Raw genomic sequence first — 113,388 nt, forward strand, 5'->3', positions numbered from 1 at the left:
GACCACGCATCCGCGCCCGCGTCATCAAACGCGCGATCTCCAAATACCGCGCCGCCACCCGCACCCCCGACCGCCGCACCCGCGACGCCACCATCAACATCCAGATCCACAACTTGACCCCCGAAGCCGACACCTAACCGAACGGCGTTGGGGTTAACCCCTCAGACGTCGCGAGTTGGTCGGCGGGGGTCAGTCGGTGCGACGGCGGCGTACGGGCTTCTTGTCGGGGGCGGGCGTCTCTTCGGGCTCGGCGCCGGCCTGGAGGTCGTGGTAGGCCTTGCGGGTGTGCTCGGTGTGCTCGCGCATGATCTGGGCGGCCTTGTCCTCGTCGCCGTCGCTGATCGCCTTCACCAGCCGGGTGTGCTCGCGCCAGGAGGCTGCGCCGCGGACGGGTGCGACCGGCGTGTAGTACCAGCGGACGCGGCGGTCGACCTGGCCGGCGAAGTCGACCAGGAACCGGTTGCCGGACATCTCGGTGATCAGGCCGTGCAGCTCGGCGTTGGTCCGGACGGTGCCGTCGATGTCGCCGGCCTCCTGCAGGGCCGCGCCGATCCTGCAGAGCTCCTTGAGCTTGGCCACCGCGTCCTTGTCGGGGTTGCGGGCGGCCAGGCGCGCGGACTCGGACTCGAGCGCCGCGCGGGCGGCCAGCAGTTGGTCGACCTCGTCCTCGGCGGGCACGTGCACCATCGCGCCGAAGCCCGGCCGCAGATCCACCCAGCCCTCGTTGTTGAGCCGCTGGAGGGCCTCGCGGACCGGCTGGCGGGAGACGCCGAGGATGCCGGCCAGCTCCACCTCGACGAGGTGCCGGCCGCGCTCCAGGGTGCCGTCGATGATCATCTCGGTGAGGGCCTCGTAGACCGACTCACGCAACGGCGTCGGCCGCTTGACGTGCCGCACGCCGGGGGAGTCGGAATTGGCATCCGGGCCTGCGCTGAGAGTCGTCATGAGGTCCTTCCCCGCTGGTGATGGAGAAACAAGTGGCACTTGGTAGACAGTCTACCAAGTGCCACGGTCGATCGTCCCGCTCCCGGTGCTCCGGATCCCTGCATTCTGCCCCGCGGGGAGTCCGCCGCCGCGGTCCGGACGCGTATGTCCGGAGCACCGTTCGGGCGTCTTGCTCAGGCGGCGGTGGTCACGCGCTCCGGCCGGTCGCCGCTCTCGGTCTGCTCGTCGTCGTGGTGCTGCTGGAGCTCGACGTCGACGGCGAGCTCCTGCTGCAGCTCCGGTGCATCCGGGAACTGCGGACGGGCCGCCAGAGCGCCGAACCTACGGGTGAAGATCATGGTGCCCTCTCAGTTGGGTTGAAATACTGCCTACTGGATACATTCAACCAGGCGGACTCCCTGGTTATGCCCGCGTCTCACGTGATCCCGGTTACGTGCGACGTGATCCCGGTTACGTTCAGGACCTGGTGGAGTACGAGTGCGCCCCGGTGCCCGCCAGGCGGCCGCCGTCGACGATCAGGTACTCGTCGCGGATCGGCGTACCGGCGAAGAAGGACTCGAGGATCTCGCGGGTGCCGGCGGCGTACCTGGTCTGAGCGGACAGGGACGAGCCGGAGATGTGCGGAGTCATGCCGTGGTGCGGCATGGTCCGCCACGGGTGGTCCGCCGGGGCGGGCTGCGGGTACCAGACGTCGCCGGCGTACCCCGCGAGCTGGCCGCTCTCCAGTGCCCGGACGATCGAGTCCCGGTCGGCGATCTTGGCGCGGGCGGTGTTGATCAGGTAGGTGCCCCGCTTCATGGTGGAGATCAGCTTGTCGTCGAACAGCCCCTCGGTCTCGGGGTGCAGGGGTGCGTTGACGGTGACGACGTCGCAGTGCGGCACCATGCTCGCGGTGTCGGGGTGGAAGGTGAGGTTGAGTTCGCGCTCGATCGACTCGGGTAGCCGGTGCCGGTCGGTGTAGTGCAGGTTCACGTCGAAGGGTGCGAGGCGGCGGAGGACGGCGGTACCGATCCGGCCGGCCGCGACCGTACCGACGTGCATGCCCTCCAGGTCGTACGAGCGGGAGACACAGTCGGCGATGTCCCAGCCGCCGTCGAGGACGACCTGGTGGGACGGGAGGTAGTTGCGGACCAGGCCGAGGATCATCATCACCACGTGCTCGGCGACGCTGATGCTGTTGCAGTAAGTCACTTCGGCGACGGTGATCTGGTTCGCGATCGCGGCGTCGAGGTCGACGTGGTCGGAGCCGATGCCGGCGGTGATCGCGAGCTTGAGGTTCGGTGCCTTCGCGATCCGCTCCGCGGTCAGGTACGCGGGCCAGAACGGCTGCGAGATGACGATGTCGGTGTCGGGCAGCTCCTGGTCGAGGACCGAGTTCTCGCCTTCCTTGTCGGAGGTGACGACAAGGGTGTGGCCCTGGCTCTCCAAGTAGGCGCGCAGTCCCAGCTCGCCCGAGACGCTGCCGAGCAACGCGCCCGGGGTGAAGTCGATCGCCTTCGGGGTCGGCGCCGTCTGGCCGCCCGGGTAGGAGGCGATGATCGGGATATCGTCCCGGGCATAGCTGGTCGGGTAGCCGTCCTTCGGGTCGTCGTACAGCACACACAAGACCTTGGCCATGATGGCAACTCCTCAACGTCTGAAGGGGATTCGGTCCTTCAACGATGGTGGTTGCGGGGTGCTGCCGTCCAAGACTTGCTCGCTATCTCGGGATAGCGACGGGCTATCAGTTGAACTGCGCGGTATAGCCCGAACCCATCAGGTGGACGTCGAGCAGCTCGTCCAGGGCGGTGTGGACGCCGGCCTGCCGGGCGACGTCGAGCAGGGCACGCGCTAGTACAGGCTCGGGGCTGCGCGCGGCGATCACCAGGCCGACGCGGGGGCCGTGCGCGGGGCTCTTCAGCGGGACGACCTTCATCCCGGCCGGTACGCCGAACATGTGCAGCCAGGCGTGCGAGATGACCGTCGACCAGTGGTTGCCGCGCAGGTGGCTGTAGAGGCCCGAGACGGTGTCGCTCTCGATCGCGGGCGTGGCGGTGACACCGTCGTCGGTGAAGTAGCCGTTCATGATCCGGCGGTTGCGCATCTGCGGCGACAACAGGCACAGCGGCTGCTCGGACACCTGCGCCCAGGTCGCCACCGGCAACTCCGCGAGCGCGCCGGCCTCGGGGGTCAGCAGGAGGTACCGCTCCTCGTACAGGGGGGTCTTGCGAACCTGGCCGAGGGTGTCGTCGTCGAGGTAGGTCATCGCGACGTCCAGCTCGAACTCGGCGAGCTTCTGGGTGATGTCGCGCGACGAGAGCGACTCCAGTGTCACGCGCGCCTGCGTGTGCCGCTCGCAGAAAGGTGTGGTCAGCAGCGACACGACGGGCATCGCGGTGGGGATCGCGCCGAGCCGCAGCGTGCCGGTGAGGCCGCCGCGCATCACCGACAGTTCGTGCCTGAGGGCGTCACGTTCGGCGAGAATGCGTTGGGCCCAGAGCAGCACCCGTTCGCCCTCGGGGGTGAGGCCCTCGAACCGGCGGCCACGGCGGACGATCGGTACGTCCAGCTCTTGCTCGAGCTTGCGGATCGCCGCGGACAGCGACGGCTGCGACACATAGCAAGTATCGGCCGCCCGGGCGAAATGCCGCTCCCGCGCGAGCGCGACGAGGTACTCGAGCTGACGCAACAACATGGCGCCTCAGCCCCGCTGCCACGAGCTGATGGAATACCGTTCGCCTGTATACATAATCCAACACTACGCGGTAGGCGGGATGGCGGGAAGATGTCGATTGTGATCCAGGTCATATCGCCCGTCGGTCTTCCCCGGCCCGGTCAAGGCAACCGCCCAAGCCCTCCCGAACACCCGGCTCCTGGGCCTCCCCGGTGAGTTCCACCAGATCCCGCCGGAGATCCTGGCGCCGGCGCTCGTGGACTTCTACCTCAGCTGAACGGCCCGGGTCAGCTTCTGGTTTTCGCGTGGGTGGGTGGGGTGTCGGGGATGAAGCGCTGGAGCAGGCGCTTGAGCCTGGGGGCCAGCGGCTTTTCGATCAGGTAGTGGAGGGCGGCGGCGACGGCGGTCATCAGGAGCATGGTCGCGATGACCAGGATGATCGCGTTCACGTGCGGGCCGACGCGTTCGAAGATGATGAAGCCGATGTGGGCGTGGATCAGGTACAGGGGATAGGTGAGCGCGCCCAGTACGGCGAACCACGGGCGGCCCAGGCCTTGGGTCTTGCCGAGGGCGACCAGGACCATGACCACGAAGATGGCGACGATGATCGCCACGACCGGGGCGCGGTGGATGTCGGTCTGGTAGCGGTTGCCGACCCGGTCGGCGAAGCCGACGGCGCGCGGGATCGCGTTGCCCATCGAGACCGCGATGATCAGGAAGCTCTGCCAGTTCGGGCCGTAGCGGTAGATCATGCACAGCGCCATGCCGGCGATGAAGTAGTGCGAGAACTGGGTGTTCAGCACCAGGTCGGTCGCGTGCGGCAGGATGCCGGTCTCGAAGACGAAGGTGGCGGCCAGCCAGCCCCACAAGAAGATGGTGACCCGGCGGCGGGTGATGCCGATCAGGGTGAGGATCAGGATCAGGGCGTAGAACCGCAGTTCGGCCCACAGGGTCCAGTAGACGACGTCGACGTTCTCGATGTTCGGCAACGAGTTGAACATCGTCAGGTTCGCGACGTACTGGCCGAGCGAGACCGGGAACTTGCCCTGGCTGAACAGCACCGAGACGACCGCCGTCAGCGTCACCGCCACCCAGTACGCCGGGTAGAGGCGCACGATCCGCGAGATGACGAAGGAGCCGGGTTTACGGTTCCAGGCGCTGAGCAGGACGACGAAGCCGCTGATCATGAAGAAGAGGTCCACACCGAGGTACCCGTACCGGGCGACCACGTCGGCGTGCGGGAAGTGCATCGTCGTGTGTCCGCCGGCGCCCGCGGAGAAGAGGTAGTGGTACGCCATCACCGAGACGGCCGCGAGGATGCGCAACAGGTCTATCTCGTAGAGCCGTCCCCCTTTGCGGGGTGCTTCGGTGCGCGCGTGGGCGGGCGGCATCTGCGGTTCCACTTGACTGTCCCTCTCGAATCGCGGCGAGCGCCGCAGTCTGGCTGTGCGTAGCAACTGAACCGTAGTACGAGCGCCGGGGCATCATCCTTCGGCCCGACCTTAACTAAGACCTAGGGATGAGCGTCAGCGCTCGTCGTACGCGTCGCGGGCCGCGAGTACGTCGGGGATGTGCTCCTCGGCCCAGCGGCAGAGCGTGGTCAGCGGGCCTTGCAGGGTCCGGCCGAGGGGAGTCAGTTCGTACTCGACGCGCGGCGGGACCTCGGCGTACGAGCGCCGGCTCACCATGCCGTCGCGCTCCAGGTCGCGCAGCGTGTCGGTGAGGACCTTGCCGCTGATCCCGTCGAGCGCGGTCCGGTCGCCGAACCGCAGCGGGCCGTTCTCGAGCACGACCACGGTCATCGCGGTCCACTTGTTCGCGATCCGGGCCAGCGAGGTCCGCGACGGGCACTGGCTGGACAGCACGTTCCAGTTCCGGCCCTCCGGCGGCGTGTAGAGCTTCTGTTGCGACATCGTGAGCCCGCCCATTAGTTACGTTGAAGTGGATGGTCACCAATAGTAAGTATTGGCCTCTGTCAGGGTAAACGACGAGTTTCGGAGGCAACGATGAGCGATCCGGTGGCAGTGGTGCAGCAGTACTTCGACGCGCTCGCGGCGAAGGATTTCGCGACGGTGGCGGGGTTCCTCGCCGAGGAGATCGTCTGGCACCAGCCCGGTGCCAACCGGTTCTCTGGTGTGCAGAGCGGCGCGGACGCCGTGAACGCGATGATCGGCGGGATGATGGAGATCAGCGAGGGCTCCTTCGAGCTGGCGCTGACCGCGCCGCCGATGCTGAACGGCGACCTGGTGGCGGCGCCGATCCACTTCACCGCCAAGCGGGCCGGAGCCGACCTGGCCCAGGACGGCGTCGACCTGCTGAAGGTTGCCGACGGCAAGATCGTCGAAGCCTGGCTGTTCTCCGCCGACCAGCCGGGCGAGGATGCTTTCTGGGGCTGACCCCACCGCGGGCCGGACCAGTGCAGGGTGCTGGTCCGACCCTTCCGCGCGGAGTACTAGTCGGTGTTCGGCATGGCGTCGAGGGTGGTCAGCTGGTCGGGGGAGAGGTGGATCGAGCCGGCCGCGATGTTCTCGGCCAGGTGCGCGGGGTTGCCGGTGCCGGGGATGGCGAGGACGTGCGGGCCCTTGGCGAGGGTCCAGGCGATCCGGATCTGGGCGGGTGTCGCCCCGTGCTCCTGGGCGATGGCGGCGACGGGGTCCGACTGCGCGACGCCGCCTTCCTCGCGCCGGGCGGCGGTCACGGCGAAGAACGGCACGAACGCGATGCCTTGCTCGCCACACGTTGCGAGCATGGCGTCGTTGATCCGCCCGAAGCCCACGCCGTACCGGTTCTGGCGATCTCCTGCGCCTGGGCGAGATGCTCGATCCGCACGTTGGACAGCCCGAGGTGGCGGGTCAGCCCGGCTTCGCGGAGCTCGGCCAGTACGCCGAAATGCTTCGCGACCGAGGTGAGCCCGGTCTGCCGCAGGTACACCAGCTCCAACCTCTCGAGCCCGAGTTGACGCAGGTTGTCCTCGACCAGCCTACGCAACTGATCGGGCCGGGCCAGCCCGTGCTCCATCGGCCCGACCTTGGTTGCGATCACGAGGTCATCGGGGTACGGAGCGAGCGCCCGCCGGATGGCGTCGTTGGCCCAGTCGAGGCTCTCGTACCCATGCTGCTCCCCGGCCCGCCCGAACGACGGATAGAACCCGGCCGTGTCGATGTGGTTGACCCCGAGCTCGACGACCCGCCTGAGCAGGGCGGTCACCCGCTCGTCGCCGGCCCGCGCGTCCGTAGTACCGGCTGTTCCATCGGCGAGCGGAGCAGTTTAAGGCCTGTCCTCGTCGAGGGCCAGACCTGATGAGCTGAACGGGCGGACCGGGATGACCGGTCCGCCCGTCTCTTGTTTATCTCTGAGGGTTCCTAGCTGCGGCTCAGAAGGCGCCGGCGCCGTTCGGCGTACCGAGGCCGGTCGGGCCGTCCCAGCCGGTCCGGGCGGTGCACCACTGGGTTGTGGGGCAGCTTCCGTTGTTGCCGCTGGTGACGTCGAACAGCGAACCCGTGTGTGCGTACGGGAGCGCGTTCGCGTAGCCGCTGGTGTTGCCCGAGAGTGCGTACACCGAGGCGATGATCGGGGCGGCCTCGCTGGTGCCCCCGAACTGCGCCCAGGTCGAGGCGGTCTTGCTGGTCGGGTAGTAGATCGCCATACCGCCCTTACCCGGGTCGGCCGCGGCGGAGACGTCGGCCATCGCCCGCTTCGAGCAGCCGGTGCCGAAGGAGGCTGCCGCGCTCAGAGCAGTGTTGTACGTCGAGCAGCCGGAACCCGCGCCACTCCAGACGCTCTCCGACCAGCCACGCGTGTTGCCGGCCGAGACGAGCGAGGTGCCACCAACAGCGGTGGTGTAGGAGGACGAGGCCGGGTAGCTGCCGCCCTGGTAGCCGTCGTCACCGGTCGATGCGGTGACAGCGATACCCGGGTGGTTGTAGTAGGTCCCGTACGTCGAGTCGGCTGCGTCGCCACCGCCGTAGCTGTTCGAGATGGCGACTACGCCGGGCTGCTTGGACGCGGTGACCACCGCGGCGCCGAGGTCGGCGAAGCTGGCCGACTTGGCCTGCACCACCACGATCTTGGCGTCCGGCGCGGCGGCGGAGACCGCGTCGACGTCAAGTGCCTGCTCACCGGCCCAGCCGACGTTGAAGGTCGGCAGCGTGCTGCCGCCGCTCTGACTGATGATCCGCAAGCAGCCGTTGGCGATCGTGCAGGACGACAGACCGAACTGGCTGCGGTAGACGCCGAGATCCCGCTCCAGGTTGGGGTAGCCGTAGGCGTCGACGATCGCGACCGTCCGGCCGTTGGCGTTCAGCCCGTTGAGCTTGTAGGCGTCGCGCAGGCCAGTTGGGGTGAGGCCGGTCGCCGGTGGGGCGGCGGTCGCCGGAGTGACCCCGGCGGCGTCGACCAGCTTGAACGCATGGCAGGACGCCGTGTGGGGCGCGGTCGCTTTGGCACACACCTTCGCGGCATGCTTTCCGGCGAGGTACGGAGGGGGAGCCGCAGTGGCTCCTTGGCTGGTCAGTCCTGCGACGGCTAGTGCGCCGACGCCCAGGGCGGACACGAGAATCCGTTTCTTCAACAGAACTCCTCGAGCTGGGCAGGCCCGCTCCGATCCAACACGGTCGGGGCGGAACCGGCGTTGAGTGGTGTTCGGAATCGTGCGCCTGCCGGCCAGCCGATGCCAGCGATCCGGGCCCTGACAAATGTCATGGGTTTCAACCGGCCGACCGCCAGTTTTACCCTTCGTACCGGGAAGATCCGGACCTCCGGACGCGCCGAAGGTTTCCCCCTGCCCTTTCCGCCCCGACCCTCGACGACGGTGGTGGCGGGCTTGTCCGCGGACAGCTACACACGGGAGGGACCAGCCACTCGACGAGCGTCGAGGTGGTCCTGACCTGGGGTTTTGGGTGCGCGCCCGGCAGGATTCGAACCTGCGACCAACGGATTAGAAGTCCGACGCTCTATCCAGCTGAGCTACGGGCGCTCGGCCGGGTTGCGGACCGGCACGGATCAGAGTCTCTCAGATGGCGGGCCGATCGTGCTCGTGGGTTACTCCGGCGAGGCGGGTCCGGCGGGCGGGCGGCCGGGCCGCTGCTGGGTTCCCGCTCGGGGCTGCTGCTCGGGCTACTGCGAAGTACGGGGAAGTACAGGGTTGTCGTTCCATCCCGGTAACGCCGAGTGGCCGGTCCTGCCGTGCGGGGGGCTCTACAACTAGGCTGCCTGCATGAGTTACCCCTCAGGAGGCACGCCCGAGTCGCCGCAACCCGCGGTGCAGGCCGTCGGCGTGCCCGGCGGGCAGTACCCGCAGCCCAACCAGCTCGGCACCCATCCGGTGCCCGGTCAGCGGCGGAACCAAAGCATCCTGATCGGGGTCGTCGTCGCGGTCGCCTTCGCGATCGCCGGGCTGGGCATCTTCGCGATCGTGGCCCGGTCGACCGGTGCCGGCGGGTTCATGTGGGGTCTGGTCTTCGCGTTCATCCCGGTGATCCCGGTGATCGCGCTGTATCTCTGGCTGGACCGTTACGAACCGGAGCCGGGCAAGTACATCCTGACAGCGCTCTGCTGGGGTGCGTTCATCGCGACCCTGGCGGCGATCTTCATCAACACCCAGGCGTCGACCTGGCTGCACGAGTCCGGCAGCGGCGGTAACCGGGCCGCGGTCTTCGTCGCGCCTCCGGTGGAGGAGTTCGCCAAGGGCTCGATCATCCTTCTGCTGGCGCTGCTGCGCCGCAAGGAGTTCGACGGCATCATCGACAGCCTCGTGTACGCCGGCATGGTCGGCGTCGGCTTCGCCTTCACCGAGAACATCCTGTACTACGGCCGCATCTTCAACCAGCTGTCCGAGGAGTCCGGCAGCGACGCCGGGCTGCGCGGCGCCTTCGTGCTGTTCGTGATCCGCGGCCTGATCTCGCCGTTCGCGCATCCACTCTTCACCTCGTTCACCGCGATCGGGATCGGCATCGCCGTCAGGCATCGAAGTACGGTCGTGCGGTATCTCGCCCCGATCGTCGGCTACCTCTGCGCGGTGCTCGCCCACGGGCTGTGGAACGGCGGCGCGAGCTGGGCCGGTGGCGGCGGCTTCATCACCGTCTACCTCTTCCTGATGGTGCCGATCTTCATCGCGATGGTCGTCTTCGCGCTGGTGATGCGCTCCCGCGAGGGACAGATGATCGCGTCCCGGCTCTACGACTACGTCCGGTTCGGCTGGCTGGTCCCGCAGGATGTGCCGCTGATAGCGACCCTGCGCGGCCGCAAGGCGCTCCGGCAGAACGCCAAGCGGTACGGCAAGCAGGCGGAGGCCGCGGCCAAGGCGTTCCAGCAGAACGCGACCGAACTGGCCTACCTGCGAGACAAGATCGTCCGCCAGGTGATCGGGCCCGACGCGCTGGAGACCGAGAAGCAGCTCCTCGACGAGCTCCGGGTCCGGCGCCCCAGCGTTCCGTTCCCCCCGATGCCGGCGTTCCCGCAGGCGTCAGCGGTTCCGCAGTACCAGGGGTCGCCGACGGGGCCGCAGTACGGCGGACCGCCAGCGCAGTACCAGGTACCGCCTCAGGGACCGCCGGGGCCTCAGGGACCTCAGTACGCCGGCCAGCAGCCTGGTGGGCCCGGTGCCGGGCAGCCGACGGCGGGGCAGCCCGTACAAGGGCCGGCTGGGGTGCCTGGGGGACAGCAGTACCCGGGCGGGCCGCAGTACCAGGGAAGCCCGGGAGCGGGCGGATATCCGCCAGGTCAGCCGGGTTATCCACCGGCTCAGCCGGGGTATCCAACGGGACAACCCGGCTACTCAGCGGGCCAGCCCGGTTACCCACCGGGACCCCCTGGACCGTCCGGAACGCCGGGAGGATACGGTCCCTATCCACCGTCGCAGTGACTGCCACCCGTCCACGCCGCCAAACGGGGATGAAGATGACTTTGCTTCTGCGCTGTCCGACCGGGCACTCTGTGCTCGTGGGCAGTAGCCGTGGCTGACACCAGGCCAGCTGGTGAGGGTTCGGAGCGTTCGGGAGAGCCGAAGGTTCCGGCCCAGGATCAGCCTGTCTCCGAACTGGCCCGGCTGATCGCCGAATCCGATGCCAAAGGCAAAGGTTTCTGGCGCCGCCGCAAGCGCAAAGCGGCCAGTACTACGCCCGCCGAGCCTCCGCCTGCCACGGCACCGGCCGCCGAGCCGACCCCTGCGAAGCCCGCGGAGCCCACGCCCGGGAACTTTGCCGAGCCCACAACCGTGACGGCTGCGGCCGAGCCTGCACTCAAGAAGCCCGCAGACCCGACCACCGAGAACGCTGTCGATCCCAAGGCCGACACGCCTGCCGAGCCGGTCGACACGCCCGCCGAGGCCAAGGCCGACACGGCTCCCGAGGCCAAGGCCGATACGGCTGCCGAGGCCAAGGCCGACACGGCTCCCGAGGCCGATGCAGCTGCCGAGGCCAAGGCCGATGCGGCTGCTGAACCCACGGCCGACGACCTCGTGGAGCCTGCGGCCGAGAAGGCCACGGAGCCCGGGGCAGAGAAGGTTGCCGACGCGACGAGCGCTGACGCGCCGACCGCCGAAGCGCCGACCGCCGAAGCGCCGACCGCCGAGGCGACAGACGGCGAACAGCCCACTACGGAGAAGCCGACCGCCGAGGTGCCTACCATTGAGGCGTCTTCCGTCGAGGCGTATTCCGCCGAAATGTCCTCCGCCGAGGACGCGTCTACCAAGGAGTCCTCCGTCGAAGACGCGTCCGTCGAGGTGTCCTCCACCGAGGATGGGTCCGCTGAGGCGTCACCCGTCGGTGAGTCGACCGCCGGGCAGTCGTCCGGCGAGAAGGCCTCTGCCGACGCGTCCGCAACTGCCGACGCCACCGTGGTGGAATCGCCCGACGAGCAGCCCCAGACCAAGCCGGCAGCAGACAAGCCGGCAGCAGACGCCACAACGGCTGCTCAAGGGCAGTCACCCGAGGAAGACTCACGCCCGAAGGTCGGCATCGTCTACGAGCCGGACGAGACGGCCGAAGGCTTTCCCCTCGAATACGGCGACATCATCATCGGCCTCCCGAAACAACCAGGCGCCGAGGGCGAGTCCGAGAACATCACAGTAGATGCAGACGCCGAACTCGACGCCGTAGCCGCAGCCGAGGCAGCCGCGGACGCAGAAGCCGCAGCCGACGTGAACGCCGACCGGCCGAACGCGATCCCCGCAGCCCCAACTGCAACCGAGAACGCAGCCGAGCCAACCACCGAAGCCGACGACACCACACCGGACTCCGACTCTGCCGCCGAGCCTGACGCCAAGGAATCAGACGAGCCTGACGCCGACGCCGACGCCGACGCCGACGCCGACGCCGACGCCGACGCCGAGGCTCCTGTCGAGTCGGACGCCGAGGCAGCCGAGTCCAACGCCGAGGCTCCCGTTGAGCCGGAGACCGAAGCTGATGCCGAGCTGGGCAACGCCACATCGACCGCAGCCAAGGCGGACACCGAACCAGCCGCAGAAGACCAGCCTGCGGCCACCTCGGCCGCAGGGCCAGATGGTGCCGAAGACACCAAGTCCGTCGAAGACACCAAGTCCGTCGAGGACACCAAGTCCGTCGAGGACGCGGACTCCGTCGATGACAGCGAATCCGTCGATGACAGCGAATCAGCCGGAGAGCCTGAGCCGACCGCTCCGGCCGACGCGGAAGGCACCGCAGACGCACTTGCCGGACCTTCCGCAGAAGCTGATGCAGAGGCGACCACAGAGGTAGCGCCGGACGGTGCCGCCGAAGCCGAGGCCGACGACGCGTCTGCTGCCGGAACTACTGCTATCGCCAGCTTCGCGGCGGCCGGCAGTGATACCGAAGCCGAGAACTCCGACTCCGGCAACAAGCAAGACGCCACCGTCGACTCCAGCGACGAGCCAGACGCCAGCGTCGACTCCAGCGACGAGCCAGACGCCAGCGTCGACTCCAGCGACGAGCCAGACGCCACCGCAGACGCCAGCGACGAGCCGGACGATGCTTCCGAGGGTGGTTCCGACTCCGAGGTTGTAAGGGTGCGGGAGAAGTCGGTGGAGGAGGTGGCTACCGAGCAGGCTGCGATGGCGTTGATCACCGCGTTGATGAAGTTGCGCGGCGCGTTGGCTGCCAGCCAGTTGCCGATCGACGTGGTGGGGGCTGATGAGGCTCGCCAGCAGCAGAAGGCGATGCTGGATCAGCTGGACGACTACGTTCTCCCGCGACTCGTGCAGCTCGAAGCACCGGTCCTCGCGGTCGTCGGTGGTAGTACCGGCGCCGGCAAGTCGACGCTCGTCAACAGCTTGATCGGACAGGTCGTCAGCGAGCCCGGCGTACTGCGTCCGACCACCCGTTCACCCGTCCTGATCCACCACCCGGCCGACGCCGAGTGGTTCACCGGCGACCGGGTACTGCCGCAGATGGCGCGTTCCAGCGGTGACAGCCCGGGTGGGATGGAGGATCCCGGGCAGATCCGTCTGGTTGCCGCCGACACCATTCCGCAGGGCCTGGCCATCCTCGACGCCCCCGACATCGACTCGGTCGTCGAGGCGAACCGCGATCTCGCCACCCAACTGCTGGCGGCGGCCGACCTCTGGCTGTTCGTCACAACCGCCGCCCGGTACGCCGATGCGGTGCCGTGGGAGTTCCTGCAGAGCGCGTCGGACCGCAGTACGGCGGTCGCCGTGGTGCTCGACCGGGCACCCGCCGACACGATCGACGACATCACCGGCCACCTTGCCCAGATGCTGCTCGAACGCGGACTCGGCGACTCCCCGTTGTTCAGCATCAAGGAGACCGTTGTCGACGGCAACGGAATGCTCGCCAGCGATGTAGTTGCCTCGATCAAGGACTGGCTGATCGACCTGGCCGCCGACGCCGAGGCGCGCTCGGCCGTGGTACGGCGCACGCTGCAAGGCGCTGTCACCGCGATGACCAAGAAGACACCCGCCTTCGCCAAGGCGGTCAGGGCACAGGCCGACACCCTTGTGGACCTGCGATCGACAGCCGAAACGGCGTACGACCGGGCCGTCAAGGACATCGCCAAGGCGACCCAGGATGGCACGATGCTGCGCGGCGAGGTGCTGGCCCGCTGGCAGGAGTTCGTCGGCACTGGCGAGCTGCTCAAGGGGCTGCAGACCAACGTCGGCCGCCTGCGCGACAAGGTCCTTACCGCAGTGGTCGGCAAGCCGCCACCGACCAGGGATCTCAAGGACGCAGTCGAATCCGGCCTGGAGTCGCTGCTGCGCGAGCATGCTGAGGCTGCGGCCGAGCGTGCTGAGGAGTCGTGGCAGTCCACGGCCCCGGGGCGCCAACTGCTCGCCGCGGGCGACCGCGACATGGGCCGGATGTCCAAGGACTTCCCCGCCGAGGCAGGGCGCGCAGTACGCGAATGGCAGGGCTTCGTACTCGGCCTGGTCCGCGAGGAGGGCGCTGACAAGCGCAGTGCGGCGCGCATCCTCGCGTACGGGGTGAATGGCCTCGGGCTGGCCCTGATGGTCGTCATCTTCGCCAGTACTGCGGGCATCCCGACCGGCGCGGAGGTCGGCGTCGGCGCTGGGACCGCTGTGGTCGGGCAGAAGCTGCTGGAGGCCGTCTTCGGCGATCAGGCGGTCCGCAGCCTGGCGGCCAAGGCACGGGACGATCTTGACGCTAGAGTTCATGCATTGATGGATGCCGAATTCGCCCGCTACCTGGCAGTGCTCGACCAGCATCCGGTCGATCCCGACGCACCCAGGCAACTGACGGAGGCCGCGCGCGCGGTGGAGGACTGCACGTGACGGGAATTGTGGATACGGTCAAGGGCCTGGTGAGGGGCTCTACCGATGTCCTGACGAAGATCGAGGCACTCGAGGACGCCGCCGAGGCCGGCCGGGGACGGCTGGACCAGGTGGTCCTGAGTGAGGCTTCGCAGATCGTGGACCGGGCCAGTCAGCGGCTCAGGATGTCCGGCGATCTGACAGTCGTGGCGCTGGCCGGTGCGACCGGTTCGGGCAAGTCGTCGCTGTTCAACGCGTTGACCGGGCTCGACCTGGCAGCGATCGGGACGCGGCGGCCGACGAGCTCGATGCCGCTGGCCTGCGTCTGGGGCGAGGAGCCCGCCGGTGAGCTCCTGAACTGGCTCGGGATTCCGCGCCGGCACCAGGTCCAGCACCGCAGCTCGCTGGAAGGCGCGCACTCGGAGGATCTCGACGGGCTGGTCCTGCTCGACCTGCCTGACCACGACTCCACCGAGGTCGAGCACCGGCTGATCGTCGACCGGCTGGTCGAGCTGGTCGACGTACTGGTCTGGGTGGTCGATCCGCAGAAGTACGCCGATGCCGCGCTGCACAACCGCTATATCAAGCCGTTCGCGTCGCATGCGTCGGTGATGGTGTTCGCGCTGAACCACGCTGACAAGCTCACTCCCGAGCAGCGCGACAGCTGCCTCGCCGACCTGACTCGGCTGCTCAAGTCGGACGGGCTCAAGAGCCCGCAGCTCGTGGCGACGTCTGCGATGAGTGGCGACGGTCTGGACGACCTGCGGGGCTTGCTGGTCAAGCGGGTCAACGCGAAGCGGGCTGCGCGTGAGCGGCTCGCCGCCGACGTGGATCGGGTGGCCGACCGGATGGCGAGCCAGTGTGGCAACGCCAAGACGCCGGCGATCGCCAAGGGGGACATCGCCGAGCTGGTCGACGCACTCGCGGATGCGAGCGGCGTACCGGTCGTCGTCGAGGCTGTCCGCCGGTCCTACCTGCAGCGGGCGACCGCGGCGACGGGCTGGCCGGTCACCAAGTGGCTCGCCCGCTTCCGCCCGGATCCGCTGCGGCGTCTGCACTTGGGCCAGCAGAGCAAGGCGTTGCGGAAGTCCGCTGCCAACGAGGTGTCGATCGCCCGCTCTTCGTTGCCCACGGCAACACCAGTGCAGCGAGCCCGGATGGACGCGGCCGTCCGCACGATCACCAACAAGGCAGCAGCCGGATTGTCCCGCCCCTGGGCCGATTCAGTCCGTACTGCGGTCCGCCGGCGCGAGGAATCCCTCGGAGACGAGCTGGACCAGGCAGTGGCGCGTACGGACCTGGGCGCCAACAACAACCCGGGCTGGTGGGGTGTTGCGCGCTTCCTGCAGTGGGTGCTGTTCCTGGTGGCACTGGGCGGCGCCGTCTGGCTGATCCAGTCCGGCTTCCTGCAGGTGACGCTCCCGAAGTGGGAAGGCATTCCGTTTGCCTCCATGATGCTGATCGGCGGAGCACTCCTGGGAGTGGCCGTCTCCATCGCCTGCCGCCTCTTCGCCACCAGCGGCGCCAACCGCCGCGCCCGCCTGGTAGCCAAGGCCCTCCGCGCCGAGCTGGAGAAGGTTGCCGACAGCCACGTAGTCGCCCCGGCTCGCGAGGAGCTGGACGCCTACACGATCTGTCGCGACAAGCTCGCGGTCGCCCGCGGCTGACGTAGTACGGGACTCACGGGCAGATGGCGCCCGTGATCCCTTGGGCGGTCCAGGCTGCGTACCGCTCCAGGGGCCAGGTGCGCTGCAGACCTCGTTGAAGACTGCGTCCGTCAGGGTCGCCTTCGTGCCGAAGCCCTTGTAGACGCTCTCGGCCGAAACACTGGCCCACTTGGCTACTGCAGCGATAGTCGTCGCCCTGAAACCATCACGCTCGAACAGCTCCTTGGCGGCCAGTACTACGGCCTGCCGGCGGGCGCGGGCCTGCTCCCGTCGACCAGAAGCGTTGTAGCTCACCGGAAAACTGCGGCCCGCATAAGGTTTTCCCCAGGTCTTGAAGTCGTTCCCGGAATCGGCGAGAAGCCGGGCATCTTCTCTGGTGACAGCACAGATGCGACCCCGAGGAAGGCGGACGACATGAGCATCACCGAGACCTATGTGGCAGTACAGGGATGGATCGGCAGCGACATCCGGTACCGGGAGGTGTCCGACGGCCTGCCGGTGGTGACGTTCCGGCTGGCCACCACGCCGCGCCAGTTCGACCGTAGCTCCGGCGGCTGGACCGACCGTCCGACGAACTGGTTCACCGTCGAGTGCTGGCGAGCGCTCGCGACAAACGTCAAGCAGTCAATGGAACGCGGCCACCCGGTGGTCGTCACCGGCCGCTTCCGCACCACCGAGTGGCAGGACGAGGAGGGCGCGCCCAGATCCCGGCTGGTCCTCGAAGCGTTCGGTGTCGGTCACGACCTCTCCAAAGGCACCGCCACGTTCACCAAATCCCCACCCCGCCCCCAACTCCAAGAAACCCCACCCGCCGACCAAGACCTTCCGTCCCCACTCCACGCGACCACCGATCAAGCTTCAGAAGCCCCTGCGACCCAAGCCGCCTAGCAACAGCCGCGCAGTACCGTGTGTCTGCTCGCATGCCCGCGAGCAGACACGTACCCGCCAGGCCTCTCATCACCCCTGATTGGAATGTCGATGGTCGACGCTCAGATCCTCGCGATGGGCGGTGGCGGCTTCTCCATGCCGACAGCTAGCAACGACGGCCACGGACGCCGGCCGCTGCGCAGATGGCGAACCAGGCCGGACCGATCCGAACCAATTCCAGCTCGTGCGGTTCCCGCAGCCGGTAGACCTTCGAGGCGAGCAGCGGCTCAGTCTGGGGGAGTAGCACCGCGGCCGGCCCACCGCGGCCGCGGTGCTACGTCGTCGGCAGCTGAGTGGGGGTAGGACGACGCCTGCCTCGGCAATCGCGTCAGACGGCAGTAGCGGTCGGGGAGAGCTGGCCATGGGTGCGCCGCTGCCCGTGCGAGGGCGAAGTCGAGATCCGGTGGGTAGTGCTCGAGCCCAGCCGAGTACGCCGTGCCGGGTCCGGAACGCGAGGACTACCTGCGGACGCAGGTCGCGCACCGATTAGGTTTCCGCGCCGTGCCCGTCTGTACGTGTGAGATCGACACACGAGAGGCTGGCACGATGCGGAAACTGATCTTCGCCATGAACCTGAGCCTGGACGGCTACATCGCCGCACCCGGCGACGACCTCGGCTGGAGCGTACCGAGCGACGAGCTGTTCCAGTGGTGGTCCGACCGGGTGGGGGCGACCGGCCTGGCGCTGTACGGGCGCAAACTGTGGGAGACGATGAGCTCCCACTGGCCGACCGCCGACCAGCGGCCCGGCGCCACACCGGCGGAGATCGAGTACGCCCGACGCTGGCGGGACATGCCGAAGGTGGTGTTCTCCTCGACGACCAGCACGGTCGACTGGAACACCCGCCTGGTCACCGGCGACGCGGTCACCGAGATCACCCGGCTCAAGGCCGAAGACGGCGGCCCCATGGACATTTGCGGCGCCACACTTGCCGCAGCGGCCATGCGGGCCGGGCTGATCGACGAGTACGTGCTGGTCACCGCACCGGCCTTGCTGGGCGGCGGCACGCCGTTCTTCACGGCCCTGGATAGCTGGGTGAACCTGAACCTGGTGGAGACGCGGACGTTCCCCGGCGGCGTGGTACTGACCCGATACGAGACGCGGCGCTGATGTTCTTCGGGCATGAAGAAGCCCCGCCGGCAACGCCGGCGGGGAGGTGGTGGTCACAGTGTCGGGGGCAGGTCCAGCCATGGTTTGCCGGTGGCGTCGAATCCGGTGAGCTCGGCGATCTTCCCGTCGACGATGTGCAGGACCGCGATGGCAAATAGCCGGTACTTCGGGTCGTCGGGGGTGCGGAGGTACAGCACGGCGGCAGGCATGCGGTTGACCGTCGTGGTGATACCGCGCCAGTCGTCGTGGCCGCGTTGGAAGAGCCCACCGCGGACCCAGCCGTCCACTGCATCCTTGGCCGTCGTGGTCAAGGTGCCCGAATCGGGCAGCATCGCGAAGCGCAGGTCGTCGCGCAGCAGGGACATCAGCCCGTCGAGGTCGTTGCGCTCATGGGCGTCGATGTAGGACTTCACCGCGCTGCGCTCGTCATTCGACAGCTCGTGGGTGGCGGGGCGCCGCCAGTCGAGGCGGCGGTCGGGCAGTTGCTCGCGCATCGTCACACGGGCCCGTTGCAGTGCGCTGGTCACCGATGCGACGGTCAGCTCGAGGGCGTCGGCGGCCTTCGTCGCCGGCCAGCCGAGGACGTCGCGCAGGATGAGCACCGCCCGCTGCCGCGGCGGCAGGTGCTGGACGGCGACGATGAACGCCAGCTCGATCGTCTCCCGCGCCACCACCGATTCCTGCGGGTCCTCGGGGAGCATCCGGTCGGGGTAGGGCTGCAGGTACAGCACCTCGGAGCCGGAGTCCGACAGCTCGGCCGGTACGGGTGTGCGGTCGTTGCGCTTCTCCAGGAAGTCGAGGCAGGCGTTCGTCGCGATCCGGTACAGCCAGGTCCGCAGGGCCGCGTGGCCCTTGAACGTCTCCCGCTTGTTCCACGCTCGCAGGAACGTCTCCTGCGTCAGGTCCTGGGCGTCCTCGTAGTTCGCGAGCATCCGGTAGCAGTGCACCTGCAGCTCACGCCGGTAGCGCTCCGTGAGGAGCGCGAACCGCGCCGTATCGTCTGAGCGGACCGCGGCGAGGAACGTGGCCTCGTCGTCACCCAGCAGTCTGTCGTCGGTCATGGTCATCAATCCTTCCACCGGTGCGAGAGGGCTAACAGAACTGACGACGTGGCGGAGGATTTCTGATCGGTGAAGCCGCTCACACCGGGCCGTTCGCCAGGCCGGATGGGTCGATGCCGCCACGCGCTGCGGCCGCAGGCTCGTCTGCCCCGAGCACTAGCCGCTCTCACGTACCGTCCACGCGATACGTACTGGCGTTGGCCCACGCGGTCGCCGTGGGGTGGGTGGGGTGGCTCGGTTGGGTTGTGGTGGGGGGTAGCGCATAGGCTCGGGGTATGGCGGAATTCATCTACACGCTGCGCAATGTGCGGAAGGCTCATGGTGACAAGGTCGTTCTCGACGACGTCACGCTGAACTTTCTGACCGGCGCGAAGATCGGCGTCGTCGGGCCCAACGGCACCGGCAAGTCCTCGTTGTTCAAGATCATGGCGGGGCTGGACCAGCCCAACAACGGTGAGGGGCGGCTGGCCGAGGGCGCGACGGTGGGAATCCTGCTGCAGGAACCGCCGTTGACCGAGGGCAAGACCGTCCTGGAGAACGTCGAGGAAGGGGTCGGCGACACCAAGAAGAAGCTGGACCGCTTCAACGAGATCTCCGCCGAGCTGGCCGATCCGGACGCCGACTACGACACGCTGCTCGCCGAGATGGGTGATCTGCAGACTGAGCTCGACCACAGCAACGCGTGGGACGTCGACGCTCAGCTGGAGCAGGCGATGGACGCGCTGCGCTGCCCGCCGCCCGACACGATCGTGGACACCCTGTCCGGTGGTGAGCGCCGCCGGGTCGCGCTGTGCAAGCTGTTGCTGCAGCAGCCCGACCTGCTGCTGCTCGACGAGCCCACCAACCACCTGGACGCCGAGTCGGTGCTCTGGCTGGAGCAGCACCTGCAGAAGTACCCAGGCGCCGTCCTGGCGATCACCCACGACCGGTACTTCCTGGACAACGTGGCCGAGTGGATCCTGGAAATGGACCGCGGCAAGACCTACGGGTACGAGGGCAACTACTCGAAGTACCTGGAGAGCAAGCAGGAGCGGCTGGTCGTCGAGGGAAAGAAGGACGCGAAGCGGGCGAAGATCCTGGAGCGCGAGCTCGAGTGGGTCCGGTCGAACGCGAAGGCCCGGCAGACCAAGAGCAAGTCGCGACTGGCCCGGTACGAGGAGCTCGCGACCGAGGCCGAGCGATCCAAGCCCCGGGACATCGACGAGATCAACATCCCGGCGGGTCCGCGACTGGGCAGCACGGTGCTGGAGGCCGACAAGCTGGTGAAGGGGTTCGGCGATCGTGTTCTGATCAACGGGCTGAACTTCTCGCTGCCGCGGGCCGGCATCGTCGGCGTCGTCGGCCCCAACGGCGTCGGCAAGTCGACGCTGTTCCGGATGATCGTCGGCGAGGAGACGCCGGACAAGGGTAGCCTCAAGCTCGGCGAAACCGTCCGGATCTCGTACGTCGACCAGTCGCGCGGTGGCCTGGACCCGAAGAAGTCGGTCTGGCAGATGGTGTCCGACGAACTCGACTACATCAAGGTCGCGAACTTCGAGATGCCGAGCCGCGCGTACGTCGCGTCGTTCGGCTTCAAGGGCCCGGACCAGCAGAAGCCGACCGGCGTACTGTCCGGCGGTGAGCGCAACCGGCTGAACCTGGCCCTGACGCTGAAGATGGGCGGCAACCTGCTGCTGCTCGACGAACCGACCAACGACCTGGACGTCGAGACCCTGCAGTCGCTCGAGGACGCGTTGCTCGAGTTCCCGGGCTGTGCCGTGGTGATCTCCCACGACCGGTGGTTCCTCGACCGCGTCGCGACTCACATCCTCGCCTGGGAAGGCACCGACGAGGACCCGTCGAAGTGGTTCTGGTTCGAGGGTAACTTCGCGTCGTACGAGGCGAACAAGATCGAGCGCCTCGGCGCGGAGGCGGCCCGCCCGCACCGCGTCACCTACCGCAAGCTCACCCGCGACTGACCCAGTCCCAGGCGTTGCAGACGGCCTGCCTCCGAGAGGAGGCGGGCCGTCCGTCGCGGAGGATCAGTACTCCGACGGCTGGTTGAAGATGACGATCAGGCTGACGAGCTGGCCATCGCGGACGCTGAAGTAGTTCGCAAGCAGACCTCGTCAGGCAGGTTGGCGCGGTCGAAGGCGCCCTTGTAGCGACCGCGGACGATGCTCTTGGCGGTGAGCTCGAACAGCGCGATCCCCGCCGCGGCCGCCTTCGTCCCGATCTCACGAGCCGTCGACCCACTCACCTGCAACTCCTCCGAGCCGGCCCGCCCAGTGATGTCGACGCCTTCCGCGGCCAGTACTTCGCGGAGCCGTCCGGGATCGCCGGTCGCGACGGTCACCGTGTTGCCGTCTGCCTGGCGGACCATCTCCTCGACCGTGGTGTCGGCGAGCAACCGGCCACGGCCGACGACGATCAGGTGGTCGGCGACCAGCGCCATCTCGGTCATCAGGTGCGAGGACACGAAGACCGTCCGGCCGTCAGGCGGCCAGTCCGGTGAGCAGATTGCGGACCCACAGCACGCCTTCGGGGTCCAGCCCGTTGACCGGCTCCCGGCGGCGCGGGATGCCGTGCGTGTAGGCCTGGGCCATCAGGTGGTCGAACGCGGACCGTCCCGGGTGGGTCGACTTCGCTTCCAGCAACGCACCGACCTCCTGCAGCGGCGCGGTGTGTTCGGCGTACCGGCGTCCGTTCACGATGACCGAGCCGCTGGTGGGTGCGTCCAGGCCGAGGATCATCCGCATCGTCGTCGAGTTGCCGGCGCCGTTCGGACTGAGGAAGCCCGTCACGCTCCCCGGGTGGACGGTGAAGTCCAGCCGGTCGACGGCGGTGGTCTCCCCATAGCGCTTGGTCAGTTGATGTGCCTCGATCATCGCGTGGTCCCTCGACTCCGGGCGCCGGGCTTCCCGGCCGCCTCGAGTTCCACGCTAGGAACGGCGGCGGCGCGAACCGTAGTACCGGGGATGGATTTTCCGGCGGCCCGTCGTACCGCGGTACCACTCGCCGCTAAAGCTCTTCGACGGTCTGCCCGCCGGCGACCGCCTCGGCGAGGAAGGTGGAGATCACCTGGAGGTCGGCGTCCGAGCGGCTGGCCAGGACTGTTTGCATGCGCCGGCCCTGTTCGGCGTACAGGGGGGCGAGCTTTTCCTGGATCGCCTCAAGGGAGGGGGTGACCAGGACCTTGCGGCGATCGTTGGGGTCCGGCTGCCGGGTGATCAGGTCCAGCGACTCGAGCCGGTCGATGACGCCGGTCACCGTGCCCGAGGTCAGGCCGGTGTGCTCCGACAGTTGCCGCGGGGTGAGCGGTCCGTACGACTGGAGCAGCGTCATGAACTGCGAGTCGCTCGCCCCCAGCCCGAGTTTCGCCGAGACGGCGTGGTTGAACAGGATCACGTCGGCGATGAAGCGGACCATCCGCTCCTGCAGCTCGGCGCCCAGTTCTTCCCGGGTACTCATCACAGACCTCCACACCTGGCTAGGACTTGCATTTCTCTCGGATCTCCAAGATACTCGGTTTGCCAAGATACTTGAAGAACCGAGATACTTGATCTTAGTGGAGGAGAGACCGATGAAGGTGCTGGTGATCGGCGGCGGGACCGGCGGGTTGGCGCTCGCGCACGGGCTGAAGCGGGCGGGCATCGAGGTGCGGGTGTTCGAGCGCGACGTACTGCGGACCGACGGCCTGCACGGCTACCGCATCGGGATCGACCCCGACGGCAGCCGGGCGCTCAGCGGGTTGCTGCCGCCGGAGCTCTACGCCACGTTCGTGGCGACGAAGGCGCGCGACCCGAAGTACTTCAACATGGTCACCGAGGACCTCAAAGAGGTGCTCTCGATGGACATCCCGCCGTCGACCGACCCGGTCGAGAGCGAGAAGTCGATCAGCCGGATGACCTTGCGGCAGGTGCTGCTGACCGGGCTCGACGACGTGGTCGAGTTCGGCAAGGAGTTCGTCCGGTTCGAGCGGGACGGCGACAGCGTCACGGCGTACTTCGCCGACGGGTCGCAGGCGACGGGTGATCTGCTGGTCGCGGCGGACGGTTCGGGATCGCGGGTACGCCGTCAGTACCTGCCGCAGGCGAAGACCGAGGAGACCGGGATCATCGCGATCGCCGGCAAGCTGCCGCTCACCGAGGAGAGCGCGAAACTCGTTCCGCCGAAGGTGTTCGAGGGCATCACGATCGTGAACGCCCCGCACGGGCTGGCCTGCATCATCCACGTGATGGAGTTCCAGTGGGACCGCGACGGCAAGGTCAAGGAGGGCATCGGCGGCAACACCGAGGAGCTGATCCGGGAGTGGCCCGGGCTGCAGTTCGACAACACCCGCGACTACATCAACTGGGGGTTGTCGGCTACTGCGGACAAGCTGCCTGCCGAGGTGATGGAGCTGAAAGGACAGGAGCTGGTCGACGTCGCGTTGAAGGCGACGCCCGGGTGGCACCCGAATCTGCGCCGGCTGTTCGAGCTCACCGACCCGGGCACCTGTTTCCCGGTGAACATCTGGACCTCGGTGCCGCTCGAGGCGTGGCCGACGACCAGGGTGACGCTGCTGGGTGACGCGATCCACACGATGACGCCGGGGCGTGGGGTCGGCGCGAACACGGCGCTGCGGGACGCGCTGCTGCTCTGCCGCAAGCTGATCGAGGTCAGGGACGGCCGCAGCGGGCTGATCGAGGCGGTCGGTGAGTACGAGAAGGCGATGATCGAGTACGGCTTCGACGCGGTGCTGAAGTCGCGGGCCCAGATGAGCGGCAGTGACCCCATCCACAAGCCGGTCGTCGGGCGCGTAGTACTGGCAGGCATGCGTACTGCGATGCGCGCCGTCAACCACCTGCCACCGGTGAAGCGCCGGATGCGCGACTCGATGATGGCCTACCGCGGGGCCGACCGCGACGAGGCCTAGCCGCTGGCCCAGCCGCGGGGTCAGCCCTAACCGCGGCGGGTCAGCGCTGGCCGATGTGCTCCGAGACGGCGTCGAAGACCCGGCCGAGGGCGGCGAAGTCCTCGGGGGAGACCAGATCGAGCAGGTTCTCGCGAACGCCGTCGACGTGGAACGGCGCGGCGTGGTCGAGCAGGGAGAAGCCCGCTTCGGTGAGCTCGGCCCAGACTCCCCGCTTGTCGCTCTTGCAGGAAGTGCGCCGGACCAGCTCGGCCGCCTCGAGGCGGCCGACCGTGTGGGTCAGGCGGGAGCGGCTCTGGTGCAGCCGGTCGGCGAGCTCGGCCATCCGCAGGCGGCGCTCGGGCGCCTCGGAGAGCCGGACCAGAATCTCGTAGTCGTTGATGCCCAGGCCGAACTGTCGGAGATCGTCGTCGAGTTTGGCCATCAGGCGCGCAGTGCCCAGCAGGTACGCGCGCCACGCCACCTGCTGCTCGGAGTCAAGCCACCGGGTCCCAGTCGTCATCGTCACCCGGACAGTGTACCGGGAATGTAGTTGACTTTTAAATAGTTCATATCTACTGTCGACGTCATTGGTTGAAGTTTTAACCAACCTGCGACTGCGACGCCCCCCGACTGGCTTTCCGTTTGAAAGGACTCCCCATGAGCACCGCTACGACCACGATTCCCGGCCTCGTTTCCGGAACCTACGCGCTCGACGTCGCGCACACCGAGATCGGCTTCACCGTCCGGCACCTGATGACCAAGGTCCGCGGCGTGTTCAAGGAGTTCAGCGGCGAGATCATCGTCAAGGACTCGCTCGAGGAGTCGACCGCCAACGTGTCGGTCGAGCTGGCCTCCGTGCACACCCGGAGCGACCAGCGCGACGGCCACCTGCGCTCAGGTGACTTCTTCGACGCCGAGAACAGCCCGAAGATGACGTTCGTGAGCACCGGCATCAAGCCGGAGGGTGACGACTACATCCTGGCCGGCGAGCTGACCATCAAGGACGTCACCAAGCCGATCGAGTTCGCTGTCGAGTTCCTCGGCGTGGAGCAGAACGCGTACGGCCAGACGATCATCGGCTTCGAGGGCTCGACCTCGATCAGCCGCAAGGACTGGGGCATCGACTTCAACGTGCCGCTCGAGGGTGGCAAGCTGCTGATCGGTGACAAGGTGGACATCCACCTCGACGTACAGGCTGCTCTGCAGGCCTGATCCGTACTACGGAACGCCCCGCCCCTCTTCGGAGGCGCGGGGCGTTCCTATGCCTGGACCATCCGCAGGGCGAGGTCGGCGTAGGTGGCGCCGAGGGCTTCGGGGGAAGGGCGGCGGGCCGGGTCGTACCAGCGGGCCACGTCGATCGACAGGGAGAGGACGGCGAGCGTCGTACCGGGGAGATCGGGTACTGCGAAAGTGCCGTCGCTGACCCCGTCGGTGAGGACCTTCTCGATCAGGGTGGAGATGGCTCGGCGGATCGTGGCGACCTCGGCGAAGTGCTCGGGGCTGAGGGCGGCCAGCTCGTACTGGACCACGCGAGCGATCGTGTGGTGCTCGGCGTGCCAGGCGGTGAAGGCGGAGACCATCGCGCGCAGCCGGTCCGCGGGGGAGTCGGCGGTGTTGGCCGCGGTCAGGATCTCCAGGGCGGCGCGGTGACCGTACAGGCTGATCTCGAAGAGCAGTCGCTCCTTCGAGGGGTAGTGCACGTAGAGCGCGGCCGGTGACATGCCGGCGCGCGAGGCGATGTCGCGGGTGGTGGTCGCCTGGAAGCCGCGCTCGGCGAAGGCGTCGATGGCGCCGGTGAGCAGCCGGCGGGCGGCGGCGGGCTGGACGTGCTCCCAGATGTGGGGGCTGGTGACTGCGGACACGTTGACACCTTGCCCTAAGTTCGCGAAGCTAAGCAAGCGCTTAGTGACTCGTCTTTACGCTTCAGGAGGCCAGCGATGGACCGGATCATCTTCAACGAGGACCACCACGCCTTCCGGGCCAGTGCCAAGGAGTACTGCGACCGCTCGCTGGTACCGCGGATGGAGCAGTTCCTCGAGGAGAAGACGATCGAGCGGGCCGCCTGGCTCGAAGCCGGCAAGCAGGGCTTCCTCGGTCTCGACGTCCCCGAGGAGTACGGCGGCTCGTCGGTCGGCGACTACCGGTTCAACGCGGTGTTCGCCGAAGAGGTCTCCAAGGTGTCCGCCTCGCTGTCGAGCTGCTTCGGCATCCACTACGACTGCTCGGCTCCGTACCTGGTCGATCTGGGCACCGAGGAGCAGAAGCAGCGCTGGCTGCCCAAGTTCTGCTCCGGTGAGCTGATCGCCGCGATCGGGATGACCGAGCCGTCCGGCGGCTCCGACCTGGCCGCGCTGAAGACGACCGCGAAGAAGGCCGACGGCGGCTGGGTGGTGAACGGCTCGAAGACCTTCATCACCAACGGCGACATGGCCGACCTGGTGATCACCGCCGCCCGGACCGATCCGGGCAAGGGCGCGAAGGGCATCACGCTGTTCGCGATCGAGGAGGGCATGGAGGGCTTCGCCCGCGGGCGCAAGCTGGACAAGGTCGGCCAGACCGAGTCCGGGACGTCGGAGCTGTTCTTCGAGGACGTCTTCGTCCCGGACGAGAACGTGCTCGGCGAGCTCGACCGTGGCTTCATCCACATGATGGAGCGGCTGGCCCAGGAGCGGATCGGCGCCGCGGTGTCGAATATCGCGCACGCGGCCCAGATCCTGGCCGAGACGATCGAGTACGTGAAGCAGCGCAAGGCGTTCGGCCAGGCGGTCGGCTCCTTCCAGTACAACAAGTTCCTGATCGCCGAGCTCGTCACCAAGGCCGAGGTGACCCAGGCCTACGTCGACAACGCTGTCGTCGCGCACGACGAGGACCGGCTCTCGGCTGTGGACGCGGCCAAGGCGAAGTGGTGGAGTGCACACGTACAGAACGAGATCCTCGACGCCTGCGTCCAGCTGCACGGCGGCTACGGCTACATGAACGAGTACCGGGTCGCCCGCGCCTGGCGGGATGCGCGCGTCACCAAGATCTGGGCCGGCTCGAACGAGATCATGAAGGAACTCATCGGCCGCGATCTGGGCCTGTAACAGTCTCATCTGAGAAGGGAACAGCTGTGCCTGAAGCAGTCATCGTCTCCACCGCGCGGTCGCCGATCGGCCGGGCCCACAAGGGTTCGCTGAAGGACATCCGGCCGGACGACCTGGCCGTCCAGATGATCAAGGCGGCGGTCGACAAGGCCGGCCTGACCGGTGACCAGATCGAGGACCTGATGCTCGGCTGCGCCGAGCCGCACGACGAGCACGGTGGCAACATGGCCCGCCGGGTCGCCGTCCAGCTGGGCTGGGACAACACGCCCGCGACGACGATCAACCGGTTCTGCGCGTCCTCCACCCAGACCGCGCGGATGGCCTTCCACGCGATCAAGTCCGGTGAGGGCGACATCTTCGTCAGCGCCGGGGTCGAGTGCGTCTCGCGGTACAAGAACTTCGGTTCGGCCGGCGTCGGCGACCCGAGCTCGTTCAACCAGGTCTTCGCCGACGCGGTCCAGCGCACCGAGAAGTACGCCGAGACCAACGACGTGTGGCACGACCCGCGCACGGACGGACTGATCCCGGACGTCTACATCTCGATGGGCCAGACCGCCGAGAACGTCGCGACCCTGCGTGGGATCAGCCGCGAGGATCAGGACGCGTTCGGTGTCCGCTCGCAGAACCTGGCCGAGAAGGCGATCGACAACGGCTTCTTCGAGCGCGAGATCACCCCGGTGACGCTGCCGGACGGCACGCTGGTGAGCAACGACGACGGTCCGCGCGCCGGTACGACGCTGGAGAAGGTCAGCCAGCTGAAGCCCGTGTTCCGTCCTGACGGCACCGTCACCGCCGGCAACTGCTGCCCGCTGAACGACGGCGCCGCGGCCGTGGTGATCATGAGCGACACCAAGGCGCGCGAGCTCGGCCTGACCCCGCTGGCCCGGATCGTCTCCACCGGCGTGAGCGGCCTGTCGCCGGAGATCATGGGCCTCGGTCCGGTCGACGCGACCAAGCAGGCGCTGGCCCGGGCCGGGATGAGCATCGGTGACATCGACCTGGTCGAGATCAACGAGGCCTTCGCCGTCCAGGTGATCGGCTCGGCCCGCGAGCTCGGTATCTCCGAGGATCGGCTGAACGTGCACGGCGGCGCGATCGCGCTCGGCCACCCGTTCGGCTCGACCGGCGCGCGGATCATGACCACGCTGGTCAACGGTCTGCAGTTCGAGGACAAGCAGTTCGGCCTGGAGACCATGTGCGTCGGTGGCGGCCAGGGAATGGCAGTGATCCTGGAGCGCCTGAGCTGATGAGCCTGAAGGACAAGACGGCGATCGTCACTGGTGCCTCCCGCGGGATCGGGCTGGCGATCGCCAAGCGCCTGGTGGCCGATGGCGCTCACGTGATCATCACCGGCCGCAAGCAGGAGGCGCTCGACGAAGCGATCGCCGACCTGGGTGGCCGCGACAACGCGATGGCCGTCGCAGGCAATGCCGCTGACGGCGCGCACCGGGCAAGTGTCGTGGCGGCGGCAGTGGCGACGTACGGGTCGGTGGACCTGCTCGTGAACAACACGGGCATCAACCCGATCTACGGCTCGCTGCTCGACGTCGACAGCACTGTGGCGGCCAAGATGGTCGATACGAACGTGCTGGCGAGCATCGCCTGGGTCAAGGCCTGCAGTGACGCGTGGATGCGTGTCCACGGCGGTTCCGTCGTCAACCTGTCGTCGGTGGCCGGCCTGTCGCCATCACCCGGCATCGGCTGGTACGGCGCCACGAAGGCGATGCTCTCCCGAGTGACGGCTGAGCTGGCAGTGGAGCTCGCGCCGTTGATCCGGGTCAACGCGGTCGCCCCGGCCGTGGTGAAGACCAGGTTCGCCGGCGCGCTCTACGAAGGTCGCGAGGACAAGGTCGCGGCGTCGTACCCGCTGAAGCGGCTGGGCACCCCCGAGGACGTCGCCTCCCTCGTCTGGTTCCTGCTCTCCGACGAAGCCTCCTGGATCACCGGCCAGACCATCACCATCGACGGCGGCCTGACCCTCAACGGCGGCATCGTCGGCTGACCCGGTCGGCTGGCTCGCTCACTCCGCAGTCGACAGGATGAGCGAGCGGAGGCGGGCGACGGCGAGGCTGAGGCCGATGACGACCACGGCGATCAGCAGGATCGTGGCGATCGGGAGTTTGACGGCTGAGGTGACGTCGGGGGAGTCGGTGAGTTTGTGGATGACGGCCAGCGACCACTGCTGGATGCTGAGGGCCTTGGCGCCGTCGACGTACTGGCCCATCACGCCCTCCCACAGCAGGGCGTAGATCAGGCCGATGGTGACGGCGTTGCCGGACATCACCGAGAGGGCGATGAAGATGCCGGTGTAGGCGATCCCGGCCACCAGCGAACCGATGCCGAAGGCAACTGCTGTCCGCGGGTCGTGGATGTCGAGGACGAGGCCGGCCAGGAACATCGGTAGCGCGCCGAGGACGAAGATCACCGCGATCGCGACCAGCGCCTTGGTCAGGATGATCGTGGAGCGTTTGATCGGCTTGCTGAGCAGGTAGACGATCGAGCCGTCGTCGATCTCGGAGGACAGGGCGCCGGTCGCCGCGATCAGCGAGACGAGCGGCACGATCACTGCCAGGCCGAACAGCTGGAGCAGGGCCACGCTGAACTCGCCGGTGTCGTCGAGCGTCAGTGCCAGCAGCACGGACAGCGCGAGCAGCACGCCGGGCAGGATGAAGAGCAGCAGGCCGCGCCGGTGACCGAACAGGGTCGCCATCGTCAGCCGGGCAATCGTCGCGTTCATCGTCAGCGCCTCCCGACGAGGTAGGAGAAGACGCTCTCGAGGGACTCGTCGGTCGGCGCGACCTCGAGCAGCCGGATGCCGAGGTCGCGGGCCATCGACGGCACCAGCCGGCTGAACCGCTCGAAGTCGACCACCTGCACCTGCAGCGACCCGCCATCCAGGTCGGCGCCGGAAGTACAGGGATCGCCGATCAGCGCCGAGGCGAGCCGGCGATCGTCGGACGAGCGCAGCCGGTACAGCACCGGCCGGTCGGTCATCAGCGTGCGGATCGCGCGATAGTCACCCGAGGCCGCGTGCCGCCCGGACACGACGACCTCGATCTGCGTCGCGACCTGCTGCACCTCTTCGAGGATGTGCGAGCTGAACAGCACCGTCCGGCCGTCCGCGCCCATCGTGCGCAGCAACTCCATCAGGTGCAGCCGTTGCCGCGGATCCATCCCGTTGAACGGCTCGTCGAGCAGCAGTACCGACGGCTCGTGCACGAGCGCCGCCGCCATCTTGATCCGCTGCTTCATACCCTTCGAGTACGTCGAGATGCGCCGCCCGGCCGCATCCTCCATCGCCACTGTGGCGATCGCTGAGGCTGTGGACGCGCCTGGATTCGGCAGGCCTTGCAGCTCTGCGTTGGCGAGCACGAAGGCGGATCCGGTCAAGGTGTCGTAGACGGCCTCGGTCTCGGGCACCAGCCCGATGTGGCGGTAGGAGCTCTCGTTGCGCCAGACCGGTACGCCGTCCAGCGTGACGGCTCCCGTCGACGGCGGCAGGAAGCCGGCCATCATCGTGATCAGCGTCGACTTGCCCGCGCCGTTGGGCCCGAGCAGCCCGGTCACGCCGGGGCCGATCGTCATCGTGATGTCGTTGACCGCGACCACATTGCCGTACCAGCGGGAGACCTTCTCGATCCGGATCACGCTCACCCGCGGGCCACCTTCGCGTAGCGTGAGTTGACGCCCCACACGCACAGCGCCACCAGCACGACGTACGCGGCGGCGAAGACGAGGCCCTGCACCGCCGTCGGCTTGAACTCGCCGCCACCGTGCAGGATGAAGCTCTGCAACACGTGGACCAGCGTGAAAGGCGAGCCCAGGCTCGTATAGCGGGCCGCCGTGCTGTTCTGCTCCGCCTGCGAGTTGAGGATCGCCGTCGTGGTGACGACAGCCGTGAACGACACGATCAGTACGGCGATGATCGCCGCCACGGCGAACCCGCGACGTGGTGTGGCCGCCGAGATCAGCCCGCCGATCGCGGCCAGCAGGATCGAGAGCAGCAGCGCCGCGACGAGTCCGCTGAGGAACTCCTTCGTCATGTCCGTGAAGTCGAACTTGGCCAGCAGTGCCCCGGCGTACAGGATCACCAGCGGCAGCCCGATCAGGATCATCAGCGCCATCACCAGCGCGGTCAGCTTCGCCAGCGCGTAGTCGGTGCGGCGCAGCGGCCGGGCCAGGTAGAGCACGATCGAGCGGTACCGGAGATCCCGCGAGAACAGCTGCGGCGCCTGCGCGGCCAGGTAGAGCGCGATGACCGCCTGCAGGTAGCTGATGTACTGCACCGGCGTCAGCGGTGGTTCGTCGAACTTCAGCGCGGTCTCGATGCCGACGATGATCGCCACCGGCACCACCATCACCGCGAGCAGCAGGAGCGGCATCACCTTCGACTTGCCGGACCGGCCGAGCCCGTACGCATGCCGCAGGCTCGACACGACCAGCGCCTGCCAGATCGCGAACCGGCCGAGCCGTGGACCGTCGTAGTGCCGGTACCCGATGTCGTGGATGACGCCGGACCGTTGCTGTTCGTAGGGCTGGTCAGACACTGAAGACCTCTTCCAGGCGGTGCCGGTGCTGTTCGACCCGGACCAGCCCGAGGCCGAGCTCGGCGATCGCGTCGCGGACCAGGTCGTACGTCTCTTCGCCGGCGATCTCGACGAGGATCAGCGGACCGTCCGTGCGGGCGCGCGCTCCGACTCTGGTCAGCGCGGCGGTCAACCGATCACGCCCACTCAGATCCCGTACTTCGACCGCCAGCACGCCCGTCACGCCGGTCAGCGCGGCCTTGGACTCCGACCGGAGCAGCCGGCCACCGTCCAGTACGACGATGTGGTCGCAGACGTGTTCGAGCTCGCCGAGCAGGTGCGAGGTGATCAGCACGGGGATGCCGAACTCGGTGCCGATCCGGCGGACCAGCGTGAGCATCTCATCGCGCCCGGCCGGGTCGAGTCCGTTGGTCGGTTCGTCCAGCAGAACGAGTTTGGGGTCGTGCACCAGCGCCTGGGCCAGCTTGACGCGCTGCTTCATACCGGTCGAGTAGCCGCCCATCGGCCGGTACCGTGCCTCGTCGAGCCCGACGTGCCGCAGTACGTCGGCTGCTCGTTCGCGGGCGGCCGTCGCGGGCAGGCCGGACATCTGCGCGAGGTGCACCACGAACTCGGTCGCGGAGACGTCGGGTGGCAGGCAGTCGTGCTCCGGCATGTAGCCGACAAGAGCACGGACCGCCTCGCCGCCGGTGACCACGTCGTGTCCCAGCACGATGGCGCTTCCGGCGGTCGGGGCGATCAGTCCGAGCAGAATCTTCAGCAGGGTCGACTTGCCGGCACCGTTGGCTCCGACCAGCCCGGTCACGCCGGACCCCACTTCGACAGTCAGCTCGTCCAGGGCCGTCACACGCGGGTATCGCTTGCTCAACGATGTGGTCGCGAGAACGGGCACCGGCCAACCCTAATGCCCATGCCGCCCCGGACAGAATCACAGCCGTCCCACAGCTGTTGCGATCCGGTTCCAACTGCTCCCGTACCGCACTCGCGCCCGGGTAATTGCGTGGCGGGCCTACTGCGCTGTGGCTAGGGTCCGGGCATGCGGATCAGGAAGGCGACGGCTGATGACGCCGCGGCGGTTTCGCGGTTGCGCCGGGAGACTTACTCGTACTCCGTGATGTCGCCGGCGTACATGCGGCACCAGATCACGGTCCAGACACCCGGCCAGCGGGTTCTCGCTCTGGTCGCTGAGGACGGCGACGACGTGGTCGGCTGGGGATCGGCCGCACTCAACGTGTGGACCAGCAAGCCGGGGCAGAGCGATCTGACGATCTATGTGCATCCAACGCGTCGGCGCGAAGGGATAGGTGGCTCGCTCGTGGAGCGGCTGCACGGGCATCTGAGTGAGGTCGGTGCGGAGCGGATCCGTACCTTCGCGACGCCGGCCGGATTGCCGTTCGCGACGAAGCTCGGCTACGAGCCGTCCCGGGTGATGCACTACTCCGGCGTCGATCCCCGGGTCCTGCCCGAGCAGCCGCCGGTGCCCGACGGGATCCGGATCGCCACCCTGGACACGCTTGAGCCGCGGCAGGTCTTCGTCGCCGACACGGCCGCTTCGCTCGACGAACCGGGTGATTCGCCGATCGACTCGGTCGACTACGACAACTGGCTCGACGAGATCTGGAACTCGCCATCGGTGGACAAGGCGCTCGGCGTCGCGGCGCTGGCCGGCGATGAGGTGGCTTGCTTCACCTCGATCGAGTCCGACGGCGACCGGGCCTGGTCGGGCATGACGGGCACTGTTCCGCAGTACAGGGGTCGTGGACTCGCGAAGCTGGTCAAGTCGGTCGCGCTGCGCCGGTGTGCCGATGCCGGCATCGTCGGGGCGTTCACCTCGAACGACGATGCGAACGGCCCGATGCTCGCGGTCAACGCCTGGCTCGGTTATCGCCGGATCGAAACGCAGACGAGTCTGCTGCGGATGCTCTGAGACGCCGCCTGGACGCTTTTTCGTTAGGTAACTATTGCAGCCGTCCAGACCAGTTTGCTCCTGACCACGGGTATCTTCCGGACAAACGTCGCTGAAGGAGTCGCTGATGGAGATCAGGCCGGCCGTACCGGACGACGCCGACGCCGCGGTGGCGCTCTACGACCTCGTCGAGCCGTGGTCCGTCACCACCGCCGACCTGCTGCGCAGGGGGATCGAGAGTCGCGGTGGTTCCCGGGCTCGCGCGACCTCCGCCGCTTTCGAGGATGACCTGCTGATCGGCTGGGCGTCGTGCGCACTGATCCCGGGGTCCAATCCGGTCAGCGCCCAATCGCGGGTGATAGTGCATCCGCAGTACCGCAGTCGCGGCGCCGGTACGGGGCTGGTGGAGTGGATCCATGAGCACCTGAAGGCGGCGGGTGCGGTGAACGTCCGCATCTTCGCCGATCCGGAATCGCAGGAGTGGGCGTCGCGCTGGGGCTACCAGCAGACCCGGCAGGTGCACTACGCGGGGATCGATCCGCGACTGGTGCCGGACCTTCCCGAAGTACCGGAAGGAGTGCAGTTGGTGCCGCTGGCCGAGGTCGACCCGCGGCTCGTGCACGCGGCCGATGAAGTTGCCCAGCGCACCAAACCGGGCGATGCGAAGATCGAGAGCCGCTCGTACGACGACTGGCTGGCCGATATCTGGAAGGCGCCGGGCATGATGCTCGAACTGAGCGTCGCGGCCCTGAAAGACGGCGAGGTCATCGGCTTCACGCTCGGCAACGGCAGCCAGCACAAGATCTGGTCGCAGATGACGGGGACGCTGCCGGAGTACCAGGGACGCGGCGTGGCCAAGCTGGTGAAGTGTGCCGCCCTCCGCCTGGCCGCCGACGCCGGTGTCGTCGGCGCCTACACCGCGAACTACGACGGCAACGAACCGATGCTCGCCGTCAATGAATGGCTCGGCTACCGCCGAGCGGCCACTCACTCAGTCTTGGTCTGCCCGCTTTAACGAACGAGCAGTACTACGGTCTCGGCGACGCAGGCCGGCTTGGTGGAGTCTTCGAGCTCGATGACCCACTGGAGCGAGACCTGTACGCCCGCCGGAGTCTCCTGCGCACCGGCGATCGAGGCGCTCGCGCGGACGCGGCGGCCGACCGGGACCGGGCTGGGGAAACGGACCTTGTTGACGCCGTAGTTGAGCTTGGCCGTGACACCCTTGACCGAGAAGAGCTCCTCGCCGAAGCGGGCGATCAGGCTCAGCGTCAGGTAGCCGTGGGCGATGGTGCCGCCGTACGGGCCCTTGGTCGCGCGCGCCACGTCGACGTGGATCCACTGGTGGTCACCGGTCGCCTCGGCGAACTGGTTCACCTGCTCCTGGGTGATCTCCAGCCACTCGGTCTCACCCAGCTGGGTACCGACCGCATGTACGACCTCGTCAACACCGGTGAAGGTTTGCATTTTCCCTGAGCTCCTAGTTGCGGGGTCCGCCGGCGACGTACAGGACCTGGCCGGAGACGAAACCGGCCTCTTCACTGCAGAAGAACGACGCGGCGGCGGCGATGTCCTCGGGCTTGCCGGTCCGGTTCACCGGGATGGTGGCCGCGGTGGCCTTCTTGAACTCCTCGAAGTCGACGCCGACCCGGGCCGCGGTGGCCGCCGTCATGTCGGTCTCGATGAAGCCCGGCGCGATCGCGTTCGAGGTGACGCCGAACTTGCCCAGCTCGAAGGCCAGCGTCTTGGCCAGCCCCTGCAGGCCGGCCTTCGCGGCGGCGTAGTTGGACTGGCCGCGGTTGCCCAGCGCCGAGGTGGAGGACAGGAAGACCAGCCGGCCGTAGCCGGCGTCGACCATGTGCTTCTGGCAGGCCTTCGACATCAGGAAGCTGCCGCGCAGGTGCACCGACATAACGGTGTCCCAGTCGTCCTCGGACATCTTGAACAGCAGGTTGTCGCGCAGGACGCCGGCGTTGTTCACCAGGATCGTCGGCGCGCCCAGCTCGGCCACCACCCGCTCGACCGCTGCGGCGACCTGGTCGGACTTGCTGACGTCACACCCGATCGCGACGGCCTTGCCGCCCGCTTCGGTGATCGCTTCGACGGTGCCCGCGCAGGCGGCCTCGTCGAGGTCCAGTACTGCGACCGCATTGCCGTCGGCGGCGAGCCGCTGCGCCACGGCGGCGCCGATTCCCCGGGCCGACCCGGTCACGATCGCCACTCGCTGCTCGCTCATCCGCCAACTCCTTCTGTGCACGGTCTGTATCCGGGGATGACATTACCCACGTTCTGTCAGCCCCGGCGTGGTCAGGATGGGATGATCGCCGTGTGGCTCATCACAACCGGCACGTTTACCACTGTCCGCTCCGCTGGGGTGACATGGACGCGCTGGGCCACGTCAACAACGGCCGGTACGTCGACTACCTGCAGGACGCCCGGGTGGATTTCCTGTTCCGGACCGCCAAGGAGCTCGGCGCCGACAACCTGGAGACCGGGCTGCTGGTCGCCCGGCACGAGGTGCAGTACCGGCGGCCGCTCGTCTTCCGGCCGGAGCCGGTCCAGATCGAGCTGTGGATCAGCGAGATCAAGGCGGCCTCGTTCGTCGTCGACTACGAGATCCTCGATGCCGGCCCGGAATCGCGCACCACGTACGTCGAGGCGCGCACCCGGCTCGTCCCGTTCGATTTCGCCGCGAACCGCCTGCGCCGGATCACCCCGGTCGAGCGCGCGGCGCTGGAGAAGCTGGTGGGCGCATGACCTTCAGTCATCCCGTCCTGGTCCGCTGGTCCGACATCGACTCCTACGACCACGTGAACAACGTCCGGTACTTCGACTACTTCCAGGAAGCCCGGATCCTGTTCCTGGCCCAGCTGGTCGGGGTCGAGGGCGACTATTTCGCGCACTACCCGGTCGTACTGGTCAGTCAGACCGTCGACTACAAGCGCCCGATCCTGCTGCGGCAGCCGCCGTACGAGGTGGATGTCTGGGTCGACGAGGTCGGCAGTACGTCGTACACGCTGGGCTCCCGGATCGTCGATCGCACGGGCGAGACCGAGGACGTCTATGCGAAGGCGGTCTCGGTGCTGGTCGCGGTGGACGGCGAGACGCATGCCAAGCGGCCGCTGTCCGACGCCGAACGGGAAGCCCTGCTGCGGCACGTTTCGGCGGCTTGAGACACTGGTGGCGATGAGCGAGCCGAAGAGTTTCTACGAGGCCGTGGGCGGGGCCGACACCTTCCACCGGTTGGTGGCCGCTTTCTACCGCGGCGTCGCCGCCGATCCCGAGCTGCGCGCGATGTACCCGGAGGAGGACCTCGGCCCGGCCGAGGTGCGCTTCCGGATGTTCCTCGAGCAGTACTGGGGTGGACCGCGGACGTATTCCGAGCAGCGCGGGCATCCCCGGCTGCGGATGCGGCACAACCCGTTCGCCATCACCCCGACCGCCCGGGACAGCTGGCTGCGTCACATGCGGGCCGCTCTCGACGAGATCAAGCTGGAACCGGACCGCGACCAGGAGATCTGGACGTACATGGTGATGGCCGCGCAGAGCATGGTGAACACCGACGAACCGACCTACCCCGGCGCGATCGACGTGTCCGGCAACTGACTTCTTAGGAGAACCAAAGAGCATGGCTGCCATTCGCACCGCCAAGGCCCACTGGGAAGGCTCGCTGCTGGAGGGGGCCGGCCAGGTCAACCTCGAGTCGTCGAAGCTCGGCTCGTTCGACGTGACCTGGGCCGCCCGGTCCAACGACAAGGCCGAGGGCGTGACCAGCCCGGAAGAGCTGATCGCCGCCGCCCACTCGACCTGCTTCTCGATGGCGCTGTCGCACGCACTCGCCGGTGCGGGCAACGCCCCGGAGTCGATCGACACCACCGCCGACGTCACCTTCGTCCCCGGCGAGGGCATCACCGGCATCAAGCTTTCGGTCAACGGCAAGGTCCCCGGCCTGACCGCCGACGAGTTTGCCCAGTTCGCCGAAGAGGCCAAGAAGAACTGCCCGGTCTCCCAGGCCCTCACCGGCACCACCATCACCCTGGACGTAACCTTCACCGCCTGACGCCCCACTACGCCGAACGGCGCCGGAACCCTCGTGGTCCCGGCGCCGTTTCGCCTGCCTACTTGCTCCGACAGGCCCACTTTGTGCGCCACCTGAGCATTTGGCCGGATCAGATTCGCTCACGTCGTGCACAAGGTTGCTGCTACGGCGATATCGGAAGGTGGGGAGAGGTTGAACCTCAACTCGCTGAAGTGGGCGATTCTGGTTCCGGTCGCCCCACCCGTGCTCGTGTCTCGAGGTAGCGCGTGGTGCCTACCCAAACCACAGGCCGGGCAGCCTCATTGGGGGCGCGTTGTACTACTGCCAGGAGCGGCGGGCTGGATCCCAGGTGCCGCTGATTCGCTCGCCGTTGAGGATCTCGTCCAGCGAGGTGCTGCAGAACGTCAGCGCCGCGTTCAGATCCCAGTACTCCCGTGGATACTCGGCGAATCCTGCAGCGGAGCGGGGGAAGCCGGTAACCCAGTCATCACTCGGAGACTGGATCTTGTTCGGCAGCGTCATCTGGCGCCGGCTGGCTTCGCGTTGAAGGACAGTGGCCAGGCGGGCGGCATCGAACGGGATGTCTGCAACGATCCGGACGATGTCAGCCAGGTCGCGTAGCGGGTCGAGGCCTTGTCGCCGTCCTGGCCGTGCCATTCGTAGAGGGCGCAGACCTTGTCGGCAAGGTGATTTTCGATCGGGGTCGTGGGGACAGAGGGAAGGTCTCGCAGGGTCTCGTGATCGATGATCGGCTTCAATGCCACCTGGTCGACCGGGCTATCGATGTGCCGTCGGGTGGTGAGGTCGATGCTGAAGGTCTCGAACTCTCGACCGCCTAGCAGGGCCTGAGCCTTCACCTTGGCGGTTTCGGGGCCATAACCGTAGGGGTCGGCTTCCTCTTCTGCAGTTCAGGGGTCATCAACTCTAGAATCCGGGTGTCGGGTCGGTAGCCGACTGCTTTCAGTACAGCGACGAGCAGGGCGCTTCCGTCTGGAGATCCGAACTGCGCCGCCGCCGGATCGAGCGCCTCAACGAGGGCTGCGGAATCGACGCCTGTGGTGGTGACAGCATCACGGACCACGGCGGCGAGGTGGTCGAAGTCGGTGCCGCCGGTGGCCAGATCGTTGACGGTGCGGGCGACGGTGGTCACCGGTAGCCCATTGACTCGGGTGACATCTCCATCGGGTAGGCCGCGCTTGCGGTACCGGGTATCCGGCTGCGTGGTCTGCCGGCGTACGGCGGTAGTGAACTCGTACTTGGACGGCAGCAGGTCACCGAGTCCGTGCACGGCTGCCGCGGATTCACCAGACGCTACTGCCAGCGGCTGGTTGCCCGCCGGTTGGCTCCCGGTGGCCAGCCAGGCTGCGCGCAGGCCTTGCAATGTCGCCGATGAGTTGACTGAGCTCAACCGGGAGATGGGCCTGTACTGACGTTTCGTTCATCGTTGTCACGACGCCAACGTGCTCTACCCCAACAGCCCGCGCGACCTGCTCTCCGGAACGCGTGGTCGGTGGCGACGCCTACCGGGTACCGCACGCGAGTGCGATCGACGTGACGTGGGTCCGGTGGGCCTTGGTGGTGCGTCGCCGGTGGTTCGGGTGGGGTCGATGCGTCGGCCCGGGGTGTGAGTACGGGTGGGGGAAGGCGGCGCCCGCATAACTCGGTAGTTGTTGGCTCGTTGAGGGTGAGGTTGAGGGCCTGGGGGTGGTGGGTATGTGTGGGGATCAGTTGTGGGGTTCGTGGCCGCCGGGGGCGCGCTCGGGGAGGGACTCGACCGGCTGGCGGGAGTCGGAGCGTGGGGGATCCGTTGGGGCGTCCTGGGCAGTGAGGCCGTCGGCGGCTTCGGCGGCGCTGCCTACGCCGGTGGTGGAGGCAGCGGGGGCGTCGGGGTCGCGGGTGGTCAGGTTGCCGAGGCGGAGGACCTCGCCGTTGCGGACGTACCAGGTGGTGCCGTCCTCGCCGCGCAGTTGGGTGACGCGCAGACCGACCGCCTCGACGACGCCGGTCGCCTTCTCCATGTCGACCAGGTCGCCGACGCCGTACTGGTCCTCGAAGATCATGAAGATCCCGGCCAGGAAGTCCTTCACCAGCGTCTGCGCGCCGAAGCCGAGCGCCACGCCGATGATGCTGGCCGACGCGACCACCGGCAGGATGTTGAAACCGAGCTCGGCCAGCACCATCACCACCAGTACCGCGGTCAGGATGATGGTGACCGTGCTGCTCAGCAGCGACGCGATCGTCTCGGCCCGCTGCGCGCGGCGGTCGCTGTTCAGCGTCTGTTCGACGAACTCCTGCCCGCGCTTGGACTTGGCCAGCACGCCGGCGACGGCGCCGTTGCCGGTCCTCCGGGCGAAGCGCCGGATCGCCTTGTGCAGGAGCCAGCGGACCACGAAGAACGCCACGACCAGCCCGATGATCCGGGCCGGCACGGTGACGATCTGGTCCGTCACTTCCAGCTTGCCGTCGTTGCCTCGCCGGAAGAACGTCGGGAACGTTTCCGGGACGGAAAACAGGGGGTGACTGAGCAGGGACACGGGGTAACTGAGCAGAATAGGCATCTCGCCGCCCTACTGTAGTGATCGCCGCCAAGATCTCTGCATCCCGACCGGAGAATTGCGAGGAGGAACGAACGGATATGCCGAGCCGGCTGGATGACGAGCTGACCAGGCTGGTGTCCGCGGGCGTACTGCGCCCCCACCAAGCCCAATCCCTCCGCACAGCCGCAGAAGCGGACTCCGGCACCCGCACTCCGCCTCCGGCACGCACTGGTGGTGAACAGCCCAAAACTGTCCGTACTCCGCCCACCGCCGCGCATTCGTCGGCGCTGACCGAGGTTCTCGGGTACATCGGCGGCGCTCTCCTGCTCGGTGCTGTGGCCCTTCTCACGCTTGCCAACTGGGGTGAGATGGGCCGGGCGGCCCGGATCAGCACCGGGACCAGCGCGGCCGTGATCTTGCTGGGAACGGCGATGCTGCTGGCGTTGCTCAGGCGACGGGAGCAGTTGAGCTCGGCGTTGGCCTCGTTGGGGTGTTGTGTGGCTGGGTTCGCGACCTACGTGGCGATCGAGGGCGAGACCGGGCGAGTCGTCGGGGTCGCCGTGGCGCTTGCGCTCGCGGTCCTCGGAGTGTGGTGGCTGGCCGGGTCTTCGTTGCTGGTGGCAACGTTCGCGATCCTCGCCGTCGGCGTGCTGGTGATCACCGCCGACGTGCTCACGCCGGACACCTCGACGACGACCAACTCGGCTGGCATCGCTGGTACCGGGTTCATCCTGGTGGCGTTCGTGATGGCGATGCTCGGCCTCGTACGCGACCAGGTGACCGCGTGGTCGCTCGCCGGCGCCGCGATGTTCAGCTCGTCCATCTGCTGGCTCGTCCAGGAGCGCGGCGAGGTGATGGCGCTCGCTGTCGGTACTGCGGGCCCGGCAGCGCTCCTAGTCGCGTACGGGCGCCGCCACGCGTCGGCGTACGCCGTAGTCGGCTGCTCCATTCTGCTGGTCATCTGGCCGATCTCCCTCTACCAGTTGACCGACAACGTCGCCGGAGTAGCCATCGGCCTTGTGGTAGCCAGTACTGCGCTCCTGGTAGCCGTGCTGCTCTTGACCCGCCGCCAGCGAAGACTGGTGGAATGAGAGTCGTAGTGCTCGGCGCAGGCATCTCCGGCCTGTCCACCGCCACCCTGCTCCGCCAACGCGGCGACGACGTGATCCTGGTCAGCGCCCACCCCACCGAGGCGACCACCTCCCACCTGGCAGCAGCGGTCTGGTTCCCCACCGCAGCGGCTCCGGCAGACAAGGTCGCCAGCTGGGGCAGCACCACGTACGACGTACTGGCGGCTGAAGCTGCCCGTGGCGTGCCGGGCGTGGTCATGCGCGAGTCCCTCGTCGTCTACCGCGAGGAGCCGGGTCCTCAGCCCTGGGCAGCCGCGGTGGGCGACATCCGCCCAGCCCGGTCGGACGAGCTCCCAGCCGGCTACACCCACGGCCTGCGGTTCGCCGTGCCGCTGGTCGAGATGCCCACCTACCTGCCTTGGCTCTACCGCCAGTACATCGACGGGGACGGTCAGCAGGAGGTACGGCGGATCGAGCACCTCGGAGAGCTGCTGGACCTCCAGCCCGACGTCATCGTCAACTGCGCGGGCCTGGCTGCAGGCAAGCTCGTCGGCGACAGCAGCACCTACCCCATTCGCGGCCAGATCGTCAGAGTCGCCAACCCGGGACTGGCTATGTCGATGCGGGACGAGTCCCATCCGGCCGGCCGTGCCTACGTCCATCCCCGTACCAACGACTGCATCCTCGGTGGCACGCTCGACGCGGGCGCCTGGGACACCACGGTCGACGACGAGATCACCCGGTCGATCATCAGCCGTTGCAGCGACTTGATCCCGGCCCTGGCCGATGCAGAGGTCATCGAGGCGCTGGTGGGGCTCAGGCCCGGTCGCCCAGAGGTGAGGCTCGAGCGGGACGAGCAGCTGCTTCCCGGAGTACCGGTGGTGCACAACTACGGGCATGGAGGCAGCGGGATCACCCTGGGCTGGGGCTGTGCCGCAGACGCCGTCAGGGCGTGCGGGTGACCTTCAAGCCGCGGAGTGCGAGGCTGCCGTCGGTGGATGCTCGGCCGAGGTGCAGGTAGCCGCCGCGGTAGGCCTTGTCGGTGACGGTCACCTTGGCCGGCTGGTCGAGCCGGCTCCAGGTGAGCGTGGTGGGCGTGACGTCGAGGCGGAAGCTCATCCACGCACCCGCGAACGCCGCAGTGCTCTGCTTGACCGCCAGCTTGACGCCCGCGGGCTGGCCGACGCGATGCGCGTAGAGCCCGAGTGCGCCGTTCGCCTGCATGATCGCGTGGTAACCGTTCGCGGTGCCGATCTGATGCTCGTAGTACGCGTCGTCGGTATGCCCGAAGGCCAGTGTCAGGTTCGCGAGCGGGTCGGCGGGCAGTACGGCGTACGAGGCCTGGAACTCCACCGAGTAGACCGGCGAGGTGATCGGGCCGAGGTTGCCGAGCGTGAGGAAGTGCTGGGTGCCCACCGCGCCGAGCCCGATGCGGCCCCCGCGTCCCCAGCCGAGGGCGAAGCGGTCGTCGTACGGGTCCCGCGTGAGCTCGCCCGGGACCAGCGCCCCGGAGGCCCACTGGTCGGTGATGGCCTGCTCGGTCTTGCTGCGCAGGTAGCCGAGGTTGGACGTCACCGCGCCGTGCATTCCGAGCGAGGCGTAGTGGGCGACCTCCGAGCGGCGGTGCAGCGGATAGGGCCAGATCGGGATGCCGGTCGCGACGGCCGCCTCGACGAGTGGCGTCGCGAGGTAACCGGTCGGGCCGGAGTTCGGGACGACGATCGCGTCGGTGCGCGGCGACAACTGGGCGGCGACCGTCTGGATCGCGTCCGGCGTCATCTCCTTCGGCGTGGTGAAGTAGGCGAACACGCCGAGCCCGAGCGACTTCACCTCAGCGATCAACTTGCTCTTGAAATAAGTCTTGATCATCACGGCGGACTCCAGCCGGTACTTCGAGACCATCGCCATCATCGGGCCGTAGGCGCGCTCGTCCTTCGCCTCGATCGCGAGCACCACCCGGCCGCCGAACTTGCGCAGCACGTCCTCGAACAACGGCACCTTGACCTTGGCCTGCAGCCAGTGCGGGCCGAGCCGCGGTACCTCGAGCCACCCCTGCTCGACCTGGGCGTAGGTCGTGGCCCGCAGACTGCCTTTGAGGTTGGTCGTCCGGTCCAGCGTCGTGTCGTGCAGGCAGACCAGCACGTTGTCGGCGGTGAGTCCGACGCTGATCTCCATCGCCTGGGCACCCCAGGCGACCGCGGCGTCGTAGGACTCCATGCTGTGCTCAGGGAACACGTCACCGGCGCCCCGGTGGCCGACCAGGTAGCTGTCGCCGCGGTCCGCGACCCAGTCGCTGAGGCTGTAGTCGCCGACCAGGCCGACGCTTCCAGGCGTCGTACTACTACGGCAGCCGGTGAGCAGTGATCCGCCCGCGGCAGCACCAAGCAACCCCAGCGTCGTTCGACGGCTGATCGGGGTATGCGGCAGCAACTCATCCATCGGTGCCCCCTCCGCGGCGCAGGTTCCCCCCTGCACCGTGCTGTTACCCCGCCCCGCCGCCCCGGTCAGGGTCTCTGACCGAAGAGTAAGGGCACCGACGGCAACAGCGGCAGTCCTCGATGCAGGGTCGTGACGCAACGGGAACAGGCAGTGTTGAACCGCCTCCGAGCGGTGACGTTCAAGGGGTGCACGGCGCGCGGCGTTGGGTACGACGGCCCTGGATGCGGCAGACTCGCACGCGTGACTGCTCCCACTCCAGCCCTTGTCGAGCTAGCCGTCGCGCACGGAGTGGCGACCGAGTACTGGAACTGGCAGGGCGAACACGTACTGGTCTCGTCCGAGGTCGTCTCCACAGTGCTGGCCGCACTCGGTGTCGACGCGTCCACGCCCGAGCGCGCCGCCGATGCGCTGGCAGAGCACCAGCAAGCCCGCTGGCGCCGTACGCTGCCCGCCACTCTCGTCATGCGAGAGGGCTGGACGCCCTGGTTCGCAGTCCACGTGCCGCATGGCTCCACGGCCGAGGTCTGGCTGGATCTGGAGGACGGCGGCCAGCGCCGCGACATCCCTCAGCAGGAGCACTGGGTCGAGCCCGAGTGGGTCGACGGCGTCCAGATCGGCGAAGCGACGTACCAGTTGCCGGGGGACCTGCCACTCGGCTACCACCGGCTCTGCGCGCGGATCGGCACCAACCCGGAGATCTCTGTCGGCTCCCTGATCGTCACCCCGCAACGGCTCGAGCCGCAGACGCTGCAGCGGACCTGGGGCTGGGTGCTTCAGCTGTACTCCGTGCGCTCCCGCAGGTCGTGGGGGATCGGCGACCTGCACGACCTCGCCGACCTGGCTGCCTGGTCTGCCAATGACCTCGGCGCGGGCTTCGTACTGATCAACCCGCTGCACGCCGCCGAGACGGCCGGCCGGATGGAGCCCTCGCCGTACCTGCCGGCCTCGCGCCGGTTCGGGAACCCGCTCTACCTGCGGATCGAGGACATCGACGAGTACGGCGACCTGGCGCCGGCCGAGCGCGACCGGGTCCGCACACTCGCGCTGCAGGCAAGGGCACTGAGCGAGGACGCGGACGCGCTGGACCGCGACACCGTCTGGGCAGCCAAGCGTGAGGCCCTGCAACTGCTCTTCGGGGTCCGCCCGTCGATCGGCCGGATCGCGGAGTACGGCGCATACTGCGACCGCGAGGGTCAGGGCCTGATCGACTTCGCCACCTGGGCCGCGATCGCCGACGTCCACGGGCCCGAGTGGAGCAAGTGGCCCGAGGAACTGCAGGACCCGACCGCGCCCCAAGTTGTTGCCTTCCGCAACGAAAACCCGGATGCGGTGGAGTTCCACTGCTGGCTGCAGTGGCAGCTCGACGAGCAGCTCGCCCGGACCCAGGCGCGCGCCAAGTCGGCCGGCATGTCGCTCGGCATCCTGCACGACCTCGCCGTCGGCGTACACCCTGATGGTGCCGATGCGTGGGCGCTGAAGCGCGTGCTCGCGGCGGGGATCCACGTGGGTGCGCCGCCGGACGCGTTCAACCAGCAGGGACAGGACTGGTCGCAGCCGCCGTGGCGTCCGGACGCGCTCGCCGACACCGGGTACGCGCCGTGGCGAGACCTGGTCCGCGCGGTGATCCGGCACGGTGGCGGACTGCGGATCGACCACATCCTCGGGCTCTTCCGGCTCTGGTGGGTCACCTCGCCCGAGCGGCCGACCGAGGGCACGTACGTGCGCTACGACCACGAGGCGCTGATCGGCATCCTCGTGCTCGAGGCATCCCGGGCCGGCGTGGTCGTCGTGGGGGAGGACCTCGGCACGGTCGAGCCCTGGGTGCGCGACTACCTCACCGAACGCGGAGTCCTCGGTACTTCGGTGCTGTGGTTCGAGCGCGATGCGAACGGCAACCCGCTCCCGCCTGAGCGTTGGCGCGAACTCTGCCTGGCCACGGTGACGACCCACGACCTGCCACCGACGGCCGGCTACCTCGCGGGCGATCACGTCGAACTGCGCGACCGCCTCGGCCTGCTGACCCGACCGGTCGCCGAGGAGCTCGCCATCGACGAGGCCGACCGCGACGCCTGGCTCAACGCGCTGCGCGAGCGGCATTTGCTGGGCAACGCGGATGGCGACGTCGAGCGCATCGTCGAGGCACTGCACCGGTACGTCGCGCACACGCCGGCCAAGCTGGTCGGCGTCGCCCTGACGGACGCGGTCGGCGAACGGCGGACCCAGAATCAGCCAGGCACCACGGACGAGTACCCGAACTGGCGGATCCCGCTCGGCGGCCCCGACGGGCTGCCCGTGCTGATCGAGGACCTGCCGAACAACCAGCGCCTACGCCGGCTGATCGGCGTCCTGCACAGCTAGTGGACCCGAGCAATATCTAGCAGTAAGTGAACATCTGCTCACGAGCTGTTGACAATAGATTTGAACGGTTGTTATCTATTGTCAACGAAGGCGCCTTCCTTCATTCCCCGACCGCCCCCACAACCGGGAATCAGAAGGAGTGTCCGCATGCTGCGAACACACAAACTCAGTCTGGCCGGAGTCGCTGCCGGAGCCTTGGCTCTGGCGGTCTCCACAACCACCCCGCTGGCCTACGGTCACGGGTACACCACCGCGCCGATCAGTCGCGCCAAGCACTGTGCGAACACCACGGTGCAGAACTGTGGCCAGATTCAATGGGAGCCGCAGAGCACTGAGGGGCCGAAGGGATTCCCCGGCGCAGGTCCCGCCGACGGAAAGCTCTGCTCGGCCGGTCTGCAGCAGTTCAACGAGCTGAACGACCAGCGCGGTGGCGCCTGGCCGACCACCCAGCTCACGTCCGGCGCGAACTACTCGTTCAAGTGGCACCTGACCGCGCAACACGCCACCACGGACTTCAAGTACTACATCACCAAGCAGGGCTGGAACCAGAACGCCGCACTGACCCGGTCGGCGCTCGAGCTGGCGCCGTTCCTGACCGTGTCGATGGGTGGCGCCCGCCCGGCCGCCGACATCACTCACCAGGGCCGGCTGCCGAGCCGGACCGGCCGGCACATGATCCTCGCCGTCTGGACGATCGCCGACACCGCGAACGCGTTCTACCAGTGCTCCGACGTCCGGTTCTGACCGGACCCTGAAAGAAAATCCGACGTCCGGTTCCGACCGGCGGCGCCCCCCGGCGTGGAGCCGAGCCGACTGCCCTCGGTTCGGCTCCACGTAGCCGGCCGGCCTGGCGTCTGGTCGGTGAGTGTTCACGTTTCGTGAATAACTTTCCTGGGAATGGCACTCCTTGAAACCTTCCGCCCCGAGTTTCAAGGAGAGTCCCCATGAAATCCTTTCTCCGTCGCGTGACCGTGCCCTTGGTCGCCCTGATCGTCGGCGTACTGCCCGGCCTTCTGGTGATCGAGCAGGCGTCGGCCGTCACCAAGATGACCCACTCGCAGGCTGCCTCGATCTTCAGTGCCGCGGGGATCACCTGGTCCTCCAGTGGTGGTTGCTCCGACTGGAACAACTCCACCTGCACCTCGTTCACCAACATCAACGACAGCACCGTGTACGGCGCTCGCACGCTGAAGCAGGCGAGCGGCTGCGCGGTGAACATCACCGGCGGCACCGAGACGGGTCACGCCAGCGGCACCTACAGCCACCGCAACGGCTACAAGGTCGACATCTCCAAGGGCACCTGCGTCGGCAACTACATCAAGAACACCTTCACCCGGATCGCCAACCGGGGTGACGGCTACCCGCAGTGGAAGGCAGCCTCGGGCAACATCTACTGCGACGAGGGCAACCACTGGGACATCACGTACTACACCTGTGGCTGCTGACTTCTAGTACCCAGCTGTCCGCACCCGTCCCGGTCGAGGCCCCGGGACGGGTGCGGCCGTTCGTGGGACTAGTCTTCTGTTCGTGATCACTCTGCTCTCCGGCCACACCTTGCTGGTGTTCGTCGGTATTCCGGCGCTGGTCGTGGCGGTGCTGGCCTTGCTCGTCTTCGCCTCCTCGATCGCGCAAGGTCCCCGCTATCGCCCGGGACTGTCCTGGTGGGCTCCGCCGGTCTGGATCGGTGGCCCGACCGCCACCAAGCCGGACCCGGCCAACCTGCCCGAGCTCCCGGCCGGCACCACTCCCGCGACCGCCACCGGCGTCGCCCGTACGACCGGAGGCGCAAGTGCCAGCTGGTGACGCATTCACCCCGGATCAGCTCTATGACCTCGAGCGCGCCGTCAGGCACGCCGAGAGCGCGTCGAGCCTGCACTTCTCCGTGTACGTCGGCGGCGCCGACTCCGAGACGCGCCCGTTCGCCCTTGAGCTGCTGAACGAGCTGGACGACCCGGACAACAGCGTCCTGGTCTACGTCGACCCCGCCGGGCGCCGGGTGGAGATCGTCACCGGATCGAACGCCCGGCGGCAGCTCTCGGACCACGCGGCCGGCCTGGCCGCGCTGACGATGCAGACGTCCTTCGCCGCCGGCGATCTGACGGGTGGCCTCGTCACCGGCGTCCAGCAGCTCGGTGATCACGCGCACCAGGCGACGATGCTGCACGCCAACGAGCCGCACAAGCAGTAGACGACTGCCCCCGGCCGCTCGAGCAGCGGCCGGGACTCAGCCTGCCTTGGCGGCCGGTTCGTACGTGGGGCAGGCCAGGTTGGAGTGGGCTGCCTGCGTCTTCGGCGCCTGGCAGAGCTTCAGTGCTGCCTCGGCGGTGGAGAGCGGCGCGAGATACACGACCCAGGCGTCGCTCTGCGGCTGGAGGGTGCTGTTCGCGATCCCCGGATACTGGCCGTCGAGCATCATCGCCCGGGCCGGGATGCCGGCCGCGATCAGTTTGCCGGCCAGCCCCTTGGCGAGCTGATCGGCATTCATCCCGGCATCGGTCGAGTACGTGTCGACCACCGAGATCCACTGGCCGCGCCGGAAGACGGGTGAGGCCGGGCCGGTGTTCGGCGTTGCCGACGTCCGGCCGGCGGTGGTCTGGGGCGCGACGGGCGGCTTGCGATCGGCCTTGACCGTGTTGACCGCGGCGGGCGCGGGATTGGCGCCGGCATCGGTCGTGGGCGGGGCCGTGGTCTGCGGGGCCAGGACAGGCGGCGGGTTGCCGCCGGCCTGCGGCGCCGGCGAGCTGCCGTTCGTGAGGATGTACGCAAAGGTCGCCACGATCGCGGCGCCGGCGACGATCACGGCGACGACCGCAGTGCGGGATCTGACCGCCTTCTGCCGGGGGGCGGCGCGCTTGCCTGCAGCCAGCCGTTCGGCGCTGTCCAGCTCGCGCTCGAACTGGGAGGCGGCGATGTCTTTGGTCGGAACAGCGCGCCCGGCCCGGGCTGTCACCCGGCTGTCGCCGCCATGGTTCAGCGCCCGCGCGTTGGCGCGGTTCGCCGGCCGGCCGGCCGAGCGTTTTGCCCGGGTCGGTCCTTTCCGGTCATCCACGTGTGTCACGACAAAGGTCCTCCCCGGTTCCTCTGGCCGAATATTCGTGTCAGCTTAATCCGGCCGAGGCGAAAAGTGAGCCCAGTTCAGGTGGTGAGAATCTCTTTGTGGACAAGGTGAACGCGGGCTGCGACCGGGCCGCTGCGATCCGGTGACATTCAAACGCTTCATTGTCACGGTCAGCGCACGTGCCGCCACTGTCCGGGGGTGCAGCTGATGGTGCCAATTACCCGGGATTGATTATCCCGGCGGCACTCCTTTACCCATCAGAATGGGGTAAACAAGAAATACCGAGTGGTATTTACCCGGGTCGATTCAGGTGCCGGACGGGATGGCGCCTGGTTTCGGGGCCGGGCGGGTGTCCAGGCAGTCGTCGAGCCAGCTCTCCACGTCGACCTCGGCGTTCAGGATGTGACTCACGTACGACGCCCGCTCGTGGCTGAGGACTTCCAGCTCCCAGACGCACGGCGCGACTCCGGTCGGAGCCGGGCGCAGGTCGTCCACGTCCATCCCGCTGAAGATGCTCAGCCGCGACTGGAAGTCCTTCGCCCAGCTCTGCACGACGAGGTAGATGGCGTCGTCAGCCAGATGCAGGATCACCACACCGAGCCCGACGGCGCCCATCGCGTCGTCGAACTCCAGCTGCCGGGCCGCTGCGGTCCGCGCCAGGGCCACCATCTGGTCGTCCCAGGAGCGACCGCGCGCAGTGATCACGTACGGCTTTACCAGCCGTCCGGTGAACCGCCAGGGCATCAACGGCGTGATCGGCCGCGGCCGGTAGGCCTCGGCCAGGCCCGTGAGGGCCACGGCCGAGGCGCCGGCTAACGAGGGATCAGAACCCATCAGCCGACCGCGTCGCGCCGCTGGGCCTCCAGCGCACGGACCAGGTCGGCACGGGCCTCTCCGACGTACCGGAGGGTCGGTGCGTCGACTGCCTCGGCCTCGGCATCGAGCCAGCTGCTCAGCGCGTCCAGGGTGGACTGCTCGGGCAGGCCGCGTGGGGACAGGTAGACCAGCACGTTCTCGCCCATGGACGAGCCGAGCCGGGTGTAGACGTCCTTGGCGGCGGTCAGGTACTTGCCGACGTACGGCCGGAGCAGATCCTCCTGGCCCGGCTGCTGGAAGCCCAGGATGGTCCGGAACTGCGTCTCGTTCGGGGTGTCCCCGGACTCGACGGCGATCTGCCACGCGGCGGCCTTGGCCTCGGCGGTCGGCCGGGCGGCGCGGGCCTGCGCGGCCCGCTCCTGGCCGGTCATGGTGGTGTCGTGGGTCAGCTCGTCGTCGATGGCGTCGGCGTCGATCCGGCCGAGCCGGGCGAGCGCGACGATCAGCGTCCAGCGCAGGTCGGTGTCGACCACGAGCCCGGCCGGCAGGTCATTGCCGTCCAGCCAGCCGGCCAACCGGTCGGCGCCGGCGGCCGAGAAGACGCCACCGATGTAGGCCCGGGCGAAGGCAAGCTGGTGATCGCTGCCCGCCTCGGCATCGGTCAGCAGCTCAGCCAGTGCCACCTCGTACTGCGCGCGCAGCTCAGCCCTGTTCTCCGGCGCCGCGTAGCTGTTGATCGCCGACGTGGCCTGCCCGAGCAGCGACCGTACGCCGGTCAGGTCCGTCTCGGCGCGAATCCCCTTGAGCACGATCCCGGCGTACTGGCTGGCCGGCATCTCGGCGTCGCGGGTCATGTCCCAGGTGGCACCCCAGGCCAGCGCGCGGGCCAGCGAGTCCTTGAGCTGGTCGATCGACTCGACCAGCGTCAGCCGGGACCGCTCGTCCAGCCGGATCTTGGCGTAGGTCAGGTCGTCGTCGTTGAGCAGCACCAGATCGGGCTGGGTCGCGCCGATCAGCTCGGCGAGCTCGGTCCGTGGGCCGTCGATGTCGACCTCGAACCGCTCGGTACGGACCAGGCCCTCGTCGGTCAGCCGGTACAGCCCGACCGCGAGCCGGTGCGGCCGCAGCGTCGGGTGGTCGGCCACCGCGGTCTGCTCGATCGCGAAGGTCTGGAACACGCCGTCGGCGTCGACGGTGAAGTCGGCACGCAGGGTGTTCACGCCCGCGGTCCGCAGCCAGCGCTCGGTCCAGTCGTCCAGGTCGCGCCCGGACGCCTTCTCCAGCGGCTTGAGCAGGTCGGCCAGCTCGGTGTTGCCGAACGCGTGGTCGGCGAAGTACTCCTTCAGCGCGGTGATGAAGGTGTCCTCACCGACGAAGGCGACCAGCTGGCGCAGCGTCGAGGCGCCCTTGGCGTAGGTGATGCCGTCGAAGTTCACCTCGACCGCGTGGAAGTCGACCATGTCGGCCGCGATCGGGTGCGTCGAGGGCAGCTGGTCCTGCCGGTAGGCCCAGTTCTTCCGGGCGTTGCAGAAGGTCGTCCAGGCGCCGGCGTACTTCGTCGTCGCGGTCGCCTGGGCCCAGTGGCTGGCCCACTCGGCGAACGACTCGTTCAGCCACAGGTCGTCCCACCACGTCATCGTGACCAGGTCGCCGAACCACATGTGCGCGAGCTCGTGCAGCACGGTGTTCGCGCGGCTCTCCAGCTCGGCGTGGGTGGTCCGGCTGCGGTAGATGTACTCGTCGCGGATCGTCACGCAGCCCGCGTTCTCCATCGCGCCCATGTTGTACTCCGGCACGAACGCCTGGTCGTACTTGTGGAACGGGTACGGCGTACCGAAGGCGCGCTCGAACAGCTCGAAGCCCTGCTTGGTCACCTCGAACAGGTCCTCGACGTCGAGCGCGTCGGCCAGCGACGGGCGGCACAGCAGCGACATCGGGTAGGTGCCGTTCGGGCCCTCGTAGGCGTCGGTGACGACGTGGTACGGACCGGCCACGACGGCGGTGATGTAGGTCGAGATCGGCTCGGTCGGCGCGAAGCTCCAGGTCGCCAGGTCCTCACCGTCGGCACCCTTACCGTGTCCTTTGTAGGGCGCCGGCTCGGGCGTCGGCGCGTTGGAGATGACGACCCAGCGGGCCGGCGCGCAGACGGTGAAGGTGAACGGCGCCTTCAGGTCGGGCTGCTCGAAGGTGGCGAACACCCGGCGCGCGTCCGGTACCTCGAACTGGGTGTAGAGGTAGGTCTCCTTGTCGGCCGGGTCGACCGAGCGGTGCAACCCTTCACCGGTGCGGGAGTAGATGCAGTCCGCGACCACGACGAGCTCGTTGCGCTCGGCCAGGCCATCCAGTTGCAGCCGCGCGCCGTCGTACACGCTGTCCGGTTCGAGGGGGCGGCCGTTCAGCGTCACCTCGCGCACGGTCGCCGCGATCAGGTCGGCGAAGGTGCTCGCGCCGGCCTCGGCGGTGAAGGTGAGGGTGGTCGTCGACGCGAAGGTCGCGGCGCCGCTCGCGGCAGTGGTCAGGTCGAGCTCGATCGCGTAGCTCACGTCACTGACCAGGCCGGCGCGGGTGCGCGCTTCGTCGCGCGTCAGGTTGGTTCCAGGCATGTCGGCATCCTATGCACCTGGATGCTTCGATGGCCGAGGGATTCCCCCCGACTTGCACAACCTCCGCGAAAGCGTTGTCAGAGCTTGATCCCGTGTTCTCCGAGGGTGACGGGTCGGTGCCCGATGGTGACCGTCCGCCAGGCGAGACGCCACGCGCTCCGAAGTACGGATTTGTCTCATCCCCCACCCCACCGCCCCGGTCAGGCTGGTTTCAGTTTGTACGATCGAAAACATGACCCCCACCGCTGATTTCTGGTTCGACCCGGCCTGCCCCTGGGCCTGGATGACGTCTCGCTGGATGCTCGAGGTCGAGCAGGTCCGGGACGTACAGACCGCCTGGCACGTGATGAGCCTCGCGATCCTGAACGAGGACCGTGAAGAGCACAACGCCAACTGGCACCGCAAACTCGGCATCGTCCGGATCCTGATCGCCGCCGAGCAGGCGCACGGCAGCGAGGTCCTGCTGCCGCTCTACACCGCACTCGGTCATCGAATCCACGTCGAGGGTCGCGGCATCAACGGCGACGGCCTGCTCGAGGAGTCGCTGGCAGAAGCCGGCCTGCCGGCCTCGCTGCTGGAGGCCGCCGACACCGACCGGTACGACGACGCGCTGCGCAAGTCGCACCTGGCCGGGATGGAACTGGTCGGCATGGAGGTCGGTACGCCGGTCATCGCCGTCGAGGGCACCGCCTTCTTCGGGCCGGTCGTCACCCCGGCGCCCAAGGGTGAGGCGGCCGGCAAGCTGTGGGACGGCGTCCGGCTGGTCGCCGCGACCGACGGCTTCTTCGAGCTGAAGCGGACCAGGGACCGGAGTCCCAGCTTCGATTGATGGTTCGAACTCGCTGGCAAGGCTTGATCTTGGCGATCGGTCCGCGCGAAGGTTACTCACCAAGTTAATCGCTCGACGGTGAGTAGGTTGCCAAATGAAGCTTCTGCGCAGTGGTCTGTCCGTGATGCTCGCCGGTTCAAGCGTGATCTGGCTGACGGCGTCGGTGAGTCCTTCGTGGGCGGCGACGTCGTCGGCAACTACGGCCGAGGCGGTCGTCGTCCCGCCCGGGGTGACGGCGGGCATCGCGGTGTTCGACCGGCAGACCGGGCAGTTCACCGACGTGCTCAACCCGGACCTGCAGTTCCGGTCGGCGTCGGTGGTGAAGCTGCTGCTGGTGCTCGACTTCCTTTGGAACCGCGGGCCGGCGTACGACATCCCGGCGGCCGACCGGGCCCGGCTGGAGGTCATGCTGCGCAGCAGTGACGACGATGCGGCGAGCTACTACTGGGACTCCCTCGGTGGCACGGCGATCATCAACCGGATGGTGGCGCGGCTCGGCCTGACCCACACGGCCGGCCCGCCGGCCACCCACCCTGGCTTCTGGGGCTACGCGGCCTTCACTGCTGCCGACACCGTCCGGATCTACCGCTACCTGCTGGACCAGGCTCCGGCACCCGTACGGACCTTCGTGATGAGCAACCTGCACCAGCCGACGCGCTACGGCACCGACGGCTTCGACCAGTACTTCGGGATCGCGTCGGTGTTCGACCCGGCGTTTGCGATCAAGCAGGGCTGGTCGGGCTTCCCGAACTCCACTGGGTTCGGCAAGGACAAGGACAAGCCCAAGGAAGCCGGCGTGGACCTCACCAGCGAGGCTCTGCACACCACCGGGACCGTGGGGTCGGGGGATCGGACCATCGTCGCGGTCTACACGCTGCACCCCGACGGGACGGGGTACGGGAAGGCCTACAACGACGTGACCCGGCTGACCCGGACGCTGAACGTGCCAGGCGCGGTGAAGACGCCAGGGAACTGGCTGACGACCACCGGGTCCGGAGTACGGGTCCGGACCGCGCCGAACACCTCCGGCGGCGTCCTGGGCACGCTGCCGTCAGGGGTCGACGTACTGGTGAGCTGCCAGAAGAAGGGGCAGCTGATCGACGCTCCGCCGCGCAGTAGCGAATGGTGGGCCTATCTCCCGAAGTACAACGGCTACGTCACCAACGTGTACGTCGGCATGAGCGGCCCGAAGCTCCCCGGGGTCCCAGACTGTCCGTAGGACCTGTAAGACTTCTGGTCATGCGAGTGCACATCGGCTCTGACCATGCCGGCTTCGACCTGAAGAACCACCTGGTCCAGCACCTCACGGGTGCCGGGCACGACGTCGTCGACCACGGCCCGGCCGTGTTCGACGCGATCGACGACTATCCGCCGTTCTGCCTGCGGGCGGCCGAGGGCACCGTCGGCGACGAGGGCAGCCTCGGCATCGTGATCGGCGGCTCGGGTAACGGCGAGCAGATCGCCGCGAACAAGGTTAAGGGCGTCCGGGCCGCGCTGGCCTGGAGTACCGAGACCGCCGAGCTCGGCCGGCTGCACAACAACGCGAACGTCGTCAGCGTCGGCGCCCGGATGCACTCCGAGGCGGAGGCGACGGCGTTCGTGGAGATCTTCCTGGCGACCGCGTACTCCGGCGAGGAGCGGCACACCCGGCGGATCGAGATGCTGTCCGCCTACGAGGAGACCGGCGTACTGCCGCCGCTGCCGTCGGCCTGAGCTTCCGGTTCCTGTTGCTTCTGCGCCGTCCGCTTCCGCGCTGGCCGGTCGGGGGTGTGGGGCCTGGAGACATCCCGGGCCCGCATCGAACGGCCGGTGCCGACCACGGCCGGAGTGGGCGCACCGCTACGGCCCTTACCTGTACCTGACGTCAGACCCATAAGAGGAATCATGCCCGAAGGCCACACCCTGCATCGGCTCGCGAACGACGTCTGGGACGACTTCGGTGGCCGGGTCGTCCGCGCGTCGAGTCCGCAGGGGCGATTCGTCGAGGGCGCCGGGCTGCTCGACGGGCACGTCCTGCGCGGGACCGAGGCGCACGGCAAGCACTTCCTCGCCGACTTCGAGGGCGCCGGCTGGCTGCACATCCACCTCGGGCTGATCGGCAAGGTCGACTTCGGCCGGATCGAGGCCGGCGACGCCGCGCCGCAACCCGTCGGTCAGGTCCGGCTCCGGCTGCAGAACGCATCGGCGTACGCCGATCTGCGTGGCGCGACCGTGTGCGAGGTACTGACCGACGGCGAGCGCGAGGCGCTGATCAAGCGACTCGGCCCCGACCCGCTGCGCGACGACGCCGACCCCGAGCTGGCGTGGAAGCGGATCCACCGCAGCAAGCTGCCGATCGGGCAGCTGCTGATGGACCAGGAAGTGCTCAGTGGAGTCGGCAACGTGTACCGCGCGGAGGTGCTGTTCCGCGCCAGGCTGCACCCGAAGACGCCGGGCCACCTGGTCAAGAAGAAGGAATGGCAGGGGATGTGGACCGACCTGGTCGCGCTGATGAAGTACGGCGTCGAGACCGGCCGGATCGATACCGTCGCCGACGACCACACTCCCGAGGCGATGGGCCGCGACGCACGCCAGGACGACCACGGCGGTGAGGTCTACGTGTACCGCCGGCAGGGCCAGCACTGTCACGTCTGCGACTCGGTGATCCGGACCGAGCTCCTGGCCGGGCGCAACCTTTTCTGGTGCCCGAAGTGCCAGCGGACCGGGCTGACCCGGCGTGGCTGAGCGATCAGCCGGTCTCGATCGTGAATCTCCTGCAATCAAGTTGTGACAATTTGATGCGCGGACCGAGTAGTGCCGTTATCTTTCTCTCACCATGAGTAGCGGCGGTGGCGGCAACGCTGTTGTGCGACGAGTCGGCAATCGAGCCGAGTCGTTGCTTCGACGCGCGCGCAGGTCACACCAGCTGGCCTTCGTCGGTCTGCTGGCGTTGACGGTCACGGTCAGTTCCGCCGCACTGGCGATGCCGTCCTTCATACCCACTACCGTCCTGGTCATACCTCTTCTGCTCGGTGGATTGCTGCTGCGCTTCCGGCCGCTGGTCCTGCTGACGCTGTTCGCGATGGTCACCGGCTCGTACGTCGTGTCCGAACGCGCGTCCGGGCTGCCGAAGACCGGGTTCGTGCTCGTTCTCGGGGTGGTCGCCTGGATCGTCCTGACCGGCGCGAAGGTGCGCAGCCGGCTCGGCGTCCAGGGCAGTCGTGGCGAGACGATGCTGATGGAGCTGCGCGACACGCTGACGGCTCAGGGTGAGCTGCCCGTACTGCCGCCGGGCTGGCGGGCCGAGCAGGCGATCCGGTCGGCCGGTGGCGCATCGTTCTCCGGTGACTTCGTGGTGTCGACGACGCGCCCGGACGAGGTGCTCGAGATCGCGCTCGTCGACGTGTCCGGCAAGGGAATCGACGCCGGGACGCGGGCGCTGCTGCTGTCGGGTGCGTTCGGCGGGTTGCTCGGGGTGGTACCGGTCGAGGAGTTCCTGCCGGCGGCGAATCACTACCTGCGTCGGCAGGACTGGAGCGATGACTTCGCCACCGTTGTGCACGTCGCCGTGGACATGCATACGGGCGAGTTCGAAGTACGGACCGCTGGGCATCCGCCGGCGATCCAGTTCGACGCGTGGTCGGGGCGGTGGCAGACGCGGGACGCCGACGGGCCGCTGCTCGGGCTGGTCGAGACGCCGGACTTCGTGGTGAATCGCGGTCAGCTGAAGATGGGGGACGCGCTGTTCCTCTACAGCGACGGCATGGTCGAGACACCACGGCGCGACATCGAGCGTGGGACGGATCGGCTCACCGGGCATGCCGAGCGGCTGGTCGCGACGGGCTTCAGAGGTGCCGCGCTCGAGCTGGTCGACGAGATCGGCGGACCGGGGGACGACTCGGCGATCGTGGTCATCCACCGGAAGACGAACCCGTCGGAGTCTCCGGACTGCGCCGTCGCGCGCCCAGGGTTCACCACGAAGATGCAACGCCGTAAGGCCGCAATGCTTCGCTACGCCCGCTGACGGCGCGCATACTGCTGGAGAGAGGGAATCTTCGCTCTTCGCTCGAACGGGGCAGTGCCGTGATCGCTAACTCGGCCAGGATGTTGCCGCTACTGCTGATCGCCTTCCCTGCCGCGCTCATGCTCGGTCTGCAGCCGGCCTACGCCGAGGAGCTGCCGCCGACGATTCCGGTCAGCGACACGCCTACGCCGACCCCGTCACCCACCCCGACGGAAACCTCACCCGGTACGCCGACGTCGACCCCGCCCACCACGCCGCCCACCAGTCCACCCACCACTCCATCGCCGACCCCTAGCGTCACCCCGTCGGCGTCCCCGACCGCGAGGCGGCCCAACCGGCCGGGCATGACTCCAGCTCCGTTTTTTCGGCGGACTCCCTCGATGTCGCCCTCCCGAACTCCGCAGACGGCGTCGACCACTACTCGGCACGCCCAACCGGCTGAGGATCCGCCGAGTACGGAAGTACAGGACACGACCTACCCGGCCAGCCCTCCGAACCTGCCGCCGCCGGCCGCGGGCGGCGTACAGGTCGAAGGCGTCACCCTGAGCCGGAACTCCACGCCGGCGTTGTCCCTCGGCATGGTCGGCGGCATCTTCCTGGCGGCCGGCGGCCTCCTGCTGGCAGGCGCCGCCCTCCTCTTCCGCCGCCGAGGCAAGCACAGCATCTGAACCGACCCGCGCGGATCGGCAGAGCTGACCGGTGGGATCTGCCGGGCTGACCGGTGGGATGGCGTAGCGTGCACGGTCGTGACGATCGATGGGGTGGACAGCGGCGCCGACCGGAACGCGCCGGACGTGTCGTTCGACGAACTGCTGGCGATGACACCGGACTCGATGCGCGACGTGTTCCCGCAAACCCACTGGCAACTCGGCAAACTCTGGGCCCTGGACCTCCGGGTCGAGCCGGTAGAGGTGGCCGACCTCCTCTGGATGTTCGACCTCCCGCTCTGGCAACTCAACGGCGAACGCTTCAAGGTCACCCCGAACCAGGTAGCCGCCACCCCGATGAACTTCCGCCCCCACTACGAACGCGTAATGGACGCCGACCTCGACTTCCCCATCCACCTGGTCGCCTACCGAGGCCGCCTAGTAGTCCTAGACGGAGTCCACAGACTCCTGAAGGCCCACTTCCACCGCCGCCGCTGGATAGCAGCCAAAATAGCCACCGCAGCCCAACTCCAGGAATGCACACCCAGCTAAACCACCGCTGCCCACCGCGCCGCGGAGCGATCAGCTCGTAGCGGAGTCGAGCAGCCCAGCTTCCGCCATGAACTCCCTGGCGTGCCGATGATGTTCGTCGGGGATCGGGCCATGCTCGGCCTCGTACTCCGCGACGAGCTCACGAGCGGCCGCGCGACCCTCTGTGTGCGCAGCAGCAGCCGCCTCGTCTGCCTGTGTCTCCTCGCCCATGGCGACAACGGTAGCGGTCAGACCTCGACCACGATTCGACCCTTGGTCTGGAGTGGGATCTGAGCGGCTACCTTCCCGGCGGCGTGGTGGACCAGGACCGCGGTGTTGTAGATCCGGTCGTGATCGCGCTCGATCAGCCCGAAGACCAGCGCTGGTTCGACCGTCGCCAGGCGGGCGAGCACCTTCTCGAAGGCCTCCGACTGCAGATCGATGGCGTGCTCACCGGCGACCGCGGGGTCCGTCAGGTAGCCCTGGAGATAGCACTCAGGGAACAAGGCGACGTCGACGTCAGAGCTTGCGGACTCCAATTGCTGGAGAGCCGCATCGAGGTCGAGCCGGTACTCCGGAACCTGGTGGGCCGCGATGCGCATCAGGTGTTTGCGGCGGCTATCACTTGGGTGAGGGATTTGTGGAGGGCTTCTAGTTCCTGCAGGGGCATGCCTAGGCGGGTGATGATTGCCGGGGGGATTTTGAGCGCCTCGGTGCGAAGGGCCTGGCCGGAGTCCGTGAGAGTTACTGCGAGAGAGCGTTCGTCGCGGGGGTCTCGGGCTCGGGTGAGGTAGCCGGCGGACTCCAGGCGTTTCAGGAGGGGGGAGAGGGTGCCGGGGTCCAGTTGGAGCAGTGAGCTGAGTTGCTTTACCGACAGGGGGGATTCCTCCCACAGGGCGAGCATCACCAGGTACTGCGGGTGGGTCAGGCCCATCGGCTCCAGCAGTGGGCGGTACAGCGCGATCACGCTGCGGGATGCGACCGCGAGCGCGAAGCAGACCTGACGGTCCAGGGCTAGCAGGTCCACCTCATCGGACGTACCGGGCATATCTCTCCTTCGGTCAGCGTTGACTATAGTATCAATTGGTGTACAAACTATTGCCACACCAAGTAATTGGAGAGATTTGATGAGCAAGAAGACCGACGGACTGAGCCTGCCGTACAAGATCCGCTGGCGCCTGACCTGGCTGCTGCTGCACATCGCCGGCCCCGCGACCCTGCCCGACCACCTCGACCCCCGCCGCCGGATGGAGCGCGAACGCGCCGCCCGGGTCGCTCGCTTCCAGGCGGCCCACCACGCGTAAGGAGCGCGATCCTGCCCGATCGGGCAGGATGGGTGACATGTCATCCTCCGAATCCGAATATGCCCCCAGCCCGACCGATTGGGTCCGGACCGCCGTCGAGAAGATCGAGGCCGCCGGCGACACCAAAGCAGGCCAGTTCAACAACGGCCAGCCGGTCGTCCTGCTGACCATGCGAGGCGCCAAGTCCGGCAAGATCCGCAAGGTGCCGCTGATGCGCGTCGAGCACGAAGGCGTGTATGCCGCGGTCGCCTCGCTCGGTGGCGCCCCGAAGCACCCCGTCTGGTACTACAACCTGCAGGCCGACCCCAAGATTCAGTTGCAGGACGGCGAGCAGACCGGTGAGTACGTCGCCCGCGAGATCGAGGGCGAGGAGTACAAGCTGTGGTGGGAGCGCTCGGTCGAAGCCTTCCCGAACTACGCGGAGTACCAGACGAAGACCACCCGGATCATCCCGCTCTTCCTGCTGGAGCCGGCTAGTAACTGAGCCACACCATCGTGGAGCCGGCGGCGACCTTCAAAACGCCGTCGGTCACCCACAGCACGCGATACGGGAGCTCCGGTACCAGCAGCCCGAGCCCTGCGTTGATGATGCACAGCAGACCGAGCAGTCCGCAGATCGGGCCGTGCGAGAACGCCAGGATGAGGAAGTGCACGCCGACCACGAGCAGGATCCATAACCAGAACTGTCGTGACTCCCGGTCGGGGACCTTGGCCACCACCAGGTTGACCAGCCCGACCTCGGCGACCACCCCGATGCCGAACGCGACGTACTGGTAGATCGCCGGGTAGCCGAGGGCGCTGAAGATCGTCTTGGTGATGCCGCCGATCATCATCACCAGCACGGCCAGCGCGGCGCCGGTGATCAGGCTCGGCAGCAACCAGCGACGACCGCCTGCTCCGCCTATGACCAGGCCGAGTCCGACCAGCACGAGCAGCGCGCCGCCGCCCCGCATCAACGGGAAGGTACGGGCCATGCCGCCGAAGTCGGTCAAGACGTCCACGGCGGAATGGTATGCCGTCACCAGCGGCGCACCCGCCTTGTGAGACGCTGACGGCGGTAGTCCGGCGCGTGGCACCGGCCGAGTTCTGGGAGTTCTCCTGACCACACATGACGCGGTGCGGGAACCGTTCGTCGGGTCGACGCGGTTGCGTCTGGCCGGACTTGCACTGCATGCCTATACCGCGAGCGGAACGGTGCTCGCGCTCCTGATCGTGATCGCCGCGATCGACGGGGACGCCGTCCGCGCGCTCTGGCTCGGCCTGGCCGCGCTCTGGATCGACGGTACCGACGGGATGATCGCGCGCCGGCTCCGGGTGAAGGAGACGATCCCGTGGTTCGACGGCGCGATGCTCGACAACATCGTCGACTACCTGACGTATGCCTTCGCCCCGATCGTGTTGCTGTGGACCGGCGGCTACCTGCCCCACGGCTTCATCGGTGCCGCGCTGGCCGCGTTGCCGCTGCTTGCCTCCAGCTACCAGTTCTGCCGCACCGACGCGAAGACCGACGACCACTTCTTCCTGGGCTTCCCGAGCTACTGGAACGTGGTCGCCTTCTACGTCGTCGTGCTCGACCTCAGCCAGACCGCGACCGGCATCATCCTGCTGACCTGCTCGATCCTGGTCTTCGTCCCGATCAAGTACGTCTACCCCTCGCGGACCAAGGTGTTCCGGTCGATGAACCTGATCACCACGCTGATCTGGCTCGCCGCGTACGCCGTCCTGCTGACCCAGATGCCGAACCCGAGCCCGATCGTGGTCGGCATCTCGCTGGCCTATCTCGTGTACTACGCGGGGCTCAGTCTCTACCTGACGTTCTGGGCACCCCGGCGTAAGGCCGCCTGACTTGCTACTCGGACTGGGCGCGGCCCTCGGCGCCGCAGTGGTCTTCGGGATCGCGTCGATCCTGCAGGCGGTCGGTTCCCGCAAGGTGCCGACCGGCTCGGAGCTCGACCCGCGCCGCCTCGGCGGGTTCGTCGCCGCACTCCTGAAGCAGCCCGCGTTCCTCGGCGCGCTCGTGCTCCAGCTGGCCGGCTTCGGGCTGCACTTCGTCGCCCTGCGACTGGTTCCCCTGTACCTCGCACAGGCAGGTATCGCGGTCAGTCTCGTGGTCACCGCCTTGCTGGCGACCCGTCTGATGGCGGACAAGCTGTCCGCGATCGAGTGGTCGGCAGTCGTCGCCGTCTGCGCCGGACTCGGGCTGCTCGCGGTCTCGTCCGGCGACGCGGGGGAGGCCGCCACTCATCACGGCCTGACGATCGGCGTGATCGTCGGGCTGATCGCCATCGCGGTGCTCGGTGGTCTGGCGAGCCGTTCGCAGCACGCGAGCGCGACCGCGGTACTCGGAGTGCTCGCGGGATTCGGGTACGCCGGGGTCGCGATCTCGGCGCGAATGCTCGACGACAGCTCGATCAGCGCCCTGTTCTCCAGCCCCACGACGTACACGCTGCCCGTCTCGGCCGCGCTCGCGTTCCTGCTCTACTCGCTCGCCCTGCAACGCGGGTCGGTGACGCTGGCCACCACTCCGATGATCGCGCTGCAGACGATCACGCCGGCCGCAGTCGGCGTACTGGTGCTCGACGACAAGATCCGCGACGGCTGGTGGGCCGGTGCGGCCGCCGGGTTCGTGGTGACCGCGATCGGCGCACTCATCCTGGTCCGCTTCGAAAGCGTCAAGGACGAGGCCGAGCCGGCCGTCAACGCCAGCTGATCGCGCCGAGCTCCAGGATCTCGAGTACCTGGCCATGCGGATCACACTCGGCGACTCCACCAACCCGTGAGGCGGCGTGCGGTGGACGGCAGCTTGCTGTCAGCGGCTCGGCCACTTCCACGGCGGCTCGTCCAGCGGGCCCTGGCCCTCGATAGTCGTCTGACCGAACTCCTTCACGAGCTCGATCGTCCGCAGATCCAGCCTGGTCTCCTCCGACCCGGCCTGCAGCGCGGCGAGGAACGGGCGCGAGTGGGTCACCACGATGACCTGGGTGTTCCTGGCTGCGGTGACGACGAGATTTGCCAGCGCGGGGAGCAGCTCAGGATGCAGGCTCGTCTCGGGCTCGTTGAGGACGAGCAGCGCCGGCGGTCGCGGCGTCAGTAGCGCGGCCACCCAGAGCAGGTACCTGAGCGTGCCGTCGGACAATTCCGCCCCGGACAACGGCCGGAGCAGTCCGTGCTGGCGGAAGGCGATTTCGAAGCGGCCGCCGTTGTTCTGGATGTTCAAGACGCTGCCCGGAAAGGCCTGCTCGATCGCGGCGTCGAGCGCACCGGGCGCACCGATCTCCCGGACCGTTTGAAGCGCAGCCGCGACATCGGCGCCCTCAGGCCCGAGCACCGTCGTACGGGTTCCTATCTGCACCTGCCGTGCCGGTGCATCGGCGTCGGTCCGCAGGTGGTCGTAGAACCGCCACGATCGCATCCGCTCTCGCAGGCTCAAGAGCTCCGGCGCGCGATCGGGATCGGCGTACTCGCTGAGCATGCTGTCGAAGGACTGCAACTGGTGACCGCTGTCTCGCCACTTGCCGTCGTCGTCGCGGATCCGGACGCCACCGTTCCTGCGCTCGGCCAGCAAGGCGGCCGGCCGCAGGAACGGCCCGGCCCACAACGCCTCCCGCTTGATCTCCGGATCGAGCGCGAAGGCCGACGAACTGGGCACCGGCAGCCCGAGATCCATCGCATATCCGTAGTCCTCGGACGCGAACCCCATCCGCAGCCCGACCGCCTTCGTCCTGACGGTTCCCTGGGTCGGTTGCTCGCCTCGCCGCACCGCCTTGGAGATGTTCTCCGGACCCGCCCACAACGTCGACTGCAGCCCACCCTCGCGAGCCAATGCGGCCACCGCCCCGTTCCGCGAAGCATCAGCCAGCAGCCGCAAGGCTCGGTAGAGGCTCGACTTCCCGGTCCCGTTGGCCCCGGTCACCACGTTCACCCGCCCCAACGGCACCACCAGCCGCAACAGCGAGCGGTAGTTCTCAATTGCCAACGAGGTCAACATGCCAGTCAACGTAGCCGCCGCCTCGGACAGGTACCGAGCGACAGGAAGTAGTGCCGATTTTGGCCGGCCCGGAGTGGTTAGCCAGGCGGGGGCAGTGCTAGGTCAGCTGACTACTGCCTGCCGCTCGGTACAGATGGCCAAGGACTGCCTGCAGAAGTGGAGAGCCCTGGGCGCCCTCTTGGACTGCCGCGAAGAGGTGCCGTTGGGGTTGTTGGGTGGCTACTGGGCGGACGCTGAGATTGGGTGGGAGGTTTTGCTGGGCCAGGCGGGGGAGGAGGGCCACGCCGTGGTTGTGGGCAACCAGTTGGGTCACGGCCAGCCAGTCGTCGACCTGGTGGCGGATGTCGGGGGTGAAGCCGGCCGCGGCGCAGGAGGTGGCCGTGATCGAGGCACAGCAGCCGCCGGGGGAGCCGGTGATCCAGGGATCCTCGGCGAGGTCCCGCAGATCGATCGTGGCGTCTGCAGCGTGCGGGTGATCCGCCGGTACTGCGGCGTCCAGCACGTCGGCGCCCAGCTCGAGACGGTGGTAGCGCGGGTCGCCGACGGTCGGTGAGCCGTCGAAGGCCACCGCGATGGCGACATCCAGGCGGCCGGCGTCCACTGCGTCGAAGAGCTGGGGCGGCTCGCTTTGGCGGACGGACACGAGCAGGTCGGGATGGTCGACGGCCAGGCCGCTCAAGACCGCGGGCAACAGGCCGGCGAGGGCTGTGGAGAAGGCGCCGATCCGTACCTTGCCGCGGAGCGTCTCGTCGAAGGTCTGCAGGTCGTGGCGGGCGTGCTCGAGCTGGGCGAAGACGGCGTCGGCGTGCGCCAGCAGCGCCTCGCCGCGGGGAGTCAGCGCGATCCGGCGGCCGTCCTTGCGAGTGACCGGGAAACCGAGATCGTGCGACAACCCGGCGAGTTGCTGGGATACGGCGGAGGGAGTCAGGTGCAATGCCCCGGCCGTCGCCGTGACCGTGCCACGCTCGCGGAACTCACGCAGTACGCGGAGTCTGCGCAGGTCATCCATGAAGTCGTGGCTTAACGGTTGCATGTCCAAAGAGTAGATGGACTGGAAGGTCTGGCGCGCGACAGACTGATCGGTATGACCACAGCACCGATTCGTCTCGGCATCGTCGGCCTCGGCGCGATGGGCCGGCAGTTGCTCGCCAGGGCGCTCGACCACCCGGACTTCACCGTCACCCACGCGGTCGACCTCGCGCCGGAGATCGTCGCCGCGCTCGGGGCCGAGCACCCGGACATCAGCTTCAGTACCTTGATCGCCGACGTGATCGGCGCCGGCGACGTCGACGCGGTCTACATCGCGACGCCGCCCGCCACGCACGCGGCGCTCGCCGTACCGGCGTTCGAGGCGGGTCAGGCGGTGTTCTGCGAGAAGCCGCTGGCCGTGTCGGACGATGATGCGGCGGCCATGCTCGAAGCGGCGGTCGCGTCGGCCCGGGCCGCGGCGGTGAACTTCTCGTTGTCCGACCGGCAGTCCACCCGGTACGTCGAGCAGGCGATCGCGGACGGCCGGGTCGGCGACGTGCTCGGGGTCGAGATCCGGCTGGCGTTCCCGGTGTGGCCGCGGAGGTTCCAGGCCGGGGCGACGTGGGTGGGCGAGCGGCCGCAGGGCGGGTTCGTGCGCGAGGTGTTCTCGCACTTCGCGTATCTCACCGATCGGCTGGTCGGCCCGCTGCACGCGATTCACACGGAGTTGGAGCACCGGAGCGAGGTGAGTGAGACGGCGGCGTACGGGCTGTTGAAGGCGGGGGAGATCCCGGTTCAGCTGAGCGGGATCGTCGGTGCCGCCGGGCCGGAGACCTATGAGTGGATCCTGCGCGGAACCAGGCAATCCTTCAAGCTGACCGCCTGGCGCGACCTGTTTGTTGCTGACGGCAATGACTGGCAGCCGGTCGAGCTGACCGGCGAGCTCGGGTCGGAGGCAACCCGCCTGACGCTCTTCGCGCAGGCCATCCGCGGTGATCACTCACCGGACCTGGCCGGCTTCGCGGCGGCCGAACGGGTCCGCCAGGTGGTCGAGGCATTCCACCGGTGAAGGTGATCGAGGCGGTCGATCCGGACACTCTTCGGCTGGTCGAGCGACCGTCGATCCCGTTGCGGGCAGGCGAAGTGCGGATCTCGGTGGTGGCGATCGGCGTCAACTACCTCGACATCCAGGAGCGCACGGGGGCCTATCCACGCGAGTTCCCGTACGTGCCCGGTGGCGAGGGCAGCGGCACGGTCACCGAGGTCGCGCCGGATGTCTCCACGCCGGTGGTCGGTCAACGCGTCTGCTGGCAAGGCATCCAGGGATCGTACGCCGACGAGGTGGTGGCGCCGGCCTGGAAGGCGATCCCGCTGCCGGCAGAGGTCGGCCACCAGGAGGCCGCCGCGATCTTGCTGCAGGGGCTGACTGCGCAGTACTTGACCACTGACTCGTACGCCGTACAGCGCGAAGACCTGGTCATCATCCACGCTGGTGCCGGCGGAGTCGGCCTGCTCCTGACCCAGCTGGCCAAGTCGCGGGGCGCAGAAGTCATCACCACCGTCTCCACCGACGAGAAGGCCGCACTCTCGATGGCTGCCGGTGCCGACCATGCGGTCGCCTATGAAGCCTTCGCCGGCTTGGCTGCCGGGCGAGCCACAGTCGTCTACGACTCTGTCGGCCAGTCCACCTTCGAAGACTCCCTGCGCTCCCTGGCCCCCCGAGGCACCCTCGTCCTCTACGGCCGATCCAGCGGCCCAGTCCCGCCGTTCGACCTCTCCCGCCTGGGCCCCGCCGGCTCCCTGACCATCACCCGCCCCACCCTCCGCCACTTCGTCAGTACCCCTGCAGCTCTCCACACCCGAGCCAACCTCCTGTTCAACCACCTGAGGGACGGCACCCTCACCCCGCGCATAGCCGCCACCTATCCACTAGCCGCCGCGCACGCGGCGCACACAGCCCTGCAGTCCCGCAGCACCACCGGCAAGCTCCTCCTCATCACATGACAACCGCCCCGCACCTCGACGAGGCGCGGGGCGGTCGCAGTACTGCTAGGCCAGGGAGTCTTCCCAGGCCTGGTGGAGGTCGGCGTAGTTGCCGCCGGTGGTGATCAGGGTGGAAGGCGCGCCGTCTTCGATGATGCGCCCGTGTTCGAGGACGATCACCCGGTCGGCGGTCTCCACCGTGGACAGGCGGTGGGCGATGACGATCGCGGTGCGGTCGTCGAGGATGGTGCGCAGCGCGCGCTGGATCAGCCGCTCGCTGGGGATGTCGAGGCTGGAGGTCGCCTCGTCCAGGATCAGTACCGCCGGATCCGCCAGGAACGCGCGGGCGAAGGCGACCAGCTGCCGCTGACCCGCCGACAGCCGGCTGCCGCGCTTGGCGACCGCCGTCTCGTAGCCGTCGGGCAGCGCCATGATGAAGTCGTGCGCGCCGATCACCTTGGCCGCGCCGACGATCTCGTCCATCGTGGCATCCGGCTTGCCGAACCGGATGTTGTCGGCGACCGAGCCGGTGAACAGGAAGTTCTCCTGGGTCACCATCACCACCCGCTCGCGCAGGTCGTCCTCGGTCAGGTCGCGCAGGTCGATCCCGTCCAGCAGGACATGCCCGCCGGTCGGGTCGTAGAAACGGGCCACCAGCTTGGCGATGGTGGTCTTGCCCGCACCCGTCGTACCGACCAGAGCCAGGGTCTGCCCAGCCGGTACGTCGAGGTCCAGCCCCGGCAGTACCGGCACGCCGTCGACGTACCGGAACTGCACGTTGCGCAGCTCCAGATGCCCGCGCGCGTGCACCGCCGGCCGAGCAGGCTTGACCGGCTCGGCGACGTCTGGCTTCTCGTTCAGTACACCGGACAGCTTCTCCAGCGCAGCACTCGCCGACAGGAAGGTGTTGTAGAACTGCGAGATGTCCTGCAGCGGCTCGAAGAACTGCCGCAGGTACAGCAGGAACGCGGTCAGCACGCCCACGGTCACGTGCCCGTGGTACGCCTGCCAGCCGCCGTAGGCGAGGATCGCGACGATGGTGATGTTGCCGACGCCCTTGATCGACGGCATGAAGATCGCGTTGATCCGGAACGACTCGAGGTTCGCCTCGCGGTACTTGTCGTTGACGCCGTAGAAGATCTCCTCGTTGCGCGTCTCCCGGCGGAACGCCTGGACGGCGCGGATGCCGGTCATCGACTCGACGAAGTGCACGATCACCAGGACGACGGCCTCGCGCGTACGCCGGTAGACGACTGCCGACCGCCGCCGGAACCATGCGGTCAGCAGGAACAGCACCGGGAACGACAGCAACGCCAGCAACCCGAGCTTGACGTCCAGCGTGAGCAGCAGGATCGCCGTCCCGACCAGTGTCAGCAGGGCCGTCACCAGCCCGTCGAAACCGGTCTCCAGCATCTCGTCGATGACGTCGACGTCGGAGGTCAGCCGCGAGATCACCCGGCCCGAGGTGTACTTGTCGTGGAACGACGGGCTGAGCCGCTGGAAGTGGTCGAACACCCGCCGCCGCAGACCGAGCAGGATCGTCTGCCCGAGCCGGCCGGACCGCATCAGGAAGATCTGCCGCGCGCCGGCCTGGATCAGCGCCGAGGCCAGCACCACCAAGACGATGGTGACCAGGGTCTTGCTGCCCTCACCCGCCAGGATCGGCGGGATGCCCTTGTCGATGCCGAGGTGGACCAGGTACGGCACCGACAGCCGGGCCGCGTTCTCGACCACGACGATCGCGATGAGCAGCCAGATCATCTTCTTGTACGGCCGGAGCAGCTCGCCGAGCAACTTGCGCGACTGCTCCTTGAGCCGCAGCGTCGTCGCCTTCGACAACTCGTTGTCCGGGTCGTCGGCGTACCCGCGCCAGGACTCTTCCGCGGCCGGTTGCTCACTGGGTTGAGGTTGAGGTGATTGCTGGGTCGTCGTCATGCGTGCACCTCTTCCTCTTCCGCCGCGAGCAGCGTCCGGTACGCCGGTACCGTCGCCAGCAACTCGGTATGCGTGCCGACATGGGTGATCGTGCCGCCCTCGAGCAGCGCGACCTGGTCGGCGAGCATCACCGTCGAGGCCCGGTGCGCGACGACGATGCCGGTCGTGGCCGCGAGCACGTTCCGCAACGCCTCCTCGACCAGCGCCTCGGTGTGCACGTCGAGCGCGGACAACGTGTCGTCCAGGACCAGTACCGCGGGCCTGGCCAGTACTGCGCGCGCCAGGGCGAGTCGTTGCCGCTGGCCACCGGACAGCGACATGCCCTGCTCACCGACCCGGGTCTCCAGCCCCCAGGGCAGGTCGTTCGCGAAGGTCGCCTGGGCGATCTCCAGGGCTTGCTGGACCTCGGCGTCGGTCGCGTCCGGCCGGCCGAGGGTGATGTTCTCCCGCGCGCTCATCGAGAACAGCGTCGGGTCGTCGAACGCCGACGCGACGGCGGTCCGCAGCGACTTCAGGGTGAGGTCGCGGACGTCGTACCCGTCGATCACGATCCGCCCACCCGTCACGTCGTACAGCCGGGGGACCAGGGCGGTCAGGGTGGTCTTGCCCGAGCCGGTGGCGCCGACCAGGGCGAGCGTCGTACCGGGAGCAAGGTCGAGGTTGATGTCGTGCAGGACGTCGGCCGAGTCCGGGTCGAACCGGAAGCTGACGTTCTCGAAGACCAGGTGACCACGCGGGTTCACCAGCTCGTCGGGCCCGTCGGTGATGGTGGACTCGGTGTCCAGGATCTCGCTGATCCGGTCCGCCGACGTCATCGCTTCCTGCGCCATCGCGAGGATGGTGCCGAGCGACTCGACCGGCCAGATCAGCGACAGCATCAAGGTGATGAAGGCGACCAGGGTGCCCAGGGAGATCGCGTCCCGGCCGACGGCGAGCGCGCCGAGCAGCAGCACGATCACCAGCGTCAGGTTCGGGATCACCTCCAGGAAGGTCCAGAACCTGGAGGCGAGTTTCACCTTGTCGACCGAGGTCTCGTAGAGCTTCACCGCGCCGTCGTCGAACTGCTGCTTGACGTGTTCGCGGCGGCCGAACGCCTTGATCACCCGGAAGCCGACCGCCGACTCCTCGATCCGGGTGGCCAGGTCGCCCTGCTGGTCCTGCACCCGGCGGGAGATCGCCAGGTACTTCTTCTCGAACTTCAGTGACACCACGATGATCGGCGCGGCGGCGACCAGTACGACGACGCCGAGCGGCCAGTACAGCCGCAGCAGCAGGAAGGTGACGACCACCAGCTGCAGGATGTTGATCACCAGGAACAGCAGGCCGAAGCCCATGAACCGGCGGATGGTGGACAGGTCGGCGGTGACCCGGGAGAGCAGCTGACCGCTCTGCCAGCGGCTGTGGAACTCCATCGGGAGCGCCTGCAGCCGGGTGTAGAGGTCGTTGCGGAGAGCGGCCTCGAGGTCGCTGACCGCGCGGGACTGGGCCCACCGGCGGACCCAGACCAGCAGGACCTCGCTGATGCTCAGGCCGAGTGCCAGCAGGGCGAGGGGGAGCAGGAGGTCGATCTCGCGGCGGGTGACCGGGCCGTCGATGATGGCCCGGGTGACGAGCGGGACGGTGAGGCTGACACCTACGCCGAGGATCGCCGTGGTGAACATCGTCACCAGGCGCCACTTGTGCGGGCGGAGGTAGGGGCGGAGTCGCCAGAGATTCTGGCTCCGCCGGGGATTCGGACGGCTAGAGGGGGCAGCGATAGAGGGCGCTTGGGCAGGTGGCTCTGAGGGCATCTGGAGGGGCGCACTTCCCAACATGACTCGGCTCGGGATGGGCTGCTACCGGAAAACGGCGCACTTTCCAGTATCGCGTAAGAGGTAAGCGCTTGTCGTCCGGTTTCCATTCCCCGGAGCTCAATTACCACTTGTTGCAATGAGCAAGCCCCGTCACCGGGCGGCGACGGGGCTCACACTGATCACGTTGCGTTATAGGTGTCAGTACCTCAGGAAGGCGACGCCGTCGATGACGGCGGGGGCCGTGGAGGTCGACACGATTTTGACGGCGCCGGTGCGGAACACCGTGACCGGCAGGTAGATGACGACGCGAGCCTTTGTCGTGGCGGCCAGCGAGACGGTGCCGATCTTGATGTTGGCGTGGTAGACGTCGACCTTGCCCTGGCCCGGTCCGCTGATGCCGACCACCGCGATCCGCAGGCCCGCCTCGGCGGTCTTGGTGAGGAACGCGCCGTTGGCCTTCAGGGTCGAGGTGGTGCCCTGGAAAGCGATCGGGTCGGTCGCCCGGACCACCGTGCCGGAGGAGGTCAGCGCGCGGTCGTCCTGCGGCGCGTCGGAGCACAGCGGCGGCGACCAGGCCGACAGGTTCCCCAGAACGTCGCGGGCGCGGACCATGAAGCACTCGTCCATGCCCAGCCGTGGTTCCCAGGAAATCGACTTGAGCTCCGTGTTCTGCCAGACAGCCGGGTAGATCCATTTACCGAAGGCGGCGCCGGCTGCCGCGGTCTTGTAGACGACGTCGTAGTTGGCGACCGAGGTCTCGTCGGTGTACGACCAGCGGACGGTGGCCGGCGTCGCGAGGTTGACCCGGTCGCCGATCCTCAGCGTGACGGCGACCGGTGCGATGCCGTCGACCTCGCTGCAATAGGAGGTGCTCCAGGCGCTCACCATGCCGGCATAGTCGCGAGCACGGACCTGCCAACAGGTGTCAGTACCCGGTACTGCGCTGTAGCTGGCCCCTGTCGTCCTGAGCCCTTGCCAGCTGGGTACCTGGTTCCAGGCGCCGTACGCCGTAGTGCGGTTGGGCCGCTGCTGGATGCGAAGGTCGTAGGACAGGACCCCGGTCGCCGGGGCGTTCGGGTCCTGCGGGTCGGTGTAGGCCCAGTTGAACGACAGGCTCGTGTTGTCGCGCAGCCGGTCGCCGGCGGTCGCACTGGTCAGCACCGGCGCAGTGGTGTCCGGTCGCTGCTGCGGGTCGACCTTCAGCCAGCTGAGGGTGATGATCCGCGGCCGCGCGTCCGGGTCGGCGTAGACGATCTTGGCGCCGCCTCCACCGTCAGTACGGAAGCTGGCCGGCTGCAGGAGCCTGCCGTTGATGGGGCCGTAGCGCCGCTGCCCGAGGTCTTGGTCGTTGAGGTCGGTGACCAGGAACTCCTTGGTGGACAGCCCGTTCCTGTCCTGCCCGGTAGCGGTTTGTACTACGAACCCGTTGCCGAGCTGGGCGTCTGGGGCGACGCTCAGGTTGCGCGGAGCCTCCGGGCCCTTCACGTCGACGACCTGGTTGCCGCCGTTGCAGCCACTGAGCAGGGCCCAGCGACCGTTCACCTGGTCAGCACCGACCGTGCAGCCACTGGCCACGGTGACAGTCTTGGTCGCCTGGGTGCCGAGGTCCTTGCCGGTCAGTACGCCGGGTTCGGTGACCGTCCAGACCGAGCTGTCGGCCAGGGCGAACGGCACTGCGTAGTCGGCGAGCTTGGTCTTGGTGGCGACGTTGTAGACCTCTGCCGTCGCCGCATTCGGCGCGCGGTGCGAGACCAGCTTGCCGCCCTTGCCCAGCACGACCTCGTCGGCTGCAGGGAAGGTCAGATCGCCGCCAGAGCCGCGCACTCGGGCGATACCGGCCTGGTAGGTCACCAGGGTGGTCCCCTCGAGCTGGAGCGGCTTGGTGTCGTTACTGGTTGTCAGGGAGGTCCAGGTGGTGCCGTTGGTGGTCGTCTCGAAGACACCGTGGTCCGGCTGGTAGTCCGCCGTCACCACGCGCGCACCGGACATCCCCACTCCGCTGACCTGAGCGGCGAAGGCGGGAGTGGCCTTGACGGTCGTCAGTACGCCGTCCGCGCCGACGCTGGCCACCTTGCTCTGCGCACTGACCAGCAGTCGGCCGTTGCCGAGGTCTGCCGCGTCGTGGACGCCGATGACGAACGCTGCGGTGACAGCGCCGCCGCTGACGGCGATCTTCGTCAGCTGCTTGGTCTCGGGCACCCGCACTGCGAGGTCGTCGCCGACCGTCAGCAGGGGCAGCCCGAAGGGGACATCTGCTGAGCCAGTGGTCGCGCCTTGCTTCCAGCCGACCGTCTTGGAGTCGGCGGTCGCCGCGGTCTGCCAGAGCACGCGGTTGGGCGTCAGGGCTGCCCAGGCTGGGTTGGCGGCCAACGTCGCGACAGCGGTCGCAGTACCGGTTGCTGTGTCTACTACTGAGAGTTGGCCGGCAACGCTGATCAGGATCGAGGTGGCGGTCGTGTCGAGGATGACGGGGTCGCCGAAGGTGGCGCCGGTGACGGGCTTCTCGGTGTTGTCCACTGCGCGCAGGGCGAACGAGCTATCCGCGGCGCGGGACAGCAGGACGCCGCCGGGGTAGGCGCCCTGGTACGTCGCTCCGGCCGGTACTGCGACCTGGCTGACCGCGTCGGTCGCGATGTCGCGGAAGCTGATCTCGGCTGCCGCGGTCGTGACGACGTACTTGCCGAGCAGGGTTGGGACCTTGTCCGGCTCGTCGCGGAGGCGGGGCGTGGTCCGGGCCAGTGCGCCGTTGGTGGCGCTGAGGATCTCCCACGGCTCGGGCGAGTGGTCGTCGGGCTGGCCGTACGACGTCACGTAGTACGAGCTGGTCGCCTGCCTGATCTGGAGCGCCGGGTCGGCCACGGACCGGTTCCCGACCGGCTGGCCCTCACCGAGGTGCTCCGGCGGGTCGGCGGCCATCACCTTCACGGCGGCGAGCGGCAGCAGGACGGCCGCGCAGGCGGCAGCGATCAGCTTTGAGCGCAACATCATGCAGTAAAACCCCCTCGGCGGCGCAGCCACCGTGTTTTCCCGTTGATCGCGGCACCCTAACCGGTAACCAGGAGTAACGGAAGCGCTTGCCGGAAAAACAGATGGACACGCGCAGTGACATCGGGGACCCTCGAAGAGTCTCTTGAACCCGTTTGAAAGGACCCGATGCAGGCCGCCATCACCGTGACGCCGGTGCAGTTGCCCGACGTGTTGCTGAACGTAGCCGTCGTGCGCCCGGTCTTCGTCTGGGGCGCGCCCGGGATCGGCAAGAGCAGCCTGGTCCGCAAGTTCGCCGAGTCGCTCGGGCTGGAGTGCGTGACGCTGCTCGGCACCCAGTTGGCGCCCGAGGACCTGATCGGCGTACCGCAGATCGTGGACGGCCGGAGCCGGTTCGCGCCGCCGGTGAATATCGCCCGGGAAACGCCGTACTGCCTGTTCCTGGACGAGCTGAACGCGTCGTCGCCCGAGGTGCAGAAGGCGTTCTACTCGCTCATCCTGGATCGCCGGATCGGTGAGTACGAGCTGCCCGCCGGCTCGGTCGTGATCGGCGCCGGAAACCGCGCCACCGACAACGCGCTCGCCCGGCCGATGGCTTCGGCACTGCTGAACCGGCTGGTGCACGTTCATCTGCGCGCGTCGGCGACGGACTGGCTGGAATGGGCTGCGACGGCGGGGATTCACCCTTGGGTGCTGGACTATCTGCTGAACCGGCCCGACCACCTGTGGATCGCGCCGCCGAAGACCGAGGAGCCGTTCTCGACGCCGCGCAGCTGGCACATGCTGTCCGACGCGCTGCACTCCTACGGCGACGGGATCGACGACGAGACCGTCCGGATCCTTGCCTTCGGCACCTTGACGGCTTCGCACGCGTCGACGTTCCGCGCTTTCGTGAAGACGGTCCGGAACGCGTTCGGGCTGGAGGCGGTGCTGAAGGGCGAGGCCAACTGGCCGGCCGCGCCGGAGGACCGGGATCTCCTGTACTTCCTGGCCGAGACGTTCCGCGCACGGCTGGTGAAGGAGCTGTCGGCCGACAAGGCATCGGCGAGCCCGGCGTCGCGGCAGCTGGCCTATCGCGGCAAGGCGCTGCTGGTGGAGCTCGCGGAGATCTCGCTGGAGGTCGCGCAGATCGTGATCGCCGCCGACGACGACGGCCGGCCGGTACTGCCTTCGTGGTTCCTGGTCGAGGTGACCCGAGACCTTCCCCGCCTCGTCGCCGCCCGGTCCTGAGCGAGCGCTGATGGCTGGTCACGCGCAGAATTCTCCCCGGCCCGGGAGCGACGGCTGATGGCTCGGCGGGGACCGAAGAAGGATCCGGCGCTGGAGGCGATCCGGGAGGGATGGGCCGCGATCGCCGCTCATCCGCTGTTCGCGCCGATGGTCAGCTTCCGGACCGAGCCGCGTCGGGTGCAGGATGGCCCGTGCCCGCCCGACGGCTGGGCCGTGGTGTCGTCCAGTGGTGAGTTCTTCGTCCATCCGACCCGTCGCGCGGACGCCGACGAGTGGAAGTGGGTCTTCGCGCACCTGCTGATCCACCTCGGTCTCGGGCACTCGTCCCCGGACCGGCCGGTGGCGGATCATGCCGCGGCAGCTGCTTGTGATGTCGCGGTCAACCGGTTCCTCGCGTCGCTGGGGATCGGACGGGCTGTGGTGCAGCTGCCCGACGAGCTGCCCGGCACGGATGAGGACGTATTGGCACGCGAGTGGCGGCGTACCGGCGTACCGGCTGAGTTCGCTCGACTGGGAGTGGCCGGGCCGGTGAACGACGTGCGGCTGGTCCCTTGGACCGGGTGGGGAGACCCGCCGGCCTGGGAGGACCGGTTTGCAGCTGGGCTCTCGGACGCGGCTGCTGCTGCAGTAGAGGTTGCTGGTGGTGTGCGGTCGTCGTTGTCCGACGCTGGTGGGGCATTGGCTGAGTGGGACCGGGCGCTTGGCTGGTTCGTCTCGTCGTACCCGCTGCTGGGGGCGCTGGCCGCCAGCATGAAGGTGGTGGCGGAGGCGGAGCTCGCCCGCGGGTGGGACATCTACGTGGCGGCCGTCAACGCCGAGGCGGGGGAGATCTACGTCAACCCGCTGCACAAGCTGACCCAGAACGAGTGGCGCTTCGTGATGGCCCACGAGATGCTGCACGCCGCACTGCGCCACGGTGCTCGGGTAGGAGGGCGTGACGCCTACCTGTGGAACGTGGCGGCCGACCTGGTCATCAACGGCTGGCTGATCGAGATGGGCGTCGGGACGATGCCGGAGGGCGCCCTGTACGACGTGTCGCTCCGGGGCCTGTCCGTGGAGGCCGTGTACGACCGGATCACGACCGACCTGCGCCGGTACCGCAAGCTGGCCACGCTGCGCGGCGTCGGGCTCGGGGACGTACTGGGGCAGCCGCTGCCGCGAGTGGGCGAAGGGGTGCGTGCGACTGACCTGGACGACATCTACCGGCGTTCCCTGACGACTGGGCTGGCCTACCACGACAGCAGCCGGGGGTTCCTGCCTGCTGGGCTGGTGGAGGAGATCAAGGCGCTCGACCATCCGCCATTGGCTTGGGATGCGCAGTTGGCACGCTGGTTCGAGGAGCACGTGCCGTCGGTGGCGAAGGTACGGACGTACTCGCGTGCCTCGCGCCGCCAGGCCAGTACGCCGGACATCCCGCGGCCGGGGTGGATCCGCCCGACCAGCGTCGAGCGACTGCCGACGTACGGGGTGGTGCTCGACACCTCCGGCTCGATGGACCGGGCCCTGCTGGGCAAGGCGTTGGGCGCCATCGCGTCGTACTCGATGGCACGCGATGTCCCAGCGGCACGAGTGATCTTCTGCGACGCAGCGGCGTACGACGCGGGTTATGTCCCGGTAGACGACATCGCCGGCCGCGTAAAGGTCCGCGGCCGAGGCGGCACGGTCCTACAGCCCGGGGTCGACCTCCTGGAGCGCGCCGACGACTTCCCGATCGACGGCCCGATCCTGATCATCACCGACGGCCAGTGCGACGTGGTAAGAGTCCGCCGCGAACACGCCTGGCTCGTCCCAGCCGGAGCAACCCTGCCTTTCACCCCCAAGGGCCCCGTTTTCCGCGTGCAGTGAACAGCCTTCGCTGATCGTCCAGCAACGCCGCGGGCCCAACGTGGCATGAGAGTGCGTTCGCGCCTAGTGTGCCGGCATGGTCGCCCAGATTCCGATCTCAGTCGCTGCACTTGTGCGCGACGGTCTCGTGCTCCTGGTGCATCGCCACCCATCGCGTCGGTGGTATCCCGACTGCTGGGACCTCGTCGGCGGGCATGTCGAGGCGGGCGAGTTGCCTCACCAAGCCGTCAGTCGGGAATGCCTCGAAGAACTCGGGGTCCACGTCCACGACCCCGTACCCATCCCGATGACGGTCAGTGACCCCACCCTCGACATGCACGCGTTCCTCGTCACGCGCTGGGACGGGGAACCTGTCAACGCCGCACCGGAGGAGCACGACGATCTTCGCTGGTTCCGCCCCAGCGACCTCGCAGACCTGAAGCTGGCCCACCCGGCCAGCCTGCCGAGCCTCCTGAGCGCCGTCCAGGATCCCAGCGGCCTAATCGCTGGCTAATCGCCCGTCGCCTGATCCGGGGTAGACAAGACGAAAGGCCCTCAGCCTTAGAATTCCTGTGGCTGGGGGCCTTTCGCGTGCTGAGCGGGTGACGAGAATCGAACTCGCGTAGTCAGTTTGGAAGACTGGGGCTCTACCATTGAGCTACACCCGCATGCGCCCTGTTGTGGGCACGCGCACATGATTCCACATCGCCGGGCCAGGTCTCAAACCGGTTCCCGGTGGGGGGTGGTGGCGCGAGCACCCCTCCGCGTCCACTAGACTCGTCCGGTCACTGCGGGGCGTAGCGTAGTGGCTAGCGCGCCTGCTTTGGGAGCAGGAGACCGCAGGTTCGAGTCCTGTCGCCCCGACAAACCTCTGCAGCATCGTGCAACGTGGCCTGTCCGGCCACGGCTGTACACGTTATCGAGAACGTTATCGACCAAGGAGAACTGCCACCGTGAAGAGCACCGTCGAGTCCTTGAGCCCGACCAAGGTCAAGCTCATCGTCGAGGTGCCGTTCGAGGAGCTCAAGCCGAGCCTCGACGCGGCGTACCGGAGCATCGGTAGTCAGATCGTCGTACCGGGCTTCCGCAAGGGCAAGATCCCGCCGCAGGTCATCGACCAGCGGGTCGGGCGCCCTTCGGTGCTCGAAGAGGCGATCAACGACGCGCTGCCGAAGCTGTACTCGCAGGCCGTCCAGGACAACCAGGTCAAGGCGATCGGCCGGCCCGAGGTCGACGTGACCGAGTTCAACGACAAGGAGAGCCTGCAGTTCTCCGCCGAGGTCGAGGTCCGCCCGGAGATCACCCTGCCGGACCTCGAGGGTCTCGAGGCCGGCGTCGAGGACATCGCGATCAGCGACGACGAGGTGACCGAGCAGATCGAGGCGCTGCGCCAGCGGTTCGGTGCGCTGAACCCGGTCGAGCGCGCGGTCGCCGACAAGGACTTCATCACGATCGACCTGTCGGCCACCAAGGACGGCGAGAAGATCGAAGAGGCGCAGGCGACCGGCCTGTCCTACCAGGTCGGCAGCGGTCAGCTGCTCGATGGTCTGGACGAGGCCGTCGCAGGGCTGAACGCCGGCGAGTCGAAGACCTTCGTGACCCAGCTGGTCGGCGGTGAGCTCAAGGGCGAGGACGTCGACGTCGAGGTCACCGTGACGGCGGTCAAGGAGCAGGAGCTGCCCGAGTTCGACGACGACTTCGCGCAGACCGCGTCGGAGTTCGACACCGCCGAGGAGCTCACCGCTGACGTGCGCACCCGGCTGGAGCGCGGCAAGCGCCTCGAGCAGGCCGGCGACGCGCGCGACGCAGTACTCGAGAAGATCCTCACCCTGGTCGAGGTGCCGGTCCCCGAGGGCCTGCTGACCGACGAGCTGGCGGCCCGCCGGGAGAACCTCGAGCAGCAGCTCGGGTACTCCGGGATGAGCTTCGAGCAGTTCCTCGAGGGCGAGGAGCAGACCGAGGAAGAGTTCGACGAGGACCTGAAGAAGCGCTCCGCGGACGCGATCAAGGCGCAGTTCGTGCTCGACCTGGTGGCCGAGCAGCAGGAGCTGAGCGTCAACGACCAGGAGCTGACCGAGCACATCGTCCGGCACGCGCAGCGTTCCGGTGTCAGCCCCGACCAGTTCGCCCAGCACGCGGTCGAGAACAACCTGGTACCGAGCCTGGTCTCCGAGGTCGTCCGCGGTAAGGCCCTGGCCCACCTGGTCGAGAACGCCAAGGTCGTAGACGCCTCCGGCAACACCGTCGAGCTGAAGACCCTCCAGCCCGACGGCACCTACGCCGACCCGGAAACCGCTGACGCCACCGACGCCGACGCCGCTGACGAGACCCCGGCGGAAGAGCCCGCAAAGGCCTGAACCACCTGAACAAGTAGCCAACGGCCCCGGATCCCACAGCGGATCCGGGGCCGTCGGCGTTGTGCCCCGCCTTCCCGCCGTCGACTGCGCGACTTTGTGCACGACCTGAGCGAATCCGGGCCCTCAGCTTGCTCAGGTCGTGCACAAGGTGGCTCGCGGGAACCGATATCCACTCCGCTGCGCAAGCCCCGCGCTGTGGTTCGGGTGGGCTCCATGCGCCCGCCCGACGAGCGAGTACCGGTGGGGTAAAACGCCACCGGAAGTAGGTATTCCGGAGTTAGCTGAGGGCAGATGGCGTGCGCCGTGAGCGAACAGGTGCCTACCAGCCTTAGGTCTGCCGTCGCGGACCAGTAATGTCGGCTTCGTGAACGAGACATTTGCAGCCAGCCCCACCGCCGCGGGCGGCACCGGATCCGGCGGACTCGATGACCACATCTACCAGCGCCTGCTGACCAACCGGATCATTTTCCTGGGGTCAGAGGTTCGCGACGACAACGCGAACGCGATCTGCGCTCAGATGTTGCTCCTCAACGCCGAGGACCCCAACAAGGACATCTGGCTGTACATCAACTCACCGGGTGGCTCGGTGGACTCCGGCATGGCGATCTACGACACCATGCAGTGGATCTCCAACGACGTCGCCACGGTCGGGATGGGCCTCGCGGCCTCGATGGGCCAGTTCCTGCTCTGCGCGGGCGCGAAGGACAAGCGCTTCGCCCTGCCGCACGCGCGGATCATGATGCACCAGCCTTCCGGCGGCATGGGAGGTACGGCCTCCGACATCAAGATCCAGGCCCAGCAGTCGCTGCACATCAAGGCGCAGCTGTTCAAGCTGATCGCCGAGCACACCGGCCAGCCGCTGGAGCAGGTCGAGACCGACGCCGACCGGGACCGCTGGTTCACCGCGGACCAGGCGAAGGAATACGGCTTCATCGACCACGTCGTGGCCAGCGCTGCTCAGCTGAGCAGCGGCAGCCCGAACTCCTGACCTCTCCTGCGAAACTAAGGACACCAGCATGAACTACTTCATCCCGCAGTGGGAGGAGCGCACGTCGTACGGCATGCGCCGGATCGACCCCTACACCAAGCTGTTCGAGGACCGGATCATCTTCCTCGGCACCCCGATCACCGACGAGATCGCCAACGCCGTGATGGCGCAGCTGCTCTGCCTGCAGGCGATGGACTCCGACCGGGACATCAGCATCTACATCAACTCGCCCGGTGGTTCGTTCACGGCGCTGACGGCGATCTACGACACGATCCGCTACATCAAGCCGGACGTGCAGACGGTCTGCCTGGGCCAGGCGGCCTCGGCCGCCGCGGTGCTGCTGGCAGCCGGTGCGCCGGGCAAGCGGCTCGCCCTGCCGAACAGCCGGATCATCATCCACCAGCCGGCCACCGAGGGCACCTACGGGCAGTCCAGCGACATCGAGATCCAGGCGAACGAGATCCTGCGCCTGCGCGCGCTGCTGGAGAAGATGCTCGCCGAGGCCAGCGGCAAGTCGCACGAAGAGGTTTCGCGTGACATCGAGCGGGACAAGTTCCTGACCGCCGACCAGGCGATCGAGTACGGCCTGATCGACGACATCCTGCAGACCCTCAAGGCCCCGGTCCCGGCCGGCGTCTGAGAACGACCGTTCCGCTTCGGCGGTACCCAACTGGAAGCCGGCACTGTCAAGTGACAGTGCGTTCGCCACCGGCGTAGTCACAACGCGTCGGACAGCGCGGCGTTTCGGCCCCTGGCACGGTACCGTCGAAGCGAGTTCCGGGTGGGTTCCGTTCCCGATTGTTCACCCGGTTCGACTGCTCAGAGAAGGGATCTGTCCCGGTGGCACGCATAGGTGACGGCGGTGATCTGCTCAAATGCTCGTTCTGCGGCAAGAGCCAGAAGCAGGTCAAGAAGCTCATCGCCGGTCCCGGCGTCTACATCTGCGACGAGTGCATCGATCTCTGTAACGAGATCATCGAGGAGGAGCTGAACGAGGGCTCCGAGGTCGGTCTGACGGAGCTGCCCAAGCCCCGGGAGATCTACGACTTCCTCAACGCATACGTCGTCGGACAGGACGTGGCGAAGAAGGCGCTCGCAGTGGCGGTCTACAACCACTACAAGCGGGTCCGTGACGGGCAGGGCTCCTCGAGCGCCGGCCGGCACGCCAAGGACGAAGCGGTCGAGCTCGCCAAGTCGAACATCCTGCTGATCGGCCCCACGGGCTGCGGCAAGACCTACCTGGCCCAGACGCTCGCCCGGATGCTGAACGTCCCGTTCGCGATCGCGGACGCCACGGCGCTGACCGAGGCGGGCTACGTCGGCGAGGACGTCGAGAACATCCTGCTGAAGCTGATCCAGGCGGCCGACTACGACGTCAAGAAGGCCGAGACCGGGATCATCTACATCGACGAGGTCGACAAGATCGCCCGCAAGAGCGAGAACCCGTCGATCACCCGCGATGTCTCCGGCGAGGGTGTCCAGCAGGCGCTGCTGAAGATCCTCGAAGGCACGACGGCCAGCGTTCCGCCGCAGGGCGGCCGCAAGCACCCGCACCAGGAGTTCATCCAGATCGACACCACCAACGTGCTGTTCATCGTCGGCGGCGCGTTCGCCGGCCTGGACCACATGGTGGAGCAGCGGGTCGGCAAGAAGACGCTCGGCTTCAACGCCAAGCGCGAGCCGGAGAAGCCGAAGGAACTCAGCGGCTACTCCGACGTGATGCCCGAAGACCTGCTCAAGTTCGGCCTGATCCCCGAGTTCATCGGCCGGCTGCCGGTCATCACGACGGTCTCCCCGCTGGACCGGGACGCGCTGATCAAGATCCTGTCCGAGCCGAAGAACGCGCTGATCAAGCAGTACCGGCGGCTGTTCGAGATCGACAACGTCGAGCTGGAGTTCAGTGACGACTCGATCGAGGCGATCGCGGACCAGGCGCTGCTGCGCGGCACCGGTGCCCGTGGACTGCGCGCGATCATGGAAGAAGTCCTGCTCAACGTGATGTACGAGGTGCCGAGCCGCGAGGACGTCGCCAAGGTCGTCGTCACCGGCGAGGTCGTCCTGGAGAACGTCAACCCGACGCTGATCCCGCGCGACCAGATGGTCAACAAGCGCGAGCGCCGCGAGAAGACCGCCTGACAAAGCAATCCTCACGACGGGTGAACCACGTTCGCCCGCTTCACTCCTGAGAGGGGCCGGCATCCGCTGACAGGCGGATGACCGGCCTCGTTCTTGTGCCGGACTCGGACCGAGTACTCGCAGCCATAGCGTCGATGACGTCCCACTCGTCGACCCGCTGGGGAAGTCATGCGTGAGAAAGTCTTGAAGGGCCTCGTCGCCGCAACCGCGGCCGCTGCTCTCGTAGTACCGAGTGTGGCTCAGGCCGCACCACCCGCTGCCAGTACTGCCGCCAACACCGAGCAACTGGTCGTGCCCAAGATCAATTGGGGGAGCTGCGGCGCAGAGCCGGGGCTAAAGCCCTTCCAGTGCGCCACTGTGGAGGTCCCCACCGACTACGACCATCCGCGTGGCCCGACGACCACCATCGCCTTGACCCGGCTGCCCGCCAGCGACCCGGCTCATCGCATCGGCACCCTGTTCACCAACCCGGGCGGCCCTGGTGGCCCGGGCGTCGACTTCGTCCAGCAGGTGGGGCAGTACGCCTACACGCCGCAGGTACGGGCGCAGTTCGACATCCTCGGCTTCGACCCGCGGGGCGTCGGCAAGTCGGACCCGGCGACCTGCTTCCGGACCGAGGCCGAGGAGCAGGCTGTGCTGAACACTCAGCCGGCCTTCCCCTACACGCGGGCTGAAGAGCGCGCCTACACCGCGTGGAGCGTCAAGGTGGGCCTGACCTGTGCAGCCACCTCAGGCGACAAGCTGGCGCACATGTCGACGGCGAACGTTGCCCGTGACATGGATCTTCTCCGCCAGTCGGTCGGCGACGACAAGCTGAGCTACGTCGGCTACTCCTACGGCACCTACCTCGGCGCCACCTACGCGAAGCTGTTCCCCACGAAGATCCGAGCGCTGGTCCTCGACGGGACGCTCAACCCGCCCTGGTACTCCGGTTCGGATGGCGACCGGCGCCCGGTCGGCGTCCGGTTCCGCCAGGGTGACGGCGCCGCGGCAGCCTTCGCGCAGTTCAAGGCGGAGTGCAAGAAGGCCGGGCCGGACAAGTGTTCGCTGGCCAGGCTGGGCGATCCGTCGACGGTCGTCGAGAACCTCTTCGAGCGACTCAAGACCAGCCCAGCCGTCGTGACCCTGCCGGACGGGAGCACGACCACGGTGACCTACCAGATCGCTGTGGCGGTGGGCTTCGAGAACATGTACGACCCGGCGGGCTGGTCGGCACTCGCCGACATGTACAGCCAGATCGCGGTACGAGGTAAGAGCAAGGCCATGCGGCTGAAGGCACCTGCCGCTCTGGTCGAGTGGAGCAAGCACAAGGAGGAGTACTCCTCGCTGGCGCAGGGAATGCAGCCCTGCATCGAGACGCCGCCAACGGGACGGCCGCTGGCTTACCCGGCATACGCCGATGCGGCCGACCAGGCCGCGCCCCACTTCGGCCGACTGCGCGCCTGGCTCGGACAGCCGTGCGAGTTCGTCCCGATCCGGGACACCGACGCGTTCAAGGGTCCGTGGCCGAACAAGGTGAAGGAGCCGGTACTGGTCATCGGCACCCGGTACGACCCAGCGACTCCGTACGAGGCCACTCGCCCGTACTCCGACCTCTACCCGGACGCGCGGATGCTCACCATCGAGGGCTACGGCCACACCACGCTCTTCAAGAGCACCTGCGCCGACGCTCGCATCACGGAGTACCTGACGCAGCTCAAGGCACCCGCTGACGGCAGTACCTGTCAGCAGGACCGAAAGCCGTTCGATCCTGGATCAGCTGCGAAGAAACTGACCCAGGAGGTCGTTGTCCACTAGGGCAAGGTGTAGGAAAGTTACCAAGCTTTGGGGAGTATGGGCACGAACCGCCCCAATCGTGAGGTTCTCCGGCCGGATCCGTCGTATTCATCCGTCCGGAGGGCCGCGCGCCATCCGCACCTCGGAAGGTGAGGCCCATGAAACCCATCAGTCGTCGAACCCTTGTCCTCGGCGGACTCGCGACGGCAGGTGCTACCGCACTGCCCGCCCGCTCCAGCATCATCACCGCCACTGCAGCCGTCCCGTACCCGTTCCAGCTGGGTGTCGCCTCCGGTGAGCCCGACGCCGGCAGCGTCGTCCTCTGGACCCGCCTGGCCCCGTCGCCGCTCAATGCGGACGGCCAGGGCGGCATGGCCAACGCCAATGTCGTCGTTGACTGGCAGGTGTCGACCACCGAGTCCTTCAGCACGCTGGTCACCTCAGGGACGGTCACTGCGACGTACGGCGCCGCACACTCGGTCCACGCCATCGCGAACGGCCTCAACCCCGACTTCGACTACTTCTACCGCTTCCGCGCCCAGGGACACGTCTCACCCGTCGGCCGCACCCGTACTGCGCCCGCAGCGGGTACCAACGGCCGTGACCTCGTTATGGCGTTCACCTCCTGCGCGCACTACGAGGAGGGCTACTACACGGCGTACCGCCGGATGGCTGAGGACAACCCGGGCCTCATCCTGTTCCTCGGCGACTACATCTACGAGTACCCCGCTACTACTGGCCGGACGCGACTCCACCTCGGTGCTACGGAGATCACGACACTGGCCGACTACCGGCGTCGCTATGCGCAGTACAAGTCGGACCCGGACCTGCAGGCGGCGCACGCAGCCGCGCCGTGGATCGTAGTACCGGACGACCACGAGGTGGAGAACAACTACGCCGGAACGGTACGGGCCGACAGCACGCCCTCGCTGACGGCGGCGCAATGGACCGCTCGGCGTACTGCGGCGTACCAGGCGTACTACGAGAACATGCCGCTGCGGCCGGCGCAGGCCAACAGTGGCAACTCCATCCCGCTGTACCGGCGTATGCCGTGGGGCAAGCTCGCCACCTTCCACATGCTCGACACCAGGCAGTACCGCAACGACCAGGCGTGTGGGGACGGCTGGAAGATCTGCTCGGACGCGGATCTGGCCTCGCGCAGCCTGCCCGGCAATACTCAGGAGACCTGGCTCCTCAACGGTCTCGCCCAGCACACCGGTACCTGGGACATCATCGGGCAGCAGGTGTTCTTCGCCCGGCGCTTCAACTCGACCGGGGCGAGCATGGACTCGTGGGACGGGTACCGGGCTTCGCGGGCCCGGATCCAGCAGGGCTGGCTCGACCGTGGCACCCGGAACCCGGTAGTGCTCACCGGCGACGTCCACCGCGCCTGGGGCAACAACCTGATGGCCGACTACAACAACGCGAACTCGGCAGTGATCGGCAGCGAGCTCGTCACCAGCTCGGCCACCTCCTCTGGCGACGGTGACGCCACCACGGCGATCCCGGACGTCGGGACCAACCCGTGGCTGAAGTTCTACAGCAACCGTCGCGGCTACATCCGTACGACGGTGACTCCGACCCAGCTGCGGGCGGACTTCCGCGGCGTGGCGAAGGTGTCGGAGCACGACTCGCCGGTGTCGACGCTGAAGTCGTTCGTGATCGAAGAAGGCCAACCCGGCCTTCAGGCCGTCTGAGGGGATCAGCGATGAAGAAGAGACTTATCGCCACTGGCGTCGCAGTGCCCTCGCTGCTGTTCACCTTCGCGATCCCTGCCCAGGCAGCCGTCGCGGTACCGACCTGGACGACGGCGAACAGTGTGTCGACGGGGGACCAGGATGCTCCGGCCATCGCGACCAACCGCAACGGGTACGTCGCTGTCGTGTGGGAGGACGATCGGGATACGACCGCTGCGGCCGACAACGCGCACAGCGAGATCTTCCTGCGGCTGTACCGCAACGGCACGGCGCTCTATGAGAAGAAGCTGTCCGCCGCGGGCGGCAGTGGTGTCACCAACTGGCGACACCTCCACCCGGACGTCGGTCTGGATGACAAGGGCAACGCCGTCGTGGTGTGGGCCGACGACCCGGACGGCAACGGCTACTACAACATCCCGTACCGCGTGGTGAACACCGCCGGCACCGTCACGGCCTCCGCCAACGCCAACACCTCGTCCGACGGTCAGCAGACCAATCCGCGGGTGGCGGTCGACCCGGACGGTGCACCCTCCAGCGCGGCCGTCGCGTTCACGGTCGTGTGGGAGGACCTGCAGACGCCGGCCGGTGCGCTGCCGACGGTCAAGGCTGCCGGGTACACCGGGCCGACGACTCGGGCCTGGGAGGTCACCGCCTCGGCGACGACGGGCCAGCAGCACAACCCGGACGTGGCGGTGTCGGCCTCGGGTGACGCGATCGTGGTCTGGGATGACGGGTCCGCCGATACGGCGTACAACGTCGGGCTGGTTGGTCTGGCCCGCACGAATGGCGCCGTCACGCTGTCCCGGCGTACGGCGAACGCCACCACGGCTGGGGCGCAGACGCGCGCGTCGGTCGCTGCCAATTTCAACGGTGACTTCGCGGTGGCCTGGCAGTCGGGTGCGGGAGTTTGGACGCGTGGCTTCACCGGCACGGGTGCCGCTCGCTATGCCGACCTGGAAGTCGTTGCTAGTGGCAAGCTTCCGTCGGCCGGGATCGACGACCAGTCCAACAGTGTTGTCGGCTGGACCGCACAGGCCACCGATCTCGACGTGTGGGTGCGTGGCTTCACCCCAGCCGGTACTACGGACGCGCCGCGCCTGTCGGCTCAGCAGTTGAGCCAGCTGACCGCAGGGCGGCAGGAGCAGATGGTGGTCGCGGTGTCGCCGTGGTCCGAGGTAGCGGTGGCGTACACCGACGACAACGATGGGAACACCTATGACCAGGTGATGCTCGGGCAGGGAATGTCGAACAACAACTTCTGAGTGGCTGGGGCCCGGGCGGGACGTTCGCCCGGGCCCTTCGTTTTGGGTGCTACTTCTTCTCGACCCAGATGAGGGCGTCGCCGACGGCCCGCTCGGCGCCGTTGGTGCCGCTGGGGTGGCTGACGAGCGTGCCGTTGACGGCCATCGCGGTCGAGCCGCCGCCGTCGAGGTTGATCGCGTCGTGCAGGCCGAGTGCGTTCGCGACCGCGGCCGTCTCGTTCATCGTCGTACCGACGCTGGTGGTCTGGCGGCCGTCGAGCGCTGCGAGGGTGAGCTTGCCGTCGCTGGTGGTGCCGACGATCGTGCGCGGGTTGCGGTCGAAGAAGCTACCGGTACCGGCCGGGACGACGATCTGGCCGTTGGCGGTGAGGCGGTAGCGACCGGTCACGCCGTACAGGTCCTTCTTCAGCTTGAGATTGGTGCCGTACTCATTGGCGACGGCGAGGTCGGTCTTCAAACAGGTGCTGGAGACCATGCCGAGCAGTGCGTTCGAGTCGCTGCCCGTGGCCTGCAAGGAGGTCTGGCCTTTGGTCAGGCTGGTACCGCGGGTGGCCGCGACTCGCTCGACGCAGCCGTCCCGGTCGAGGACGACCTCGATCCCCACGCCGGCCGGGGTGGTGGCCGCGAACTCGGGGGTGAACAGGGTGACGTCACCGGGAACGGTGCACGAGGTCTGCGCCGGCAGGGTGGCGCAGGCGGCCGGGATCACCGGCGGGTGGTTGACGAACTCGAGCGGCAGGGTGGTACCGGTCTTGGGGTTCTTGACCGAGCCGGTCCAGCGGAGGTGGCCCATCACCGCTTTGTTGGTCTTGGCATCGATCACGAAGTTGGCCTCGGCCGGGTCGGTCAGCGGCTCACTGAGCAGTTTGCCGTCGGAGATCCCCAGACCGACCGGCTCGCCGGGGTAGAGGGCGCTCGCGGTGAAGGTGAAGAAGGACGCGTTGACGCCGGCCAGGGCTCCCGAAGTACGGACCAGGTCTGACGTCTTCTCGACCTTGGCCAGGTCGGGGCCGTAGGTCGTCCTCAGCTCACCCCTCGCCTTGCGCGGGTCGATGGTGAGCACGTTGACGACCCAGGGGCCGCGGGTCGTGGTGTTGATCTGGTCTGCCGGGGCAGGGTCGGTGCCGCGGACGATGCGGGTCAGGGTGACGCCCGTGGCGAGGGTCGTGCTGGTGCGGGTTTCGGCGAGGTCCGCGTCGCCGAGGGGAAGGACACCGGCGGCGTACTGGATCGGGAGCTGTTCGGCGCCTTGGTCGGGGGATTGGGCGACGGCGGTGGACGGGGCGACGAGCAGGGTCGCGAGCGCGGCCAGCGAGGTGGCCGCGGCAAGCGCGGTACGGGCGGGAGCAGTCATGGTGGCCATCCTGGGTTGTTTAGGTGGAATCCTTCCAGTCGGTTGGCTTGCATGTCAGTAACTTGCAGATGAAACGTTTCGTCTAGAATCGCTGGCGTGACGAAGCCGCCGAGCGCCTGACGCCGCATGTCCGCTGTCGTCGCCGCCTTCGTCGCACTGGTATCGGTCGCCGTGCTCGGGTATCTCGTCGGACTGGCCGGCGTACTGCGGGCCGAAGACGAGCTGGTGTTGTCGCGGCTCGCGTTCTTCGTGGCGACGCCGGCGTTGCTGTTCACCACGGTTGCGCGCGCCGATCTGCACGCGATCTTCTCGCCGGTGCTGCTGACGAATCTGGCGGGGGTGTTCGTCGTCCAGCTGCTGTATCTGGCCGTGGCCGTGCTGATCTGGCGACGGAGCCGGGCGCAGGCGACGATCGGAGTACTGGCCGCTTCGTATGTGAACGCCGGGAATCTGGGCGTGCCGGTCGCCGCGTATGTGCTGGGCGACGGGGCGTTGGTGGCGCCGATCGTGTTGTTCCAGCTGCTGGTGATGGCGCCGGTGGCGTTCGCAGTGCTGGACGGAGATCGGCAAGGATCTGGGCGGCGGGTGTCGTTGCGGATCCTGCTGACTCGACCGCTGCGGAATCCGTTGACCGTGGCGTCGCTACTCGGCTTGCTGGTTGCCGCCGTTGGTGTGGAGCTGCCGTCGTTGCTGATGCGGCCGATCGACCTGGTGGCCGCGGCGGCGGTACCGGTCGCGCTGGTGGCCTATGGGTTGAGCCTCAGCGGGGCGAAGGACTCCATCAGCCTCGACCGCGACGCAGTACTGGCTGTGCTGTTGAAGACGCTCGTCCAACCGCTCGTCGCGTTCTCGGTCGGCCGCTGGCTCCTCGGCCTCGAGGGCCCCGCTCTGCTCGCCCCAGTACTGCTTGCCGCGTTGCCCACTGCTCAAAACGTCTACGTGTATGCCGTGCAGTACCGCGCCGCGCGACGACTCGCGCGCAGCGCAGTACTGCTCAGCACATTGCTCTCGATCCCGGTGATGATCGCGCTAAGCGGTCTACTCGCCTGACCGCTTCCGGCTGAGCTACTTCATGGCGGTGAAGGCTTCGTCGGCGAGGGGGCCGACGTCGTTGACGCTGACGCCCTCGTTGGCCGCCTGAGCGATCACGGTGAGGGTGTTGGATCCCCGGTAACACTGGGTCGGCAGGGTGTCGGTCGACTCCACGCAGGTCGACTGCCCGACCTGCTTGACCAGCTCGGGCGAGGCGCCGGAGTCCTTGATCGTCTTGTCGATGTCGACCTTGCCGCGCAACGCGATCACCACGAACAGCCGCTGGCCGTCGAGATTCCCGTACGCCTCGACGGTCGCCTGCTTGCCATCATTGATCCGGCTCAACGCGTCCCGCGTCTGATCCAGCTTGAGCTGCTCACGTATCTGGGCATCAGTCACCCGATCCAGCCCACCCAACTTCGCCGGCGGCTCGATTCCGCGAGCCGTGTTCAACCGGCTCATCGGCCCCAGCCCCGCGAAGTACCCCAGAGCCGCAATCACCAGCAACGCAAGGACGACCCCACCCACAGTCACCCAAGGATTCCGCCGCCACCGAACCTTCTTAAGCCCCCGCCAAGGCGCCTTCCACCAAGGTCCCTTAGGCCCGTCACCCCCAGCCCCAGCACCCTTCCCATCAGCAGCATTCACACCACCCACAACATCCTTGACCCCACCAGCAGCCGCACCACCTGCACCCGCTGCGCTCCCCACCTGCACCGGAATCGACTCAGTAATAGCCTCAGCCGCACCACCCGACACCGCGCCGCCGCCCGCTTTACCTGCGCCTACGGCGCCGCCTGTACTACCGACCGCCGTACTACCGACCGCGCTCGCAGCGGAGCCCGCGCCAGCGGAGCCGCCCACACCCGCAGAGCTTCCTGCACCTGCAGAGCTTCCTGGCCCCGCGGTGGTGCCTGCTCCTGCAGAGCTTCCTAGACCCGTGGTGGAGCCTGCTCCTGCAGTGGTGGCTGTGCCACTCGGCTGGCTCTTGGCGGCGTCGGCCGGCGAACCGGTCGTGCTGCTCGCACCGCCTACCGATGAATCAGTCGTGCTGCGCGCACCAGCGGCCGGTGAATCACCAGCGCCGGGCACAACAGTCTTGGAGGCGGCGCCGCCCAGGCCAGAAGAAGCCCCGGCCGCCGATCCACCTGCTGCGCCTCCGCCCTTGGACTCACCCGTGCGGGAGCCGCCTGCAGCGCCGCTGGTACTCCCAGCCGAGCCCGCCCCGGCGCCAGCCGAGCCCGCCCCGGCGCCAGCCGAGCTGCCCGCGCCAGCGGTGCTGTCTGCACCAGCAGAGCTTCCTGCACCCGCAGCGCCAGCGCCTGTGGTGCTGGGCTGGGTTTTGGTGGTGGCGGCTGTGGTGCTTGAGTCGGCGACCTTCGAGTTGCCAGTGGTGGGTGCAGCGGTCGAGGAGGTTGGAGCTGCGGAGCTTCTCGTCGCTGGTTCGCCTGGGGTGCTTGCGCCCGTCTTGCTAGCCGGTGTGCCGTCGCCCTCGGAGTTGTCCGTGGGGGTGTTGGCTGCGGTGGTGCTTGCGGCTGGGGTGGGATCTTCGGGCGCGTTGCTGCTGGGAGGAGGAGACAGGGGAGTCTGTGGTGGGCGAGGGGTTTGTGGGGGAAGTGGGGTTTGCTTGGGGCGCTTGTCCGGGCCGGGGGTGGTGGGGGTGCTCATGGAGTTCTCCTCGGGGCGCTCGGACGGGGTCGCCGGGGGATGGGCTGGGGTTGACCCGATCGTTTCATATCCGGACAAGGTGATCCTGCAAGCCGGTCCGAGGACAGACTGATCCCGCAGGGTAGTCGGTCGAGTGAAAGCAGTAGCGCCCGCCTCCAAGGGAAGCGGGCGCCACAGAGCCTTCCGGTACGGCTGGCCCGGTACGGTCAGAGGGTCGCGATGACCGAGACCGAACCGGACTCGTCCGGGCTCCAGAGGATTTCGCCGGTGATGCGGCCGGCGGCCCGGAGGTCGACCTCGGCGCGTTCGGCCAGGGTCAACCGTGCGGCCGGCCCGCTGACCTCGGCCTTGGAGACCTCGGTCTTCATCGAGACCTGGGCGCTCGACTTGGCGCCGCGGATGCCCGCGAGCACCTCGGCGACCGCGTCCAGAACCGCCGGGTCCTGCTCGGCCGACGCGATATCGACCGCCGCGACCGGCCACGACGTCCGGTGGATCGACCCTTCCTGCCACCACGACCAGACCTCTTCGGTCGCGAACGGCAGATAAGGCGCGAGCAGCCGCAGCTGAACCGACAGGGCGACAGCCAGCGCCGCCTTCGCCGAGGCGGCACCCTCCTCGCCGTGACCGCCGTACGCGCGCTCCTTCACCAGCTCGACGTAGTCGTCGCAGAAGCTCCAGAAGAACCGCTCGGCGATCTCCAGCGCACCCGTGTAGTCGTACCGCTCGAATGCCTCGGTGGCCTCGGAAGTCACCTTCCGGAGCTGAGCGAGCATCGCCAGGTCGACCGGCTCGGTCACCGCACCGGCGTCGACCGAGGTGGCGCCGAACGACAGCACGAACTTCGACGCGTTCAGGACCTTGATCGCCAACCGGCGACCGACCTTCATCTGCGACTCGTCGAACGGCGAGTCCATCCCCGGTCGCGCCATCGCTGCACGCCAGCGGACCGCGTCCGAGCCGAACTTCTCCAGGATCTCCGACGGAACGACCGCGTTGCCCTTGGACTTCGACATCTTCTTGCGGTCGGGGTCGACGACGAATCCGGAGATCATCGACCGCGCCCACGGCAGCGTGCCGTTCTCGAAGTGCGCCCGGACGACGCGGGAGAACAGCCAGGTACGGATGATCTCGTGCGCGTGGGTGTTCAGGTCCATCGGGAAGGTGCGCTTGAACAGGTCGTCGTCGCGCTCCCAGCCGCAGACGATGTGCGGGGTGAGCGACGAGGTCGCCCAGGTGTCCATCACATCCGGATCCGCGACGAAGCCGCCCGGCTTGCCGCGCTGGGACTCGTCGTACCCACCGGGGACCTGCGAGGTCGGGTCGATCGGCAGATCGGCCTCGCTCGGCATCAGCGGGTGCGCGTAGTCCGGCTCGCCTTCGTGGTTCAGCGGGTACCAGACCGGGAACGGGACGCCGAAGAAGCGCTGGCGGGAGATCAGCCAGTCGCCGTTCAGCCCGTTGACCCAGTTCTGGTAGCGGTGGTGCATGAACTCGGGGACCCAGCCCAGCTCGTTGCCGCGCTCGATGAACTCGGCCTTCAGCTCCTCGTCCCGGCCGCCGTTGCGGATGTACCACTGCCGGGTGGAGACGATCTCGAGCGGCTTGTCGCCCTTCTCGAAGAAGTTCGCCTTCCGCTGCGTCGGCTTCGGCTCGCCGTCCAGGTCGCCGCTCTCGCGCAGCTTGGCGACGGTCAGTTCCCTTGCGCTGAAGGTGGTCTTGCCGGCCAGCTCGGCATACAACTCGGAACCTTCAAGCCACGCAGGGGTGTCGCGCAGCAGCCGCCCGTCGCGACCGATGACGGTGCGGACGGGCAGTTGCAGCTCACGCCACCAGATGACGTCGGTGAGGTCACCGAAGGTGCAGCACATCGCGATGCCCGCGCCCTTGTCGGGCTCGGCCAACTCGTGCGCCAGGACCGGGATCTCGACGTCGAACAGCGGCGAGCGGACTGTAGTACCGAACAGGTGCTTGTACCGCTCGTCGGTCGGGTGGGCGATCAGTGCGACACAGGCCGGGAGCAGCTCGGGGCGGGTCGTCTCGATGTAGATCGGGCCGTCGGCGCCGTGGAAAGCGATCTTGTGGAACGCGCCGGGGTAGTCCCGGGCCTCCAGCTCGGCCTGCGCGACGGCGGTCTGGAAGGTGACGTCCCAGAGCGTCGGCGCCTCGGACAGATAGGCCTCGCCGCGGGCGAAGTTCCGCAGGAAGGCGCGCTGCGACGTCCGCCGGGAGTCCTCGGAGATGGTCGTGTAGAGGTAGTTCCAGTCGACGCTCAGCCCGACCTGGCGCCACATCGCCTCGAACGCCTGCTCGTCGATGTGGGTGAGCTCGCCACACAGGTCGACGAAGTTCTGCCGCGAGATCGCGATCTGCTTCTTCGGGTCCGGCTTCTCCGGCGGGGTGAAGTCGGGATCGAAGGGCAGCGAGGGGTCGCACTTGACGCCGTAGTAGTTCTGGACCCGGCGCTCGGTCGGCAGGCCGTTGTCGTCCCAGCCGATCGGGTAGAAGACCTTCTTGCCCCGCATCCGCTGGAAGCGCGCGACCAGGTCGGTGTGGGTGTAGCTGAAGATGTGCCCGACGTGCAGCGACCCGGAGACGGTCGGCGGCGGGGTGTCGATCGAGTAGACGTCCGCGCGCTCCGCTGTACGGTCGAACGCGTAGGTCTGCTGTTCCTTCCATACGGCAGCCCACTTCTCCTCGAGGCCTTCGAGGGTGGGCTTGTCAGGAACGCGGGACGTCTCGGTCATACGGCAATCCTAGTGGTTGTCAAGGGGTGCTCACGACGGGTTATCCACGGCCCTAGACTGGCGGTCTGATGAGTGACCTCTCGTACGCCGAAGTGTCGGCGAAGCTCCAGGCCCGTTGGCCGGAGAACAAGATCGATCCCACGCTGGACCGGGTCCGCCGGCTCGTCGAGCTGCTCGGCGACCCGCAGAAGAGCTATCCCGTCATCCATCTGACCGGTACCAACGGCAAGACCTCGACCGCCCGGATGGTCGACGCGCTGCTGCAGGAGGCCGGGCTGCGGACCGGGCGGTTCACCAGCCCGCACCTGGAGACCGTCCGGGAGCGGATCACGCTGAACGGCGAGCCGATCGACGAGCAGCGGTTCGTCGAGGTCTACGCCGAGATCGAGCCGTACGTCGATGTCGTCGACTCGGAGAACGAGGACCCGCTGTCGTTCTTCGAGGTGCTCACCGCGATGGCCTTCGCCGCCTTCGCCGACGCGCCCGTCGACGTCGCGGTGATCGAGGTCGGCCTCGGCGGCACCTGGGACTCCACCAACGTCGCCGACGGCATCGTCTCGGTGATCACCCCGGTCGCCGTCGACCACGCGCACATCCTCGGCTCCGATCCGGTCACCATCGCCAAGGACAAGTCCGGCATCATCAAGCCCGCCGGCACGGTCGTGATCTCGCAGCAGAGCCTCGACGTGGCCGAAGTACTGGTCCGCAAGGCCGCCGAGGTCGGTGCGCAGGTCGCCCGCGAGGGACTCGAGTTCGGCGTCGTCAGCCGCTCGGTCGCGGTCGGCGGCCAGCTGATCTCGTTCAAGGGTCTCGGTGGCGAGTACGACGACATCTTCCTTCCGCTGCACGGCGAGTACCAGGCGCACAACGCCTCGACCGCACTCGCCGCCGTCGAGGCGCTGCTCGGCGCAAGTGGGCAGAACGAGGGGCAGCGGATGACCCGCGAGCTGGTCGAGGCCGCGTTCGCCGAGGTGACCAGCCCGGGCCGGATGGAGGTCGTCCGGACCAGCCCCACGGTCATCGTCGACGCCGCGCACAACCCGCACGGCGCCGAGGCGACCGCCGCGACCGTGTCCGAGGCGTTCGCGTTCCAGCCGCTGATCGGCGTACTGGGCTGTATGAAGGACAAGGACGTGTACGGCGTCCTCGAGGCGTACGAGCCGATCATGGAGACCGTCGTCTGCACCCGGAACTCCTTCGAGCGGTCGATGCCGGCCGAGGAGCTGGGCGAGATCGCGATCGAGATCTTCGGTGAGGACCGGGTGCTCGTCCGGCCCAAGCTGCTCGACGCGATCGACGACGCGATCCGGCTGGCCGAGGAGAACGCGCTCGCGATGGGCACCGGCGGCGTCCTGATCACCGGCTCGGTGATCACCGCGGGCGAGGCCCGCACGCTGCTCATCCGCAAACGGGCCGGGGAGCAGCGGTGAGGTCGCTGGCCGGCATCGTGCTGGGCTTCGAGTTCGTGGTCCTGGCGCTCGTCACGCCGGTGATGATCTCTGTTGCCGACGTGAAACCCAGTACTGCGCTCCCGCTGTGCCTGGGCCTGGCCGTCCTGGCGCTGGTCGCCGCGGGACTCCTGCGCATCCAGGTCGGCTACATCCTGGGCTCGGTCATCCAGGTCGCCGCGGTCGGCCTCGGCTTCGTCGTACCGGTGATGTTCGTGCTCGGCCTGGCCTTCGCCGCGTTCTGGGTGATGTCGATCGTGCTCGGCCGCCGGATCGACGAGGCAAAGGCCGCCCAGGCCGCCACGAGCTGACACGCACTAGGCTCAACCGCAGTAAACCCGCCTGAACAGCATCGGAGAGAGAACAGACATGTCGCAGCGCACCCTCGTCCTGCTCAAGCCCGACACGGTACGCCGTGGCCTGGTCGGGGAGGTCCTCGGACGGTTCGAGGCGAAGGGCCTCGCCGTCGTCGCGATGGACCTGCGCACGATCGACGGCGAGCAGGCCGACCAGCACTACGCAGAGCACGTCGAGCGGGACTTCTACCCGCCGCTGCGCGAGTTCGTCACGAGCGGCCCGCTGGTCGCGCTGGTCCTGGAAGGCGACGAGGCAGTCGAGGTCGTCCGCGCCCTGAACGGCGCCACGGATGGTCGCAAGGCGGCCCCGGGAACGATCCGCGGCGACCTGTCGCTGTCGAACCGGGAGAACCTCGTGCACGGCTCCGACTCGCCGGAATCGGCCGACCGCGAGATCAAGATCTGGTTCCCCGACCTGCCGTAGTCCGCAGTCGCCGGAGCAACAGGCAGGGCGGCGAGAACGCCCGGTGAGTGGACCGATACGATGCGTCGCGGGCGGACGAGTCGTGTCGGTCCCCGGGTGGCGTTGGGTCCGCGCTTAGCCTGAGAATTCCGGGACCCGAGCAGGTGGAGGGCGCCGAGATGGCGAACAGCATGCTCGGCCGCGACATGGCGGTCGACCTCGGTACGGCCAACACACTCGTGTACGTGCGTGGGCGTGGCGTCGTACTGAACGAGCCGTCCGTGGTCGCGATCCGGACCGACGAACCGCGCGAGGCGGTCGCGTTCGGGGCCGAGGCGAAGAAGATGATCGGCCGGACGCCCGGCAACATCACCGCCATCCGGCCGCTCAAGGACGGCGTCATCGCCGACTTCGACGCCGCCGAGCAGATGCTGCGGTACTTCATCCAGCGCGTCCACCGCCGCCGGTACTTCGCCAAGCCGCGGATCGTCGTCTGCGTCCCGTCGGGCATCACCGCGGTCGAGCAGCGCGCCGTCCGCGACGCCGGGTACATGGCCGGCGCCCGCAAGGTCTACATCATCGAGGAGCCGATGGCCGCCGCGCTCGGCTCGAACCTCGAGGTCCGCGACGCGACCGGCAACATGGTCGTCGACATCGGCGGTGGGACCACCGAGGTCGCGGTGATCTCGTTCGGCGGGATCGTCACCAGCCAGTCGATCCGGGTGGCCGGTGACGCGATCGACAAGGCCGTCGTGAACTACTGCAAGAAGGAGTACTCGCTGATGCTCGGCGAGGCCACCTCCGAGCAGATCAAGATGACCATCGGCTCGGCCTTCCCGACCTCCGACGGACCGGACTCCGAGATCCGCGGCCGGGACATGGTCTCCGGGCTGCCGCGCACGGTGAAGGTGTCCTCGGCGAGCATCCGGCAGGCGATCGAGGAGCCGATCACCGCGATCGTCGACGCGGTCAAGGCCACTCTGGACAAGACGCCGCCCGAGCTGGCCGGCGACATCGTCGACCGGGGCATCGTGCTGACCGGCGGCGGCGCGCTGCTGAAGGGGATGGACGAGCGGCTGCGGCACGAGACGGGCATCCCGATCCACGTCGCCGAGAACCCGCTGGACGCCGTCGTGCTCGGGGCCGGCAAGTGCGTCGACAACATCGAGACGCTGAACCGCATCCTCGTCACCGACCGCCGCTGAACCCATGCTCAAAGATCTCGGTACGCCGGCGCGAGGGCTGGTCCGTTCGGCCGGGCTGCCCCGGGAGATCCGCCGTCGCCGGACCATCCTGGTGCTCGTCATCCTGGCGTCGTTCACGTTGATCGTGCTGGACGCGCGACGCTCGGCCGGCTCACCGGTCGAGCCGCTGCGGCACGCGGCGGCGGCTGTCTTCGGCCCGTTGGAGTCGACGGCGACGAACGCCCGGCAGCCTGTGGACAACCTCCGGGACCGGTTCGCCGAAGTGGATAGGTTGAAAGCAGAGAACGAAAAACTCACCGCAGACAACGAGAAACTCGTCAGCGAGCTCCGCACCACCGACTACGCGCGCAACCGCGCCACCGAGCTGGACCGCCTGCTGAAGGTGGCCCCGGCATACACGGTGACGCCGGCCCGGGTGGTCGGGCTGGGGAGCGCGCAGAGCTTCAACCACACAGTGACCATCGATGCCGGAACGGCGGACGGGGTGCGACCGGACATGACAGTACTGAACGGCGACGGGCTGGTGGGCCGCGTCGTGCGCGTCACCGAGGCCACCGCCACGGTGCTGCTGATCGGCGACCGCAACTCGACCGTGGGCGGCCGGCTGAACTCCACGATGGCGCTCGGGTTCGTCTCCGGCCGCGGCGAGGTCGGCTCGTCGGCGGCACTGGACTACAAGCTGGTGGACCTGAAGGCACGGCCGAAGGTGGGCGACCGGATCGTCACCTGGGGCTCAAGTGGCAACGCCCCGTACGTCCCGGGCGTGCCGATCGGCGAGGTCACCTCGGTGACGGCCGTCAACGGCGCGCTCGGCTCGACCGCGCTGGTGAAGCCGTTCGTCGACCCGAGCCGGATCGACCTGGTCGGCGTCGTCACCGGTCCGCCCGCGCGGGCGCCGCGCGGGACCGTCCCGCCGGAGAAGGGACGCTGAGATGCCGGCCATCCGGATCGCGCTGGCGGCCTTGTTCCTGATGCTCGCGGTCACCGTGCAGACGTCGGTGCTGCCGCACATCGCGGTCGCCGGGGTCAGCTGTGACCTGGTGATGATCGTGGTCGTCGCGCTCGCGCTGTCCCGCGGTGCGGAGTGGGGCGCGATCGCCGGCTTCCTCGGTGGGCTGATGCTCGACGTGGTGCCGCCCGCCGACCACACAGCCGGCCGCTGGGCCTTGGCGCTGGCCTTGTCCGGGTATGTCGCCGGCCTGATCCGGCGCGAGACGTCGACCGGGCCGGTCGGTCCACTCGGGGTCGCGCTCACCGTAGTACTGGGTGCGGCGCTGTCCTTGACCGTGTACTCCGCGACCGGGTCGCTGCTGCATGATCCCGCGGTCGACTGGGGTGAGTTCGGTGTCCGGCTCGGTATCGCCGCCGGCTACGACGTGGTCGGCGCGATCGTGGTCATCCCGTTGGTGATGTGGGTGATGGGCCGCGTCGTCCCGGCGCGGGAGCGGCGGCGGGTGCTGCCATGAGCTTCGACAGCTTCAACCCGGCGCCGCTGAAACCGCGGTTGCGTCTGTTCGTGATCCAGGTGCTCGTCTTCTCGCTGATGTTCACCCTGATCGCCCGGCTCTGGTACATGCAGGTGATGTCGTCCGACGACTACTCACAGGCCGCCACCCAGAACCACACCCGCGAGGTGCTCGTCCCGGCGCCGCGCGGCACGATCGTCGACGCGGCCGGCCGGACCTTGGTCGGCAACCGGGTGTCCCTGGTGATCACCGTCGACCGCTCGGTGCTCGCGAAGCTGCCCGACGACCAGCAGAAACAGGTCCTGGCCAGGCTGGCGAAGGTGCTCGGCCAGACGCCGAAGGACCTGACCGCCCACACGATGCTCTGCGGTGAGCCCGGTGCCTCCAAGCCGCCGGCCTGCTGGAACGGTACGCCGTACCAGCCGATCCCGGTCGCGAAGGACGTCAGCGAGCAGGTCGCGATCGAGGTGATGGAGCGCCGCGAGGACTTCCCGGGCGTGGCCGCCGAGTCGGCGACGCTGCGCGCGTATCCAGCGCCGTACAAGGTGAACGCGGCGCACATCCTCGGCTACCTCTCGCCGATCACCACCGACGAGCTGGACAAGCTCGACCAGGCCGGGCAGGACTCGGTGCCGCACCGCTCCGACCTGGTCGGCCGGGCCGGTGTCGAGCGCACCTACGACCAACTGCTGCGCGGGACGCCGGGCGTCAAGAACGTCATCGTCGACGCGGTCGGCTACACGACCGGCATCCAGAAGCAGACCGCGCCGGTGCCGGGCTCGACGTTGATGACGAGTATCGACGCGCGCGTCCAGGCGTCGGTCGAGGCCCAGCTGCGCGGCGCGATCATGACGGCCCGCAAGCAGTACGACAAGATCACCCACAAGAACTACATCGCCGACTCCGGCGCGGCCGTCGTGATGGACGTGAAGACCGGCCAGATCGTCGCGATGGCCAGCTATCCGAACTACGACCCGGGCGTCTGGGTCGGCGGTATCTCGCAACGCGAGCTCGACGCGCTCTACTCGACCAAGGCCGGCACGCCGCTGGTGTCGCGGGCGGTCCAGGGCCAGCTCGCGCCCGGTTCGACCTTCAAGCCGATCACCACCGCGGCCGCGATGGCCAACGGGTACGGGCCGAAGACCCGGCTGGACTGCTCGTCGTTCTTCGAGGTCGGCGACCGCCGGTTCAAGAACTACGAGTCGGCCTCCTACGGGATGATCGGCTTCGACGAGGCGCTCTCGATCTCCTGTGACACCTTCTTCTACCGGATCGCCTACGCGCTCTGGCTCAAGGAGGGCGGCAACTCCGGCGACCTGAACGCGGCCGACCCGCTGGTCCAGATGGCGAAGAACTTCGGTTTCGGCAAGCCGACCGGGGTCGATCTGCCCGGTGAGGTGTCCGGCCGGATCGCCGACCGGAAGTGGAAGAAGGACTACTACGACGCGCAGAAGGACTACTACTGCAAGCTCGCCGACAACCCACCGGCCGGCACGTCGGCGTTCCTGAAACAGTTCTCCCGCGAGTTCTGCGCCGACGGGTATCGCTACCGCGCCGGTGACGCGGTCAACTTCTCCATCGGCCAGGGCGACACCACGGTCACTCCGTTGCAGATGGCGACGGTCTACTCGGCGCTCGCGAACGGCGGCAAGCTCTGGGAGCCGCGGGTGGCCAAGGCGGTGATCGGCCCGAACGGCAAGGTCAAGCCGGTCCCGTCGAAACTCTCGGCCAGGCTGCCGGTGCCGGCCTCGACGCTGCGCTACATCGACAACGCGCTCAAGGAGACCGCCCGGACCGGGACGGCCGCCTGGAAGTTCGGTGGGTTCCCGCTGGACCAGGTGCCGGTTCGCGCCAAGACCGGAACGGCCGAGGTCTACGGCAAGCAGACGACGTCCTGGATGGCGACCTACACGGATCGCTACGCCGTCGTGATGATGCTCAGCCAGGCCGGTTCGGGCTCGGGCGCCGGCGGTACCGCGGTCCGCCACATCTACGAGACGCTCTACAACATCAAGCCCCCGGTCACGCCACCCGCAAAGCAGAACGCGCAATGATGGCGCTCGCGTTGTGCGCGAGAGAGGCCGGCCGATGAGTCTGTTGACGCCGATTCGGCAGTCTCGGCCGCGGGCTGATCGGCGCTCGACGCTCTGGCAGGTCGACTGGGTGCTCGTGATCGGCGTGCTGGCGCTGTCGGCCATCGGTTCGCTGCTGATCTGGTCGGCGACGTACGAGCGAACAGCCCTCACCGAGGGCAACCAGCACGTGTTCCTGCTCCGGCACGCGCTCAACTTCGCCATCGGCCTCGTCCTCGCGGTGCTCGCCGCCGTCAGCGACCATCGCCGCGTCCGCATCCTCGCCCCGGTCCTGTATGCCGCGTCGGTGGCCGGGCTGATCCTCGTCCTGGTCCCCGGTGTGGGCGCGGTGATCAACGGGTCGCGGTCGTGGATCCAGCTGCCGTGGATGTCGATACAACCGAGCGAGTTCGCCAAGCTCGCGGTGATCGTCGGGATGGCGCTGCTGATCGCCGAGAAGGGCGAGACGAACCATCGCGAGGCGCGCACGATCGACATCGGGCAAGCGATCGCGGTCGCCGCGATCCCGATGCTGCTGGTGATGCTGCAACCCGACCTCGGCACCGTGATGGTGCTCGGCTCGATCGTCTTCGGCATCGTGGCTGTCTCCGGCGTACCGAAGCGCTGGATGCTCGGTATCGTCACGGCGGCGACGGTGATCGCGGTGCTGGCGATCCAGTTCAACGTGCTGAAGAAGTACCAGCTGGCGCGCTTCACCGCGTTCGCGGATCCGGGCTCGGACCCGCAGGGCATCGGCTACAACGTGAACCAGGCGCGGATCGCGATCGGCAACGGCGGTGTCTTCGGCCAGGGCCTGTTCCACGGTTCACAGACGCAGAATGCTTTCGTGCCCGAGCAACACACCGACTTCGTCTTCACCGTCGCGGGGGAGGAGCTCGGCCTGATCGGCGCGGGCGCGATCATCTGCCTGTTCGTGCTGATCCTGTGGCGCGGTCTGCGGATCGCGGTCAACGCGCGGGACGCCTTCGGCCGGCTGGTCGCCACCGGGGTCGTCTGCTGGTTCGCCTTCCAGGCCTTCGAGAACATCGGGATGACGATGGGAATCATGCCCGTCACCGGCCTGCCGCTGCCGTTCGTCTCGTACGGCGGATCCTCGATGTTCGCCGGGCTGCTGGCCATCGGGTTGCTGCAGAACATCCACCTGCGATCCCACCAGGTTTAGCGCATGTCTTCCGGCTCGCCCTAGTCGGGTACGCTTCAGCTTCCTTGCGCCCTCGACGGTTCTGGATGGGTCATGAAGCTCGCGTTTCCGCTCGCCGTTGCCGCTGCTCTTTCGTTGACGCTCACCGCCTGCGGTGAGGACAAGCCCGAGGGCGCGGCCGCCCCGACGCAGACACCCTCGGTGACCGCGACTCCTACGGAGAGTACGCCGATCGATCCGGCCATCAACACGGCTCCGGTCAAACGGACGAAAACCGAGCTCACCAAGGCGTTGCTCGCGCTGAAGGAGCTGCCGAGCGGCTTCTCCGAGGAAGAGGATGACCCTGCGGGCCAGGCCAGCACGCCGTTCTCGGCGCCGACGAGCAAGTGCAAGACGCTGGTGAAGTACCTCAATGCCGACGAGGCGCCCGGTTCCAAGGCGAACGCGCACCGCTCCTTCTCCGGCAGTCAGGAAGGTCCGTACATCGACTTCTCGCTGGACTCGCTGCGAACGCAGCAGGCGGTCGCCGAGCTGCAGGACTCGTACCGCGAAGCCGTGACGTCGTGCAAGAAGGTCACCATGCGAGGCGTTGGCGCCGGCTCCACCCAGATGGAGGTCGTCGAGATCGAGGCGCCGAAGTTCGGCGACTCACCGTTCGCCTTCAAGCTGACCGGCGTCTCCGGCCCGAAGGAAGGCCTCGAGTACGTAGCGGCCGTCGCCGGCATCAGCGACGTCATCCTCTCGGTCGGCATCTTGGCCGGCCAGCCGGGCGAACTCGACGGCGCCACTGAGGCGGCCGTCGAAAAGGCCCGCATCATCCTCACCAAGCCCGGCAGCTGATCTCAACGCGAGTGCCCGGCGGCTGATCTCTACGACGGAGCCTGGCGGTAGTACCGGGGTCACCGTGCGGGGAGCGGGAGGACGGTGGTGCGGCGGTGGTGTTCGAAGATGACCGAGCTGCGGATGTCGCCGATCTCCTGGCGTTTGGCGAGGTCGAGGACGAAGTCGCGCAGGGCCTGGGTATCGCGGACGGCCACGTGGGCGAGGAAGTCGGAGGCGCCGGAGACCATGAACATCGCCAGCGTCTGCGGCAGGCTCTGGACATAGTCCTGGAAGGCGGTCGCAACGGCCATCGCCTGCGGGCGGAGCTTGATCGAGATGATCGCCTGGGTGGAGCGGTCGATCGCCTGCAGGTCGACCTCCGCGTGGAAGCCGCTGATCACGCCGCGATCGCGCAGCCCGCGGACTCGCTCCAGGCAGGTGGACGGCGCGATCCCCAGTTCGGCCGCCATCTCGCGGTTGGTCCGGCGAGCGTCGTTCTGGAGCAGCCGCAGGAGCGCCGTATCAAGTTCGTCCATGACGGCCATTTTGCCAGATCTACCGAACAAAGTTCGGCGACCCCAGCAGAGACCCGTGTAAACGGCTAGCTTCCTCACCATGCTGGCGAACAAGATAGTAGTGATCATTGATGCGGACGCCCCCGTCGGAGTTGCCCTCAATGCGGCGGTCCTGAGCGGGATCAGCCTCGGCTCCCACCTACCCGACCTGACCGGCGACGACGCCCCCGACGCCTCTGCCCAGCTCCATCCGGGGGTCAGCGCTCACCCTGTGCCGGTCCTGAAGGCCGACCCGACCCGGCTGAGCGAACTCCACGCCGCAGCCGCCGCCCACCCCGACCTCGACGTCCACGACATCAACCAGGTGGCCCGGACGTCCCGCAGTTACGACCAGTACCTCGCGACGATGAGTGGTACCAAGGCGGAGGACCTCGAATACACCGCGCTGGCCATCCACGGCCCCCGCCGCGCGGTCGACTCCCTGACGGGCGCCCTCGCCCTGTACCGATAGCGGCTTGTAGTGCCGCTACCGGGATTGCCTGAGAGCCGTCAGATTGTTGGCCGGATCTCGCCGACGGGCTTTCCGCCGCCGAGGATGGGCAGGTTGATCAAGGTGGCGGCGGGGGAGACGTCGAGGCCGCACTTCTGCAGCAGGGTGAGGGCGAGTGCTGTGGTCGCCCGCGGGCTGCCGTCGATGACCTTGACCGCTACCGCGTGACCGTCCACTGTTGCCATCGCGATCACGCCTTCGGCGCCGCCCTTGGCGATCACGCCGGGGAGCAGGCGCATGACCTCGCTGTTCTGATGGCCCTTGCCACCAACGAGTTCCGGGTACTTCCGCATCGCGGCGGCCACCTGGCTGTCAGCAGTATCGGCTGCTGCCGTCGCGAGGTGGCTGAAGGCACGGGCAAGGCCGGACAGTGGCATCCCGAGCAGGGGAGCGCCGCAGCCGTCGACGGTGACGATCCCGGTCGAGGACTCCGTCAGGCGCTCGATCTCCGCCGCGATCGTCCGCTGGACGGTCGAGAGCGGGGAGAGGTAGCCGGTGGGGTCGTCGCCTTGAGCAACAGTTGCCTTGAGCATTGCGGCATGCTTGCCCGAGCAGTTCATCCGGACCTTCTCCGGCTCGATGCCTTCGGCAATCAATTGGAACCGGGTCGCCTCATCCTCCGGCCGATCAGGCGGACACCCCAGGGCGTCGCGCCCAAGCCCGGCGGCGGCCAGCAAGCGGTCCACCAGAGCGACATGCCGATCCTCACCGGTGTGACTTCCGGCCCCGATCGCGGTCTCCTCGCCATCAAGCTCCGCCCCGGCGACGATGCACCCCACGGCCTGCAACGGCTTGGCAGTCGACCGCGGCAGTACTACCGCGTTCACGTCCCCAGCCGCGAAGAGCTGCTTCCCGTCCGGATCGAGTGCCACCGCCAGCCCGAAGTGCCGGCTCTCCACGAACCCGTTCCGCACCACCTCGGCCAGCTCGACCACATTTCCCAACCCAGGGACACCGTTGATCATGCGCCGACGCTAGCAACGTTCGTATGGTGGGCTTCATGCGACTCAACTACGAGACGACCGGCCCCGACGACGCGCCCGTGCTACTGCTCGGCTCATCCCTCGGTACTACGCACGCGATGTGGGCGCCGCAACTCGAAGTACTGTCCAAGCGCTTCCGGGTGATCGCCTTCGACCACCGCGGCCACGGCGACTCCGAGGCACCCGACGGCCCGTACGCGATCGAGGACTTCGGCGGCGACGTGATCGAGCTCCTCAATGAGTTGCTGATCGAGCGGGCGTCGTATGTAGGCATCTCCCTGGGCGGCGCAGTCGGCCTCTGGCTGGCCGAGAACGCCCCAGACCGCTTCCACCGCTTCGCGCTCCTCTGCCCACCGGCGTACCCAGCCGCAGGGGCCCAAACGTGGACCGACCGAGCCGCCCAAGTCCGCTCCGAAGGCACCAAGGCAATCGTGGAGCCCACGCTGACCCGATGGTTCCTCCCCGAGTACGCCGCTGCGCACGCCGCAGAAGTCGACGCCATCCGCCAGCAACTACTGGCAACCTCCCCCGAGGGCTACGCCTCCAGCTGCGAAGCCCTAGGAGCCATGGACCTCCGCCCCGCCCTCGCAGACATCACCGCCCCCGTCCTCCTGATCACCACCGACTCAGACGCCTCAGTCCCACCCGAAACAGTCATCCCCCTGGCCACCCAAATCCCCGGCGCCCACCTGGAGATCATCGAGGCCGCCGCCCACCTGGTCACCTACTCCCACCCCGCCCAGATCAACCAACTACTCCTCACCCACTTGACCTGACCACTGTCCGTAGCCGTCACCCAGCCACTACCCTGCAGGCGGGGAGGAGTGAATGGCTGCAGGAGAACGGACGCTGCTGCTGGTTCAGGAGCGCGAGGTCGAGCTGATTCTGGGCGATCTCTTCGAGAGCGACGCAGACTTCTTAGTGGTGCCCTGTGGTCCCGACGGTCGTATGTCGCCGGCGTTCAAGCAGGGGCTTGCCGAACTCGGGATCCTGTCGCCGGCAGAGGTCTTCGAGCCCGGGGAGATCAAGCTCGCCGGCCAGCGTACGGACAGTGAGCAGGGCATCTGGCTGGCAGCGGTCGTCACGTCGCCCGAGGCCGCGGAGCGAGCCGTTTGGAAGGCTGCGCAGTCCGTCGGCGAGCAGGTCACGAATGGTGGATCGGCCGCTTTCCCGCTGCTCGGCTCTGGAGCCATCGATCATCTGTCGCCGGTCGACTCGCTGACAGCAATCGCAGCCGGCTACGGCAAGCACCCGGGGGCCCTCCGCATCCACGTCCTCGACCCAGCCATCTACAACCGCCTGATCGAATTCGCTACCCCGCCACACATCTCCTCGTCCGGCTCGGTCAGCGCACAGCTTGGTTCCATCACAGCCTCCGCCGAGGGACGTGTGACGCCTGCTCGGGAGGAGTTGGTTCCTACTCATACCGATGGGCCTGCGTACGTCGATGAGTTGGGGCGGGAGGGGTTTGCGCGGGTGTTGGCCCGGCGGATTCGGGATGCTCGGATGGAAGAGGGGTAAAACAGCAAGCGGGCGGTGGATTCGCGGGCGCCGCGGGGTGGGGCGTTCATCGTGCATCTGCATGCGCCTTGGGGTGCGGGGAAGACCTCCGTGCTCAACTTTCTGGCCGCCGAGTTGCGCAAGTCGGATGAGGCGACGGGGGAGAAGCGGTCCGTTGTCGTCGAGTTCAACGCGTGGCGGCACCAGCGGATCGAGCCGCCGTGGTGGTGGTTGATGACAGCGCTGTACTCGGGTGCGGTGCGCGACTTGGAGACCTTCGACCGGTCGCGGGCGATCAAGCTCCGGTTGCACGAGTGGTACTGGCGGTCCAAGGGCGGCTGGCCGGGGTATCTCGCGCTGATCGCCGTTGCCGTCATCGTCGGGCTCGCGTGGCGGGACGGCTGGTTCGGTGGGACCGGCAATCGCGATCTGTTCTCCCCAGACACGTGATCGCCGCGGATCGCGACTGGCTCGCGGACAGCTACGCCAAGGAGTACGACGGATTCGCCGGCGCGGCCGGTGATGCCGGGCGGCCCGTCGGCTACCTCTTCCTGGAGAAGACGTTCCAGATCTCCACCGGGCTACCCCGGGCCGGGAAGCAACTGGAGGCTTTCTGGGGTCGCATTCTCCGATCGGCGAATGTGCCGGACGCGAAGGCATTGGAGCAGGCCCGTACCGATGCCAGGCGTGATCTGGCCGGGAAGGACAGCGGCCAGGCGCGCGCGGAGGTGCTCGCGAACCCCGGCAGCACTGTTGCCGATCAGCAGGCGCGGCTGGAGGCGGTTGCGGTCGAGATGGTCAGTGAACGCGCCCAGCAACGCAACAAGCACACGCTCGAACCGTTCCGAGCGCTGCTCGGTCGCGATCCGAACCCGCGCGCGATGAAACGCCTCGTCAACGCCTACGGCATCGCCCGCGGCATCGAGACCCTGCAAGGCCTGAACCTCGAGGAGGACGAGGGCAACGAGCAGCAAACCGCCCTCTGGACCATCCTCATCCTCCGCTGGCCCAAACTGGCCGGCCACCTGTCTCGCTACCCCGAACACCTCGACCACCTGGGCACGACAACGGACCTGCCTCCCGCCGTACCGGCCGATCTAGACCCGCTCTTCACCGACCCCGATCTCCTCCAGGTGGTCCACGGCGATGCCGAGGGCATCACAGCCGCCCTGACCCCCGACTTCCTCCGCGGAACCACCCTGCGCTGAGCCTCCTCGGCTGTACGCTTCGCCCGCCGACCAGACGGGCCGGCGGGGGAGGGAACACGACCCATCGCTGACCACGCTCCCGCCGCGATGCGGGAGCTACCCAGCACCGGCGTTAGGCTAGTGGCGGCAAGGGTGCGTCGAGTGGGAAGTTCTGTGATGACTGTTGAATCGTTGTTCCCGCGGCTGGAAGCGCTGCTGCCGACTGTGCAGAAGCCGATCCAGTATGTGGGCGGTGAGCTCAACTCGGTCAGCAAGGACTGGGACTCGGTGAGCGTGCGCTGGGCGCTGATGTATCCGGACGCCTACGAGGTCGGCCTGCCCAACCAGGGCGTCCAGATCCTGTACGAGGTGCTGAACGAGCGTGAGCACACGCTCGCGGAGCGTACGTACTCGGTCTGGCCCGACATGGAGAAGGTGATGCGGGACCACGAGATCCCGCAGTTCACCCTCGACAGCCACCGGCCGGTGCGCGCCTTCGACGTCTTCGGGCTCTCGTTCTCCACCGAGCTCGGCTACACCAACATGCTGACCGCGCTCGACCTGGCCGGCATCCCGCTGTACGCCGTGGATCGCACCGACGAGGACCCGATCGTGCTGGCCGGCGGGCACGCCGCGTTCAACCCCGAGCCGATCGCGGACTTCATCGACGCCGCGGTGCTCGGTGACGGCGAGGAGATCGTGCTCGCGATCTCCGACGTGATCCGGGAGTGGAAGGACGAGGGCAGCCCGGGCGGCCGCGACGAGGTGCTGCACCGGCTCGCCTCCACCGGCGGCGTCTACATCCCCAAGTTCTTCACCGTCGACTACCTCGACGACGGCCGGATCAAGCGGATCGCACCGAACCGCCCCGGCGTCCCCTTCAGGACCGCCAAGCACACCGTGATGGACCTGGACGCCTGGCCGTACCCGAAGAAGCCGCTGGTACCACTCGCCGAGACCGTGCACGAGCGGTTCTCCGTCGAGATCTTCCGTGGCTGCACCCGTGGCTGCCGGTTCTGCCAGGCCGGGATGATCACCCGCCCGGTCCGCGAGCGCAGCATCACCACGATCGGCGACATGGTCGAGAACGGGCTGAAGAAGACCGGCTTCGAGGAGGTCGGCCTGCTCAGCCTCTCGTCGGCCGACCACAGCGAGATCGCCGAGGTCGCGAAGGGTCTCGGCGACCGGTACGAGGGCAGCAACGTCTCGCTGTCGTTGCCCTCGACAAGGGTCGACGCGTTCAACATCACGCTGGCCAACGAGTTCTCCCGCAACGGCCGGCGCAGTGGTCTGACGTTCGCCCCCGAGGGCGGCTCGGACCGGCTGCGCAAGGTGATCAACAAGATGGTCAGCGAGGACGACCTGATCCGTACCGTCGGCGCGGCGTACAGCCACGGCTGGCGGCAGGTGAAGCTGTACTTCATGTGCGGGCTGCCGACCGAGACCGACGAGGACGTGCTGGCGATCGCCGCGCTGGCCAAGCGCGTGATCCAGACCGGCCGCGAGGTGTCCGGCCGCAACGACATCCGTTGCACGGTGTCGATCGGCGGGTTCGTGCCGAAGCCGCACACGCCGTTCCAGTGGGCCGCGCAGCTCGGGGTCGAGGAGACCGACGCCCGGCTGGCCAAGCTGAACGCGGCGATCCGCTCGGACAAGAAGTACGCGAAGGCGATCGGCTTCCGGTACCACGACGGCAAGCCGGGCATCATCGAGGGACTGCTGTCCCGCGGCGACCGCCGGGTCGGCCGGATCATCGAGCAGGTCTGGCGCGACGGCGGCCGCTTCGACGGCTGGAGCGAGCACTTCTCGTACGACCGCTGGATCGCCGCCACGGAGAAGGCACTGGCCGGCGAGCCGGTCGACCTCGCCTGGTACACGACGCGTGAACGCGAGTACGCCGAAGTGCTGCCGTGGGACCACCTGGACTCCGGGCTGGACCGCGACTGGCTGTGGGAGGACTGGCAGGACGCGCTCGAGGTGGACGGCGCGATCGAGGTCGAGGACTGCCGCTGGACGCCGTGTTTCGACTGTGGCGTCTGTCCGCAGATGAACACCGAGATCCAGATCGGCCCCACCGGCAAGAAGTTGCTACCGCTGTCCGTGCTCTGAGCAGGCTGGTCTCACAGTGGGGTGGTGCCGTCGAGGTTGAGGGCGGCGCCGCGGCGGAAGAGGCGCTTGGCGAAGAAGTGACCGTTCTCCGCTGCCATCCGGAACCACGGCTCGCAGGCCGCGAGACCGTCGCGGTCCTCGATCAGCCGGCCCATCTCCCACATCGACTCGACGTCTCCGGCATCGATTGCAGTCAGCAGCAACCGCTCGGCCTTGTCAGTGTCGCCGTCGATCTTGGCGAGCAGCGCCAGCGTCCGCAGCGCGCGTGGATCGCCCGCGTCGGCGGCGGCCTGCGCCTCTTCGATCGAGCCGAACTTCTGCCGTCGCCGGAGCCAGCCGAGAACGGTCGCCAGCAGCGCCACCGCCCAGAACGCCCAGCCGACCCAGACCATCGTCTGGTTGTCCGTGATCAGCCCGGTAATGCTGAACCCGGCCGCGGCCAGAAACAGTAATAAAGCCATCGCAGGTTCCTCTCCCCAGCCCGCGCCGCCCCCCAGCGGTCCTACTTCTGTTCAACGTAACCGACGTGCGGGGCCAATGCCCTGGGCCACCGCGCGCCGAAACCTCGCCGTCGGCCGGTCAAACGCAGGGTTCAAACGGTCGAAACCGCCAGCATCGCCTCGCTGAGTGGCAGCTCGGAAGCGCTCCTCAGGACCAGGTCAGCGGCGGTCAGCGAGTCGGTCGGCACGTACGGGTTGGGGATCGCGATGGTCGCCATCCCCGCCGCCGCGGCTGCCGCGACGCCATGGGGTGTGTCCTCGACCGCGGCGGTCGCAGTACCGGGGAGTCCTAGGCGTTCCAAGGCGAGTAGGTAGATCGCCGGGTCCGGCTTGTGGCCGGCGACCTCGTCGCCCGTCGCGATGACGTCGAAGAGGCCGAAGGCGCCGACTCGCTGAAGGTGGCCGACAACCCAGGGACGACCGCCTCGATCGGCGATTCCACCAACCGCGTCGCCAGCCGATGAAGCTCCAGCGGCGTCAACCCACACTGCGTCAGATAGGCGCGCACCCCGCCGTACTGCGTATCGACGTACTCCAGAGAATCCAGGATCGTCTCGGGCAGCGTCCGTGACAGCACGAGAGCCGCCGCCCGTTCGTCGACCGGCAGCGCGGCGATCCGCGCGAGAACCCCCAACCGCTGCTCACTGATCGCGTAGTCGGTGGCGATCTCCTCCCGCGGTACGCCGACCAGGTCGAGCAGCAACGCGACCAGCAACCCGGTGCGATCCTTGCCCGACTTGCAATGCACGACGACCGGCTGACCCTGCGGCGCCTCCGCAAGAGTCCGCAACGCCTGCCCGATCTGGCCCTGGTTCCGATCGAGGCTGCCGCGATAGATGTCGGCCAGCAACGGCTCGTCCGCCGGCACGCGGTCCTTCTCGCGTACCGGGTCGATCCAGGGGATCCGCCGGTACGCCGCTACGCCATCGAGCGGGTGTGGTTGCTTCATCTCCCAGTCGGAGCGCAGGTCGAGCACCAAGCCGGCCCCGACCCCGGTCAACGCCGTCAGCCCCACGGAGTCGAGCTTGTCGAGGGAGTCGGTCCGGATCACCGTCCCGCCCCGGGTGACCCCACCATGCCGGGTCGGGAATCCGCCCAGGTCGCGAGTATTCAGGCAACCGTTCCAGTCCAGGTCCGTCACCCTGGCTAGCTTATGACGCCTCCCAACGACTCGAAATCGTGCCACCGGCCGCCGTCCCAATACAGGTGATGCAGCGCCGCATCGGTGCCCACGACGAAGATGTCGAGCCGGTCAGGTCCCCAAGACACCACTGAGCCGGCCGGTCGGGGCACCTCCGGGGCAGCCGCCAGCCCGAGCCAGCCCGCCAGAGCGGCGGCGTTCATCCGCAGGATCTCGCTCGCCAACGCCCAGTCGAGGAATTCGAGCTTGTCGTTGGCCGAGTGGATGTGCCCGTTCGCGCTGTCGGCGCTTTCGATCGTCAGCACCGCCGGCACCCCGGCGTTGATGAACGGCACATGATCGCTGGCGAAGGGATTCAGCGATGTCTCGACCTTCAACCCCGTGTACGTCGCGGCCGCCGCGGCAAGGTCGCCGATCTGCCCGGACGACACCGCCGCGCCCTCCAACAGCACCGTCGGCACAGCCGTGTTCTTCGACGCGATCATGTCCATGTTGAGCACCGCGCGAATCCGCGCCCGCTCGGCCGCCGGCAGCGCGGCGACGTACTGCTTGCTCCCGAACAACCCCTCCTCCTCGCCACCGAAGAGGATCAGCCGTACGTCGTGCTCCCACGTCCGTCCGGCGATCAGCCGCCCGAGCTCCAGTACTCCGGCCGACCCGCTCGCGTTGTCGTCAGCGCCGGGCGAACTACCCCCGACACCACCCGCGAGGTTGATCGAATCAAGATGCGCCGTGATGACCACCAGCCCGCGAGTCCCCGTGCCGTTGCCGGGCCGATCGCCGATCAGGTTCTCCGAGTGCCCCGCCCCGACGGTGATCGGCATCCGCGTGACGTTGTAGCCGAGGGCAACCATCCGGGCCGCCGCGAAGTCCACCGCGGTGGTGAACGAAGCGCTGAGCGAGTGCCTGGTCGGCAGACTCGCCAGCCAGGTCAGATCAGCCTGGTAGGACATCGGCGTCAGCTCACCGAGCAGCGCGGCCACCGATGGGTCCACCCGCCGGGCCGCTCGCGCCGGGACGTCGACGACCGTAGTACCGGCCTTCAGCACCTCGACCCGCCAGCAATGGTTGGAGCGCCGCCGGGGCTTGTCGGCGGCCGAGATCACCAGATGGCGACCGTGGTCGAGCAACGGCGTGACGTCGGGGTACTCGTCCTGGAAGGTGCGGCCGACCTGCGTCACGAGCACCAGCCCGGGCGCAGTACGCGATGCCCGGCCGAGTTTCTGGTCGGCGGGTCCCCACAGGATCGTCTTGTCGCCGAAGCGCGCCGACTTGGCGCCGTCGGCGGCATCCACAGTCGGCACCACGAGGTATCGAACAGGCGAACCGGTCATCTCACTCCCTCCAAACGATCTCCAGCCGATCGGGCGCCACTGCCACGATCGACCCGCTCGACGCCGGACCGCGGCTGACCTGACCAGACGGTGCCCAGCGCCCGGCCGCGCGTCCTTCCGGAGCGTCGCCCCGGCCGATCGCCCAGTCGGTGAAGCTGCCGTCGGCATGGAACTCCACCCCCCGCCGGCCACGGGCCGGCGGGAAGGCGAAGTCGTCGCGGCGGTAGACGGTGGCCCCGTCGTGGTCCTCCTCGAAGGAGTGCGTCCACCGCCCGACCAGCTGCGTGGTGTTCAGTTCAGCACCGCCTCGGCGGTGCCGTTCGGCATCGGCAACTGGTCCGGCGCCGGCTGGTCCAGCTTGAAATCGCTGATCACCCCGCCGAGCGCCTCGTACCCGGTGACGGACGGTCCCCAGGCGGTCCCGTCCCACCACTTGTGATACATCCCGCCGTCGGTGCCGACCACGAACACGTCAAGCCGGTCAGCGCCCCACGAGGTCACCCGCGGCTCCTCGGTGCAGATCCCACCGAGCGACTCGAAACCGGACCAGGACGTGCCGTCCCACCACTGGTGGTACAGCGCCGAGTCGGTCCCGAGCACGAAGACGTCCAGCCGGTTCGCGGCCCACGAGACGACGGTCGGGGCGCTCGTGCAGATGCCGCCGAGTGACTCGAAGCCGGACCACGAGGTGCCGTCCCACCACTGGTGGTACAGGGCGGAGTCGGTCCCGATGACGAACAGATCGAGCCGGTTCGGGCCCCAGGCGACGGCGGTCGGGGGACTGGCGCAGACGCCGCCGAGCGACTCGAATCCGCCCCAGGCCGTGCCGTCCCACCACTTGTGGTAGACCGCGTTGTCCGTACCGAGGACGAAGACGTCCAATCGATCAGGGCCCCAGGCAACCACTTCGGGTGGGCTCATGCAGGTGCCGCCGAGGTACTCGAAGTCGTTCCACACGGCCCCGTCCCACCACTTGTGGTAGAGCGCGCGATCGGTCCCGAGGACGAACACATCGAGCCGGTTCTCGGCCCAGGTCGCCACTCGCGGCGGGCTCATGCAGACGCCACCGAGCGCTTCGTAGCCGGTGTCCGACGGTCCCCAGGCGCTTCCGTCCCACCACTTGTGATAGAGCCCGTGGTCGGTTCCGAGGACGAACGCGTCGAGCCGGTTCGGCCCCCAGGACGC

Annotated in this window: 106 protein-coding genes, 3 tRNA genes and 4 pseudogenes (1 of these 113 only partly in view); 65 read left to right on the plus strand and 48 right to left on the minus strand. The window is 68.0% G+C overall.

Going from position 1 to position 113,388, the window contains the following annotated elements; genetic code table 11:
* Window positions 1-189: 189 nt before the first annotated feature.
* From G3I17_RS35630 to G3I17_RS35650, 6 genes are all read right to left on the minus strand, one after another.
* Window positions 190-945, minus strand: a complete 756-nt coding sequence (locus G3I17_RS35630) for a GntR family transcriptional regulator (protein WP_164603086.1) — start codon at window positions 943-945, stop codon at window positions 190-192.
* A 173-nt stretch (window positions 946-1,118) separates the two neighbouring features.
* Window positions 1,119-1,283: a hypothetical protein gene (locus G3I17_RS40180; protein WP_203591225.1), complete on the minus strand. Its 165-nt coding sequence runs from the start codon at window positions 1,281-1,283 to the stop codon at window positions 1,119-1,121.
* A 118-nt stretch (window positions 1,284-1,401) separates the two neighbouring features.
* Complete coding sequence (locus G3I17_RS35635) at window positions 1,402-2,562, minus strand: NAD-dependent formate dehydrogenase (protein WP_164603088.1); 1,161 nt, start codon at window positions 2,560-2,562, stop codon at window positions 1,402-1,404.
* A 106-nt stretch (window positions 2,563-2,668) separates the two neighbouring features.
* Window positions 2,669-3,619 carry a LysR family transcriptional regulator gene (locus G3I17_RS35640; protein WP_164603090.1) on the minus strand — a complete coding sequence of 317 codons (951 nt, stop codon included), beginning with the start codon at window positions 3,617-3,619 and terminating at the stop codon, window positions 2,669-2,671.
* Between the two features lie 266 nt (window positions 3,620-3,885).
* Complete coding sequence (locus G3I17_RS35645) at window positions 3,886-5,001, minus strand: acyltransferase (RefSeq protein ID WP_164603092.1); 1,116 nt, start codon at window positions 4,999-5,001, stop codon at window positions 3,886-3,888.
* A gap of 123 nt (window positions 5,002-5,124) precedes the next feature.
* On the minus strand, window positions 5,125-5,511 hold the full coding sequence (locus G3I17_RS35650) for a helix-turn-helix domain-containing protein (protein WP_164603093.1): 387 nt from the start codon (window positions 5,509-5,511) through the stop codon (window positions 5,125-5,127).
* A gap of 93 nt (window positions 5,512-5,604) precedes the next feature.
* Here G3I17_RS35650 and G3I17_RS35655 point away from each other — a divergent pair, with 93 nt between their 5' ends.
* The gene (locus tag G3I17_RS35655) at window positions 5,605-5,994 is read left to right on the plus strand and encodes a nuclear transport factor 2 family protein (RefSeq protein ID WP_164603096.1); all 390 of its coding nucleotides are present in this window, start codon (window positions 5,605-5,607) and stop codon (window positions 5,992-5,994) included.
* Between the two features lie 56 nt (window positions 5,995-6,050).
* Here G3I17_RS35655 and G3I17_RS35660 read toward each other — a convergent pair.
* The 3 genes and pseudogenes from G3I17_RS35660 to G3I17_RS35670 all read right to left on the minus strand — a co-directional run bounded on the left by G3I17_RS35660 (window position 6,051) and on the right by G3I17_RS35670 (window position 8,573).
* Window positions 6,051-6,805 (minus strand): annotated as a pseudogene (locus tag G3I17_RS35660) (aldo/keto reductase).
* 166 nt (window positions 6,806-6,971) lie between these two features.
* Window positions 6,972-8,168, minus strand: a complete 1,197-nt coding sequence (locus G3I17_RS35665) for a peptidase S8 (protein WP_239063262.1) — start codon at window positions 8,166-8,168, stop codon at window positions 6,972-6,974.
* A 331-nt stretch (window positions 8,169-8,499) separates the two neighbouring features.
* A tRNA-Arg gene (locus tag G3I17_RS35670) sits at window positions 8,500-8,573 on the minus strand.
* Between the two features lie 240 nt (window positions 8,574-8,813).
* Between G3I17_RS35670 and G3I17_RS35675 the strand changes: the two genes are divergently transcribed.
* From G3I17_RS35675 to G3I17_RS35700, 5 genes are all read left to right on the plus strand, one after another.
* Entirely contained in the window at window positions 8,814-10,460 is a 1,647-nt protein-coding gene (locus G3I17_RS35675) for a PrsW family intramembrane metalloprotease (RefSeq protein ID WP_164603098.1), read from the plus strand.
* Between the two features lie 90 nt (window positions 10,461-10,550).
* On the plus strand, window positions 10,551-14,339 hold the full coding sequence (locus G3I17_RS42390) for a dynamin family protein (protein WP_203591226.1): 3,789 nt from the start codon (window positions 10,551-10,553) through the stop codon (window positions 14,337-14,339).
* Entirely contained in the window at window positions 14,336-15,985 is a 1,650-nt protein-coding gene (locus tag G3I17_RS35685; protein ID WP_203591227.1) for a GTPase, read from the plus strand. The genes G3I17_RS42390 and G3I17_RS35685 overlap by 4 nt, the downstream gene beginning before the upstream one ends.
* 414 nt (window positions 15,986-16,399) lie before the next feature.
* Window positions 16,400-16,873 (plus strand): single-stranded DNA-binding protein, encoded by a 474-nt coding sequence (locus G3I17_RS35695; RefSeq protein WP_164603100.1) that lies wholly within the window; start codon window positions 16,400-16,402, stop codon window positions 16,871-16,873.
* A 585-nt stretch (window positions 16,874-17,458) separates the two neighbouring features.
* Complete coding sequence (locus tag G3I17_RS35700) at window positions 17,459-18,022, plus strand: dihydrofolate reductase family protein (protein ID WP_164603102.1); 564 nt, start codon at window positions 17,459-17,461, stop codon at window positions 18,020-18,022.
* 53 nt (window positions 18,023-18,075) lie between these two features.
* On the opposite strand, the gene G3I17_RS35705 is transcribed toward G3I17_RS35700, so the two are convergent.
* Window positions 18,076-19,083 (minus strand): RNA polymerase subunit sigma-70, encoded by a 1,008-nt coding sequence (locus G3I17_RS35705; protein ID WP_164603104.1) that lies wholly within the window; start codon window positions 19,081-19,083, stop codon window positions 18,076-18,078.
* 275 nt (window positions 19,084-19,358) lie between these two features.
* Between G3I17_RS35705 and ettA the strand changes: the two genes are divergently transcribed.
* Window positions 19,359-21,041, plus strand: a complete 1,683-nt coding sequence (gene ettA, locus G3I17_RS35710) for an energy-dependent translational throttle protein EttA (protein ID WP_164603106.1) — start codon at window positions 19,359-19,361, stop codon at window positions 21,039-21,041.
* A 197-nt stretch (window positions 21,042-21,238) separates the two neighbouring features.
* Here ettA and G3I17_RS35715 read toward each other — a convergent pair.
* Window positions 21,239-21,950 (minus strand): annotated as a pseudogene (locus G3I17_RS35715) (ATP-binding cassette domain-containing protein); the annotation flags it as partial.
* A 133-nt stretch (window positions 21,951-22,083) separates the two neighbouring features.
* Window positions 22,084-22,533, minus strand: a complete 450-nt coding sequence (locus G3I17_RS35720; protein ID WP_203591228.1) for a MarR family transcriptional regulator — start codon at window positions 22,531-22,533, stop codon at window positions 22,084-22,086.
* A gap of 112 nt (window positions 22,534-22,645) precedes the next feature.
* Here G3I17_RS35720 and G3I17_RS35725 point away from each other — a divergent pair, with 112 nt between their 5' ends.
* The gene (locus tag G3I17_RS35725; RefSeq protein WP_164603108.1) at window positions 22,646-23,980 is read left to right on the plus strand and encodes an NAD(P)/FAD-dependent oxidoreductase; all 1,335 of its coding nucleotides are present in this window, start codon (window positions 22,646-22,648) and stop codon (window positions 23,978-23,980) included.
* Window positions 23,981-24,020: 40 nt separating this feature from the next.
* Here the strand turns inward: G3I17_RS35725 and G3I17_RS35730 are convergent, their stop codons facing one another.
* Entirely contained in the window at window positions 24,021-24,479 is a 459-nt protein-coding gene (locus G3I17_RS35730; RefSeq protein WP_164603297.1) for a MarR family transcriptional regulator, read from the minus strand.
* Window positions 24,480-24,616: 137 nt separating this feature from the next.
* Between G3I17_RS35730 and G3I17_RS35735 the strand changes: the two genes are divergently transcribed.
* A complete protein-coding gene (locus G3I17_RS35735) occupies window positions 24,617-25,171 on the plus strand; it encodes a YceI family protein (protein ID WP_164603110.1) in 555 nt (184 codons plus the stop codon).
* Between the two features lie 47 nt (window positions 25,172-25,218).
* On the opposite strand, the gene G3I17_RS35740 is transcribed toward G3I17_RS35735, so the two are convergent.
* The gene (locus tag G3I17_RS35740; RefSeq protein WP_164603112.1) at window positions 25,219-25,821 is read right to left on the minus strand and encodes a TetR/AcrR family transcriptional regulator; all 603 of its coding nucleotides are present in this window, start codon (window positions 25,819-25,821) and stop codon (window positions 25,219-25,221) included.
* A 75-nt stretch (window positions 25,822-25,896) separates the two neighbouring features.
* On the opposite strand from G3I17_RS35740, the gene G3I17_RS35745 reads away from it, so the two are divergent.
* Genes G3I17_RS35745 through G3I17_RS35755 form a run of 3 tightly spaced genes read left to right on the plus strand, consistent with a single transcriptional unit; the run spans window position 25,897 to window position 29,044 of the window.
* Entirely contained in the window at window positions 25,897-27,042 is a 1,146-nt protein-coding gene (locus tag G3I17_RS35745; RefSeq protein ID WP_164603114.1) for an acyl-CoA dehydrogenase family protein, read from the plus strand.
* Between the two features lie 26 nt (window positions 27,043-27,068).
* Entirely contained in the window at window positions 27,069-28,289 is a 1,221-nt protein-coding gene (locus tag G3I17_RS35750; protein ID WP_164603116.1) for an acetyl-CoA C-acetyltransferase, read from the plus strand.
* Complete coding sequence (locus G3I17_RS35755) at window positions 28,289-29,044, plus strand: SDR family oxidoreductase (RefSeq protein ID WP_164603118.1); 756 nt, start codon at window positions 28,289-28,291, stop codon at window positions 29,042-29,044. Before G3I17_RS35750 ends, G3I17_RS35755 begins: the two co-directional genes overlap by 1 nt.
* 18 nt (window positions 29,045-29,062) lie before the next feature.
* On the opposite strand, the gene G3I17_RS35760 is transcribed toward G3I17_RS35755, so the two are convergent.
* From G3I17_RS35760 to G3I17_RS35775, 4 genes are read right to left on the minus strand one after another with little or no spacing between them, the layout of a single operon-like run.
* Window positions 29,063-29,779 carry an ABC transporter permease subunit gene (locus G3I17_RS35760; protein ID WP_164603120.1) on the minus strand — a complete coding sequence of 239 codons (717 nt, stop codon included), beginning with the start codon at window positions 29,777-29,779 and terminating at the stop codon, window positions 29,063-29,065.
* Between the two features lie 2 nt (window positions 29,780-29,781).
* Window positions 29,782-30,696, minus strand: coding sequence for an ABC transporter ATP-binding protein (locus G3I17_RS35765; RefSeq protein ID WP_164603122.1), 915 nt, complete (start codon window positions 30,694-30,696; stop codon window positions 29,782-29,784).
* A complete protein-coding gene (locus G3I17_RS35770; protein WP_164603124.1) occupies window positions 30,693-31,589 on the minus strand; it encodes an ABC transporter permease subunit in 897 nt (298 codons plus the stop codon). Before G3I17_RS35770 ends, G3I17_RS35765 begins: the two co-directional genes overlap by 4 nt.
* Window positions 31,582-32,481 (minus strand): ABC transporter ATP-binding protein, encoded by a 900-nt coding sequence (locus G3I17_RS35775; protein WP_164603127.1) that lies wholly within the window; start codon window positions 32,479-32,481, stop codon window positions 31,582-31,584. Before G3I17_RS35775 ends, G3I17_RS35770 begins: the two co-directional genes overlap by 8 nt.
* 144 nt (window positions 32,482-32,625) lie before the next feature.
* Between G3I17_RS35775 and G3I17_RS35780 the strand changes: the two genes are divergently transcribed.
* Both G3I17_RS35780 and G3I17_RS35785 read left to right on the plus strand, forming a co-directional pair.
* A complete protein-coding gene (locus G3I17_RS35780) occupies window positions 32,626-33,516 on the plus strand; it encodes a GNAT family N-acetyltransferase (RefSeq protein WP_164603129.1) in 891 nt (296 codons plus the stop codon).
* A 106-nt stretch (window positions 33,517-33,622) separates the two neighbouring features.
* Window positions 33,623-34,510, plus strand: a complete 888-nt coding sequence (locus G3I17_RS35785; protein ID WP_164603131.1) for a GNAT family N-acetyltransferase — start codon at window positions 33,623-33,625, stop codon at window positions 34,508-34,510.
* Here G3I17_RS35785 and G3I17_RS35790 read toward each other — a convergent pair.
* On the minus strand, window positions 34,507-34,959 hold the full coding sequence (locus tag G3I17_RS35790; RefSeq protein ID WP_164603133.1) for a MaoC family dehydratase: 453 nt from the start codon (window positions 34,957-34,959) through the stop codon (window positions 34,507-34,509). The genes G3I17_RS35785 and G3I17_RS35790 overlap by 4 nt on opposite strands.
* A 13-nt stretch (window positions 34,960-34,972) precedes the next feature.
* Window positions 34,973-35,728 (minus strand): 3-oxoacyl-ACP reductase FabG, encoded by a 756-nt coding sequence (gene fabG, locus G3I17_RS35795; protein WP_164603135.1) that lies wholly within the window; start codon window positions 35,726-35,728, stop codon window positions 34,973-34,975.
* Between the two features lie 143 nt (window positions 35,729-35,871).
* Between fabG and G3I17_RS35800 the strand changes: the two genes are divergently transcribed.
* Genes G3I17_RS35800 through G3I17_RS35815 form a run of 4 tightly spaced genes read left to right on the plus strand, consistent with a single transcriptional unit; the run spans window position 35,872 to window position 37,552 of the window.
* Window positions 35,872-36,249 (plus strand): thioesterase family protein, encoded by a 378-nt coding sequence (locus G3I17_RS35800; RefSeq protein WP_164603299.1) that lies wholly within the window; start codon window positions 35,872-35,874, stop codon window positions 36,247-36,249.
* A complete protein-coding gene (locus tag G3I17_RS35805) occupies window positions 36,246-36,665 on the plus strand; it encodes an acyl-CoA thioesterase (RefSeq protein WP_164603137.1) in 420 nt (139 codons plus the stop codon). The genes G3I17_RS35800 and G3I17_RS35805 overlap by 4 nt, the downstream gene beginning before the upstream one ends.
* A 13-nt stretch (window positions 36,666-36,678) precedes the next feature.
* Entirely contained in the window at window positions 36,679-37,098 is a 420-nt protein-coding gene (locus G3I17_RS35810) for a globin (protein ID WP_164603140.1), read from the plus strand.
* A gap of 22 nt (window positions 37,099-37,120) precedes the next feature.
* Window positions 37,121-37,552: an OsmC family peroxiredoxin gene (locus G3I17_RS35815; protein WP_164603142.1), complete on the plus strand. Its 432-nt coding sequence runs from the start codon at window positions 37,121-37,123 to the stop codon at window positions 37,550-37,552.
* Window positions 37,553-37,849: 297 nt separating this feature from the next.
* On the opposite strand, the gene G3I17_RS41375 is transcribed toward G3I17_RS35815, so the two are convergent.
* The 3 genes from G3I17_RS41375 to G3I17_RS41885 form a co-directional block, all read right to left on the minus strand.
* A complete protein-coding gene (locus G3I17_RS41375) occupies window positions 37,850-38,188 on the minus strand; it encodes a hypothetical protein (RefSeq protein WP_239063263.1) in 339 nt (112 codons plus the stop codon).
* Between the two features lie 196 nt (window positions 38,189-38,384).
* Window positions 38,385-38,681, minus strand: coding sequence for a hypothetical protein (locus tag G3I17_RS35830; protein ID WP_164603148.1), 297 nt, complete (start codon window positions 38,679-38,681; stop codon window positions 38,385-38,387).
* Between the two features lie 574 nt (window positions 38,682-39,255).
* On the minus strand, window positions 39,256-40,089 hold the full coding sequence (locus G3I17_RS41885; RefSeq protein WP_203591230.1) for a mechanosensitive ion channel family protein: 834 nt from the start codon (window positions 40,087-40,089) through the stop codon (window positions 39,256-39,258).
* Between the two features lie 77 nt (window positions 40,090-40,166).
* Between G3I17_RS41885 and G3I17_RS35840 the strand changes: the two genes are divergently transcribed.
* Both G3I17_RS35840 and G3I17_RS35845 read left to right on the plus strand, forming a co-directional pair.
* On the plus strand, window positions 40,167-41,159 hold the full coding sequence (locus G3I17_RS35840; protein WP_164603151.1) for a hypothetical protein: 993 nt from the start codon (window positions 40,167-40,169) through the stop codon (window positions 41,157-41,159).
* On the plus strand, window positions 41,156-42,100 hold the full coding sequence (locus tag G3I17_RS35845) for an FAD-dependent oxidoreductase (RefSeq protein ID WP_164603153.1): 945 nt from the start codon (window positions 41,156-41,158) through the stop codon (window positions 42,098-42,100). Before G3I17_RS35840 ends, G3I17_RS35845 begins: the two co-directional genes overlap by 4 nt.
* Here G3I17_RS35845 and G3I17_RS35850 read toward each other — a convergent pair.
* Window positions 42,084-43,577: a glycerophosphodiester phosphodiesterase family protein gene (locus G3I17_RS35850; protein WP_164603154.1), complete on the minus strand. Its 1,494-nt coding sequence runs from the start codon at window positions 43,575-43,577 to the stop codon at window positions 42,084-42,086. The genes G3I17_RS35845 and G3I17_RS35850 overlap by 17 nt on opposite strands.
* Before the next feature lie 240 nt (window positions 43,578-43,817).
* Here G3I17_RS35850 and malQ point away from each other — a divergent pair, with 240 nt between their 5' ends.
* The 5 genes from malQ (at window position 43,818) to G3I17_RS35875 (ending at window position 48,123) form a co-directional block, all read left to right on the plus strand.
* Complete coding sequence (gene malQ / locus G3I17_RS35855) at window positions 43,818-45,935, plus strand: 4-alpha-glucanotransferase (RefSeq protein WP_164603156.1); 2,118 nt, start codon at window positions 43,818-43,820, stop codon at window positions 45,933-45,935.
* A 147-nt stretch (window positions 45,936-46,082) separates the two neighbouring features.
* Complete coding sequence (locus G3I17_RS35860) at window positions 46,083-46,679, plus strand: lytic polysaccharide monooxygenase (protein ID WP_164603158.1); 597 nt, start codon at window positions 46,083-46,085, stop codon at window positions 46,677-46,679.
* A 200-nt stretch (window positions 46,680-46,879) separates the two neighbouring features.
* Window positions 46,880-47,380, plus strand: coding sequence for a hypothetical protein (locus G3I17_RS35865; RefSeq protein WP_164603160.1), 501 nt, complete (start codon window positions 46,880-46,882; stop codon window positions 47,378-47,380).
* 82 nt (window positions 47,381-47,462) lie between these two features.
* Window positions 47,463-47,738, plus strand: coding sequence for a hypothetical protein (locus G3I17_RS35870; protein WP_164603162.1), 276 nt, complete (start codon window positions 47,463-47,465; stop codon window positions 47,736-47,738).
* Window positions 47,725-48,123, plus strand: a complete 399-nt coding sequence (locus G3I17_RS35875; protein ID WP_343238539.1) for a DUF5130 family protein — start codon at window positions 47,725-47,727, stop codon at window positions 48,121-48,123. The genes G3I17_RS35870 and G3I17_RS35875 overlap by 14 nt, the downstream gene beginning before the upstream one ends.
* A gap of 36 nt (window positions 48,124-48,159) precedes the next feature.
* Here the strand turns inward: G3I17_RS35875 and G3I17_RS35880 are convergent, their stop codons facing one another.
* The 3 genes from G3I17_RS35880 to pepN all read right to left on the minus strand — a co-directional run bounded on the left by G3I17_RS35880 (window position 48,160) and on the right by pepN (window position 52,412).
* Window positions 48,160-48,993: a hypothetical protein gene (locus G3I17_RS35880; RefSeq protein WP_164603166.1), complete on the minus strand. Its 834-nt coding sequence runs from the start codon at window positions 48,991-48,993 to the stop codon at window positions 48,160-48,162.
* 306 nt (window positions 48,994-49,299) lie between these two features.
* On the minus strand, window positions 49,300-49,827 hold the full coding sequence (locus G3I17_RS35885; protein ID WP_164603168.1) for a hypothetical protein: 528 nt from the start codon (window positions 49,825-49,827) through the stop codon (window positions 49,300-49,302).
* Window positions 49,827-52,412: an aminopeptidase N gene (pepN, locus tag G3I17_RS35890; protein ID WP_164603170.1), complete on the minus strand. Its 2,586-nt coding sequence runs from the start codon at window positions 52,410-52,412 to the stop codon at window positions 49,827-49,829. Before pepN ends, G3I17_RS35885 begins: the two co-directional genes overlap by 1 nt.
* Before the next feature lie 232 nt (window positions 52,413-52,644).
* Between pepN and G3I17_RS35895 the strand changes: the two genes are divergently transcribed.
* The 5 genes from G3I17_RS35895 to G3I17_RS35915 all read left to right on the plus strand — a co-directional run bounded on the left by G3I17_RS35895 (window position 52,645) and on the right by G3I17_RS35915 (window position 57,244).
* Window positions 52,645-53,241, plus strand: coding sequence for a DsbA family protein (locus G3I17_RS35895; protein ID WP_164603172.1), 597 nt, complete (start codon window positions 52,645-52,647; stop codon window positions 53,239-53,241).
* A gap of 94 nt (window positions 53,242-53,335) precedes the next feature.
* Window positions 53,336-54,460 carry a hypothetical protein gene (locus G3I17_RS35900; RefSeq protein WP_164603173.1) on the plus strand — a complete coding sequence of 375 codons (1,125 nt, stop codon included), beginning with the start codon at window positions 53,336-53,338 and terminating at the stop codon, window positions 54,458-54,460.
* A 20-nt stretch (window positions 54,461-54,480) separates the two neighbouring features.
* The gene (locus G3I17_RS35905) at window positions 54,481-54,954 is read left to right on the plus strand and encodes a ribose-5-phosphate isomerase (protein WP_164603175.1); all 474 of its coding nucleotides are present in this window, start codon (window positions 54,481-54,483) and stop codon (window positions 54,952-54,954) included.
* Window positions 54,955-55,125: 171 nt separating this feature from the next.
* The gene (locus G3I17_RS35910) at window positions 55,126-55,965 is read left to right on the plus strand and encodes an Fpg/Nei family DNA glycosylase (protein ID WP_164603177.1); all 840 of its coding nucleotides are present in this window, start codon (window positions 55,126-55,128) and stop codon (window positions 55,963-55,965) included.
* A gap of 91 nt (window positions 55,966-56,056) precedes the next feature.
* On the plus strand, window positions 56,057-57,244 hold the full coding sequence (locus tag G3I17_RS35915; protein ID WP_164603179.1) for a PP2C family protein-serine/threonine phosphatase: 1,188 nt from the start codon (window positions 56,057-56,059) through the stop codon (window positions 57,242-57,244).
* 139 nt (window positions 57,245-57,383) lie between these two features.
* On the opposite strand, the gene G3I17_RS35920 is transcribed toward G3I17_RS35915, so the two are convergent.
* Window positions 57,384-57,590 (minus strand): hypothetical protein, encoded by a 207-nt coding sequence (locus G3I17_RS35920; protein WP_164603181.1) that lies wholly within the window; start codon window positions 57,588-57,590, stop codon window positions 57,384-57,386.
* A gap of 34 nt (window positions 57,591-57,624) precedes the next feature.
* Here G3I17_RS35920 and G3I17_RS35925 point away from each other — a divergent pair, with 34 nt between their 5' ends.
* Window positions 57,625-57,912: a hypothetical protein gene (locus tag G3I17_RS35925; RefSeq protein WP_164603183.1), complete on the plus strand. Its 288-nt coding sequence runs from the start codon at window positions 57,625-57,627 to the stop codon at window positions 57,910-57,912.
* Window positions 57,913-57,990: 78 nt separating this feature from the next.
* Window positions 57,991-58,443: a hypothetical protein gene (locus tag G3I17_RS35930; protein WP_203591231.1), complete on the plus strand. Its 453-nt coding sequence runs from the start codon at window positions 57,991-57,993 to the stop codon at window positions 58,441-58,443.
* A 30-nt stretch (window positions 58,444-58,473) separates the two neighbouring features.
* Here G3I17_RS35930 and G3I17_RS35935 read toward each other — a convergent pair whose 3' ends face one another.
* From G3I17_RS35935 to G3I17_RS35945, 3 genes are read right to left on the minus strand one after another with little or no spacing between them, the layout of a single operon-like run.
* Entirely contained in the window at window positions 58,474-58,653 is a 180-nt protein-coding gene (locus tag G3I17_RS35935) for a hypothetical protein (RefSeq protein ID WP_164603185.1), read from the minus strand.
* Between the two features lie 17 nt (window positions 58,654-58,670).
* Window positions 58,671-59,024: a nitrilase-related carbon-nitrogen hydrolase gene (locus tag G3I17_RS35940; RefSeq protein WP_164603187.1), complete on the minus strand. Its 354-nt coding sequence runs from the start codon at window positions 59,022-59,024 to the stop codon at window positions 58,671-58,673.
* On the minus strand, window positions 59,024-59,470 hold the full coding sequence (locus G3I17_RS35945) for a MarR family transcriptional regulator (RefSeq protein ID WP_164603189.1): 447 nt from the start codon (window positions 59,468-59,470) through the stop codon (window positions 59,024-59,026). Before G3I17_RS35945 ends, G3I17_RS35940 begins: the two co-directional genes overlap by 1 nt.
* A 79-nt stretch (window positions 59,471-59,549) precedes the next feature.
* Between G3I17_RS35945 and G3I17_RS40185 the strand changes: the two genes are divergently transcribed.
* Window positions 59,550-59,726: a hypothetical protein gene (locus tag G3I17_RS40185; RefSeq protein WP_203591232.1), complete on the plus strand. Its 177-nt coding sequence runs from the start codon at window positions 59,550-59,552 to the stop codon at window positions 59,724-59,726.
* Between the two features lie 37 nt (window positions 59,727-59,763).
* A complete protein-coding gene (locus tag G3I17_RS35950; protein WP_164603191.1) occupies window positions 59,764-60,210 on the plus strand; it encodes a nitroreductase family deazaflavin-dependent oxidoreductase in 447 nt (148 codons plus the stop codon).
* On the opposite strand, the gene G3I17_RS35955 is transcribed toward G3I17_RS35950, so the two are convergent.
* On the minus strand, window positions 60,200-60,727 hold the full coding sequence (locus tag G3I17_RS35955) for a DUF6609 family protein (RefSeq protein WP_164603193.1): 528 nt from the start codon (window positions 60,725-60,727) through the stop codon (window positions 60,200-60,202). The two genes, G3I17_RS35950 and G3I17_RS35955, sit on opposite strands and share 11 nt — an antisense overlap.
* A 115-nt stretch (window positions 60,728-60,842) precedes the next feature.
* Here G3I17_RS35955 and G3I17_RS35960 point away from each other — a divergent pair, with 115 nt between their 5' ends.
* The gene (locus tag G3I17_RS35960; RefSeq protein WP_164603195.1) at window positions 60,843-61,571 is read left to right on the plus strand and encodes a CDP-alcohol phosphatidyltransferase family protein; all 729 of its coding nucleotides are present in this window, start codon (window positions 60,843-60,845) and stop codon (window positions 61,569-61,571) included.
* A gap of 1 nt (window position 61,572) precedes the next feature.
* Window positions 61,573-62,436, plus strand: a complete 864-nt coding sequence (locus G3I17_RS35965; RefSeq protein ID WP_164603197.1) for a hypothetical protein — start codon at window positions 61,573-61,575, stop codon at window positions 62,434-62,436.
* Window positions 62,437-62,535: 99 nt separating this feature from the next.
* Here the strand turns inward: G3I17_RS35965 and G3I17_RS35970 are convergent, their stop codons facing one another.
* Both G3I17_RS35970 and G3I17_RS35975 read right to left on the minus strand, forming a co-directional pair.
* Window positions 62,536-63,714, minus strand: coding sequence for an AAA family ATPase (locus G3I17_RS35970; protein ID WP_164603199.1), 1,179 nt, complete (start codon window positions 63,712-63,714; stop codon window positions 62,536-62,538).
* A 97-nt stretch (window positions 63,715-63,811) separates the two neighbouring features.
* Window positions 63,812-64,747 carry a LysR family transcriptional regulator gene (locus G3I17_RS35975; protein ID WP_203591233.1) on the minus strand — a complete coding sequence of 312 codons (936 nt, stop codon included), beginning with the start codon at window positions 64,745-64,747 and terminating at the stop codon, window positions 63,812-63,814.
* A gap of 51 nt (window positions 64,748-64,798) precedes the next feature.
* Here G3I17_RS35975 and G3I17_RS35980 point away from each other — a divergent pair, with 51 nt between their 5' ends.
* Together G3I17_RS35980 and G3I17_RS35985 are read left to right on the plus strand one after the other, a co-directional pair.
* A complete protein-coding gene (locus tag G3I17_RS35980; protein WP_164603201.1) occupies window positions 64,799-65,752 on the plus strand; it encodes a Gfo/Idh/MocA family oxidoreductase in 954 nt (317 codons plus the stop codon).
* Complete coding sequence (locus G3I17_RS35985; protein WP_203591234.1) at window positions 65,749-66,687, plus strand: quinone oxidoreductase; 939 nt, start codon at window positions 65,749-65,751, stop codon at window positions 66,685-66,687. The genes G3I17_RS35980 and G3I17_RS35985 overlap by 4 nt, the downstream gene beginning before the upstream one ends.
* Before the next feature lie 45 nt (window positions 66,688-66,732).
* Here the strand turns inward: G3I17_RS35985 and G3I17_RS35990 are convergent, their stop codons facing one another.
* The 3 genes from G3I17_RS35990 to G3I17_RS36000 form a co-directional block, all read right to left on the minus strand.
* A complete protein-coding gene (locus G3I17_RS35990; RefSeq protein WP_164603203.1) occupies window positions 66,733-68,601 on the minus strand; it encodes an ABC transporter ATP-binding protein in 1,869 nt (622 codons plus the stop codon).
* A complete protein-coding gene (locus G3I17_RS35995) occupies window positions 68,598-70,262 on the minus strand; it encodes an ABC transporter ATP-binding protein (protein WP_239063272.1) in 1,665 nt (554 codons plus the stop codon). Before G3I17_RS35995 ends, G3I17_RS35990 begins: the two co-directional genes overlap by 4 nt.
* A 330-nt stretch (window positions 70,263-70,592) precedes the next feature.
* Complete coding sequence (locus G3I17_RS36000) at window positions 70,593-73,382, minus strand: hypothetical protein (protein ID WP_164603207.1); 2,790 nt, start codon at window positions 73,380-73,382, stop codon at window positions 70,593-70,595.
* A 165-nt stretch (window positions 73,383-73,547) separates the two neighbouring features.
* On the opposite strand from G3I17_RS36000, the gene G3I17_RS36005 reads away from it, so the two are divergent.
* From G3I17_RS36005 to G3I17_RS36015, 3 genes are all read left to right on the plus strand, one after another.
* Complete coding sequence (locus G3I17_RS36005; protein ID WP_164603209.1) at window positions 73,548-74,609, plus strand: MoxR family ATPase; 1,062 nt, start codon at window positions 73,548-73,550, stop codon at window positions 74,607-74,609.
* A 57-nt stretch (window positions 74,610-74,666) separates the two neighbouring features.
* Complete coding sequence (locus G3I17_RS36010; protein WP_164603211.1) at window positions 74,667-76,454, plus strand: hypothetical protein; 1,788 nt, start codon at window positions 74,667-74,669, stop codon at window positions 76,452-76,454.
* A 76-nt stretch (window positions 76,455-76,530) separates the two neighbouring features.
* Window positions 76,531-76,947 carry an NUDIX domain-containing protein gene (locus tag G3I17_RS36015; RefSeq protein WP_164603213.1) on the plus strand — a complete coding sequence of 139 codons (417 nt, stop codon included), beginning with the start codon at window positions 76,531-76,533 and terminating at the stop codon, window positions 76,945-76,947.
* Window positions 76,948-77,030: 83 nt separating this feature from the next.
* Here G3I17_RS36015 and G3I17_RS36020 read toward each other — a convergent pair.
* Window positions 77,031-77,101 (minus strand) — tRNA-Gly (locus tag G3I17_RS36020).
* A 123-nt stretch (window positions 77,102-77,224) separates the two neighbouring features.
* On the opposite strand from G3I17_RS36020, the gene G3I17_RS36025 reads away from it, so the two are divergent.
* From G3I17_RS36025 to G3I17_RS36060, 8 genes and pseudogenes are all read left to right on the plus strand, one after another.
* Window positions 77,225-77,297, plus strand: a tRNA-Pro gene (locus G3I17_RS36025).
* Between the two features lie 89 nt (window positions 77,298-77,386).
* Window positions 77,387-78,790 (plus strand): trigger factor, encoded by a 1,404-nt coding sequence (tig, locus tag G3I17_RS36030; protein WP_164603216.1) that lies wholly within the window; start codon window positions 77,387-77,389, stop codon window positions 78,788-78,790.
* Between the two features lie 364 nt (window positions 78,791-79,154).
* The gene (locus tag G3I17_RS36035; RefSeq protein ID WP_164603218.1) at window positions 79,155-79,778 is read left to right on the plus strand and encodes an ATP-dependent Clp protease proteolytic subunit; all 624 of its coding nucleotides are present in this window, start codon (window positions 79,155-79,157) and stop codon (window positions 79,776-79,778) included.
* Window positions 79,779-79,803: 25 nt separating this feature from the next.
* Window positions 79,804-80,418, plus strand: a pseudogene (locus G3I17_RS36040) (ATP-dependent Clp protease proteolytic subunit); the annotation flags it as partial.
* Between the two features lie 200 nt (window positions 80,419-80,618).
* Window positions 80,619-81,914, plus strand: coding sequence for an ATP-dependent Clp protease ATP-binding subunit ClpX (gene clpX / locus G3I17_RS36045; protein WP_164603223.1), 1,296 nt, complete (start codon window positions 80,619-80,621; stop codon window positions 81,912-81,914).
* 168 nt (window positions 81,915-82,082) lie between these two features.
* Window positions 82,083-83,711, plus strand: a complete 1,629-nt coding sequence (locus tag G3I17_RS36050; RefSeq protein ID WP_164603225.1) for an alpha/beta hydrolase — start codon at window positions 82,083-82,085, stop codon at window positions 83,709-83,711.
* A 137-nt stretch (window positions 83,712-83,848) separates the two neighbouring features.
* Complete coding sequence (locus tag G3I17_RS36055) at window positions 83,849-85,387, plus strand: alkaline phosphatase D family protein (protein WP_164603227.1); 1,539 nt, start codon at window positions 83,849-83,851, stop codon at window positions 85,385-85,387.
* An 11-nt stretch (window positions 85,388-85,398) separates the two neighbouring features.
* Window positions 85,399-86,649, plus strand: coding sequence for a hypothetical protein (locus tag G3I17_RS36060; protein ID WP_164603229.1), 1,251 nt, complete (start codon window positions 85,399-85,401; stop codon window positions 86,647-86,649).
* 49 nt (window positions 86,650-86,698) lie between these two features.
* On the opposite strand, the gene G3I17_RS36065 is transcribed toward G3I17_RS36060, so the two are convergent.
* Entirely contained in the window at window positions 86,699-88,003 is a 1,305-nt protein-coding gene (locus G3I17_RS36065; RefSeq protein WP_164603231.1) for a phosphodiester glycosidase family protein, read from the minus strand.
* A 126-nt stretch (window positions 88,004-88,129) separates the two neighbouring features.
* On the opposite strand from G3I17_RS36065, the gene G3I17_RS36070 reads away from it, so the two are divergent.
* A complete protein-coding gene (locus tag G3I17_RS36070) occupies window positions 88,130-89,053 on the plus strand; it encodes an AEC family transporter (RefSeq protein ID WP_164603233.1) in 924 nt (307 codons plus the stop codon).
* Window positions 89,054-89,068: 15 nt separating this feature from the next.
* Here G3I17_RS36070 and G3I17_RS36075 read toward each other — a convergent pair whose 3' ends face one another.
* Both G3I17_RS36075 and valS read right to left on the minus strand, forming a co-directional pair.
* A complete protein-coding gene (locus G3I17_RS36075) occupies window positions 89,069-89,569 on the minus strand; it encodes a hypothetical protein (RefSeq protein WP_164603235.1) in 501 nt (166 codons plus the stop codon).
* 1,340 nt (window positions 89,570-90,909) lie between these two features.
* Entirely contained in the window at window positions 90,910-93,450 is a 2,541-nt protein-coding gene (gene valS / locus G3I17_RS36080; protein ID WP_164603237.1) for a valine--tRNA ligase, read from the minus strand.
* 68 nt (window positions 93,451-93,518) lie between these two features.
* Between valS and G3I17_RS36085 the strand changes: the two genes are divergently transcribed.
* The 9 genes from G3I17_RS36085 to G3I17_RS36125 all read left to right on the plus strand — a co-directional run bounded on the left by G3I17_RS36085 (window position 93,519) and on the right by G3I17_RS36125 (window position 102,402).
* Window positions 93,519-94,880: a folylpolyglutamate synthase/dihydrofolate synthase family protein gene (locus G3I17_RS36085; protein ID WP_164603239.1), complete on the plus strand. Its 1,362-nt coding sequence runs from the start codon at window positions 93,519-93,521 to the stop codon at window positions 94,878-94,880.
* The gene (locus tag G3I17_RS36090; protein ID WP_164603242.1) at window positions 94,877-95,209 is read left to right on the plus strand and encodes a DUF4233 domain-containing protein; all 333 of its coding nucleotides are present in this window, start codon (window positions 94,877-94,879) and stop codon (window positions 95,207-95,209) included. The genes G3I17_RS36085 and G3I17_RS36090 overlap by 4 nt, the downstream gene beginning before the upstream one ends.
* 58 nt (window positions 95,210-95,267) lie before the next feature.
* Window positions 95,268-95,678, plus strand: a complete 411-nt coding sequence (gene ndk / locus G3I17_RS36095; RefSeq protein ID WP_164603244.1) for a nucleoside-diphosphate kinase — start codon at window positions 95,268-95,270, stop codon at window positions 95,676-95,678.
* A gap of 158 nt (window positions 95,679-95,836) precedes the next feature.
* Complete coding sequence (locus tag G3I17_RS36100) at window positions 95,837-96,862, plus strand: rod shape-determining protein (protein ID WP_164603246.1); 1,026 nt, start codon at window positions 95,837-95,839, stop codon at window positions 96,860-96,862.
* Window positions 96,863-96,866: 4 nt separating this feature from the next.
* A complete protein-coding gene (mreC, locus tag G3I17_RS36105; protein ID WP_164603248.1) occupies window positions 96,867-97,793 on the plus strand; it encodes a rod shape-determining protein MreC in 927 nt (308 codons plus the stop codon).
* Between the two features lies 1 nt (window position 97,794).
* Complete coding sequence (mreD, locus tag G3I17_RS36110) at window positions 97,795-98,328, plus strand: rod shape-determining protein MreD (RefSeq protein ID WP_164603250.1); 534 nt, start codon at window positions 97,795-97,797, stop codon at window positions 98,326-98,328.
* A complete protein-coding gene (mrdA, locus tag G3I17_RS36115; protein ID WP_164603252.1) occupies window positions 98,325-100,382 on the plus strand; it encodes a penicillin-binding protein 2 in 2,058 nt (685 codons plus the stop codon). Before mreD ends, mrdA begins: the two co-directional genes overlap by 4 nt.
* Before the next feature lie 34 nt (window positions 100,383-100,416).
* Window positions 100,417-101,583: a rod shape-determining protein RodA gene (gene rodA, locus G3I17_RS36120; RefSeq protein WP_164603254.1), complete on the plus strand. Its 1,167-nt coding sequence runs from the start codon at window positions 100,417-100,419 to the stop codon at window positions 101,581-101,583.
* A 72-nt stretch (window positions 101,584-101,655) separates the two neighbouring features.
* Window positions 101,656-102,402 (plus strand): hypothetical protein, encoded by a 747-nt coding sequence (locus tag G3I17_RS36125; RefSeq protein ID WP_164603256.1) that lies wholly within the window; start codon window positions 101,656-101,658, stop codon window positions 102,400-102,402.
* 59 nt (window positions 102,403-102,461) lie between these two features.
* Here G3I17_RS36125 and G3I17_RS36130 read toward each other — a convergent pair whose 3' ends face one another.
* Window positions 102,462-102,920, minus strand: a complete 459-nt coding sequence (locus G3I17_RS36130) for an Lrp/AsnC family transcriptional regulator (RefSeq protein ID WP_164603258.1) — start codon at window positions 102,918-102,920, stop codon at window positions 102,462-102,464.
* 79 nt (window positions 102,921-102,999) lie between these two features.
* On the opposite strand from G3I17_RS36130, the gene G3I17_RS36135 reads away from it, so the two are divergent.
* A complete protein-coding gene (locus G3I17_RS36135) occupies window positions 103,000-103,410 on the plus strand; it encodes a DUF2000 domain-containing protein (RefSeq protein WP_164603260.1) in 411 nt (136 codons plus the stop codon).
* A 38-nt stretch (window positions 103,411-103,448) separates the two neighbouring features.
* Here the strand turns inward: G3I17_RS36135 and G3I17_RS36140 are convergent, their stop codons facing one another.
* Window positions 103,449-104,414 (minus strand): asparaginase, encoded by a 966-nt coding sequence (locus G3I17_RS36140; protein WP_164603262.1) that lies wholly within the window; start codon window positions 104,412-104,414, stop codon window positions 103,449-103,451.
* 35 nt (window positions 104,415-104,449) lie between these two features.
* On the opposite strand from G3I17_RS36140, the gene pcaD reads away from it, so the two are divergent.
* The 5 genes from pcaD (at window position 104,450) to G3I17_RS36165 (ending at window position 109,228) form a co-directional block, all read left to right on the plus strand.
* Window positions 104,450-105,208, plus strand: a complete 759-nt coding sequence (gene pcaD, locus G3I17_RS36145) for a 3-oxoadipate enol-lactonase (RefSeq protein ID WP_164603264.1) — start codon at window positions 104,450-104,452, stop codon at window positions 105,206-105,208.
* A 52-nt stretch (window positions 105,209-105,260) separates the two neighbouring features.
* Complete coding sequence (locus G3I17_RS36150; RefSeq protein ID WP_164603266.1) at window positions 105,261-105,953, plus strand: hypothetical protein; 693 nt, start codon at window positions 105,261-105,263, stop codon at window positions 105,951-105,953.
* Between the two features lie 15 nt (window positions 105,954-105,968).
* Window positions 105,969-106,382, plus strand: a complete 414-nt coding sequence (locus G3I17_RS36155) for a P-loop NTPase fold protein (protein WP_164603268.1) — start codon at window positions 105,969-105,971, stop codon at window positions 106,380-106,382.
* Window positions 106,379-107,140 carry a hypothetical protein gene (locus G3I17_RS36160; RefSeq protein WP_164603270.1) on the plus strand — a complete coding sequence of 254 codons (762 nt, stop codon included), beginning with the start codon at window positions 106,379-106,381 and terminating at the stop codon, window positions 107,138-107,140. The genes G3I17_RS36155 and G3I17_RS36160 overlap by 4 nt, the downstream gene beginning before the upstream one ends.
* Window positions 107,141-107,296: 156 nt before the next feature.
* Window positions 107,297-109,228: a TIGR03960 family B12-binding radical SAM protein gene (locus G3I17_RS36165; RefSeq protein WP_164603278.1), complete on the plus strand. Its 1,932-nt coding sequence runs from the start codon at window positions 107,297-107,299 to the stop codon at window positions 109,226-109,228.
* An 11-nt stretch (window positions 109,229-109,239) separates the two neighbouring features.
* On the opposite strand, the gene G3I17_RS36170 is transcribed toward G3I17_RS36165, so the two are convergent.
* The 5 genes and pseudogenes from G3I17_RS36170 to G3I17_RS36190 all read right to left on the minus strand — a co-directional run.
* A complete protein-coding gene (locus G3I17_RS36170; RefSeq protein WP_164603280.1) occupies window positions 109,240-109,689 on the minus strand; it encodes a sel1 repeat family protein in 450 nt (149 codons plus the stop codon).
* Between the two features lie 131 nt (window positions 109,690-109,820).
* Complete coding sequence (locus G3I17_RS36175) at window positions 109,821-110,216, minus strand: HAD-IA family hydrolase (protein ID WP_164603282.1); 396 nt, start codon at window positions 110,214-110,216, stop codon at window positions 109,821-109,823.
* Window positions 110,177-110,914, minus strand: a pseudogene (locus G3I17_RS41385) (tyrosine-protein phosphatase); the annotation flags it as partial. The pseudogene G3I17_RS41385 and the gene G3I17_RS36175, both read right to left, overlap by 40 nt.
* A complete protein-coding gene (locus tag G3I17_RS36185) occupies window positions 110,875-112,203 on the minus strand; it encodes a M28 family metallopeptidase (protein WP_164603286.1) in 1,329 nt (442 codons plus the stop codon). The gene G3I17_RS36185 and the pseudogene G3I17_RS41385, both read right to left, overlap by 40 nt.
* Before the next feature lie 291 nt (window positions 112,204-112,494).
* Window positions 112,495-113,388, minus strand: the end of a protein-coding gene (locus G3I17_RS36190; protein WP_203591236.1) for a M43 family zinc metalloprotease. 1,272 nt of this gene lie beyond the right edge of the window; 894 of the gene's 2,166 nt are visible here — the last part of the coding sequence; its start codon lies off the right edge, out of view; the stop codon is at window positions 112,495-112,497.

The sequence above is a fragment of the Streptomyces sp. SID13031 genome (genome assembly GCF_010548305.1).
In the GTDB taxonomy this organism is placed as follows: domain Bacteria; phylum Actinomycetota; class Actinomycetes; order Propionibacteriales; family Kribbellaceae; genus Kribbella.

Coding starts and splice junctions, on each gene's coding strand:
- G3I17_RS35630 (WP_164603086.1), bottom strand. CDS start 945: ATGACGACTCTCAGCGCAGGCCCGGATGCCAATTCCGACTCCCCCGGC.
- G3I17_RS40180 (WP_203591225.1), bottom strand. CDS start 1,283: ATGATCTTCACCCGTAGGTTCGGCGCTCTGGCGGCCCGTCCGCAGTTC.
- G3I17_RS35635 (WP_164603088.1), bottom strand. CDS start 2,562: ATGGCCAAGGTCTTGTGTGTGCTGTACGACGACCCGAAGGACGGCTAC.
- G3I17_RS35640 (WP_164603090.1), bottom strand. CDS start 3,619: ATGTTGTTGCGTCAGCTCGAGTACCTCGTCGCGCTCGCGCGGGAGCGG.
- G3I17_RS35650 (WP_164603093.1), bottom strand. CDS start 5,511: ATGTCGCAACAGAAGCTCTACACGCCGCCGGAGGGCCGGAACTGGAAC.
- G3I17_RS35655 (WP_164603096.1), top strand. CDS start 5,605: ATGAGCGATCCGGTGGCAGTGGTGCAGCAGTACTTCGACGCGCTCGCG.
- G3I17_RS35675 (WP_164603098.1), top strand. CDS start 8,814: ATGAGTTACCCCTCAGGAGGCACGCCCGAGTCGCCGCAACCCGCGGTG.
- G3I17_RS35695 (WP_164603100.1), top strand. CDS start 16,400: ATGAGCATCACCGAGACCTATGTGGCAGTACAGGGATGGATCGGCAGC.
- G3I17_RS35700 (WP_164603102.1), top strand. CDS start 17,459: ATGCGGAAACTGATCTTCGCCATGAACCTGAGCCTGGACGGCTACATC.
- G3I17_RS35705 (WP_164603104.1), bottom strand. CDS start 19,083: ATGACCGACGACAGACTGCTGGGTGACGACGAGGCCACGTTCCTCGCC.
- ettA (WP_164603106.1), top strand. CDS start 19,359: ATGGCGGAATTCATCTACACGCTGCGCAATGTGCGGAAGGCTCATGGT.
- G3I17_RS35720 (WP_203591228.1), bottom strand. CDS start 22,533: ATGAGTACCCGGGAAGAACTGGGCGCCGAGCTGCAGGAGCGGATGGTC.
- G3I17_RS35725 (WP_164603108.1), top strand. CDS start 22,646: ATGAAGGTGCTGGTGATCGGCGGCGGGACCGGCGGGTTGGCGCTCGCG.
- G3I17_RS35730 (WP_164603297.1), bottom strand. CDS start 24,479: ATGACGACTGGGACCCGGTGGCTTGACTCCGAGCAGCAGGTGGCGTGG.
- G3I17_RS35735 (WP_164603110.1), top strand. CDS start 24,617: ATGAGCACCGCTACGACCACGATTCCCGGCCTCGTTTCCGGAACCTAC.
- G3I17_RS35745 (WP_164603114.1), top strand. CDS start 25,897: ATGGACCGGATCATCTTCAACGAGGACCACCACGCCTTCCGGGCCAGT.
- G3I17_RS35755 (WP_164603118.1), top strand. CDS start 28,289: ATGAGCCTGAAGGACAAGACGGCGATCGTCACTGGTGCCTCCCGCGGG.
- G3I17_RS35760 (WP_164603120.1), bottom strand. CDS start 29,779: ATGAACGCGACGATTGCCCGGCTGACGATGGCGACCCTGTTCGGTCAC.
- G3I17_RS35780 (WP_164603129.1), top strand. CDS start 32,626: ATGCGGATCAGGAAGGCGACGGCTGATGACGCCGCGGCGGTTTCGCGG.
- G3I17_RS35785 (WP_164603131.1), top strand. CDS start 33,623: ATGGAGATCAGGCCGGCCGTACCGGACGACGCCGACGCCGCGGTGGCG.
- G3I17_RS35790 (WP_164603133.1), bottom strand. CDS start 34,959: ATGCAAACCTTCACCGGTGTTGACGAGGTCGTACATGCGGTCGGTACC.
- fabG (WP_164603135.1), bottom strand. CDS start 35,728: ATGAGCGAGCAGCGAGTGGCGATCGTGACCGGGTCGGCCCGGGGAATC.
- G3I17_RS35800 (WP_164603299.1), top strand. CDS start 35,872: ATGGACGCGCTGGGCCACGTCAACAACGGCCGGTACGTCGACTACCTG.
- G3I17_RS35805 (WP_164603137.1), top strand. CDS start 36,246: ATGACCTTCAGTCATCCCGTCCTGGTCCGCTGGTCCGACATCGACTCC.
- G3I17_RS35810 (WP_164603140.1), top strand. CDS start 36,679: ATGAGCGAGCCGAAGAGTTTCTACGAGGCCGTGGGCGGGGCCGACACC.
- G3I17_RS35815 (WP_164603142.1), top strand. CDS start 37,121: ATGGCTGCCATTCGCACCGCCAAGGCCCACTGGGAAGGCTCGCTGCTG.
- G3I17_RS41375 (WP_239063263.1), bottom strand. CDS start 38,188: ATGGCACGGCCAGGACGGCGACAAGGCCTCGACCCGCTACGCGACCTG.
- G3I17_RS41885 (WP_203591230.1), bottom strand. CDS start 40,089: ATGCCTATTCTGCTCAGTTACCCCGTGTCCCTGCTCAGTCACCCCCTG.
- G3I17_RS35840 (WP_164603151.1), top strand. CDS start 40,167: ATGCCGAGCCGGCTGGATGACGAGCTGACCAGGCTGGTGTCCGCGGGC.
- G3I17_RS35845 (WP_164603153.1), top strand. CDS start 41,156: ATGAGAGTCGTAGTGCTCGGCGCAGGCATCTCCGGCCTGTCCACCGCC.
- G3I17_RS35850 (WP_164603154.1), bottom strand. CDS start 43,577: ATGGATGAGTTGCTGCCGCATACCCCGATCAGCCGTCGAACGACGCTG.
- G3I17_RS35860 (WP_164603158.1), top strand. CDS start 46,083: ATGCTGCGAACACACAAACTCAGTCTGGCCGGAGTCGCTGCCGGAGCC.
- G3I17_RS35865 (WP_164603160.1), top strand. CDS start 46,880: ATGAAATCCTTTCTCCGTCGCGTGACCGTGCCCTTGGTCGCCCTGATC.
- G3I17_RS35885 (WP_164603168.1), bottom strand. CDS start 49,827: ATGGGTTCTGATCCCTCGTTAGCCGGCGCCTCGGCCGTGGCCCTCACG.
- pepN (WP_164603170.1), bottom strand. CDS start 52,412: ATGCCTGGAACCAACCTGACGCGCGACGAAGCGCGCACCCGCGCCGGC.
- G3I17_RS35895 (WP_164603172.1), top strand. CDS start 52,645: ATGACCCCCACCGCTGATTTCTGGTTCGACCCGGCCTGCCCCTGGGCC.
- G3I17_RS35900 (WP_164603173.1), top strand. CDS start 53,336: ATGAAGCTTCTGCGCAGTGGTCTGTCCGTGATGCTCGCCGGTTCAAGC.
- G3I17_RS35905 (WP_164603175.1), top strand. CDS start 54,481: ATGCGAGTGCACATCGGCTCTGACCATGCCGGCTTCGACCTGAAGAAC.
- G3I17_RS35910 (WP_164603177.1), top strand. CDS start 55,126: ATGCCCGAAGGCCACACCCTGCATCGGCTCGCGAACGACGTCTGGGAC.
- G3I17_RS35915 (WP_164603179.1), top strand. CDS start 56,057: ATGAGTAGCGGCGGTGGCGGCAACGCTGTTGTGCGACGAGTCGGCAAT.
- G3I17_RS35920 (WP_164603181.1), bottom strand. CDS start 57,590: ATGCCCGGCCGGTTGGGCCGCCTCGCGGTCGGGGACGCCGACGGGGTG.
- G3I17_RS35925 (WP_164603183.1), top strand. CDS start 57,625: ATGTCGCCCTCCCGAACTCCGCAGACGGCGTCGACCACTACTCGGCAC.
- G3I17_RS35935 (WP_164603185.1), bottom strand. CDS start 58,653: ATGGGCGAGGAGACACAGGCAGACGAGGCGGCTGCTGCTGCGCACACA.
- G3I17_RS35940 (WP_164603187.1), bottom strand. CDS start 59,024: ATGCGCATCGCGGCCCACCAGGTTCCGGAGTACCGGCTCGACCTCGAT.
- G3I17_RS35945 (WP_164603189.1), bottom strand. CDS start 59,470: ATGCCCGGTACGTCCGATGAGGTGGACCTGCTAGCCCTGGACCGTCAG.
- G3I17_RS40185 (WP_203591232.1), top strand. CDS start 59,550: ATGAGCAAGAAGACCGACGGACTGAGCCTGCCGTACAAGATCCGCTGG.
- G3I17_RS35950 (WP_164603191.1), top strand. CDS start 59,764: ATGTCATCCTCCGAATCCGAATATGCCCCCAGCCCGACCGATTGGGTC.
- G3I17_RS35970 (WP_164603199.1), bottom strand. CDS start 63,714: ATGTTGACCTCGTTGGCAATTGAGAACTACCGCTCGCTGTTGCGGCTG.
- G3I17_RS35975 (WP_203591233.1), bottom strand. CDS start 64,747: ATGCAACCGTTAAGCCACGACTTCATGGATGACCTGCGCAGACTCCGC.
- G3I17_RS35980 (WP_164603201.1), top strand. CDS start 64,799: ATGACCACAGCACCGATTCGTCTCGGCATCGTCGGCCTCGGCGCGATG.
- G3I17_RS35990 (WP_164603203.1), bottom strand. CDS start 68,601: ATGACGACGACCCAGCAATCACCTCAACCTCAACCCAGTGAGCAACCG.
- G3I17_RS35995 (WP_239063272.1), bottom strand. CDS start 70,262: ATGTTCACCACGGCGATCCTCGGCGTAGGTGTCAGCCTCACCGTCCCG.
- G3I17_RS36000 (WP_164603207.1), bottom strand. CDS start 73,382: ATGATGTTGCGCTCAAAGCTGATCGCTGCCGCCTGCGCGGCCGTCCTG.
- G3I17_RS36005 (WP_164603209.1), top strand. CDS start 73,548: ATGCAGGCCGCCATCACCGTGACGCCGGTGCAGTTGCCCGACGTGTTG.
- G3I17_RS36010 (WP_164603211.1), top strand. CDS start 74,667: ATGGCTCGGCGGGGACCGAAGAAGGATCCGGCGCTGGAGGCGATCCGG.
- G3I17_RS36015 (WP_164603213.1), top strand. CDS start 76,531: ATGGTCGCCCAGATTCCGATCTCAGTCGCTGCACTTGTGCGCGACGGT.
- G3I17_RS36050 (WP_164603225.1), top strand. CDS start 82,083: ATGCGTGAGAAAGTCTTGAAGGGCCTCGTCGCCGCAACCGCGGCCGCT.
- G3I17_RS36055 (WP_164603227.1), top strand. CDS start 83,849: ATGAAACCCATCAGTCGTCGAACCCTTGTCCTCGGCGGACTCGCGACG.
- G3I17_RS36060 (WP_164603229.1), top strand. CDS start 85,399: ATGAAGAAGAGACTTATCGCCACTGGCGTCGCAGTGCCCTCGCTGCTG.
- G3I17_RS36065 (WP_164603231.1), bottom strand. CDS start 88,003: ATGACTGCTCCCGCCCGTACCGCGCTTGCCGCGGCCACCTCGCTGGCC.
- G3I17_RS36070 (WP_164603233.1), top strand. CDS start 88,130: ATGTCCGCTGTCGTCGCCGCCTTCGTCGCACTGGTATCGGTCGCCGTG.
- valS (WP_164603237.1), bottom strand. CDS start 93,450: ATGACCGAGACGTCCCGCGTTCCTGACAAGCCCACCCTCGAAGGCCTC.
- G3I17_RS36085 (WP_164603239.1), top strand. CDS start 93,519: ATGAGTGACCTCTCGTACGCCGAAGTGTCGGCGAAGCTCCAGGCCCGT.
- ndk (WP_164603244.1), top strand. CDS start 95,268: ATGTCGCAGCGCACCCTCGTCCTGCTCAAGCCCGACACGGTACGCCGT.
- G3I17_RS36100 (WP_164603246.1), top strand. CDS start 95,837: ATGGCGAACAGCATGCTCGGCCGCGACATGGCGGTCGACCTCGGTACG.
- mreC (WP_164603248.1), top strand. CDS start 96,867: ATGCTCAAAGATCTCGGTACGCCGGCGCGAGGGCTGGTCCGTTCGGCC.
- mreD (WP_164603250.1), top strand. CDS start 97,795: ATGCCGGCCATCCGGATCGCGCTGGCGGCCTTGTTCCTGATGCTCGCG.
- mrdA (WP_164603252.1), top strand. CDS start 98,325: ATGAGCTTCGACAGCTTCAACCCGGCGCCGCTGAAACCGCGGTTGCGT.
- rodA (WP_164603254.1), top strand. CDS start 100,417: ATGAGTCTGTTGACGCCGATTCGGCAGTCTCGGCCGCGGGCTGATCGG.
- G3I17_RS36125 (WP_164603256.1), top strand. CDS start 101,656: ATGAAGCTCGCGTTTCCGCTCGCCGTTGCCGCTGCTCTTTCGTTGACG.
- G3I17_RS36130 (WP_164603258.1), bottom strand. CDS start 102,920: ATGGACGAACTTGATACGGCGCTCCTGCGGCTGCTCCAGAACGACGCT.
- G3I17_RS36135 (WP_164603260.1), top strand. CDS start 103,000: ATGCTGGCGAACAAGATAGTAGTGATCATTGATGCGGACGCCCCCGTC.
- G3I17_RS36140 (WP_164603262.1), bottom strand. CDS start 104,414: ATGATCAACGGTGTCCCTGGGTTGGGAAATGTGGTCGAGCTGGCCGAG.
- pcaD (WP_164603264.1), top strand. CDS start 104,450: ATGCGACTCAACTACGAGACGACCGGCCCCGACGACGCGCCCGTGCTA.
- G3I17_RS36150 (WP_164603266.1), top strand. CDS start 105,261: ATGGCTGCAGGAGAACGGACGCTGCTGCTGGTTCAGGAGCGCGAGGTC.
- G3I17_RS36165 (WP_164603278.1), top strand. CDS start 107,297: ATGACTGTTGAATCGTTGTTCCCGCGGCTGGAAGCGCTGCTGCCGACT.
- G3I17_RS36170 (WP_164603280.1), bottom strand. CDS start 109,689: ATGGCTTTATTACTGTTTCTGGCCGCGGCCGGGTTCAGCATTACCGGG.
- G3I17_RS36185 (WP_164603286.1), bottom strand. CDS start 112,203: ATGACCGGTTCGCCTGTTCGATACCTCGTGGTGCCGACTGTGGATGCC.